Origin of the sequence: Pseudobacteriovorax antillogorgiicola, assembly GCF_900177345.1 — a bacterium.
Taxonomy (GTDB): Bacteria; Bdellovibrionota_B; Oligoflexia; order Oligoflexales; family Oligoflexaceae; genus Pseudobacteriovorax; species Pseudobacteriovorax antillogorgiicola.
In genome coordinates this window covers 57,672-173,014 of sequence record NZ_FWZT01000017.1, presented here as the reverse complement: position 1 = coordinate 173,014, position 115,343 = coordinate 57,672, and the positions used below count along the sequence as shown (strand labels likewise).

The 115,343-nt window shown below is 46.6% G+C and carries 98 protein-coding genes (1 of these 98 only partly in view); 55 read left to right on the top strand and 43 right to left on the bottom strand.

The window, feature by feature from the left end:
- Positions 1-1,049 carry the 5' portion of an IMP dehydrogenase gene (gene guaB, locus B9N89_RS20800; protein ID WP_132321926.1) on the bottom strand. 424 nt of this gene lie to the left of the window's left edge, so the window shows 1,049 of its 1,473 coding nt (coding positions 1-1,049); it begins with the start codon at positions 1,047-1,049; the stop codon falls past the left edge of the window.
- Positions 1,050-1,300: 251 nt separating this feature from the next.
- Here guaB and B9N89_RS20795 point away from each other — a divergent pair, with 251 nt between their 5' ends.
- Both B9N89_RS20795 and guaD read left to right on the top strand, forming a co-directional pair.
- Positions 1,301-2,890 carry a peptide chain release factor 3 gene (locus B9N89_RS20795; RefSeq protein ID WP_132321928.1) on the top strand — a complete coding sequence of 530 codons (1,590 nt, stop codon included), beginning with the start codon at positions 1,301-1,303 and terminating at the stop codon, positions 2,888-2,890.
- A 7-nt stretch (positions 2,891-2,897) separates the two neighbouring features.
- Entirely contained in the window at positions 2,898-4,247 is a 1,350-nt protein-coding gene (gene guaD / locus B9N89_RS20790; RefSeq protein WP_132321930.1) for a guanine deaminase, read from the top strand.
- 112 nt (positions 4,248-4,359) lie between these two features.
- On the opposite strand, the gene glpK is transcribed toward guaD, so the two are convergent.
- From glpK to B9N89_RS20750, 8 genes are all read right to left on the bottom strand, one after another.
- Positions 4,360-5,844, bottom strand: a complete 1,485-nt coding sequence (gene glpK, locus B9N89_RS20785) for a glycerol kinase GlpK (RefSeq protein ID WP_132321932.1) — start codon at positions 5,842-5,844, stop codon at positions 4,360-4,362.
- Positions 5,845-5,902: 58 nt separating this feature from the next.
- On the bottom strand, positions 5,903-6,631 hold the full coding sequence (locus B9N89_RS20780; protein ID WP_132321934.1) for an HAD family hydrolase: 729 nt from the start codon (positions 6,629-6,631) through the stop codon (positions 5,903-5,905).
- Positions 6,624-8,399, bottom strand: a complete 1,776-nt coding sequence (locus tag B9N89_RS20775) for an ABC transporter ATP-binding protein (protein ID WP_132321936.1) — start codon at positions 8,397-8,399, stop codon at positions 6,624-6,626. The genes B9N89_RS20780 and B9N89_RS20775 overlap by 8 nt, the downstream gene beginning before the upstream one ends.
- A complete protein-coding gene (locus B9N89_RS20770; RefSeq protein ID WP_132321938.1) occupies positions 8,396-10,099 on the bottom strand; it encodes an ABC transporter ATP-binding protein in 1,704 nt (567 codons plus the stop codon). The genes B9N89_RS20775 and B9N89_RS20770 overlap by 4 nt, the downstream gene beginning before the upstream one ends.
- Before the next feature lie 126 nt (positions 10,100-10,225).
- Complete coding sequence (locus tag B9N89_RS20765) at positions 10,226-11,023, bottom strand: enoyl-ACP reductase FabI (protein WP_132321940.1); 798 nt, start codon at positions 11,021-11,023, stop codon at positions 10,226-10,228.
- Positions 11,024-11,105: 82 nt separating this feature from the next.
- Entirely contained in the window at positions 11,106-11,399 is a 294-nt protein-coding gene (locus tag B9N89_RS20760) for a hypothetical protein (protein WP_132321942.1), read from the bottom strand.
- A gap of 8 nt (positions 11,400-11,407) precedes the next feature.
- A complete protein-coding gene (locus tag B9N89_RS20755; RefSeq protein ID WP_132321944.1) occupies positions 11,408-11,752 on the bottom strand; it encodes a hypothetical protein in 345 nt (114 codons plus the stop codon).
- Positions 11,749-11,979, bottom strand: coding sequence for a hypothetical protein (locus B9N89_RS20750; protein WP_132321946.1), 231 nt, complete (start codon positions 11,977-11,979; stop codon positions 11,749-11,751). The genes B9N89_RS20755 and B9N89_RS20750 overlap by 4 nt, the downstream gene beginning before the upstream one ends.
- A 129-nt stretch (positions 11,980-12,108) precedes the next feature.
- Here B9N89_RS20750 and B9N89_RS20745 point away from each other — a divergent pair, with 129 nt between their 5' ends.
- The 5 genes from B9N89_RS20745 to B9N89_RS20725 all read left to right on the top strand — a co-directional run bounded on the left by B9N89_RS20745 (position 12,109) and on the right by B9N89_RS20725 (position 19,654).
- The gene (locus B9N89_RS20745) at positions 12,109-13,155 is read left to right on the top strand and encodes an AAA family ATPase (RefSeq protein ID WP_132321948.1); all 1,047 of its coding nucleotides are present in this window, start codon (positions 12,109-12,111) and stop codon (positions 13,153-13,155) included.
- Positions 13,155-14,048, top strand: a complete 894-nt coding sequence (locus B9N89_RS20740; protein WP_132321950.1) for a DUF58 domain-containing protein — start codon at positions 13,155-13,157, stop codon at positions 14,046-14,048. Before B9N89_RS20745 ends, B9N89_RS20740 begins: the two co-directional genes overlap by 1 nt.
- 4 nt (positions 14,049-14,052) lie before the next feature.
- Complete coding sequence (locus B9N89_RS20735; RefSeq protein ID WP_132321952.1) at positions 14,053-16,623, top strand: DUF4159 domain-containing protein; 2,571 nt, start codon at positions 14,053-14,055, stop codon at positions 16,621-16,623.
- Positions 16,624-16,631: 8 nt separating this feature from the next.
- The gene (locus tag B9N89_RS20730) at positions 16,632-18,896 is read left to right on the top strand and encodes a hypothetical protein (RefSeq protein WP_132321954.1); all 2,265 of its coding nucleotides are present in this window, start codon (positions 16,632-16,634) and stop codon (positions 18,894-18,896) included.
- A 71-nt stretch (positions 18,897-18,967) separates the two neighbouring features.
- Positions 18,968-19,654, top strand: coding sequence for an LOG family protein (locus B9N89_RS20725; protein WP_132321956.1), 687 nt, complete (start codon positions 18,968-18,970; stop codon positions 19,652-19,654).
- Here B9N89_RS20725 and B9N89_RS31475 read toward each other — a convergent pair.
- Positions 19,651-20,076, bottom strand: a complete 426-nt coding sequence (locus B9N89_RS31475; protein ID WP_132321958.1) for a hypothetical protein — start codon at positions 20,074-20,076, stop codon at positions 19,651-19,653. The genes B9N89_RS20725 and B9N89_RS31475 overlap by 4 nt on opposite strands.
- 470 nt (positions 20,077-20,546) lie before the next feature.
- Between B9N89_RS31475 and B9N89_RS20715 the strand changes: the two genes are divergently transcribed.
- Together B9N89_RS20715 and B9N89_RS20710 are read left to right on the top strand one after the other, a co-directional pair.
- Positions 20,547-21,983 carry a TldD/PmbA family protein gene (locus B9N89_RS20715; protein WP_132321960.1) on the top strand — a complete coding sequence of 479 codons (1,437 nt, stop codon included), beginning with the start codon at positions 20,547-20,549 and terminating at the stop codon, positions 21,981-21,983.
- The gene (locus tag B9N89_RS20710; protein ID WP_132321962.1) at positions 21,983-23,305 is read left to right on the top strand and encodes a TldD/PmbA family protein; all 1,323 of its coding nucleotides are present in this window, start codon (positions 21,983-21,985) and stop codon (positions 23,303-23,305) included. Before B9N89_RS20715 ends, B9N89_RS20710 begins: the two co-directional genes overlap by 1 nt.
- 60 nt (positions 23,306-23,365) lie before the next feature.
- Here B9N89_RS20710 and B9N89_RS20705 read toward each other — a convergent pair whose 3' ends face one another.
- Together B9N89_RS20705 and B9N89_RS20700 are read right to left on the bottom strand one after the other, a co-directional pair.
- Positions 23,366-24,619, bottom strand: coding sequence for a peptidoglycan DD-metalloendopeptidase family protein (locus B9N89_RS20705; protein ID WP_132321964.1), 1,254 nt, complete (start codon positions 24,617-24,619; stop codon positions 23,366-23,368).
- Between the two features lie 98 nt (positions 24,620-24,717).
- Positions 24,718-25,617: a hypothetical protein gene (locus B9N89_RS20700; protein WP_132321966.1), complete on the bottom strand. Its 900-nt coding sequence runs from the start codon at positions 25,615-25,617 to the stop codon at positions 24,718-24,720.
- Positions 25,618-25,803: 186 nt separating this feature from the next.
- Between B9N89_RS20700 and B9N89_RS20695 the strand changes: the two genes are divergently transcribed.
- The 6 genes from B9N89_RS20695 to B9N89_RS20670 all read left to right on the top strand — a co-directional run bounded on the left by B9N89_RS20695 (position 25,804) and on the right by B9N89_RS20670 (position 33,608).
- On the top strand, positions 25,804-27,441 hold the full coding sequence (locus B9N89_RS20695; protein ID WP_132321968.1) for a single-stranded-DNA-specific exonuclease RecJ: 1,638 nt from the start codon (positions 25,804-25,806) through the stop codon (positions 27,439-27,441).
- Positions 27,442-27,575: 134 nt separating this feature from the next.
- A complete protein-coding gene (locus B9N89_RS20690; protein ID WP_132321970.1) occupies positions 27,576-28,637 on the top strand; it encodes a hypothetical protein in 1,062 nt (353 codons plus the stop codon).
- A 107-nt stretch (positions 28,638-28,744) separates the two neighbouring features.
- Positions 28,745-29,428 carry a hypothetical protein gene (locus B9N89_RS20685; protein WP_132321972.1) on the top strand — a complete coding sequence of 228 codons (684 nt, stop codon included), beginning with the start codon at positions 28,745-28,747 and terminating at the stop codon, positions 29,426-29,428.
- Between the two features lie 21 nt (positions 29,429-29,449).
- A complete protein-coding gene (locus tag B9N89_RS20680) occupies positions 29,450-31,084 on the top strand; it encodes a DUF1585 domain-containing protein (protein WP_132321974.1) in 1,635 nt (544 codons plus the stop codon).
- A gap of 1 nt (position 31,085) precedes the next feature.
- Positions 31,086-32,432, top strand: a complete 1,347-nt coding sequence (locus B9N89_RS20675) for a DUF1501 domain-containing protein (RefSeq protein WP_132321976.1) — start codon at positions 31,086-31,088, stop codon at positions 32,430-32,432.
- A 27-nt stretch (positions 32,433-32,459) separates the two neighbouring features.
- Positions 32,460-33,608: a hypothetical protein gene (locus tag B9N89_RS20670; protein ID WP_132321978.1), complete on the top strand. Its 1,149-nt coding sequence runs from the start codon at positions 32,460-32,462 to the stop codon at positions 33,606-33,608.
- A gap of 9 nt (positions 33,609-33,617) precedes the next feature.
- Here the strand turns inward: B9N89_RS20670 and B9N89_RS20665 are convergent, their stop codons facing one another.
- Complete coding sequence (locus tag B9N89_RS20665) at positions 33,618-35,243, bottom strand: ABC transporter substrate-binding protein (RefSeq protein WP_159455526.1); 1,626 nt, start codon at positions 35,241-35,243, stop codon at positions 33,618-33,620.
- A 132-nt stretch (positions 35,244-35,375) separates the two neighbouring features.
- On the opposite strand from B9N89_RS20665, the gene B9N89_RS20660 reads away from it, so the two are divergent.
- Positions 35,376-37,766, top strand: coding sequence for an adenylate/guanylate cyclase domain-containing protein (locus B9N89_RS20660; RefSeq protein WP_159455525.1), 2,391 nt, complete (start codon positions 35,376-35,378; stop codon positions 37,764-37,766).
- Positions 37,750-38,979 (top strand): hypothetical protein, encoded by a 1,230-nt coding sequence (locus B9N89_RS20655; protein WP_132321984.1) that lies wholly within the window; start codon positions 37,750-37,752, stop codon positions 38,977-38,979. Before B9N89_RS20660 ends, B9N89_RS20655 begins: the two co-directional genes overlap by 17 nt.
- 297 nt (positions 38,980-39,276) lie before the next feature.
- On the opposite strand, the gene B9N89_RS20650 is transcribed toward B9N89_RS20655, so the two are convergent.
- A complete protein-coding gene (locus B9N89_RS20650; RefSeq protein ID WP_132321986.1) occupies positions 39,277-39,855 on the bottom strand; it encodes a superoxide dismutase in 579 nt (192 codons plus the stop codon).
- A gap of 122 nt (positions 39,856-39,977) precedes the next feature.
- Between B9N89_RS20650 and B9N89_RS20645 the strand changes: the two genes are divergently transcribed.
- Positions 39,978-41,336 carry an amidohydrolase family protein gene (locus B9N89_RS20645; protein WP_132321988.1) on the top strand — a complete coding sequence of 453 codons (1,359 nt, stop codon included), beginning with the start codon at positions 39,978-39,980 and terminating at the stop codon, positions 41,334-41,336.
- A gap of 40 nt (positions 41,337-41,376) precedes the next feature.
- Here B9N89_RS20645 and B9N89_RS20640 read toward each other — a convergent pair whose 3' ends face one another.
- Complete coding sequence (locus B9N89_RS20640; protein ID WP_132321990.1) at positions 41,377-42,012, bottom strand: LPS assembly lipoprotein LptE; 636 nt, start codon at positions 42,010-42,012, stop codon at positions 41,377-41,379.
- A gap of 14 nt (positions 42,013-42,026) precedes the next feature.
- On the opposite strand from B9N89_RS20640, the gene B9N89_RS20635 reads away from it, so the two are divergent.
- Positions 42,027-42,500: a hypothetical protein gene (locus B9N89_RS20635; protein ID WP_132321992.1), complete on the top strand. Its 474-nt coding sequence runs from the start codon at positions 42,027-42,029 to the stop codon at positions 42,498-42,500.
- A 98-nt stretch (positions 42,501-42,598) separates the two neighbouring features.
- Complete coding sequence (locus B9N89_RS20630) at positions 42,599-43,084, top strand: hypothetical protein (protein WP_132321994.1); 486 nt, start codon at positions 42,599-42,601, stop codon at positions 43,082-43,084.
- A gap of 34 nt (positions 43,085-43,118) precedes the next feature.
- Here B9N89_RS20630 and abc-f read toward each other — a convergent pair whose 3' ends face one another.
- The 5 genes from abc-f to B9N89_RS20605 all read right to left on the bottom strand — a co-directional run bounded on the left by abc-f (position 43,119) and on the right by B9N89_RS20605 (position 48,902).
- Positions 43,119-45,089 (bottom strand): ribosomal protection-like ABC-F family protein, encoded by a 1,971-nt coding sequence (gene abc-f, locus B9N89_RS20625; RefSeq protein ID WP_132321996.1) that lies wholly within the window; start codon positions 45,087-45,089, stop codon positions 43,119-43,121.
- The gene (locus tag B9N89_RS20620) at positions 45,090-46,178 is read right to left on the bottom strand and encodes a hypothetical protein (RefSeq protein WP_132321998.1); all 1,089 of its coding nucleotides are present in this window, start codon (positions 46,176-46,178) and stop codon (positions 45,090-45,092) included.
- A gap of 295 nt (positions 46,179-46,473) precedes the next feature.
- A complete protein-coding gene (locus tag B9N89_RS20615) occupies positions 46,474-47,691 on the bottom strand; it encodes a PorV/PorQ family protein (protein ID WP_132322000.1) in 1,218 nt (405 codons plus the stop codon).
- Between the two features lie 65 nt (positions 47,692-47,756).
- On the bottom strand, positions 47,757-48,161 hold the full coding sequence (locus tag B9N89_RS20610) for a hypothetical protein (protein WP_132322002.1): 405 nt from the start codon (positions 48,159-48,161) through the stop codon (positions 47,757-47,759).
- 12 nt (positions 48,162-48,173) lie between these two features.
- Positions 48,174-48,902 carry a hypothetical protein gene (locus B9N89_RS20605; RefSeq protein ID WP_132322004.1) on the bottom strand — a complete coding sequence of 243 codons (729 nt, stop codon included), beginning with the start codon at positions 48,900-48,902 and terminating at the stop codon, positions 48,174-48,176.
- Between the two features lie 131 nt (positions 48,903-49,033).
- Between B9N89_RS20605 and proC the strand changes: the two genes are divergently transcribed.
- The 7 genes from proC to B9N89_RS20570 all read left to right on the top strand — a co-directional run bounded on the left by proC (position 49,034) and on the right by B9N89_RS20570 (position 56,367).
- Positions 49,034-49,846, top strand: coding sequence for a pyrroline-5-carboxylate reductase (gene proC / locus B9N89_RS20600; RefSeq protein WP_132322006.1), 813 nt, complete (start codon positions 49,034-49,036; stop codon positions 49,844-49,846).
- Positions 49,847-50,169: 323 nt separating this feature from the next.
- Positions 50,170-50,805, top strand: a complete 636-nt coding sequence (locus tag B9N89_RS20595) for a hypothetical protein (protein ID WP_132322008.1) — start codon at positions 50,170-50,172, stop codon at positions 50,803-50,805.
- 127 nt (positions 50,806-50,932) lie between these two features.
- Positions 50,933-51,865 (top strand): ABC transporter ATP-binding protein, encoded by a 933-nt coding sequence (locus B9N89_RS20590; RefSeq protein ID WP_132322010.1) that lies wholly within the window; start codon positions 50,933-50,935, stop codon positions 51,863-51,865.
- Positions 51,862-52,590, top strand: coding sequence for an ABC transporter permease (locus B9N89_RS20585; protein ID WP_132322012.1), 729 nt, complete (start codon positions 51,862-51,864; stop codon positions 52,588-52,590). Before B9N89_RS20590 ends, B9N89_RS20585 begins: the two co-directional genes overlap by 4 nt.
- On the top strand, positions 52,587-54,413 hold the full coding sequence (locus B9N89_RS20580) for a Gldg family protein (protein ID WP_132322014.1): 1,827 nt from the start codon (positions 52,587-52,589) through the stop codon (positions 54,411-54,413). The genes B9N89_RS20585 and B9N89_RS20580 overlap by 4 nt, the downstream gene beginning before the upstream one ends.
- A gap of 5 nt (positions 54,414-54,418) precedes the next feature.
- Positions 54,419-55,369 (top strand): DUF4340 domain-containing protein, encoded by a 951-nt coding sequence (locus B9N89_RS20575; RefSeq protein ID WP_159455524.1) that lies wholly within the window; start codon positions 54,419-54,421, stop codon positions 55,367-55,369.
- 155 nt (positions 55,370-55,524) lie between these two features.
- The gene (locus B9N89_RS20570) at positions 55,525-56,367 is read left to right on the top strand and encodes a flagellin N-terminal helical domain-containing protein (protein ID WP_132322018.1); all 843 of its coding nucleotides are present in this window, start codon (positions 55,525-55,527) and stop codon (positions 56,365-56,367) included.
- On the opposite strand, the gene B9N89_RS20565 is transcribed toward B9N89_RS20570, so the two are convergent.
- A complete protein-coding gene (locus B9N89_RS20565; RefSeq protein ID WP_132322020.1) occupies positions 56,364-57,284 on the bottom strand; it encodes a GNAT family N-acetyltransferase in 921 nt (306 codons plus the stop codon). The two genes, B9N89_RS20570 and B9N89_RS20565, sit on opposite strands and share 4 nt — an antisense overlap.
- An 88-nt stretch (positions 57,285-57,372) precedes the next feature.
- Between B9N89_RS20565 and fliD the strand changes: the two genes are divergently transcribed.
- The 3 genes from fliD (at position 57,373) to B9N89_RS20550 (ending at position 60,718) form a co-directional block, all read left to right on the top strand.
- Complete coding sequence (gene fliD / locus B9N89_RS20560) at positions 57,373-58,725, top strand: flagellar filament capping protein FliD (RefSeq protein WP_132322022.1); 1,353 nt, start codon at positions 57,373-57,375, stop codon at positions 58,723-58,725.
- 15 nt (positions 58,726-58,740) lie between these two features.
- The gene (gene fliS / locus B9N89_RS20555) at positions 58,741-59,238 is read left to right on the top strand and encodes a flagellar export chaperone FliS (RefSeq protein WP_132322024.1); all 498 of its coding nucleotides are present in this window, start codon (positions 58,741-58,743) and stop codon (positions 59,236-59,238) included.
- 157 nt (positions 59,239-59,395) lie between these two features.
- A complete protein-coding gene (locus tag B9N89_RS20550; protein WP_132322026.1) occupies positions 59,396-60,718 on the top strand; it encodes a flagellar hook protein FlgE in 1,323 nt (440 codons plus the stop codon).
- A gap of 9 nt (positions 60,719-60,727) precedes the next feature.
- Here the strand turns inward: B9N89_RS20550 and B9N89_RS20545 are convergent, their stop codons facing one another.
- On the bottom strand, positions 60,728-61,921 hold the full coding sequence (locus tag B9N89_RS20545) for a phosphopantothenoylcysteine decarboxylase domain-containing protein (RefSeq protein ID WP_132322028.1): 1,194 nt from the start codon (positions 61,919-61,921) through the stop codon (positions 60,728-60,730).
- 65 nt (positions 61,922-61,986) lie between these two features.
- Entirely contained in the window at positions 61,987-62,154 is a 168-nt protein-coding gene (locus tag B9N89_RS31470; protein ID WP_159455523.1) for a hypothetical protein, read from the bottom strand.
- Between the two features lie 186 nt (positions 62,155-62,340).
- On the opposite strand from B9N89_RS31470, the gene B9N89_RS20540 reads away from it, so the two are divergent.
- On the top strand, positions 62,341-62,949 hold the full coding sequence (locus B9N89_RS20540) for an outer membrane beta-barrel protein (RefSeq protein WP_132322030.1): 609 nt from the start codon (positions 62,341-62,343) through the stop codon (positions 62,947-62,949).
- Positions 62,950-62,974: 25 nt separating this feature from the next.
- On the opposite strand, the gene B9N89_RS20535 is transcribed toward B9N89_RS20540, so the two are convergent.
- Positions 62,975-63,502 (bottom strand): GNAT family N-acetyltransferase, encoded by a 528-nt coding sequence (locus B9N89_RS20535; protein WP_132322032.1) that lies wholly within the window; start codon positions 63,500-63,502, stop codon positions 62,975-62,977.
- A gap of 374 nt (positions 63,503-63,876) precedes the next feature.
- Positions 63,877-64,944 carry a 6-phosphofructokinase gene (locus B9N89_RS20530; protein WP_132322034.1) on the bottom strand — a complete coding sequence of 356 codons (1,068 nt, stop codon included), beginning with the start codon at positions 64,942-64,944 and terminating at the stop codon, positions 63,877-63,879.
- Positions 64,945-65,034: 90 nt separating this feature from the next.
- Here B9N89_RS20530 and B9N89_RS20525 point away from each other — a divergent pair, with 90 nt between their 5' ends.
- The 3 genes from B9N89_RS20525 (at position 65,035) to B9N89_RS20515 (ending at position 68,503) form a co-directional block, all read left to right on the top strand.
- Positions 65,035-66,255: a tetratricopeptide repeat protein gene (locus B9N89_RS20525; RefSeq protein ID WP_132322036.1), complete on the top strand. Its 1,221-nt coding sequence runs from the start codon at positions 65,035-65,037 to the stop codon at positions 66,253-66,255.
- A gap of 67 nt (positions 66,256-66,322) precedes the next feature.
- Positions 66,323-67,312, top strand: a complete 990-nt coding sequence (locus B9N89_RS20520) for a succinylglutamate desuccinylase/aspartoacylase domain-containing protein (protein WP_132322038.1) — start codon at positions 66,323-66,325, stop codon at positions 67,310-67,312.
- A gap of 36 nt (positions 67,313-67,348) precedes the next feature.
- The gene (locus tag B9N89_RS20515) at positions 67,349-68,503 is read left to right on the top strand and encodes a hypothetical protein (RefSeq protein ID WP_132322040.1); all 1,155 of its coding nucleotides are present in this window, start codon (positions 67,349-67,351) and stop codon (positions 68,501-68,503) included.
- 2 nt (positions 68,504-68,505) lie between these two features.
- On the opposite strand, the gene smpB is transcribed toward B9N89_RS20515, so the two are convergent.
- Entirely contained in the window at positions 68,506-68,958 is a 453-nt protein-coding gene (gene smpB / locus B9N89_RS20510) for an SsrA-binding protein SmpB (protein WP_132322042.1), read from the bottom strand.
- A gap of 61 nt (positions 68,959-69,019) precedes the next feature.
- Here smpB and B9N89_RS20505 point away from each other — a divergent pair, with 61 nt between their 5' ends.
- On the top strand, positions 69,020-69,997 hold the full coding sequence (locus B9N89_RS20505; RefSeq protein WP_159455522.1) for an RluA family pseudouridine synthase: 978 nt from the start codon (positions 69,020-69,022) through the stop codon (positions 69,995-69,997).
- A 219-nt stretch (positions 69,998-70,216) separates the two neighbouring features.
- On the top strand, positions 70,217-70,864 hold the full coding sequence (locus B9N89_RS20500) for a hypothetical protein (RefSeq protein ID WP_132322046.1): 648 nt from the start codon (positions 70,217-70,219) through the stop codon (positions 70,862-70,864).
- Between the two features lie 25 nt (positions 70,865-70,889).
- Here B9N89_RS20500 and lpxD read toward each other — a convergent pair whose 3' ends face one another.
- Positions 70,890-71,972, bottom strand: coding sequence for a UDP-3-O-(3-hydroxymyristoyl)glucosamine N-acyltransferase (gene lpxD, locus B9N89_RS20495; RefSeq protein WP_132322048.1), 1,083 nt, complete (start codon positions 71,970-71,972; stop codon positions 70,890-70,892).
- A complete protein-coding gene (locus tag B9N89_RS20490) occupies positions 71,969-73,093 on the bottom strand; it encodes a fatty acid desaturase (protein ID WP_132322050.1) in 1,125 nt (374 codons plus the stop codon). Before B9N89_RS20490 ends, lpxD begins: the two co-directional genes overlap by 4 nt.
- Before the next feature lie 401 nt (positions 73,094-73,494).
- Here B9N89_RS20490 and B9N89_RS20485 point away from each other — a divergent pair, with 401 nt between their 5' ends.
- On the top strand, positions 73,495-74,730 hold the full coding sequence (locus B9N89_RS20485; RefSeq protein ID WP_132322052.1) for an aldo-keto reductase family protein: 1,236 nt from the start codon (positions 73,495-73,497) through the stop codon (positions 74,728-74,730).
- Positions 74,731-74,749: 19 nt separating this feature from the next.
- On the opposite strand, the gene B9N89_RS20480 is transcribed toward B9N89_RS20485, so the two are convergent.
- Complete coding sequence (locus B9N89_RS20480) at positions 74,750-76,318, bottom strand: fibronectin type III domain-containing protein (protein ID WP_159455521.1); 1,569 nt, start codon at positions 76,316-76,318, stop codon at positions 74,750-74,752.
- Between the two features lie 751 nt (positions 76,319-77,069).
- Between B9N89_RS20480 and B9N89_RS20475 the strand changes: the two genes are divergently transcribed.
- The 7 genes from B9N89_RS20475 to B9N89_RS20445 all read left to right on the top strand — a co-directional run bounded on the left by B9N89_RS20475 (position 77,070) and on the right by B9N89_RS20445 (position 86,352).
- Positions 77,070-78,833: a hypothetical protein gene (locus B9N89_RS20475; RefSeq protein WP_132322056.1), complete on the top strand. Its 1,764-nt coding sequence runs from the start codon at positions 77,070-77,072 to the stop codon at positions 78,831-78,833.
- A gap of 48 nt (positions 78,834-78,881) precedes the next feature.
- A complete protein-coding gene (locus B9N89_RS20470; protein WP_132322058.1) occupies positions 78,882-79,418 on the top strand; it encodes a hypothetical protein in 537 nt (178 codons plus the stop codon).
- Entirely contained in the window at positions 79,415-80,452 is a 1,038-nt protein-coding gene (locus B9N89_RS20465) for a hypothetical protein (RefSeq protein ID WP_132322060.1), read from the top strand. Before B9N89_RS20470 ends, B9N89_RS20465 begins: the two co-directional genes overlap by 4 nt.
- Positions 80,453-80,463: 11 nt before the next feature.
- Positions 80,464-81,336, top strand: coding sequence for a hypothetical protein (locus B9N89_RS20460; protein ID WP_132322062.1), 873 nt, complete (start codon positions 80,464-80,466; stop codon positions 81,334-81,336).
- A complete protein-coding gene (locus B9N89_RS20455; protein ID WP_132322064.1) occupies positions 81,333-82,121 on the top strand; it encodes a vWA domain-containing protein in 789 nt (262 codons plus the stop codon). Before B9N89_RS20460 ends, B9N89_RS20455 begins: the two co-directional genes overlap by 4 nt.
- Before the next feature lie 61 nt (positions 82,122-82,182).
- The gene (locus B9N89_RS20450; RefSeq protein WP_132322066.1) at positions 82,183-83,271 is read left to right on the top strand and encodes a hypothetical protein; all 1,089 of its coding nucleotides are present in this window, start codon (positions 82,183-82,185) and stop codon (positions 83,269-83,271) included.
- A gap of 726 nt (positions 83,272-83,997) precedes the next feature.
- On the top strand, positions 83,998-86,352 hold the full coding sequence (locus B9N89_RS20445) for an ATP-binding protein (RefSeq protein ID WP_132322068.1): 2,355 nt from the start codon (positions 83,998-84,000) through the stop codon (positions 86,350-86,352).
- 25 nt (positions 86,353-86,377) lie between these two features.
- Here B9N89_RS20445 and B9N89_RS20440 read toward each other — a convergent pair whose 3' ends face one another.
- Positions 86,378-87,505: a matrixin family metalloprotease gene (locus tag B9N89_RS20440; RefSeq protein WP_132322070.1), complete on the bottom strand. Its 1,128-nt coding sequence runs from the start codon at positions 87,503-87,505 to the stop codon at positions 86,378-86,380.
- 92 nt (positions 87,506-87,597) lie between these two features.
- Between B9N89_RS20440 and B9N89_RS20435 the strand changes: the two genes are divergently transcribed.
- Positions 87,598-88,443 carry a DUF4423 domain-containing protein gene (locus B9N89_RS20435; RefSeq protein ID WP_159455519.1) on the top strand — a complete coding sequence of 282 codons (846 nt, stop codon included), beginning with the start codon at positions 87,598-87,600 and terminating at the stop codon, positions 88,441-88,443.
- A 213-nt stretch (positions 88,444-88,656) separates the two neighbouring features.
- The gene (locus tag B9N89_RS20430; RefSeq protein WP_132322074.1) at positions 88,657-89,100 is read left to right on the top strand and encodes a hypothetical protein; all 444 of its coding nucleotides are present in this window, start codon (positions 88,657-88,659) and stop codon (positions 89,098-89,100) included.
- A 247-nt stretch (positions 89,101-89,347) separates the two neighbouring features.
- Here the strand turns inward: B9N89_RS20430 and B9N89_RS20425 are convergent, their stop codons facing one another.
- The 5 genes from B9N89_RS20425 to B9N89_RS20405 all read right to left on the bottom strand — a co-directional run bounded on the left by B9N89_RS20425 (position 89,348) and on the right by B9N89_RS20405 (position 95,422).
- Entirely contained in the window at positions 89,348-89,836 is a 489-nt protein-coding gene (locus B9N89_RS20425) for a type II secretion system protein GspG (protein ID WP_132322076.1), read from the bottom strand.
- Between the two features lie 283 nt (positions 89,837-90,119).
- Complete coding sequence (locus B9N89_RS20420; protein WP_132322078.1) at positions 90,120-92,156, bottom strand: hypothetical protein; 2,037 nt, start codon at positions 92,154-92,156, stop codon at positions 90,120-90,122.
- Positions 92,157-92,171: 15 nt separating this feature from the next.
- Complete coding sequence (locus B9N89_RS20415; RefSeq protein WP_132322080.1) at positions 92,172-93,629, bottom strand: hypothetical protein; 1,458 nt, start codon at positions 93,627-93,629, stop codon at positions 92,172-92,174.
- Positions 93,630-93,818: 189 nt separating this feature from the next.
- A complete protein-coding gene (locus tag B9N89_RS20410) occupies positions 93,819-95,168 on the bottom strand; it encodes a peptidase MA family metallohydrolase (protein WP_132322082.1) in 1,350 nt (449 codons plus the stop codon).
- Between the two features lie 8 nt (positions 95,169-95,176).
- Positions 95,177-95,422 carry a glutaredoxin domain-containing protein gene (locus tag B9N89_RS20405; protein WP_132322084.1) on the bottom strand — a complete coding sequence of 82 codons (246 nt, stop codon included), beginning with the start codon at positions 95,420-95,422 and terminating at the stop codon, positions 95,177-95,179.
- A gap of 96 nt (positions 95,423-95,518) precedes the next feature.
- Here B9N89_RS20405 and B9N89_RS20400 point away from each other — a divergent pair, with 96 nt between their 5' ends.
- On the top strand, positions 95,519-96,619 hold the full coding sequence (locus tag B9N89_RS20400) for an Mrp/NBP35 family ATP-binding protein (protein WP_132322086.1): 1,101 nt from the start codon (positions 95,519-95,521) through the stop codon (positions 96,617-96,619).
- Between the two features lie 416 nt (positions 96,620-97,035).
- Here the strand turns inward: B9N89_RS20400 and B9N89_RS20395 are convergent, their stop codons facing one another.
- On the bottom strand, positions 97,036-100,731 hold the full coding sequence (locus B9N89_RS20395; RefSeq protein ID WP_132322088.1) for a GspE/PulE/PilB domain-containing protein: 3,696 nt from the start codon (positions 100,729-100,731) through the stop codon (positions 97,036-97,038).
- 96 nt (positions 100,732-100,827) lie between these two features.
- Between B9N89_RS20395 and B9N89_RS20390 the strand changes: the two genes are divergently transcribed.
- Together B9N89_RS20390 and B9N89_RS20385 are read left to right on the top strand one after the other, a co-directional pair.
- Positions 100,828-101,631 carry a tetratricopeptide repeat protein gene (locus tag B9N89_RS20390; protein WP_132322090.1) on the top strand — a complete coding sequence of 268 codons (804 nt, stop codon included), beginning with the start codon at positions 100,828-100,830 and terminating at the stop codon, positions 101,629-101,631.
- A 19-nt stretch (positions 101,632-101,650) separates the two neighbouring features.
- Positions 101,651-102,775 (top strand): outer membrane protein assembly factor BamB family protein, encoded by a 1,125-nt coding sequence (locus B9N89_RS20385; RefSeq protein ID WP_132322092.1) that lies wholly within the window; start codon positions 101,651-101,653, stop codon positions 102,773-102,775.
- 61 nt (positions 102,776-102,836) lie between these two features.
- Here the strand turns inward: B9N89_RS20385 and B9N89_RS20380 are convergent, their stop codons facing one another.
- Positions 102,837-103,931, bottom strand: a complete 1,095-nt coding sequence (locus tag B9N89_RS20380; protein WP_132322094.1) for a mannose-1-phosphate guanylyltransferase — start codon at positions 103,929-103,931, stop codon at positions 102,837-102,839.
- Positions 103,932-104,011: 80 nt separating this feature from the next.
- Positions 104,012-105,313, bottom strand: coding sequence for a hypothetical protein (locus B9N89_RS20375; RefSeq protein WP_132322096.1), 1,302 nt, complete (start codon positions 105,311-105,313; stop codon positions 104,012-104,014).
- A gap of 125 nt (positions 105,314-105,438) precedes the next feature.
- Between B9N89_RS20375 and B9N89_RS20370 the strand changes: the two genes are divergently transcribed.
- The gene (locus tag B9N89_RS20370; RefSeq protein WP_132322098.1) at positions 105,439-106,032 is read left to right on the top strand and encodes a hypothetical protein; all 594 of its coding nucleotides are present in this window, start codon (positions 105,439-105,441) and stop codon (positions 106,030-106,032) included.
- A 91-nt stretch (positions 106,033-106,123) separates the two neighbouring features.
- The gene (locus B9N89_RS20365; protein ID WP_132322100.1) at positions 106,124-106,492 is read left to right on the top strand and encodes a truncated hemoglobin; all 369 of its coding nucleotides are present in this window, start codon (positions 106,124-106,126) and stop codon (positions 106,490-106,492) included.
- 35 nt (positions 106,493-106,527) lie between these two features.
- On the opposite strand, the gene der is transcribed toward B9N89_RS20365, so the two are convergent.
- A complete protein-coding gene (der, locus tag B9N89_RS20360) occupies positions 106,528-107,904 on the bottom strand; it encodes a ribosome biogenesis GTPase Der (RefSeq protein WP_132322102.1) in 1,377 nt (458 codons plus the stop codon).
- A 55-nt stretch (positions 107,905-107,959) separates the two neighbouring features.
- The gene (rnc, locus tag B9N89_RS20355) at positions 107,960-108,745 is read right to left on the bottom strand and encodes a ribonuclease III (RefSeq protein WP_132322104.1); all 786 of its coding nucleotides are present in this window, start codon (positions 108,743-108,745) and stop codon (positions 107,960-107,962) included.
- 172 nt (positions 108,746-108,917) lie between these two features.
- Between rnc and mltG the strand changes: the two genes are divergently transcribed.
- From mltG to B9N89_RS20335, 4 genes are all read left to right on the top strand, one after another.
- Positions 108,918-109,940 carry an endolytic transglycosylase MltG gene (gene mltG / locus B9N89_RS20350; protein WP_159455518.1) on the top strand — a complete coding sequence of 341 codons (1,023 nt, stop codon included), beginning with the start codon at positions 108,918-108,920 and terminating at the stop codon, positions 109,938-109,940.
- Positions 109,941-109,976: 36 nt separating this feature from the next.
- Entirely contained in the window at positions 109,977-110,351 is a 375-nt protein-coding gene (locus tag B9N89_RS20345) for a TIGR02266 family protein (protein ID WP_132322108.1), read from the top strand.
- Between the two features lie 101 nt (positions 110,352-110,452).
- Positions 110,453-110,860 carry a hypothetical protein gene (locus tag B9N89_RS20340; RefSeq protein WP_132322110.1) on the top strand — a complete coding sequence of 136 codons (408 nt, stop codon included), beginning with the start codon at positions 110,453-110,455 and terminating at the stop codon, positions 110,858-110,860.
- A gap of 214 nt (positions 110,861-111,074) precedes the next feature.
- A complete protein-coding gene (locus B9N89_RS20335; RefSeq protein ID WP_234996136.1) occupies positions 111,075-111,704 on the top strand; it encodes a hypothetical protein in 630 nt (209 codons plus the stop codon).
- Positions 111,705-111,710: 6 nt separating this feature from the next.
- On the opposite strand, the gene B9N89_RS20330 is transcribed toward B9N89_RS20335, so the two are convergent.
- From B9N89_RS20330 to B9N89_RS20320, 3 genes are read right to left on the bottom strand one after another with little or no spacing between them, the layout of a single operon-like run.
- The gene (locus B9N89_RS20330) at positions 111,711-112,499 is read right to left on the bottom strand and encodes a TatD family hydrolase (protein ID WP_132322114.1); all 789 of its coding nucleotides are present in this window, start codon (positions 112,497-112,499) and stop codon (positions 111,711-111,713) included.
- A gap of 10 nt (positions 112,500-112,509) precedes the next feature.
- Positions 112,510-113,478, bottom strand: coding sequence for a hypothetical protein (locus B9N89_RS20325; RefSeq protein WP_132322116.1), 969 nt, complete (start codon positions 113,476-113,478; stop codon positions 112,510-112,512).
- Positions 113,459-115,246, bottom strand: a complete 1,788-nt coding sequence (locus tag B9N89_RS20320; RefSeq protein WP_132322118.1) for a gluzincin family metallopeptidase — start codon at positions 115,244-115,246, stop codon at positions 113,459-113,461. Before B9N89_RS20320 ends, B9N89_RS20325 begins: the two co-directional genes overlap by 20 nt.
- Positions 115,247-115,343 lie beyond the last annotated feature (97 nt).

The window sequence follows — 115,343 nt, the reverse complement described above, 5'->3', positions numbered from 1 at the left end:
ACAATATCGCCGCTAAACTTGATACCGCCATCGGCGATGACGGGTATGCCACGAGCTTTAGCAGCGCGAGCACAGTTATTGACCGCTGTAAATTGTGGAACACCAATACCAGCTACAATTCGAGTGGTGCAGATACTACCGGGGCCGATACCCACTTTCACAGCATCGACGCCAGCATCGATAAGGGCATTGGTTGCACGACCTGTTGCTACATTGCCAGCGATCAGGTCGAAGGTGCCAGAAACTTGAGAGCGAATATTGGCCACTGCATCAATCACCCCTTGGCTGTGACCATGGGCTGTATCTACGATTAGAACATCGGCACCAGCTTTGACGAGTGCCTGGGCTCGTTCTACATAGTCGCCACCCGCGCCAATCGCCGCACCTACAAGGAGGCGTCCCTCGGCATCTTTAGAGGCATTGGGAAACTTTTTGGACTTAAGGATATCTTTCACGGTGTATAGGCCGACGAGGTGGCCTTCTTTGTCGAGCACTGGGAGCTTCTCGATACGGTGGCGATGGATGATCTCCACTGCTTGATCGGGAGTGGTGCCTTGCTCAGCAGTGATCACCTCGCGAGTCATAACTTCGCTGACTAAGCGGCTGTGATCACGCTCAAAGCGAATATCGCGACCTGTAATAATACCAACCAAGCGACCATCTTCCACCACAGGGAAGCCAGAGAAGTTCACCTCGTTCATAATCTGAACGACTTTAGAAAGGGTATCTCCAGGTGTTACCGTTACCGGGTCCGTGACCATACCTGATTCGCTTTTTTTCACCCGGTTCACATCGAAGGCTTGATCTTCGATGGACTGATTTTTATGCACAATACCAATGCCACCAGCTTGGGCCATTGTAATGGCAGTGTCGGCTTCGGTAACAGTATCCATGGCGGCGGAGAGTAAGGGCATTTTGAGGCGGAGGTTTTTGGTCAGGCGTGTTTCTAAGTTGGCGTCGTGAGGCAAGACTTGGGAGTGTTGGGGGATGAGCAGGACATCGTCGTAGGCTAAGCCTAATGGCAGCGGTTGACTAGAGTCGTAGGTCATACGGACCTCCTATTCTTATATGTTCAGTAGATTTATGGATTTGATTGGTTCTCATCTTATACTATGCCAAAATGGTAAGTAAATTTTTTAATGGGAGATCCTATCACTTTAATTGGCCCTCGCCAAGCACCTTTCTGCAAATTGACTGATGAATCGCTCTTATGGAGCCAATGGCCTTGATTAGTTGCGGAATCTGGGTTATCCAAGCCTATTGTTTCGGTACTTTTGTCGTAAGCCATTATGATTGAGGAATGCCAGTGAGTTTTGAGAAAGAGATCAAGCGTCGTCGAACCTTTGCGATTATTTCCCACCCGGATGCTGGTAAGACCACCATGACAGAAAAACTGCTCCTTTACGGTGGAGCGATTCAGATGGCAGGTAGCGTCAAGGCGAAACGCTCAAAGAAGTTTGCCACTTCTGACTGGATGGAGCTGGAAAAGCAAAGAGGAATCTCTGTCACCTCGTCTGTGATGAAGTTTCCTTATAAAGATCATGAAATGAATCTGATCGATACTCCGGGTCACCAGGACTTCTCTGAAGACACGTACCGAACTCTGACAGCAGTCGACAGTGCACTGATGATCATTGACTGCGCCAATGGTGTAGAGGCTCAGACCAAAAAACTCTACGAAGTTTGTAGCCTGCGCAAGACCCCCGTTCTAGCGTTTATTAATAAAATGGATCGTGAGGGGAAAGATCCCTTCGAGTTGATGGAAGAAATTGAGAATACTCTTGGTATTTCCGTAACCCCTGTTACCTGGCCAATCGGGATGGGTGATCGCTTCCGAGGCGTCTACCATCGGCTTGATAACAAGCTATTAATCTACGACAAAGACGCCGAACGCTCTCGACCTGTGCCTTTGAAGGACTTGAGCCTTGATAGCCCAGAGGTTGTTGCTGAGTTAGGTGAGGAATTAGCAGAAACGCTCCAAGCCGAGATTGAACTCCTTGATGGCGCTGGGGATACCCTAGATAGAGACCGCTATCTACGTGGTGAGTTAGCACCGGTGTTTTTCGGTTCTGCTTTGAAGACATTTGGTATAGAGCCTCTACTTGAAGGTTTGATCACCCTAGCTCCTCCCCCACTGCCTCGCGAAGCTCAAGAGCGTGCGGTTGATCCTATGGAATCTAAATTCACTGGATTTGTGTTCAAGATTCAGGCAAACATGGATCCAGCTCACCGAGACCGCGTTGCCTTTATGAGGATTTGTTCAGGTAAGTTCGAGCGCGGCATGAAGTCCCACATTGTGAGATTAGGTAAAGACCAACGACTTGGCCGCCCGACGCAATTTATGTCCCAAGACAGGAGCCTGGTAGACGAAGCCTTTGCTGGGGACATTGTGGGTATCCACGATCCAGGTGTTTTTAAAATAGGTGACACCCTCACCCAAGGTGAGAAACTACATTTCACAGGGGTTCCGGTCTTTGCTCCCGAGCATTTTGCTCGCGTGACTTTGAAAGACCCATTGAAGTCTAAGCAGCTCAACAAGGCTTTGGATCAGCTCTCTGAGGAAGGCGCTGTGCAGGTGTTTCGGCCCATCAACAACAACGACCAAATCCTTGGGGTTGTGGGAGTGCTTCAGTTTGATGTGGTGCAATACCGGATACAGCATGAATATGGAGTGCAGGTCACGTTTGCGAGACTGCCATACAGTGCGGCGCGATGGATCTTCAGCGATGATGAAGATGCCCTAGACGAATATGTAAGAGCTCAAAGCCACTTGATCTGTGATGATCAGCATGGTCAGAAGGCGATTCTACTGGATGACTTGTGGCGTCTAAACTTTCTCAAAGAACGCTTTCCAAAAATTGAGTACCAAGCTACTTCAGAAAAAATCTAAAATTATCATGGCGAGCAACGCTCGCCGTTCAAAACTCGATGCAAACAAACCGGGGGGAATGATGTCCACCGCGATCATTGGTCATATTTTTCAAGTTGTGCAAGATGCACAAGGTACTTTGTCTATCGATTCAAGGCCCGATCATGGCTTGATGATTGATGACCAGGGAACCATCACGAGCGTTATGCCTAAGAAAGACTGTGGGCATGCCGATCGTATCGTGGACTATGGTGATCGATTGATTCTCCCTGGCTTCATCGATACTCATGTCCACTTCCCTCAGACGGATATGATTGGGGTTTACTCGGGAGAGCTACTGGAGTGGCTGGATGAGCACACCTTTCCTCACGAAACCGCTCTCATACAAGACCCCGAGCAGGCCAAAGATTCAGCAAAAGCCTTTGCCAATGAACTGTTTCGTCATGGCACTTGCACCGCGGTGGCCTTTGCGTGTTCAAAGAAAAGTGCGACTCAGATCCTGTTTGAGGAGTTTGATCGCAACGGGGCAAGGTTGGTCTCTGGCAAGATTAGTATGAATCGCTTTGCGCCAGAGGGTATGCTCGATCAAATTGATGATGATCTTCAAGCGCAATCTCAACTCATTCAAGATTGGAATGGTAAGGATGAGCGGCTATTCTATGCCCTGAGCCCCCGATTTGCCCCCAGTTGCAGTGCTGACTTGCTTCAAGGAATTTCTGATCTTTTAGTTAAAAACCCGAAGCTATATGTGCAGACTCACTTTGCGGAGAACTTGGATGAAGTCGCCTGGGTGAAGGACTTGTTTCCAAAATCTACTGACTACCTCGGTGTTTATGAAGACTATGGCTTGATCAATGAACGTTGTATTCTAGCTCATGGAATATACGCCAGCGCTTCTGAGAGAGAGCGGCTAAAACGCTCCCGAACGATGGTGTCGCATTGCCCAACATCGAATCTTTTTTTAGGTAGTGGTTTATTGCCCTATCGATCGTTTCGCGAGCAAGGGATAGTTCTTGGCTTAGGGACTGATGTAGGTGCGGGAACAAGCTTTTCTCTATGGCAAACCATGGCAGAAGCGGTGAAAGTATCTAAACTGCGTCGAGAGCAGGTTTTGCCCGAGGATCTGTTCTTTGCAGCTACCCTCGGGGCGGCACAGGGATTACAATTGAGTGATCGTATTGGATCTCTAGAAGCAGGGAAGCAAGCAGACTTTCAAGTGATTGACCCAAGTCGTCGCGAACTCCTAAAGCGTCGCCTCCCCTACTGTCACGACCATCGTCAGTTTCTTTCTGCTCTAATCTTTCACTGTGATGATCGCAACCTCGAAAGCCTTTGGGTTAAGGGGCGAAAAATCTTTGAAAACAACACTAGTGCTTAGTCACATTGGATTCTCGGCTAGGCGTCGAGGAATGAATGAGGAGATAGTACTCCCGTACAGCGACGATTGAGAGACGAAGACAACAACGCCGAGGATTAAATGTGAATAAGCACTAGGTCTTTGCCCAACCCTTAGCGCAGGAAACCGCCTGCGACCACTTCTGCAAGTAATGGTTGCGGGCGTCATCGCTCATATCCGGGCTAAACTGCCGATCTTCTTGCCACAGCTCCTTGATCTCAGCGACGCTTTTCCAGAAACCAATGGCGAGACCTGCGAAGTAGGCAGCGCCTATCGCTGTGGTTTCTAAGACTTGCGGGCGGATCACGTCGGTCTTTAAAATATCAGACTGAAACTGCATTAAGTTGTTATTGATGGAGGCACCGCCATCAACTCTCAGTTGCCGCAACTTCATTCCAGCATCAGCTTCCATAGCAGCGACCACATCCTTCGTTTGATAGGCGATGGACTCTAGAGCAGCACGGGCAATGTGAGCCTTATTAGAGCCCCTTGTCATCCCGAGGATGGTGCCGCGAGCATATTGGTCCCAATGGGGTGCCCCCAAACCGACAAATGCTGGCACCAAGTAGACTCCACCGTTATCGGTAACCTGCTCGGCCAGGGTCTCGACTTCGGACGATGACTTAATCAGCCCCAGTTCATCCCTAAGCCATTGCACGATGGCGCCACCCATGAAGATGCTGCCTTCCAGTGCGTAATTCACCTCGTCCCCTCGTTGCCAAGCAATGGTGGTAAGAAGTTTATTTTGAGAGAGGATCGGCTTTGGACCGGTGTTCATCATCAAGAAACAGCCGGTTCCATAGGTGTTCTTTACCATGCCTTTTTCCGTGCACATCTGGCCAAACAGAGCAGCGTGTTGGTCCCCAGCCATACCAGCAATGGGGATCTCATAGCCAAAGAGCTTGGAAAACCCGTATGTTTCGCTGTTGCTTTTCACTTCGGGTAGCATTGATTTTGGAACTTTTAAAATATCTAGGAGTTGGTCATCCCAAGCCATATCTTTAATATTGAATAGCATCGTCCGGCAGGCATTGGAGACATCGGTGGCATGGACGCGGCCCTCAGTTAGCTGCCACAGCAACCATGAATCGACAGTACCAAAAACCAAGTCTCCTGCTGCAGCTTTTTCTCTTGCATCATCCACGTTATCCAATATCCATTGGACCTTAGTTCCAGAGAAATAGGCGTCAACCACGAGGCCAGAAGACTCTCGAATCGTGGCTTCCAAGTTTTGATCCTTCATTCTATCGCAAATTCCAGCAGTGCGGCGGTCTTGCCAAACGATAGCATTATATATGGGTTTGCCGGTTTGTCGGTCCCAGACGATGGCGGTTTCACGTTGGTTCGTGATGCCTATGGCCACGACCTTATCGCCGGCCGCGACCGTTGCCATCACCTCTTGAGCGCACGATAGCTGACTTGACCAAATTTCCATAGGGTCATGCTCCACCCAGCCTTGCTGGGGGTAGATCTGCTTAAACTCCTTCTGGGCAACCGCTGCGATGGTTCCTTTTTGATCTACCAATAAGGCCCGTGAACTTGTCGTGCCTTGGTCGAAGGCTAGGATAAACTCTGCCATGGGACGCCCCCTCAATAATTAGATTGATGTAGGGCCATCCATAGCAGATTTTCAAGAATCACGAAATGACTTTGGGAAAGTGGCTCAGGGTTTCCACCTTCGGATGAGGCTCGGGAGGATCTGGTAGATAAAGCGTGTTGCGCCAGTACATGAGAGCCTCGGGAAAATGTGCAGCCATCTGATTGAGGTTCTTTAGCTCGTTTTCAAAGGATGCTACCACGGTTCCTAGCTTGGCGATATCATTGAGCACAGCTTTCTTGTAAGAAAAATCATCCATGGCAGGATCAGGCTTCATAAATAGGCTGGTGTCATCGTTCTTCCAGGGGAAGTCTAGCTTAGCCAGAATTTCTCGGGTTCCGCGACCCATCCCTGGCTCATCGCGCCCGGTCAAGTACACAATGTGGGCCCCTGCGTTGTGGCAGCCTTGGACAAAAGATTCTGCGCCGGGAAAAGGTAAGTCGTCTTTGATGTAGGGATAAGTGAAGTAGTTCCCCACCCAAAACGTGGCGAGCTGCTCAACGAAATCTATTGATTTGATTCCTAAGTTCTTCATGCAGTCAGTCACCCGATAGGCAATGTCTTGGATGTTCGCGTTAAGGACTATTTCGGATTCTTGGCGAAATTGATCTTGTATCTGATCTTGGCTGCAAAAGTCTCGGAAGACTTTCAGTTTACGGTGACGACAATCAATGATGGTATCATCGATATCAAAGATCACCAGTGCAAGGTCGCCTTTGGATTGTACCTGTTCAATCTTGCTTTCGATACTTGCTTTCGGATCAATCATAGATCTGCCTCGAAACTAGTTTGGAATATGCCCCATCTTGGGCCAGCAGCCCTTTGTGCTGACCCTGCTCCACCACCCGACCTTGGTCAAAGACAAGGATCTTATCGCAGTCCTGAATGGTGTTGAGCCGGTGAGCGATCACGAAAGTTGTGCGCCCTTTTAAAACTTCCTGGATGGCTTGTTGAATCTTCGCTTCAAATGCCTCGTCGACATTAGCAGTGGCTTCATCGAGTACCAGGATCGCTGGATCGCGGACCAGCATCCTCGTAAATGCCATCAGCTGGCGTTCACCCATGCTAAAGTTTGCACCATTATCGAGGCAGACGGTATCAAGCTTTTGCGGCAGTCGATCGATAACTTCAAAGAGTCCTGTGCGTTGGCATATGGCAAGTAATTCTTCGTCCGGGACACCGGGGTGACCATCAGGAAGAGCTACGATGAGATTGTCCCGGATGCTCCCATGAAAGATCGTTACGTCCTGGCTCACAATCCCCATCTGCTGCCGAATAGAAAGCCGTGACCACTCGCTTAGTGGTTTATTATCGATAAGAATCTCGCCGCCCGAAATTCCATAGAGTTGAGGCAGTAATTGAATGGTGGTAGTCTTGCCAGAGCCGGTTCTACCGACAAGAGCGACACTTTCGCCAGCATTGATGGTGAAAGATACATCTTTTAAAACCGGGGAGTCCTTTTTATACTCCATCCACACGTTCCGGTATTCGATTTTACCCTGGATCTTTTGCTGTCGGGTGCCGTCTTGATTGAGGGTGTCAGACTCGGTCTTTTCATCAAGCATTTTCCGTACTCTTTCGGATGAGGCAATCGCGTCTTGGATCAGATGAAGCTCAAACGATAGCATCATAATCGGTCTGAAATAACGTTCCCCGTAGCGAACAAAGGCGACCAATAAACCAATAGAGATAGATTCATCTAGGGCCTGATGCCCGCCGTACCAAAGAATAACTAGAATTGGAAGTGCGCAGAGCAAGGCTGCCAATGGACGAATGAAGCTATTCCAGTTCATCAGACTAATCGCTGCACGAAGGAGATGGCGAGAGCTACCATCGAACTCTTTTTTAGTCCAACCCTCGATACCAAAGATCTTGATCACGCTCAGGCCGTTGATGAACTCCGCTAGTTGGGCATTTAGGGCCGCCGAGCGTTTCTTGTATTCTCTCAACCAGCTTCGCACCGGCTTACGTAGGGCAATCGTAAACATCACCGCAGGGAGGCTGGAGGCTACGATAACTGCTCCAAACTTCCAGTCTGTAAGAAGCATGGCTAGTAAGACTGAGGTAATGGTGATCACAGCCGTGAATACCCGAGGCAAAGTATTACTAAAGAACGACTCGATGCCTTCGACATCGGCTGTGAGGCGAGTCATGGTGCGGCCTAAAGGTTCCTGGTCGAAGTATGGGATTGGGAGTCTGCCTAATTTATTAAAAAGAGCAACGCGAATGCCGTAGGCCACCTCATTGGTGACTCTGGCTAGCCCAACCCTGCCCTTGTAGTAAACCAAAAGATTGACGCTTTCAAATAATAGAATACCGGCGACTAAGCTGGCAATTCTGCTTTGCTCAGCACCTGAGACCAATGCCTCGGCTAGCAGACCCATGAGCTTGGCAGACATCATAAGAACTGCAGAAGACGCTAAAATAAAGCCAATTGCTAAGAAAAGATTTTTATAGTTACCTTGACCGTAATTGAAAAGAGCTATGATTGACCGAAAGTCACTTTGTTCCTGAATCGTGTCCTGACTTGCTATCATTGTGAGGCCTCCTTAATCTGCTGCAGTCGGCCATCTTCTAGTTTGAAGATCCGGTCACAAAGCTGAAGCGTTGACAAGCGGTGTGCTGTCCAGATGATGGTCTTGTGCTCGAACTCTTGGCTTAGAGCACTGAGAATGTGATGCTCGGTGACAGAGTCTACAGCGCTTAGGGAATCATCTAAAATAAGAACGTCGCTATGCTTAAGGAGTGATCGAGCGATGGCGAGTCGCTGCTTTTGACCACCACTAAGGTTTATTCCCCACTCACCAATCCAGGTATCCAAGCCATCAGCCATCTCTTCAACGTCAGACCAGAGTCGTACCATCTTCAGGGCAGCAATCATACGCTCCTCAGTAACCTGTGCGCCTAGGGATAAGTTGTGGCGAATGCTGCCGGCAAAAAGAAACGGCTTTTGAGGGACGACTGTTATGGTTTCGCTAAGCCAATCCGAACCGAGGTCTTCCATATTGAAACCTTGCACTAGAACCCTTCCTTGGTAGCCATCGAGAAGGCCAGCGAGGATGTTGATCAAGGTTGTTTTCCCGCTGCCAATGGGCCCAGTGATACCGATCTTTTCGCCCTTTTGAATCTTGAGTGAAATGCTAATGAGGCAAGGAGTCTCTTCATGATAGCGAAAGTTCATATGCTCCACGGAGAACGTGGGAGCGGCTTCAGTTTTCTGGGAAGGCTTGACCTGAGTACGCAGGGGTTCTTTTTTAAGCCTAAGAATCTCATGGACCCGAGCAAAGCTAGCAAACCCTGTTTGCCACTCGGAAATCACTGATCCCAACTCGAATAGTGGCGATTGGAGGAGCAACACGTAGGATTGAAGAGCGAGAAATTCACCAATTGAAATGACCCCTTGTTGGTATTGATAGACTCCAAAGGTGAATAAGACCCCATAGGCAACCAGGGTTGGGGCTGCTCCTAGTATAAATATCTTCCAACCAATTCGTAGCACTTCGAATTGCTCTTTGGCATAGCTTCTGGCTTTGGCTGCTAGAGATTTCTTCCATATTAACTCTGTTGCAGTGGAGCGCTGGAGGCGAATGGTTTGTACAGCCTGGGATATGGAATCACTCAGCTCGGATAGAGTCTCCTGAGCGACTTGGTGTTGATCGTATTCTCGTCGGCTTAATTTGATGATAGCTCTGGGTAGGAAGGGTACGATCACTAGGGCAGCCAAGGTGAGTGTGACATCGATCATCAGCATCGATATCAGAGACAGGACTGTGAAAAACACCACATCAAAGGTGAGTACCATGGTAAAGCCGTGAATAAAGCGACTCTTATTCCAGTCTCCGGTCGCACGATTCATCAGATCGCCTAAAGAGTAACGCTGGGTAAATGATAGAGGCTGGTGCTTTAGCGAGTCCCAAAACTCTGTTTTAAGTTTGTGTCCAGCATCGTGGGTCCGCCGTGCTAACAGCTGTCGCCAGCCAACTCTGCCCCACCACCCGACACATAACACTATCAGGAAGGCGTACATCATCGTATCGAGTGTTGCTTCCCTAGTCTCCCGTAGAAACAGACTCGGTATTCCCTGGGAGTTGGTAAGGTGGTCCACTGCCCACTGGATAAACTTGGGAATTAAAACTTCGGTGCAAGTGGTGAGCAGAAGGGAAAGAGTGCCGGCAAGGTAGAGGGGCCAGTGGCCCAAAATATTATGGCCATAGCTCTTGTACATACTTAATGACATGGTAGCCTTTCAATGGGTAGGGTTTGATAAGACTTTTTGTGTATCGCTTAAGCATTAAGATGGAACTAAGTTAAATGCAAGTAAAGTAAGTCAAAATATCTATTAAGGGGCTCCGAGCCCCTGAGTTTAAGATTTAAGCACAGTTCCACCCATAATGTTGAATCCTGCGTCAATATGCATAATCTCTCCGGTAATCATCCGAGATAAGTCGCTCACAAGGAAAGTCGTGCCGTGACCGACATCGCCGCCGTCGACATTGCGACCCAGAGGTGAAACAGATTCGTACATGCCGAGCATGCTTTTAAAGTCGCCTACAGCAGATGCTGCGAGTGTTTTGATCGGGCCAGCGCTGATGGCATTGACGCGAATATTACGGCTGCCCAGCTCGTAGGCTGCGTACTTCACGGAAGTATCCAATGCAGATTTACAAAGGCCCATGAGGTTGTATCCTGGCATCACCTTCTCGCCGCCATAGTAAGTCATGGCACAGATCGAGCCACCGTCTACCATCAAATCTGCCGCAGCGCGGCTTGTTGCCAGAAAGCTGTAGACGCTGACGTCCATGGCGTTGGCGAAGCCCTCTCGTGAGCATTCGATTGTATTGAGCTTGAGGTCAGCAGTCGGTGCGAAGGCGATCGAGTGGATGAGGAAGTCGATGGTTCCCATTTTTTCTTTAACATCCTGGAAGAATGCCTTAATGTCATCGTCTTTCGTGACATCACAAGGGCATACCACTTGAGGGTCAAGTCCGTCAGTCACTTGGAGTAGGCGTTGTTTGTTGCGCTCTCTTTCTCCGGTGTCAGGAAGGTAGCTAAAGCCGAGCTTGGCACCTTCGCTATGAAGTACTTTGGCAATGGATGAGGCGATGGAGCGATCATTAGCGATGCCCATGATAATGCCACGTTTACCCTCTAAAAGTCCCATGAATCACTCCTTGTTGATTGATTTTTGGCTACACTACATCATGCTTTGAAGCACTGGTAGGTATTTGTGGGGCCGATTTATGTCAAGGTTCGAAGAGATTGTCGATATGTTCAAAAAATGTTTCTTCTGAGTCAATACGACCAAAGCCCGACTCCTCACAGAAGTCTGCAATACGATCGAGTTTTTGATCAAGTTGGTTTTGGCTGTGCTCCAGGGCAGAGATGACTATGGCTGGTATCCCCGCTTCCTGTGGCTTGTTTATTTTGACGCATACATGGAAGCGGCTTTTGATTTTTTCGGTGAGGGCTTTCAGCTCTCGTTTGTCGTAGGTGGTCTGTTGGTCTTCAAAAACAATCCGGGTCACAGCTATAAACACAAGAAGTCCTATCGTTTAAACGTTGCTGAGAGTCTGAGAGGAACGCTCTTTAACGAGAATATCCGATACGCAACTTGATATTCAATCCGCCAGTAGCGATCCAGATGGCGATTGTAGACTTTTTGGTTGCATATAGGAACCCATGACCCGCTCTCCCTCCATAGAACGAGAAGCTGGGCCTGGCTTGTGCCTTGTATAGGATGGCAAAGGTCATGATGAGCCTCCTTGGGAGACTCTTGAATGGCAAATTTTGTTTCACGGATTGCCTGAATTCCAGCTTGCCACTGCCTGATTCCGATCAAGGTTTGAATAAGAAGGCTGAGGCTAAGTCCGTAGATCCAGGCTTCAGTCACGGCGTATCACTGCTGAAGGGGTTGAGAGACTTCATGTCAAATTCGATGCCCACAGCCTCTTCCAATTTGCTGAACTTACTTTCAATCGAATCGCTGATAAAGGCGATTGCTCCGATAGATAGAACGAGTCCAAACACAGAAACGACCACGTACTCAAGTGCGGCTCCCCCTTGCTGGAGGTTGGTGCCATATGCCTCTTTGAAGCAATTAAACTTTAGATTTTTCATGGTAAACTCCTTTCGATGCCAAGCTTAAAGCTTGGGCTTAGGATCACCACAGACATGTTGCAGACTTCGTGAAAGGGTTCCTGTTTTCGTGTAGAATGATCCAATACCGATTACTTCGAGGAGGCATGCATGCCAAGCACCGCAGAATCCGTGACCTTTGAGCAAGCATACGAATTATCTAAAGCGCTGCAGGAAAAAATTAGTCTATCCATTTTCGGCCAGGAGGAACTGATTACGGAGGCAATCTGTTGCCTGCTCTCCGGCGGTCATATTTTGATGACAGGTGCGCCAGGATTGGCAAAAACGACCCTCGTGCGAGTCTTTGCAAAATACTTAAGCCTGAACCATGGTCGGATTCAGTTTACTCCTGACCTTCTGCCAACAGATATTCTGGGGTCCGATATTTTGAATATAGACCCCGAATCAGGCAAGCGATCTTTTGAATTTTCAGCCGGGCCAGTGTTTGTCAACTTGCTCCTCGCCGATGAAATCAACCGAGCCTCGCCTCGGACCCAGTCAGCACTCTTGGAAGCAATGCAGGAGCGAACTTGTACAGTGGGCGGTACCAATCACCAATTGCCGCAACCGTTCATGGTTTTTGCGACCCAAAACCCCTTTGAATCGGAAGGAGCATTCCCTCTCCCAGAGGCCCAGCTCGATCGTTTTCTGATCCACACTTTGGTACGGTATCCCAGTCAAGAGGCAGAAGAGCGGATACTCACGGAACACGCCAAGAGCAGCCTGATCGGTGAAACACTCGCTGCTCATGATCAGGCAGACTATCTCATGAGCCTCGATAAGATGAAGTCGCTGATCGACTGTTGTCGCCGGGTGCGCGTGGATGATGAGCTCATTCAAATGATCAATCGCTTGGTTCGATCATCTCGGCCAGACGATGAAACTTGCCCCAAAGAATTCCGGCAGTTGATATGGTATGGTGCCGGACCGAGGGCAGGGATCTCACTTATCTCAGTATCCCGCGCCTTCGCCTTGATGAATGGTTCAGAGCAGGTGCGATGGGAGCATGTCAAACGCATGGCAAAACCCGTTCTTCGTCACCGGATACGACTTGCAGCTCAAGCGAGTCGAGATCAAATTACCGAAGATCACATGATTGATCGAATGCTGGAAGCCTTGGAATCCAACTATAATCTTTCGGCCAAGGGACTTTCTTGATGAAGGAAGATTCATATATCAGCGAATTAGTTCCTACCATTGGCGCTGAGCTGGACATTGAGCAGTTCATCATGAGTCAGCGCTACTTAGGGAGCTTTCAACTTCGTTTGAAACGCGCTAGCCGCTTGCCGGCTTATAGCAGGCAATACATCAAGGGCGATCCGGTACATTTGATCGATTGGAAAGCCTACGCAAGGAATGACCAGCTGATCGTCCGCGAGGAGCGCGATGAGGCATCCAGTCGTATCGCAATATGGTTGGACTTGAGTGATACAATGCTCTGGCCTGATTCTAGCCATAGTCTCGGACGAATTACGAAATGGGAGCAGAGCCTTCGTATTGCTCTGCACCTATTATTTTTGCATTACAAGAAAGGTGACCGGGTGCAGCTGTTCGTCGCTCCTCCGGCGAAGAGTAAGCCGCAGGTCAGAATTTTGATCGATAACTCTCAGGATGTTCTTGCCCTTTACGACGAATTGCAACGGGCAAGCTTCGATGCGGACCTTCTTCTGTCTCATGGGCTCCACGTTGATGTCGATTTAGATCGGTACCAAATGGTTTATCTGATTAGCGACCTCTTGAATTCTAAGGTAGTAAAGGCTGCTGAAAACTTACCGACGCTAACGCGAGTTTTTCATGTGCTAAGCTCTCTTGAAGTTGATATAACTTGGGTGGAAAAATCATATTGCTACTATGATGAGTCATCGGGACGAAAAGAGTTTTTGGGCTCCACCTTAAAAGAATCAAAATCATATCCGCGAGCCCTTGAAAAGTGGCTTAAGAAGTTGAACAAGCGTCTGAGTCACGACTCCGGCGACTATCACCTTTTTACAGATCACACCACCATGCATCAATACCTCACTAGTTTGACACTGCCTATTATAGAAGGATGAAGTTTTGTCTTTAGACTCATTGACAATGAATCCTAGCCTACTTTCAGCGATCGTACTGATGCTAGTCAGTCTTTCGATCTTCATTTGGTGGATCGTACGCAAGAAACGAAATCGAGTTTGGCTACCGACACTGCGCCTCATCAAAGAAGAATCGAATCCTCTCCCCAAAATGAAGCTGGTCGTACCACCGCTCCTGCTATTTCTTTGCTTCTTCCTGTCAGCACTTACTATGCTATGGCTAACCACAGAACCATCTCAGAGGCAATATCGCGACATCAGTTCGAACGTGAATAAGATCCATATCTTTATTGATCGAAGCCCATCTACCAGCGCTTGGGATAAACCTCAGCAGCGAGTTGATTTTTTACGGGAGCTTTTTTCTTACTTTGTAAAGCAAGGTTCTGTAAGTGTTGGCCTAAGTGGTGTCGATGACATTCGACAATTCACCGATGAAGCAGAGTTTTTATCATGGGTCAATTCCTTTGGGTTCCATCGCGAGGGGTTGAAGTTGGGTCGAGGCGTCCACGAACAGCTTGAAAAAGTAGGGTCAGTAGATCGTCTGGTGATCCTTTCGGATTATGATCGCTACTCTTGGTCAGATTTTAATTGGCGTTATCTGGAAACGAAGATGGAAGTGATTTTTGCTAGCCCACAAGATCGCAGAGACAACCGAAATGTATTCATCAATAAAGCAAGCATCAAGACTTCTGAATCGGATTCTCAAGTTGTTTGGCAGGTTCAGGTGTCTCGCAACTATACTCAAGGTGAGGTTGGAGGATCGCTCGATGTGCGAGTCAATGATCAAAAGCTGACCGAGACTACCTGGCGCTTGCTTGAGGAAGAGAAAACGGTAGACATCGAAGTTCAGTGGCCGGCTAGCCTTTGGGAAGGTATAGCGAAGCAAGATGATTCGATGATTTGGTCTCTTCGTACCGATGGGCCAAACGGAATTACTCTGGATGACCAGTTCCGCACCAAAACCGAAGGGCTGAAGCGTGACATTCTCCTGGTATCTGAACCCGATGGTGAAATGTTTCTAGAGGATGCTATCCATCACTTAAGAATTTCACTGGAGGTCCTGGGGTTTCGTATCCGGCGGTTGGATACCTTTCAAATTCAGGAGCAATTCTGGAACTTACCACTTTGGATTGTGGCAGCCGATCGCGGTTCTGTAAATGACTATTGCCCCGCCGAGTTTGAAACCAGGCGACTTGCCAACCAACGAGCTAATGATCTTTCCGTCAAAGAATCATTGCCGGTCGTCTGGCTTTTACCTAAGAACCTAGATGTATCATATCGAAACTTGTGCTGGTGTTACAGCCGTTTGGTCGAAGGCTCTCAAAGGCAAAATGAACTACCTCGCTACTGCGAAGAGGTAGAAACCCGTGATCAGTACGTTTCGGTACTCCAATCCTTAGGGGCACAACAGATTGGTGGTTCCGTGGGGGACTCACTAGGAGCATTGGCTTGGCATCGGAAGCGGGCTGATTCGGGTGTTGAAGTCTTCGCATTTACCCTACCTTTGAGTCCGTCCCGTAGAACGGGGATTTCCTACGATCTCCTGCCAACGCTAACAAAGTCCTTTCTCACCCTATCTTATTTATTAAACGATAAAGGCGAGCGCCTCAATAGCGATTGGCCGCGCATTGATGATATCACCGGCAAAACACTCCAAGAACTCCGCTTACCGAGCAATGTGCCGTTGGGGGAAAGTACCTTGACTCTCGAAGAAGCTAAAAATCTACCTGCGACTTGGAGGCAAGGAGGAACCTTAGCGATCAAGTCTAATCCAGGTGTTCGTGAAGAGGACGATCCCAGGCTATGGATTGAGGTTGCATTTTGGATACTCGCGGCAGCAGCTCTCCTTGAAGGAGTTTGGATCGGTATGCGCTTTGTTCGTGGCATGGGAACCAAAACTAGCCAGGCAGCCCTTATCTTCTTGGCTCTATGGTTTAGCGACGAGGCTCATAGCAGTGTCAAGCTAAATCTGGCTGGCTACTCTTGGAACAACCAAATAGGCGAGACCCTAGCACGGGATGTCGCAGGCAGGACAAGCATCTCCTTAGATTACGAGCTGGCAGTTTACCCAACAATCACGGATCAGCTTTTCTTGGAACCATGGTTTTGGGTGCGAGATGCTCAAGTGTTGAGCAATCCTGGTCATGGAGGTCTTGAAAGTATCAAGCGTTGGTTAAAACGAGGTGGTTTTTTGGTTATTGAAAAATCTCCGGGCCAGGACCAGCTAGAAAAACTCATTCAAATTCCAGGGGGGGTGTGGAAACCCATACCACCGGACCATGAGATTATGCGAAGCTTCCACCTACTCGACTCACTTCCCAAGTGTCAAAATCAAGTCTGGTTGGGTTATCACTACGATGAACGGATCGCTGTGGTTGCGATTCCCTTTGGCTTCCTTGGTGGCTTGCTGAACACAAGCTCCCAGGATAAATGCGCAGCAGAAATTGGTCGGGAGCGGGCCACAAGAATTTTTATAAATTTGCTCATGGTCTCGCTAGCGACAGACTACAAAAAAGACCAGATTCATTTACCTGAAATTCTAAAAAGGCTTCGATAGTGGAAAACTTGAATCAACTTCTGGTAATTGGCACCATCGCCTTACTCATCCTTTGGTTTGGCTGGATCTTGCTGTATGGCTTGAGGAGAGGCTCCCTAGCGTTGATTTTACGGGTGATCTGGATCGTACCTCTCGTGATGACGTTTTTTCCAGAAATCGTTACAGTGGAAGTGCCGACCACCGTCTCGGTGAAGCCAATCCATGTTCTGCTCGATGATTCAGAAAGTATGAAACAGGGTGGGTGGCTAGCGAAGGGGGAAGCGACTATTGAAAACTTGAAAGAGGAATGTCGTCGTGTTGGTTGTAGCCTTAAGATCACGAGACTTTCTAGCCGCTCTGAAGTGGTCAACTCTGGATATACCCCTCTCGATGAAGTTTTGAGTTCCTGGAGCTACGAGCTTGGCTCTGATCCCTGGGTTGTATTCACTGATGGAGGTAACCAAAAACCGAAGATAGAGTGGTCGAAACCTCTATCTGGAATCGGGGCAGGGGAACAGTGGCCAAGAGGCTATATTGCTGGCTATGTAGACCGAACACTAGATAACGTATGGATTGAAACAGCGACCGACACCCTATTCTCTTTTGAGGGGAAAAACATGGTTGTTACGGTTGATATCCATCGCAATACAACTGAAAATGATCTGCCGGTTCAAGTTCAAGTGGCATCTGGTGAGCAGCATCTAGCAACAGCAAATGTAACCTTTCGCAAGGGCGATGGCCAGATCGCTGTGGAGATTCCCCTGCCGCCATTGAATCGAGGAAACCACTTTGTGTCGATTGAAGCCTTGCCTACGGCTACGGAAAAAATACTTTGGGACAATCGTGTTCATAGAAATGTAGAAGTCTTGCCAAATACCATAGGAGTTCTCCACCTGCTGGGCTCTCCCAGTTGGGATGGCCGTTTCGTGAGGCGTTATCTCAAATCAGAACCAAAATATGATCTCATCAGCTTCTTTATCTTACGGGACCCCGTCGATCATCAGCTAACTAATGAGCGGGAGCTTAGCTTGATCCCGTTCCCTGTGGAGCGGCTTTTCAATCAGGAGCTACCTAACTTTCGCTCTGTGGTTTTGCAAAACTTCTCTCTGTATCAATTTCTGGAGCCTTCCTATCAAAAAAACCTTGTGAACTTCGTTAAGAATGGCGGAGGCTTACTTTTTATTGGTGGGCCAAGAGCACTCAATTCTTCGGATTATCGATCTTCGGCCTTAGCCTCGATTTTGCCTTTTGAAACCGAAGGTTCACCAATCAAGATGAACCCATTGAGCTTACTTAGGCCCATTCCGCTTTCACAGAATCGAAGTGGGCCCTACTATGACCCTGATCTAAAGTTTAAAGTAGAAGCAGCACAACCTGATCAACAGTCGCGAGACCTAGCCAATGTCTATGATGATTGGTTGCACTTTATGGGCGACTTCCAGCAGGCTGAAACTCTTCAGGGCTTGCACCATATGGAGAATGTCACCTTCAAAGAAAAAGAATACACACCCCTACTTAATGCGCGTTTAGAAGATGGGCGAACGGTTCCCTTGGCAGTGGCGTCTTACCCCGGCAAAGGGCGTGCACTTTGGATATTTTCAGATTCCTTCTGGCGCTTGGCGATGGATCCTAGTGTGTCCCGTAAAGTTTACTATGACTTTCTCAATAGCTCCATGACTTGGCTTTTACGTCAAGAGTTTCGTAAGCCAGCGAGTCTACAGGAGTTGAGCCTTCGTGCAGAAGATACCAAGACTTCTTTTTCGGTGTTTGTGCATGGTCCAGCAGCTGGCTATCTGGCTGAAGAAAACACTTGGGATGTTTCCGTTTGTGGCTTCAATGTACCCTACCGATCCTTGTTGGTTCAGAAGCTCGGATCCCAGTCTTGGTCGATTTCCGGCAGCATTCCCGCAGTACTACAGGGCGGCACCATTTGTAGTATGGTTCTACAAGGGAATCACACGTCCTTTGGCAGTGTCGAAGCTCGGGTGGGCGGCCAGGTGCCGGAAACATATCGCGACCAAGACGTACCCTTTTCTTTGATTGGTTTGGAGAGTCTAGCCCGCTTGACTCAGGCTTCACTTTCAGTTGAGGAGAACAATCATGACACGAGTCTTCTCGAATGGGTTGGCCGCGTGACTGGGTCGATGGGAGTGACAGCACCAAGTGAGCGAAAGAGCATGACAGACTTTTACTGGGTGTTTAAGTCCTGGTGGATCTATCTTTTGTTCCTAGCAATTCCAGGGGAGGTGCTGGTGCGACGCTGGCCCCATTTAACGACAGTCAAAAGAACATAAATAGTATTTACAGTTGGCTTATCTTGGGATAGCGTGGAAGGTTCGGCTTAGAACTTTATAGGAGACGAGAAATGGAAATTGAATCTAAGCGAGTTCGGAAGTTTTTATCTAAAAAAATCCAACAGTTAAATGATATTGTTGCAGACCTTGATAGCCTGGTTACAGAAATTGGCTCGGATTATTATCGTGTGAGTATTTTTGGCTCAGCAAGAATCAAAGAGGACTCTGAAGAGTATAAGCGAGTCTATAAACTGGCTAAGATGCTGGCGTCAAAGAATGTCGATATTGTCACTGGCGGTGGGCCTGGGCTGATGGAAGCTGCAAACGCGGGTGCCAAGGAAGGTAGCGACAAGGCTCGTTCTTTCGGCCTGCATATTGAGCTTCCATTTGAGGCTGACACAAATTCACACCTTGATGTGAAATATCATCATCGTCGCTTTTCATCGCGCTTGGATGAATTCATGCGGATTAGCCATGCAGTTGTGATCACTCCCGGTGGCATAGGGACTCTTTTAGAGCTGTTTTACACTTGGCAGTTGATGCAGGTCGATCATATAGCACCCAGACCGATTGTTCTCATGGGTGATATGTGGAAAGGACTAATGGATTGGCTTGAGCAGTTCCCAGTAAAAAACAAGCTGATGGATCAATCAGATTTTGATCGATTGGTCTTCGCTAGTTCAAGTGAAGAGGTTCTTAAGATCCTTCAGCCATCGATCGATGAGTTTTATTCAAAGCAAAAAACTCTTCAGCCTTAGTCATCGATGCCTTCTAGGTTAAGGTCTAGCAAAACCTTTTTCACCTGATGTAAGTCAGGGAATAATCCTAGGACCTTCACAAGAAAATCCCGGCTTAGATCCGGGGTTAGCTCCCCTTCAACACGCTTGTGGTAGATAGCTTGGAAAGCTTCTTGAAGAGATCCTTGGTGATCTATTTCAAAGCTTTGAGCGAGTGTTTCAGCAAGTTCAGCGGCATGAATTTCCCCTTGAAGATGGGATATCGACTCCATGTGATCTAATAAAAAACTTAGCAGGACTTTGAGCTGTTTCTGGCTCTCTCGGGTTTCGACTTTGTGGAGAGCGATACCCTGGATAGCTCCTATAAGAAGTGTTAGCTGCTTTTTAAAGGCTTGTTCCTGTGAGCGCTCTATATCAACATGGAGTGCTAACTCACCGTTCAAGCACTTGATTTTCGCTTCATTCCACCAGCAGTGATGTTTATCCAGTTTGGCCCTTGGCGAAAAGCATCGGAATACCGACAAGGGAGGTAAACAGCGAAGGCATGGGCCACCTTGGTCTAGCCTCGCGATTTTACATGCGGGGGGTAGGCCTGGTTGAAGTTTGACTGATTGGGAATCTGATAGCCGAACGGAATCGTCGACTTTCCCTAAATCGAAGGGTTGCGAAAGGGTTCTACTTGGCTTGCCAGGTGGGGCACACCCTATCCAGAGCAAGATACTCCAATAAGGAATTCGCTTTAACATCGGGGTTAGCAAAGGCTTGATCCTCCTGCAGTAATTGTATCTTTTTTGCGGCGTTGGGGATAGGTCCTCAAAGCTCCTGCTTCCCTGTTTGAACGCTCGCATTTTTCTTTTGTTTGAATAGATGTTAGAACCAAGGGCCGGAAAAGCCTAAATTTGGGGAAAAATGGATGAGCTTTATCAAAATCAAAAATTTAATTAAAGGCTTAGCTTTCGATGTGGACTATTGGAGCGTTCGCTATATCGAGCGTCGCGATGAGTTTTTACAAGTACGACAAAATGTAATTGAGCCGCCGCGCTTAATGGATGACCTGGGGATAATGATTAGTGTCTATCACAAGGGTGGGCAAGGCTATGCGGGGACAGCTGATCTTTCCGAGCAAGGTATCAAGCAAGCTTTCAACTTGGCAAAACATTGGGCCGAACTGAGTGCCGATCACTCGGTAATGCCTTTTGATGAATCGATATTTGATTCTGCAAGTGGAGAGTATAAGTCTCCAATTAAGGAAAACTGGTTTGAAGTCGCGATAAAAACAAAACTGGATCGCTTACAAGCTGTTTCCCAACGTCTGAAAACTCATGACCATATTGTCGATTGGAGCTGTGGTTTTTGGGCTATACACTGGGATAACTATTTTCTCTCATCCAACGGCGCCGAGCAGTTTCAAAGCTATCAGCTAATCAACCCTGAGATGTCAGTCACGGGATTTGATCAAGGCGTTTCAGAGACTAGGACCTTTGGTGGTCAAGGAATCTGTAGACAAGGCGGCTATGAGGTGCTAGCGGATGTTAAATTTGATCAGGCTGCGGAGTCTTTGCCAAGGGAATTGCTCCAACTTTTAGCTGCTCCTCATTGCCCTACGGGTGCGATGGATGTTCTCCTTGAACCAGATCAAATGATTTTACAGATTCATGAGTCCATCGGGCATCCATTGGAGCTGGATCGTATCTTGGGCGACGAAAGAAATTACGCTGGCACGTCCTTTGTTACTAGGGATATGTTTGGTACCTATCAATACGGTTCAGAACTCCTGAACGTTACCTTCGATCCAACCTTAAGTGGTGAGTTCGCATCTTATCAGTTTGATGACGAAGGATCGGCCGCACAGAAAGTTTATCTTATCGAACAAGGAATATTGAAGAGGGGCCTTGGAGGTGCGCTATCCCAAAAACGATCTGGAATTGAGGGTGTTGCAAACTCAAGATCGGTAGGCTGGAATCGACCACCGATCGATCGCATGGCAAACCTCAACCTTGAACCTGGTACTTCGTCGATGTCAGACATGATCGGATCCATCGAGTACGGCGTACTTATGAAAACAAATTGCTCTTGGTCTATTGACGACTCTCGCAATAAATTTCAATTCGGCTGTGAGTACGGCCAGGTTATTCGCAATGGAGAGTTAGCCGAAGTGGTTCGAAAGCCGAATTATCGCGGGATCTCAGCAAGCTTCTGGCGAAGTTTAAGCCAAGTTGGTAACCAAGAAAGCCGTGATATCTTGGGTACTCCGTACTGCGGAAAGGGTGAACCAAACCAAGCGATTGCAGTAGGACATGCCTCTCCTGCCTGTGTTTTCAAAAATATTGAAGTCTTTGGAGGAGAGTGATGCAAACTTATTTTAATGAACTGGTTCAACATATCCGTTCCCTCACAAAGGGAGATGAAGGTTTCACCTGTTTTCTAGAAGGTGAAGATACCGACTTTTGTCGATTCAATCATGGAAAAATCAGGCAGTCGGGACATGTCTTACAAAACAAGCTGCGCCTTCAGCTTTTCGATAGTCAAAAACATATGGAAGAGGTGTTGACTCTTTCGAGTCGTCTCGAAGATGATAAGATGCGATTAGAAAAGGGTCTAGAGCGGATGAGGGCAATTCTAAAGGAACTCCCGAAAGATCCCTACTTTTTGCTTAATGAGGAGCCTCAATCAAGTGAGTTTGTGAGAAAAAAAGAGCTGCCGCCTCGCGATCGAATTATCGCCGATGTACTTGACGAAGTTGAGGAACTTGATTTTGTTGGTATCTACGCAGGGGGAGATGTCTATCGAGCCTTTGCAAATTCTCATGGGCAAATGAATTGGTACGAGTCTCAGACATTCAATCTGGATTGGTCCGTCTACCTGCAAGATGACAAAGCTGTAAAGCAGGGCTACGCAGGTTTTAAATGGGAACGGGAGCACTTTAAAGATAAGCTAGCACAGGCTCGCCGCCAGTTGGAAGTGTTGAAGCGTAGCCCCAAAACAATCTCACCAGGGAAGTATCGGGTCTATTTAAGTCCGGCCGCCCTAGAAGAAGTCTTTGCGCTCCTTAATTGGGAGAGTTTTGGTCGGAAATCTTTTGAAACCAAACGGTCGGCCTTGGTTAAGCTCTTTGACGGTCAGGAGAGACTCTCGCCCCTGGTATCTATCGCAGAAGATACTGGATCGAGCATTGCGCCCAATTTTGATCACTCAGGATTTTTGAAGCCCGATTGTGTTCAATTGATCCAAAATGGAGCCTTTGCAAGTGCTTTAACTTGTGCACGGTCTGCCAGAGAATATCAGACTGAAGCAAATGGTGCGAATCATAGTGAGAATCCAGAGTCCGTAGCCATGGCACCAGGTGCTCTTGAGGAGAAGGATATTCTCAAAGAGTTAGGTACGGGGCTTTACATTAATAATCTATGGTATTTAAACTATTCCGATCGAAACGCCTGTCGTATGACTGGGATGACTCGCTTTGCATCGTTCTGGGTAGAGAATGGTGAGATTGTAGCGCCTCTGAATGTGATGCGCTTTGATGAAAGTTTATACAGAATGTTTGGTTCGCAACTGATTGGCCTTACCAAAGATCGAGAAATGATCCTCAGCAATAGCACTTATGGCAAGCGAGATACTGGTAGTATGAACCTGCCTGGCGCTCTGATAGACGACTTCAATCTGACTCTATGAGACTGCAAAAAGGGAAGGCTAAGCCTTCCCCATTTCACTATTTGATTTCCAGACTCGTGATTAAAACTGATTCTTGAAGATGTCGTCGCTTTCTGGCTCCACTTGAGCAATCTTCCAATCCGGCAAGTAATTCATAAATTCCGAAGCTAGCAGCTGAAAGGCTGGCAGGTTCTCTTCTGGCACTGGGTCTGCCGATGGGAATTTGATGCGCAAGGGGTCCACATATTGGCCCCGTTTAAAAAATGAGAAATGCAAATGAGGCCCAGTGGATAAACCCGTGGTTCCTACATAGCCAATAGTTTGGCCTTGCTTGACTGTAGCTCCGCGCCGAAGCCCTTTTGCGTAGCCATTGAGGTGCAGGTAAGCAGTCGTATAAATGGAGTTATGACGGATTTTGATCATCTTTCCAGAGCCGCCATTGCGGCCAATGAAAATGACTTTGCCATCACCGATCGTACGGACAGGGGTTCCAATGGGTGCCGCATAATCGACACCAAGATGAGGACGGTGTCGCTTCAGAATAGGGTGAAAACGCCGGCGATTGAATCGTGAGCTGATTCTTGCAAACTTAACCGGACTTTTGAGAAACATGCGGCGAAGGCTTTGCCCATCTTCCTGATAGTAAGATGCATAGGGATCGTTTGGTGGAAAGCGGATGCCGGTATAGGTCTCACCATTGTTAGAATATTGAGCGGCGAGAATTGATCCCCAACCTATGGGTTCATCGTTGACGAACTTTTCTTCTACGACTAGGCGCCATCGATCGCCGTCGCGGACCTCCCGACTAAAATCGATTTGCCAGGCGAAAATTTCTGTTAAGCCAATAATCAACTGGGGCTCCATTCCTGATTCCACAGCAGATTCCCAAAGGCTTGATGAGACGACCCCAGTGTAAGTGCGTTTGACTCTAGAAACCGGTAGGTCTTCAGTTTCTGCTGACCAAGTTTCGTCGGCCTTTTTAATATTGAGACGCTTTGTCTTTGAAAGTTCGAACTGGACTTCAGTAATTTCCGTCTTGGAATCATCGCTCCAAGTTACCATAAAAGGTGTGTTCGCAGGCATACGGTTAAGGGGGTGCACGTCTTCGCTAACCTTAACCATCGTGAGAATCTCTTGGGGGCTCAAGTCGACGATACGAAGAGAGTCATAGACCGTTGAATTGGCCTTTACCTTAAAGGTTTCGCGGTGACTAAGATCAATGGGTTCAGGCTCTTGTTCTATCTTAGGGGCAGGAGCTGGTGCCTGGGCTGGGGGCTTGGGAGCTTTGCAAGATAGCAGGCCAATTGTTAACATTGCAGCAAAATACTTTGCCATAGAACCACCTTGAGTAATTTATAGAAGGGCGACGATACCTTTTTTCGAGAACGAAATACAGGCAATTATTCCATTATAAAACCGAAGATGAGGAATAGCTAATTTAGCCAGATTGATTTCCGTTTTTCTCGTCCCACAGGGGAGGTTGTCAAGTCTCGACTCGGCACATAGTACCCGTCAGACGTCCGGTGCCACTCGCCATTATCAAAAACAAGAGGGTGATCGCCTTTCTCTAGTGGGCTTACGCTGCTACCATCGGGCTGGTCGTACAAATTGCTTGCGGACATGATATATTTAACCCGGCCACCAGAGCCATCCATCGCTCCACCGGGCGCGACTTCCATACTCTCATTCATACCTGTATCCATTGCTGCCTGTTCAATATTTGTTTGCTGATTGTTGCCAAAGAAGTCATTGTTCTCTTGCTCCAAGGCATTGTTCATAGCCGCGCCGTCATCGAAAAAGTCTTGCTGCATTCCCTGATTCTGAAATTGCTGCATCCCTTGGTTCTGAAACTGCTGGCCTTGATTGAAAAATTGACCTTGGTTTTGTTGAAAGTCAAGAGGAGCATTGCCACCGAAGTTGGCCGCATTTTGTTGTCCAAAAATATCGTTGCCGCCAGCTTGATTGAAACCTTGGTTAAAACCCTGATTGTTGACCTGTTGCTGGATGAAATCGTCTCCCGTGAAATCTGAGTTAACTCCCTCACCAGTGTTATCGAATCCCTGACCAGCGAACTGATCGTTTCCAAGGGGAGCATTGTTGATATTTTCACCATTGCCAAAATTATCATTTTCATTGCCAAAGTTATCATTTTCATTGCCGAAGTCATCGTCACCGAAATCATCCTCAGCCAAATCGTCTTCAGCCAAGTTGCCGTTGATGTTGCCCTGGTTACCCCCGCCAGGCAAGCCCTCAGGCTCTTCTCCACCAAAGGCACAGTTCACCAGCAGGATTGCCAGCGTCGCGTACTGCAAGAGATGAAAAATGGACCTCATGTCGCTCCCTTTCTTGCTGTTTCATATGACTAATCGACCAGGCTGGCTATTCCTTTAGATGCTGAGGATAATATGTGGACAGTCAGTGAGACATTTTTTAAGTTAAGGCCCTTTCACGAGCTTGGGTCCCATGGCAAGAAATAGCAAAATCGAAGCTTGATTCAGTAAGTCAAAACGGAGGAAATAGTGGGCAAAAAATTCCAACTCTGGCAACCCCGATCAACAGACTGCCCCGAGTCATTTTCCCACTTAGCAAATATCGTAAAAGACAATCGAAAGTTCGAAGAGATCGTACAATTGAATTACGGCGATCACGGCCTTCAGGATGCTCTCGACTCTATTACCCGGGCTATCAAAGAGAATAAGAGGATCGCTCTCTACGCAGACTACGATGTTGATGGCACCATGAGTTGCGTCAGTTGGATATGGTTCCTCAAGGCAATTGGCTACGATAACGTGCTCCACTATATACCCTGTCGCTTTGAGGAGGGTTACGGGCTCAACCTGGATGCTGTGAAGCATCTGATCCATGAGGAAAAAGCGGAACTGATAATCACAATGGATACGGGGATCACAGCTAACGTAGAAGCTGCTTACTGCCGGAATCAGGGTGTGGAGTTTATCTGCACGGATCACCACAAAATCCAGCAGGATAAAATGCCCGACTGTGTGATTTTGAACCCTAAACTTCACCCTGAAGAGGCCTACCAAGAGCTCTGTGGCTGCGGCATCACCTTCGTTCTCCTGAGGCAGTTAGGGCGAGAGTTCCCAATCAGCAGCTTAGTCTGGAACGATATCCTAGCCTTGGTTGGGATGGCCACCATCTGTGATGTGGTACCCCTCAATGGAGTCAACCATAAGCTAGCCAATCTAGGGGTTCAGGCTTTGTTTCGAAGCCAGCGTCCAGTACTCAAGGAAATTCTGCGGGCCTGTTCCATCGGTGATCAGATCGATGAAAAAGACGTTGGTTTTCGTATCGGTCCTCGTATCAATGCCGTGGGTCGGCTGAAGCATGCTGACTTGGTAATTCAGGCATTTATTGATGAAAATCCTGGTGATCTCATCAAATACATGGGGCAGTGTAACGAGGAACGTAAGCTGATTCAGGCTAAAATCGTTGAAGAGGCTCATCACGAAGCTCAGAAATATGACAACGACAGGGTCTTATTTCTAGGTGGTGACTGGCACTCAGGTGTGGTTGGGATTGCGGCCAGTAAAATTGCAGAAGCATACTGGCGACCAACTTGGATGTTTGGCCGCAAAGACGGTATGTGCAAAGGGTCGGCACGATCGATCCCCGGCTTTGATGTGACCCTTGCGATGCAGGCTGTGGGAGAGCTATTTGCCAAGTTTGGAGGTCACGCCGCAGCGGGAGGGTTTAGTTTCCCCGAAGAGCGGGAGCCTGAGATTCGTATGGCTTTGAATCGCTATGCAGAGGATATCTACGAAAGCTTGCCCGATATTTGGCAAAGTAAAATTCATTATGACTGCGAGCTACCTCTTGATCTTGCTAACCTGAAATTAGCCGACGAGCTTTCCAACATGAAACCTTTTGGTCACGGTTTCGAAGAGCCTAAGTTCACACTCCAAGCTGATATTCGCAATGTGGTTTTTTATCGGGACAAAATCACTGGTGAACCTAAACACACGGCGGTGACAATACATCACCCTTTTGGCTCGCAAAAGATTATGTTTTTTAACGAAGTGCACGAAGAATTAGAGTTTACCAAAACAGCCCGCTTTATTGTTTCCGCTAGTAAAAATACCTTCCGGGGAACGACTTCTTTATCATTGATGGGTGTCGACTGGGAATCCGTTTGCTAAAATCGATCTAGGATTCTTTGGTCTTGCCAGCATCCCACCAAATCTGAAGCGTCTCAAAGGGCGGTTGATTTTCTGGGGGAACTTACCGATGGGGCAAAGGGTCAGCGGGTTTAAACCAGCACAGCGAGATCACTGTGAACCATCTGCAAGTTTTCGTTAGCGCGTGCTTCATTGCGTGGTCGTCAGCGGCCTGGGGGCATGACTTTGAGGTTCTTTTTCCCTACAGTTTGGGGCGTGACGCTATGGACTTTGATTCCAAGTTCAGCGTTTCAGCCGAAGCTCGCACTTTTCTGGTGGATGGTGGTGTTGAGTCTGTGGGAACCGAATCGATTACTTATGACCGCTCCCTTATCGCCCATAGCCGTGTAGTAACCAATGCTCCAATCACGGATCGCTTAGCGATTCGAGCTGTCATATCGGTAGTAGGTACATTTCGGAAGGTGGAAGGGGCTGAAGAGCCTCGCACCATCAAAGAAGAACTGTTTTACGATGCCAAACCTCGCTTGGAAGTGACGTTCTTTACTCAAAACTCCCTGGAAGTGTTTGGGGGTGTCAACTATCGTTTGACGAGTTCTTTTGAATCCAAAACTGAAAGCTCAGAGTTTATCACTACTGAAAAGTACTCTGGAGCGACCATGAACTACCCCCACTTTGGTTTTGTGAAGCGCACCGGAAGTTTCCAGGGTGGATTTACGTTTCAACAAGGTGCCGAGAAAGCGAGATCAGTAGAAAAGACCAACGATATTGATACCTCGACGCTCAACCTAGAAGATCGAATCCAAGATCCCACCACGCTGTCAATATTCACCAGAACGTCGATTGGCAAGTACGGAGTCTACGGCGAGTTCTCAGCAGTCCAGGCTGGTGAAGGGGGTAATAAATCGGATGACGGCGCATCGGTAGAGGAGGATTACATCAAACTAACCTTCCAGGTAACCGTTCCAACTCCCTTTTTTGACGTTGAAAATACCCTAATCTATAAAACCCTCTCGTATGCAGATAGTCGTAATGTGACATTGAAAACTATTCCCCAGACCGGCCTTCATATCAATCTTAAACGGCAAGTTTTGGGATTTGATGTCTACGGAGGAATCCTATTCGGCTATGGCAGTGATGGGCAAAGTATCGATGAATTCAACGCAAATTACACGATGAATGCTGCAGGTGCTGCTGCGGGGGCGGCAATATCTTTTTAAATATCCTTAGAGAAACCTATTCAATTTAGTAATTTATCGCCCCGCTCGCCGATGCCTCAAGAAAACTTACGAGACTCCGAACTTTCAAGTGAGGAGGCGAAGGTGATATGAGAAAAGTCTTACCTTTGGCAAGAATCTTAGTGAGTCTCTTGCTATTTGAAAGCATCACAGGGTGTTACTTTTTTCGAAAGCGGACCCCAGGGGGAACGGAGTCGACAACGTCCGGTGTTGTAGGTGAATCTCTTGGGCTTCGTGCTGGCGGGGTCGACGACGCGGCTTTGGCTGAAGTTCATGGCATCTCAACCAGCTACGCGCCAGCTGGCATCAGACCCGATCCGGATGTGGTCGTTCGCAACCTTCTCTTAGAGTATCGTGATCAAGGATCTACCGTCGCTCGCGAAATTGGGCGCGTTGAGTCCTACCGTCTTCTGCTTGGAGGTGCGAACCAGGATTTTACCATCACTCCCCAAAACACCTACGATGCTACGTCCCTACTGGCCAAACTAAAGGTTGCGGAAGAAGTCTGCACGGGCCTTGTGGCTCCGAGTGAAGATCAGCATCCTGGCTGGGATACGATTTTGCCAGCGGACCCTTCGGATACGGGAACCAATATACTTTTTCTTGCTCAGAGACTTATGGGTGTCCCGTCATCTGCAATTGAGGCGGATACCATTTCGAGTCTTGAGTCCATCATTGCAACAGCCACTGAAGACGACGGCAGTTACAGCTTAGACAGCTATATTCCGGTATGTGCGACTTTGATACTGGATGTTAATTCACTACTTTTATGATTTATAAGGGAACAGAGGACGATGCGACCCTTCATTTATATCCTGATAGTTTTACTAGAGCTGCCAGTCCTTGGACAGGCAGACTATAATCAAGCCCTTCGCCGGGCTCAGTATTTGTTGAACGGGACTATCCCAACCGATGATGAGTTTACAGCCCATGCTGCCAGTGATACGGCTTATCGCGATGCCGTTAGGCAGATGATTCTGGACGATCGTTTCTACGATGCAGTATTGCGCTATCACCAACGGATCTTCGGGGTTGGTTTGCCCGATGAGTACTTAGAAGAACTCCTTAACGAGGATATCGATGGAAAGCAGGATAAGTTTGCATCCATCACCTGCTGGCGAAGTTCTGGCGAGAATGCCCGATTTCGCTGTACGTGGACAAGCCAATTAGAAGAAAGCCAAGGTGCTGGTTGCCCATCGAGCTGGGAAACAGCCACGTCTGTGTTCTGGTATCCTGGTATTTCTGCTTGGGTGTGTCCATCTGTGCTGAATACTTGCGGTCATGATTTAAGCAAGTGCTTTATCCAGTATTGGGATGAAAACGAAGCCAAGAACTCTGAGCTTGGTACTACTGAAACATTCGATTCGCGCTTTGCTGTGATCAATTCGCTCAGCAAGCAGGCAGCAGGGATTGCTACAGCCGTAGCAGTCGAAAACTATCCTTACACTAAAATTCTTGAGCCTGGTCTAACAGCTGTGGATGGAGCCATAGCTCACTTTTACTTGCAGGATCATCACTTTAAGATTGACCAGCTCAACCTGAATCCCCAAGTCTTAGACCTCATCCCTGAAGTACCGCTTACAGACACCAGATTCAAGCTGATCAAGGCTGGAGGTGATAACTACGCTCGGGGTGGTGTGATATCCTCTTTTGGTTGGCTAAGGCGATACGACAAACACCGAACCCGAGCCAACGAGTTGTATAAGCGTTTGCTTTGTCGCAACTTTACAGCAGACTTACCTGCTGTATTTCCGCAAGATCCAGGAAACTTAAGAGAGGCTCCAGGGTGCTCCGATTGTCATTCGGTTTTAGATCCGATGGCTGACTTTTTTTTGGCTTGGGGCGAAGGAGCTGAAATCTATGAGGGTCAGGCAACGCAGGTTGATACCTTTTTCGGAACCTGCCAAGGGTCTACCGTTCAGGAGCTTGCGGGCTGTATTCAAAACCTCCCGGGTTTTGGGAAATGCACTGTGCAGAACGTTTGGGAATGGTTTATGGGGCGAGGCTTCTACAATGAGGAAGAAGCTCTACGAGACGCATTGGCAAACTACTTTCAAACCACGGACTATAGCTTCCGCGAGCTAGTTTATGCCATCGCTACCCATCCAGCCTTCATCGAAGGCACCCGCAGTGATGCGATCGTTACCGACCCCTTAGCTGATCCGCCATTAGGAGAAATCCCGACGGTAACTGTCGAATGCAATGAAACCATAGATTACGCCACACACATTCAACCTCTAAGTTCTACCTACTGTGAGAACTGTCACAGTGCAGGAAGCTCGCGGCAAGATCTCACGACCGAAGCGCAGTGGCAGTCCCTAGGTAGTGTAGCACTTGGTATGATGCGATCCGGGGTTATGCCCCCCAACCCCTCAAGCTCGGAGTTGGTGCAGTTCGCAGATAACGTACAATGTTGGCTGGAGCAATAAGATGTCAAATGAAAAGAAGAAGCATATATCTCTCGCGCAGATGTACCACCCTAAAGTCGCTGCAGAAGTCAGTCGTCGTCAGCTCCTTCAATCAGGAGTTAGCCTTACAGGGTACATGAGCATGGCGAGTCTCTTTGGGCAGCGTGCCTTGGCGCAATCCGCGTTTCCTGTTCAAAGACGCCTTGTCTGGATCAATATGAGGGGTGGTTGGGATATTCTTGAGATCACAGATCCTAAGCCAGCGTCCACCTCTGGCATTGACATGACCTACGATTGGGGACTTGCACCCCAATTATCGAACGGCACCGATCGCGTCGGTCGATGGTTGACCCGTTTGGCATCGCAACAGGGCGATGATATGCTTGTGGTTCGTGGCTTGAATATGGGTACTACCTCCCACATGGCGGGTAGCGTCTACATGGATACAGGTATCTTGAGCAACGCAGGAAACGTAAATTCAGCATCAATTCCAGCGATTGTTGCATCGGAAAGTGATGCTACGATTCCCATCATTCAGTTAAACGGAGGCTCAGACCCTATTACGGACCGTGGACTTCTCAATCCTGTTTCAGTGGTACGGGCTCAGAATTTGGAGCTTTATCGTTCTATGTACCCTGATACCGATGAAACCTTGAACCAGAAGCTTCTTATGCTCGATCATCTGAATAACTCCATAGCCAAAGCTCAGGCCGTTCAGGGTGAAAACGATAGGCTCACTGATCTGTCTAATGCCCAGGCTAAAGTGAGAGTTCAGTTTGAAAACGATGTGGGGGCCAAGTTAGCTCTCACGGACGAAGACCGAGCGCCATTTACTGTAGATGCTCCGACGACATTGAACTCTGGGCAGTCTGATCCCTTTGCCCTTGCCTTAAAGATGTTGAAAAACGACCTGGTATCCTGTGTAAACTTAGGAATCGGCGGTTTCGATACCCATGCGAATCAGGAACGATCGATGCAGCCGATTGTGGAACGTTTTGATTACCTGCTATCGACTTTCATGACCGAGCTACGTAGCGCAGGTCAGTTGGATAATACCCTGATTGTCGTCTATTCAGATTTCGGGCGTACTCCGAAGGTCAACACTCGCAATGGTCGTGATCACTGGCCCTTTGGCGGAGCGCTAATGCTTGGCGGCGGCATTAACGGTGGTCGTGCCGTAGGGGTCACGGACGATGACCTTCGTGCTGTCAACGTTAATACTACGACTGGTTTGGAAGATTCTTCGGGAATTACGTTAAAACCCACTCATCTTGGTGGTAGCGTGTTAGAATTAACTCTGGGTTCTAGCTACCTCCAATATCGCAGTTATTTGGAAAGTATTCCAGCCTTAACCCAGCTAAAGTCTTGATTTGATAAGCCAGTGAGGGCTTTTTTCATGAAATTTAGATTAGCCTTCGGCCTTGGGGCTATGCTTTGCAGCATCGAGGCAATAGGAGATCCCCTCGAATACAAGATCATGACGGCCGTCGACGCGGATAGCAACCATCAGTTTATCTATAATCCAGCGCTACTTGACCCCAATAAAAAATACTATTCATTCATCGCCTTGAAAGATACTAAAACAAGCTCTGTTGTTGCATCTCCGAATAACAATCGACAAAACATATCCTATAGCTTGAAAGACGATATTCTAGCCGCTGGTGCCATGTGGCCTTTCGGAGGTGGTTCATTTGGAGTGTCCTACATACGTGCTAACCAGGATCTGGATGCTGACAATGATCTGATATCGAGAGTGATCACTGAAACAAGACGTGATGATATTTATGCTATGAAGTTTATTATAAGTATGACGCCTAGTCTAAATTTTGGCTTTCACTATCAGTACAAACAAGCTGCTCATCACCTGAACGGTTCTTTTTTTGTGAATGATGACGACAGAACCAACTACAAGGCCTTTCTTTCTGGCTATCGGCTCGGAATCTATTACAGCAATCAGAAGATGGGTTTGGGTCTTTACACCGCTCCCCCAACAAGGGGTAAGGCCTTGATTGATGGGGAAAACAAGATTGTGGCTGAGTCGGGTACAGGAGGTTTGGATTTTAAATACAAGCTTTCCGATAAAACAAGCCTGGGGCTTGGTGCGACGAGGTGGTTCTATCGGAAAGACGATCGCCTTGAATTATCAACCAGCCCCGTTGATATGCGAAATATTTCACTCAACGGTATAGATCTAGATCAATATTTGGCAAAGATTCAAAATTTTCGACTGGGAGTCATTCATCGAGTTAAGCCTCAGCTCTCGATTTTAGCAAGTTTAGCTCAACAGGAATCAGTGTTTCATTTCAATGAGGACGGCTTACCAGGTGACGATAGAGAAAACGTGCCTTCCTTTCGATACCTTCAATTTCATATTGGAGGAATGTATACTAAGAATCGCTTTGCAATGGAGTTGAGCTATCATATTACCGATCGCGAGCAAAGTTCCATTATCGACAATACTCAGAAGTTAGGTAATCGGGAGTATGAAAGCTATTCGGCTAAAGAAACGGGGGTGATCATCAAGGTTACATTTAAAGCAAGTTGATCAAACTCGCTAGAAAATTCCCTTATCATCATCTTCCAAGGTGCTCCAGCCAGATGAAAACAAGCTACTATGATAGCCGTGACCAGGGAAATGAACATTCACTAGATTCGTGTTCAAAATCCCGAAATGTGGCCTTATCAACAGTGGGACTGCAGGTAAGTCTTCCTGATAAATCTGTGAAAAGCGCTGCATCAACTTGCGTCGCTCCCCTTCGTCAAACGCCTGGCTAATCTCGTCAAGAACTCGATCCGTTCTTTTATTGTTCCAAAATCCAAGGTTCCATCCGTAGTAGTCGTTTTCTGAGTTGGGGATGTACTCTGAGTGGAATAGTGATTTGAGTGGCATATCTGGAAAGACTTTGAGCGATAGCAAAGCCATATCTTTGTAAAGTCCTTTGCGCACCTGTTCGAGAACTGCTTCGACGGACTTCATAGGCCGGAGTTGCACAATGATGCCTGAGGCAGCTAGGTTGGAACGAATCCGGCTCGCGATTTTATGCTTCAAGGTAGTGCGATGATAGACGAGATCCAGCTTCAAACGAGCGCCATTCTTAATCCGTTCCCCATCAATGAGTTGCCAGCCTGAGGAGCTTAAGATACGACGAGCCTTGAGCAATTGGTAGTCTGATGCACGGCTTGGATAAGCACTGCCTAAAAAAGGTGGGATAGGTGCGACTGAGCCGTAGTTGTCGAAAATATCCGAGAGTAGGCTTTCCCTATCGATGCTATGGAAAATGGCGTTGCGTACCTGCTGATCTGCAAGATAGGGGTTTCTAAGGTTGAAGTAGAGGATATCAGTTGTTGGGCTGAGTGAATGAGCTAGCTTCCATTGCGACTTGATCTTGTTATCACTTAGCAATGGCTTGATATCATCATAGTCCAATTCACCATCAGCAACCATATCGATGGCACCTGATTTAAGGGCTCGAAAAAGGTCCTTGGCAGAATTTACGAAGGTGATGTGAATGGATTTAAAGTCATTTTTGAGACCCTGATAGTATCGATTTTCCCTTAGGGTCATCGTCTTGCTATCTTGTTCTAGACGATAGGGGCCATAGGAAAGGCCTTGAGAAAGGCTGATCTGTTGATTTGCTTGTTTAGGGTTGCGTGAAATGGCCTTAAGGAGCTGTGCTTTCTGGTGTGGTAATAGTGAAATCGCGAGAGTCTGATAAAAATCTGGCCTAGCTTCTTTCATCCACATGGAAAACTTACGAGGGTTTTTGTGATTTATAGTGATCTTAAGCTCTGGAAAATGATGACCCTGTTTTTTCATGTGCTCAATTGTAAACTTAACATCGAATCCAGAAAGTGGCTTGCCATCATCCCACTGATAGCGTCTTGAAATCTGCCAGTGGCTGACCATGATAAAGCCATTTTCATCAGGTTCTTCAAAAACCTCCACGCCCTGATTTGATAGTTTTGGCAAATGAGAGCATATAATGCAGGTCCATTGCTGGTTTTGATTGATCGCAATGATGGGAGGAACAACCAGATTTCTTATGAAGTTACTATCCCCAGGGCTCTGCTGAATGGGATAGAACGATTGCATGTGCTGCTTCATCGCGATGTTGAGGGTCTTTGCTTCCAGGATCATAGGGAGCAAAAGCGCGATGCTCAAGAGAATTCGATGAGTCAAAGGTGTCCTCCGCTGAAACATTTAGCCTCTCACTTGTACAATAGTAACACTGTTTAAGCACTTATTTTCCTTAAAAAACTCAGGTATTGCTCCATCCTTCCGATAAACCTGATGAATAGGAATGGAGTGCTAATGCTAAGTAAAGTCAAGTGGTTACAACAGCCGAATGTAAGCCACACTTGGGCTTTGACCAGCGTATTGATCTGGGTCGGGTTGCTATTTGCATTTCAGGATACGCAGATCGCAAGCGACGTGGATAACAAAATTAGCCTGCCTAGCTATTTTAGGCTTCGCCATGAGTTAAGCAAAGGGCCAGAATTACATAAGAAAATCAAGGTTTTTGGGGTTGACGATAGCACCGTCTCTTGGCTGAAGAGCCCGAATCTGACCATGGAGCAATGGTCGCAGCTCCTCTTAGATATCGATCGAAGAAAACCGAAGGCCATCATTATCGATGCCATGTTTTCGATAGCCAATATTCCTAGCGATCGTGTCGCAGAATCCCAACAGGCCATTGAGGCCATGTCAGCGATCGAGTCTCGGGTCATAGTAGGAGCGTTCGCTGCACCAAAAGTAGTGCCGTTTCGACAAAAAATCTCACTGGATAACCCTGCTTACGAGCTAAAAAACTATATTCACTTGCCGGAAAATCTATATAGCGATCCTGAAAAGGTCGCTAGGAGCCTGAACCTCTATCCAGCGCGTGGAGGGCACATCTACGGGCCGGACCCAGTGTTACGGCCATATTTTAAGCACGTGGGTCAGATACTTTACTCCGGAAATAGCCGCTTCATCCCATTTTTAAGAATCGACGATACCACCGCAATTCCTCACTTTATGATCTTTGCCGACGATGAGCCGAAGTTCTATAAGGGCAAGCTTTACTTGCGCAAGGCAAAGATATCAACCTATGAAGATGGAACAGCCCCTATTAACTTCAATTCCTTTCGTTACTACTTAGGTAAGACAACGGCGCTTCGATTTCTTATGGAGGATCGCTACAAGGAAAAGTATCTCAACCTGGTTAACGAGGGTGATTATGTTTATATCATTCCTGCATTCTATACCGGTAATACCGACTTCAAACAAACTCCGTTTGGGCCAATGCCTGCGGGCTATACTCACTTGTCGGTTCTTAATAGCATTTTGAATCAAGATTGGCTGGTGCCAATCAACTACAAGAGGACATTTATCGTTATTGCTGCTTGCCTTGGTGCAGCTCTAGCGGTGAAAGTGAATTCGATTGGCTTTGCTCTATCGATCGTTGTTGGCTTGAGTGCTTGGGTTAGCATTGCCATGTATCTATTTGCTTTCAAGGGGCTATTGGTGCCTTTGGTGTTTCCAGCGATCAGCTTCATAGGCCCTCTGATCACCATTTTTGTCGAGAAATCGCGAGTTGCTGAGAAAAAGTCTCAATACATTCGCAATGCGCTTGAGGGTAGTATTCGGCCCAGAGAATTGGAGACTCTTGCCCGAGAACCAAATCGTGTTAACTTTGAAGCAAGGGAGCGAGTTGTTACGGTGATGTTTATTGATGTGGTGGGCTTCTCCCTTCTTGCGGAGAATCAACTGCCTCGAATTGCGTTCGACTCCCTAAAACAAACCTTGTCTGAAATATCACGGATCGTTCACGAGTACGGCGGGATTGTAAATAAAAACTTAGGCGATGGACTTCTCTGCTTTTTTGGTTACTCCCTAGAAAGGGATGAAACGACTTTCGATCATGCCGAAAAAGCTTTGGAGTGCGCCATCAAAATTCAAAAGGAAAACGTTCCCAAGATGCTCGCAGCAGCGGAGAAAAAGGAACCTGTTCACCCGCTTCGCATTGGTATCAATACGTCTTCTGTGTATCTGGGCAACTTAGGAACCGAAAATCGTATTGATTTCACAGTGGTTGGTAATGGGGTGAACTTTGCGAAGCGGCTTGAAGGAGCTTGTGAGCCTCACTCGGTTTTGATGGGGGGCACCACTCGCGAATTAGTTGAGCCCTTGGGGATTTATCAGGATGGGCTTAAGAAACGTTTGATTGAGATTAAACACCACCATGAAATGGTAGAGTCTTGGGAATATGATCCCTATTGGGATGAGTTGGAGATGAGGGTTGCAGCAAACAATGCCTATCGATCGTCGACCCATCAGGCCCGCGCTGAAAAGCGCTGGCGCGTGGACCTGCCTGATAATTTGATTGTGACGACGAACATGGGAACCGGTGAGCTTGTGAACTTCTCCAGTACTGGATTAAGCATCAAACTACCAAGTCTATTGGTTAAAGGGGCAGTTCTGACTTTGAATCTTGATTCGTCTGATGGTAGGCTGAAAAAGAAACTTGAAGCCCAAGGCTTAGGAACCATTTCCATTGAGGTCCGCTGGGGGTTTCAGGACAATAAAGGCTATCTCCACGGGGTTCGGTTTCGTCATGTAACCACTGAGCAAACCATGTTCGTTGTTGAACAACTCTGTAAATTCGGGCTCGCGGGGCAAGCATGGCAAAAGAGCGGTTCACCTGATGATCAAGCATCTTAAGCGACTTTTTCTAGCCACTTGCTGCATAAGCTCCGTAGCATCGGCCTGCCCAGCTTTCTTTTTTGCTTATAAGGTTCCCTTTTTAAAAAAATACTCTTATCCAAGAAATCAGGTTGCCTTGTTCAAACGAAATCAACAATCGTGGCAAAGTATTCCCATACAAATCAACAAAGGTAATCGCGAGGGAGCCTTAGATTTTAATATCCAAGAAAACTCTGGTGAGAAGAATTTGAGGCCGTTTGATCGCATCGCCCTACACCCCAATCATTTTGGAGATCTATGGGATCAAAAAGGTGTCCTACCCTGCAAAACGAGCCATTTAGGGTCTCAGATATCGTCTAGCGGACGCCATGCTTATCTGTTTTTTTGTGAGGAGGAAGCTTTGGCGATTCCATCTGATATTACCTATGACGAAAAGCTGCGCGAGGTACATGCTCCTGGGTATCATTATATCCATGATGAGTATAATCATCTGAGCTTTGATGCCATTAAACTAGAGTTTGGAAACAAGCATCTACCAATTGCCCTGGACGCAGAGCAACTGATTAGGGCGGATGTAAAAAACTTCTTTACGATGGATTTCGATGCTGGGGATATTCGCGCCAATCTAAGCCATCAGCTTCCAGGTAGCGTGGGTCTGCTTGGCTTGCTACGTTTCTATTTGAAGATCCTCTTTTTTAAGATTGAGTTGGCGCTCACACCGGAAGTTCAGTTTTACGAAGATAGTTTGTATATGCCTATGAGCTTGCACAGCCCTGTGGAGGCCGACTCCTACCTAAATCCCGGGAGTGGAATCTTCTACACTTGGAAGTCTCCCAAGGATGTAAGCTGGGACTTTGATCGAAGCCGTATGCCGCGCTTTATAGCTAAGGAGGTCTACCATAAAGACTGGAAGGCCTACTGTGGTCGGAAGCGCTGTGCCTTTACCCTTGTGGGGAATGCCTACGGCAGATCGATCGGAATGGACTTTCAAATTGATCGCCGTCTAGCTGAAATGAATTTCTATCCCCAGCTCATCACTGATATGAATGTAGTGAATCGTTCCTTTGATGACAAAATATCCGAAGATCTTGCCTACCGCATCGGAGTGTTTTTTGAAACCTCTCGTTTGCCTAAAGGGGATCATTTCTGGGATTTTTGGATCTCGCTCAATCGCGGCAAGGCGGAATGCCCAGCACCCCTACGGTTAAAATCGTTGCGTAAGAAAGGCTAAGCAGATAATTGTTAATGGTATCGGTACTCACTTTAGGGCCAGATCATGCTGCCTATTCGGATATTATTTCACTGTATCCCAATTGTTCCCGTATTCTTTGAACTTTATTTTCTAACAGTTGCTCTTGTGCTGCTAGTTGCAATCTTCTATGTCAAAACATTCAAGATTGGCCAGCAAATTGAAGATTTTCCGAAGGATGGAAGTGAGGAAGAATTGCAGGAATTGAAGACTTTGCGAAATCGGTGGAAAAGTCTGACGTTTTTGCAAGAGGACGAGTAGTGTCCTCTTGCTCTTACCTTAGCTCATCTGAGACGCAACAAAATCCCAGTTGACTAGGCTCCAGAAAGCATCGACATACTTTGGTCGTGCGTTGCGGTAGTCAACGTAGTATGCGTGTTCCCAGACGTCGCAAGTCAGAAGTGGCGTGACGTTCTCAGTGATCGGGCAGCCGGCATTAGCTGTTTGCATGATATCGAGGCCACCGTCAGATTTTTTTACAAGCCAAGCCCATCCTGAGCCAAACTGAGTAAGTGCTGCATTGGTAAACTTCTCTTTGAACTCAGCGAAAGACCCGAAGTTCTTATTGATAGCGTCAGCAACAGCTCCTGAAGGCTCACCGCCGCCGTTTGGTGATAGGCAGTTCCAGTAAAATGTGTGGTTCCACACCTGAGCTGCGTTGTTAAACAATCCGCCCTCAGAGGACTTGATGATATCTTCGAGAGATTTTTCAGCGTTGGGAGTTCCGTCTACGAGACCATTGAGCTTTGTTACATAGGCGTTGTGGTGCTTGCCATGATGAAAGTCTAGTGTTTCCGCCGAAATGTGTGGGCTTAGGGCGTCTTTTGGATATGGTAGCTCTGGAAGAGTAAAAGCCATTGTAGTCTCCTATATGTTGCTTTGATAATCTGAGGTAACTTGAACATGACTCTTAGTCAACGAGTGAACTTGAGTCGTCGACTCTAGTCTAGTCGGGTTTATCAAATTGTCGAGAGGTTTTAATGAAGCAGCTATCTCCTATTGGCCCAGAGGGTGCGATTTTCCATGATTTACTGATCATCCCTGGTCATTCTGAAAAGCCTCTACTTGACGGTGCTATTTATATCAAGGGGTCCGATATTATCGATGTGGGGACCCTGGCCGAGGTAGAATCTCGCAACCCTTCCAGTCCCAAGGTGTCTATGAAGGGCTATCTTGCTTGCCCTGGTTTGGTGAATGCCCATACCCATGCTTCCATGTCATTTTTTCGAGATCTTGGTCACGATCGCGTGCTGCCAACTACACCTGGCAATAGTATGATCGAGGACTTCTTTTTTCCTTCAGAAAAGGAGTTGACCGCTGATCTTATCGAACCCCTAGCCTACTCCTATCTGGTGGATGGCTTGAAGTCGGGAGTCACATTTTTTGGGGATGCATACTTTTTTGCCAGGGGAACCTGTCAGGCGATCGATCGGTTGGGTGTTCGCGGTGCTGTTGCTGAGCATCACGCCGACCTTGGTGGGCCACTGCCTGCGGGGCGTGAACTTTGGAAAAAGACTAAGGCGTGGATTGAGGACTGGGACTTCCCGACGATCACGCCGGTAGTCTATGCTCATGCAGCCGATACAGTGTCCCGCGAGTTCATGAATGAGTTGAATGACTTCGCAGTGCAAAATCAGCTACCATTTCACATGCATCTATCCCAAACATCAGGAGAGCGAGACAGGGTATTGACCCGTGAACGTATGAGTCCGGTAGCATTTGCTAAAGAGTGTGGAGTTTTAAGACCTAAGACACTTCTAGTGCACTTACTCAGTGCGGATGAACAGGATATCAAGCTTCTCGCAGACTCGGGGGCGACTGCTGGATTGTGTCCTGTTTCAGAAATCCTGTACGAACACGCACCTCTGGGGAGGCAGTTTGTTGAGGCTGGTATTCCGATCGCGCTGGGTACAGATTGTGCAGCTTCCAATGATGGGAGTGATATTCTAAACGAGGCGAAGGTATTCGGTCTGATGCTGCGAATGCAGGGTTTGGATCATAGCAAGAGTTCGCCTCACTTTTTACTCGATACGATCACGAAAAATGGTGCTGAAGCCTTGGGGTCTCCATGGGTTGGGGCAATCAAACCGAACAAGAAAGCTGACATTGTCTTTATGAAAACTGGTTTAGGCGTCGAGCCACAGTCAGACCCTATGGTGAACTTCTTCTATACCATGGGAGCCAAGCAGGTTCGCCATGTGATGGTTGATGGTCAGTGGGTTTTGGTGGACGGAGAGTTAGCTAAAGTAAGTGAAGCGGACCTAAGAGACCAGTTTATCCAAGCTCTAAAGGAGATCAAGTCAAGGACCAATCTCCCGATGACTGTACCGACAGCGTAGGGCTACGATTCGGAATAGGTGAGCGAATCAGGTAGCACCGTTAAAGGAGGAAGTCGGTGACGACCTTTCGTGCAATCCCTTCCGACATGCTTTTCATTCGAGCCTGCAATGCTTCTTCATAAAGAAGATAGCCGGACCGTGTCTGAGCTACAGATGACGCTCGAATGCTACGGAAGCTACCGCTAGTACTATAATTGCGGCTGAAAATAGTCTCGCGGGTGCGGAGATTATGGACTTCAACTTCAATCGTATATGTGACCGTTTCTGTCGTGGTCCAGTTACCTGCTCGGCGCAAGTTCTTGAAGGCAAAAGGGTTGCCCTTATCAGTATCGCTAACAATAGGGTCTTTGGTAATGGCCTCAGAGCTAGGTGCTCCAGATGGAAAAACCTGAGCATCTTTGATTTGCACCGTCATCAAAGCATCGGCTTCTTCTTTTGAGGTCAGCACCAAGCGACCATTCCTAGCAAATTCTTCCATCAGTGAAGTCCATAGGATTTCATGAGGTATGACTTCGCGGCTAGTGTCGTAGATCCCTTCAACTGCAATGCTCTGCACGCCCTCGGGCACCGTCATCACCACATTGGTAAATCGGTAGGCACAGGAACCAAGGCTGCAGCTTATGACCAGTGCTAGTACGAGCTTTCGCGATAAGATAGAAAGGTAACGATATGCCATAAAAGGTGACCTATATGTTTGCCGAGAACTCTGGAACCGTAAGTAAAGTTACCACGAATCAAGTCGGTGCAGCATACCAGTTTAATTCATGGCTTAAAAACAATAATTATCACAGTCTGACCGATGCCTCGGGGACTAATTGGTTTCTTCAAGTATCTTCACACCTTGGCCCCAATCCCGAGGATACGCAGGGAGGTTTGTGGCAGATTCGAATCTTACTATCGACGGAACTTGACAGGCAAAACCTTTTGGAAGCTGGTGTTTGCGATGAAAAAGCAGATACAAGGCTGCTCAAGCTGCTTGGGGATCGGCATGTGCCCCTTGAAATGAATCGGCCTCCCTTTCAGTGCCGGACCGTGGAAGATGCCAGACGGTATTTGATTCAAGAGGTTGAGGTTATTCGCCAGCAGCTCAAATCCCCAAGACTTTCTGAGATCAAACGGCAGTATCTAGGGCAATGGATTGATAATCATCAACTTTTTCGCTAGAGCAGAGTCTCCATAAACTAAAACTTGCTATAATTCAAAAAAAAGGCTATTTAAGAAAGTTTTGATATTTGGATTATAAAGTCATCAGGGAGCCTGCTATGGATTTCGTACCAGAGATTATCGACGGCACCGTTGTATTGAATGGAATCGACATCTGTTCAACCGGTCCAGATTGCCGCCCATGTTCCGAGGTTGCCGTTGGCATCCACAATTGGTTAGTTGCGCACGAAATCAGATATCTCATTGTTGACTTCCAGGACGAAAAGGAAGTTTGCACCACGATTCTTACAGAGTTGTTGCAACTCAACAAGCGCCTTGATTTCCCTTTTATTTTTTGTGGAATGATGGAAGCGCCAAAGAATTTCATGCGGTCCTACCTCTACAATGATCACCCTTTTTTCGAGGTTCCAGAAGATGCTGTAGCTTACTTAAAGCAATCGCGTCCGGAATTATTGATGGTTGACTTATCAAATGTGCGAGAAGGTGAAGTGATTCCTTGCACGCGCTCTCGTCATTATAGGAGTGACGAAACAGAGACTGAAGAGACGGAAAGTGACGACTCGTCAGAAACTGCAGAAATGTAATTCTGTTTAGATTGCTGAGCTTTTCAGCCAGCTTCTATAAGCGGTTGATGGCTCGAAGCTGTTCTTCGAGCCTTTCACACTCTTCTGATGCCTCTAGCCATTCCGTTTCGCAGGCTTCCAGCCGTTCTTCAATTTGATCAAGTTCGCTGCGAATCTGAGCAAGTTGCTCATAATCTTTAGGGTCCACTTTATAAGACTGTTCTTCGAGTTCAGCACGTTTTGCCTTAAGGCCAGCCTCTTCACTTTCTAGTTTTTCAAGCTTTTTCTGCTGGCTATTGCGCTGCCTTTTCAGGTCTTTGACCTCTTGTTGCGATACGACCGGGGTTTCTACAGCCTGTTCCGTCGCTTGAGGAGAGGTTTCCTGAGTCTGACTATAGTCGGGGTCAAGCACGTTAGGAAACCCCATTTGCTTTGCCATGAGCTGGTAGTCATCGAGTTTGCCTTCAAAAAGCATCGACTGACCAGAAGGTAGCATAACAAAAACATGGGAGCACACTGCGTCAATAAACGTTCGATCATGGCTCACAAATAGAATGGTTCCCTCAAATTGATTGACCGCTTGAATCAACGCTTCTACCGAAGACATATCCAAGTGGTTCGTAGGCTCATCTAAAAGCAAAAAATTGGCGTTTTGCACAAGAATTTTTGCTAAGGCCACCCGGCTTTTTTCACCACCCGATAGGACTTCGACTTCCTTAAACACGTCATCCCCGCGAAACAGGAAGGCACCTAGAATGGAGCGCGCGTCTTTTTCGCCAATAGCCGTAGAACCATCAAGGACGTTCGTCAAGCAGTCCTTGGTGATATCAAGAGAGTCCTCATGATTCTGCGAGAAGTAGGCTGGCTCCACATTATGGCCAAAATCAACTTCACCGGCCAAGGGTTTTAGCTCGCCAACAATGGACTTTAGCAGGGTAGACTTGCCGATACCGTTGGCACCAATGACAGCAATTTTCTGGCCGCGCTCGATTCCTAGGTTCAGCTTTTCAATGAGGGGGGCATCGTAGCCGATAGCCAGGTCGTTCACCTCTAGGACTTGACGACCACTCTTTTGCGGTGGTGCTAAATGAAAGATGATATCTTGTTGATTGTCCTCAAGGTTGAGTTCCCCTTCAAGTTCCCTGAGTTTTCCGATCATCTTGACTCGCGATTGAGCTTGCTTAGCTTTGGTGGCCTTGGCACCAAAGCGTTCCACAAACTTCTCCATCTTCTCCCGCTTCTTGGCTAAGTTGTCGCGCCGGGCTTCTTCCAACTCAAGCCGCTCAGCACGCATTTCAAGAGCCTTTTCAAAGGAGCTTGGGTAAGACTCCAGTTGGCCCTGGAATAAGAGCAATGTATGATTTGCAAGGCGATCAAGGAGTGATCGATCATGTGATACGAATAACAGGGTTCCTTTGAAGCTTTTTAGGTAATTTTCAACCCACACTAAGCTAGGTAGATCGAGATGGTTTGTAGGCTCATCTAGGATCAGGAAGTCTGGTTCATTAATGAAAATCTTAGCAAGCTCAAGGCGCATCCGCCATCCACCGGATAGAGCGGTAGGATGGCTCGTTAGCTTCTCCTCGGCGAAGCCTAACCCTGCCAGGATACTCTTTGCTTTGGCCTCTAGGGAATAACCATCCAAGCGCTGAAATTCAGCTTCAAGAGCCTCGTGATGCTTGAGTGCATCTTCACTGTGATCTTGCTCAAGGCGACTGATGCTAGCTTGCAGATCCTTTTGGATTGACATGACAGTTTTTGCACCCGCCTTCGCCTCTTCGATGATCGTGCTTTCCGGTCGCGGATTGGGCTCTTGAGGGAGGTAGCCGATCTGAAATTGCCCGGGGCTAATAACTTTGCCGCTGTCAGGCTCCTCAAGACCGCATAGGATATTGAGAAGCGTGGTTTTTCCGGCGCCATTGGCGCCGATGAGTGCTATTCTTTTTTGACTGGGAAATTGAAAGGAGACTGCGTCCAAAACTGTTTTGCTGGCGAAGCTTTTGCTTAGCTGGTCGAGTTGAATCATCTAACGAGGGCTCACGTCCTGGTCAATGCTCTCCAGATCCCGAGTAATCACCGCCAAGTTTTCACGGACAGTCGTGAGGTGGTCTGCAGCCGGAAAGTCACTGAGGGCTTCTTCCAAATACTTCTTGGCCTCTACTAGATAGGCTGCTTTCGTTTTAATATCAACCACCGGAAGGGAGCTTTGGAACGCCTGTGCTGCTTTTTGGCGAAGCTCCTGAACAGCTAAATTGCTGAAATATTTTATTTTTTCCTGCGCCGCTGGGTAAAATGGGTCCACTGAAGTCACTCGAGATGCTCGGCCAACAGCTGATTTAAACTGGCCTTTTTCTGCGAGCTTTTGAGCTTGGAGCAATATAGTATCCCCAAGTAGAAGGTCAGCAGCGCGATATTGGCTTGGATCAACTGGGGATGCCACTTGTCGGAGGCTGTCTTCGCCATCTTCTTTTGGCACTGTTTGTTGGAACTGGTCCGCAAAGGCTTGCCACATAGCAATCCTACTACCTAGGACTTCCGCAACTCCTTCCCGATAACGCTCACTGTCGCCACTCACCGCTAGGGTTGCTTGAACAATCTGAAAGACTTGGAGACTTTGCAGATATGGGTTTTCCTTGAGAGAGTCAAACAGATTGATATCGGTTCGGTTAAACTGTTCTTGTATGGTCAGCAACTTGGGGGCTGAGCTTGCACTATTAGCTTCGTCGGTTGCCTGAGAAGAGGCGACGCTATCGGCAGCTGATCGTTGGACGAATTTTAAGTTCCCTAAGGTGAGAATGGCTTCAGCAAAGCTTCGTGGAGCTGGGGGCGTATTGATACGGCTCATTTCGCCAAGCTCATCGTCTGTGATTCTTTGGTCGAGAACAAGAAGGCTAGAAAACAAGGCCTCGTGAGAGTTTTTTACTTGAGGAGCAACAGGTTTTGAAACCTTCTCCCCCTGCTTGCTGATGGTTTGCCCTTTTCTGGACGGTGTCTTCGAGCTTTTCGGCTGGGCGTATTTCTTTGGAAAGGCCGGCTTGGTGGTGGTGCAAGCGCTAAAGCCGCCAAAACTAATAAAACACATTAATATCGATATCTTAGCTCTTTTGCTGGTCATGCGGTCAGTCCCATAAGAATCGGTCCGTTAAATCATTAGGATCGTACCACTTAATGGTACTGTTTGCTATATGATACCATTGTTGCGGGTGACATTGACATTTCTTGCCTGGAAGAAGAATTGATGCAATCAGGTGTTTTGCTACGATGAATCGTTAGTTGATCTTCATATGACTTTAAATCTACAGAGCATTGGGGTAAGAAATTCTTGCCTAAAACATGCCACCAAAAGCCAGGTGTTTCGGAGATCTCTGATAAAAAGAGCCAATCGAATTCGAGTATAAAACTGTCTAGCACTAGAAATCAATCGACAAACCAGCCATGATTCGGCGGTCCTCTTGAGGTGTTTCTGAAGTAGAAATATCTCTACCAAAAGTAGCGAAGTCGAGAGATAGGAACGATAACCGAACCGAGGCACCCATACTATAAAATCCTTGATTATACCCGACTGAAACAGAGAATGGTGATGGTAGAAGTGGGTTGCCTGTAACAAACTCGATGCCCGCATGGGTTTGCTTTTGGATGGGAATATCGCTCAAGCCGTAGTTCTGGGATCCTGAACCTATATATAGATGATGAAAACCTACCGATAAGCGCGCAGCAATTTTCCTGCTAAGCCTCGGTGTGATAGAGATTCCCACGCGGATATCGGTGGGGTCAATGGTGGATACGGCATCGGGATTGGCAATGTCACCAGTAAAAACTGTGCCACAAACCTTCTCTCTAACTTTTGCAAATGGGTTCAGATAATCATCTTTGCAGCCCAAGGGGGCGTTGAATACGGCAATACCAATAGTGGGAAACCAAAAGTCGGCAAAGGTCCACATGAATCCAAGGTCTACCGCGAAGGCAGATGACTTGTTGGAGTTTTCTTTGATTCGAGTTTGCAAGGTGTTGGCATCTTGAAGCTCTGTGACGAGCAAGGTGTCTTCATAAGCATAGCGGGCTACATAGCGCAGGTTTAGGCCGAAGTTTAGCCTATTCGTGCGATTGGTAAAGGCTAGGCCCCAGACCCCACCCACATCGGAAATGGCCTCGGTTCGTGCTTGATCGGTGTTTTCAGAGTCAATGACCGCTTTTAGTTTGGTGTGAGAATAGGCTCCAACAATGGACGGCATGCTGCCCAAGTCCAGCATCATCAGAGGAAACATTGATAGGGTTGACCAAAGGGGCTTGTCGGCGAGATCTGTCGCGCTGCTCGACAGGCCTTGCGCGTTTTCTTCATTTCCCGATTCGCTTATACCATCGATAAACTCTTGGCTATTGGTGTTGATGCCGACCACGATATTCGGAATTTTCACGATGTGAACCGTGGAGCGGCTACGGGCTTTTCGTACGCGAGCGATACCAGCTGGGTTGGTCCACACTGCATTCTCGTCGTTGGAAATCGCTGTGAATGCTCCACCCATGCCGTTGGATCTCACTGGGACAAAGGACTCGGGAACCTCTTGGCTGTATGCCGGGTCTATTGCAAGACAGCCAGTAAGAATCAGCATTTTAGAAAGTCGTATCATAGTTACCTCAAGTCTTTCAGTGCCTCTATCGGAGAGGTCTCTATGAGCTTAAGGTAAGATTTTTCCTAGCTTTCAAGGCTTGATTGTAAGGTATTAGCCAAAATAGAAAGATCTTCTAAGTCGTGCTTAAGTCTCTTGATTTCATCATCTTTTTCCACAACCGCGCGATTGAGATGATCGATTTCCCGCTGGTTAGCAGTGGAGGAAAGAGCTCCTGCCAAGGTATTTTCAATTGAGGCAAGGCGTCGCAGCGTTTCATCCTGTGCTCCTGTGGCCCCTGAGGTAATCAATTGGGGCTGACTGTTAATATTCGGCTCTTCAGACTCTGACGGGTAGACCATCAATTGCCCATGCACCATACGGCAGATAAGTTGCCCGCATTCAACCTTCTGCCAGATATCGGCTTCAGACAGGCCGAGGTGTCTGCTGGCTTGATCGATACTATAAACTTTTGAAACCTTGGTTGTCATGAAGCTGTCCTCTTATAAGCGGTATCCAAAGTGAACAACGACATAGTGTAGACCAAGTTGTTGATCGATCTCGCTGCGAATACGCTCTGCGGGCGTCTCTTGAGTGAGAAACTCTACAGCTTGGTCACTACTTTCGGTGCTTTTGGTACTTAACCCAGAAGTTACAGGGACACCAAAACCCACCCAGTCGATGGCTAAGAAAAAGTTCGATTTAAGATCGAAGTGAGTTCCCAAAAATAGATCAGGATGAATCTCCGTGGCAGTAAAGGGGACATCAGCTGCTTGTTCAGTTTGGTTTTCATCGTCTAAGCTATAGTCTCCGGAGACTTGGGAGCCATTGATTTTTAATCCAGCATATACCAGATCCCATATGAAAAACTTTATGAAGCCGCTGGCTCTCGTGTTGGTTGCATCCAATATTTCATTCACACCGACCCCTACCGCTGCTTCTAAATGTGCCTGGGTGTATGAGGCCGAGACTCCCCAAGAGAAAAACGAGTTGGTGCGGTATTCATAGCCTAGGCCAACGCCGCTGCCAAAGTAGTTTAAAATTCCATGGCCGGAGATATGATGAATACGCCTTTGTCTGCTTCGCTTCCGATAGGTTTTTTTCCGAGTTGTCTTTTTCGGCTCAGACGAATAACTTGGCGGTTGGTCCAGTGAGAAGTCTTCGATTTCTTGGGCTTCGGCGGGTAGTCCAAATGACAAGCTTAGAATGAATGCTAGTAACGTCTTACCCAACGGAAGCTCCTACAGTTCACAGATTCCCTCTGGTATCATTTTAGCATATTGAAAGTCTGGTCTGCATCATCGCGGAAAGCTTCAGAGTCAAGGCTGAAGGCTCTGAGAATTAAAGATAGAAAGGTCCTAAGATGGCAAAAGCATTAACGGTGATTGGTTTGGGAAATATGGGTGGCTCCATGGTTAAAGGGCTGCTTAAGTCACCGTTGAAAGACCAGCATCCTCTTAAGGTTTTTGATCTTCACCCGGACATCAAGGATCAGTTTGCAGAAATGGAAACTTGTCAAGGAGTTGAAGATTTAAGTCTGCTTGGAAAAGATGGTGAATGCCTGATATTTTGTGTTAAGCCCCATGACTTAAAAAGCCTAGCAGAAACCTTACGTGGCAAGATCGATCCTGATTGCCTTGTCCTTTCAATTCTTGCAGGAGTGCGAATCGAGACCATCCAGGAGGAGCTGGACTTCCAAGGTGGAGTGGTTCGGGCGATGCCAAACATCGCAGCAACAATCGGAGAAGCAGCAACGGCTATGTGCTGTAATGCTAATTGTAGCAAAGATCAGAAGGAGCTTGCTGAGCGGGTCTTTCAAGCAGTGGGAGAAGCCTACTGGACTAAAGAATCTCTGATGGATACGGTTACTGGCCTCTCTGGTAGCGGTCCTGCCTATATTTATATGGTCATTGAGGCTTTGACCGATGGTGGTGTGAAAATGGGCTTACCTCGAAGTCTATCCCAAAACCTGGCAACGCAGACAGTTCTCGGTGCGGCGGCCTTAGTCAAGCACACCGGTCAACACCCAGCGATTTTAAAGGACCAAGTGACTACTCCGGCTGGGACGACTATATCGGCTCTTCACGAGCTTGAGGAGCGAGGCTTAAGATCCATGTTTGTTTCTGCTGTGGAAAAAGCAACTGATCGTTCACGGTTTTTAGGTGAGTCGAGGTAGGTTTGGCTCAAGGCATATGGTTGGTCAAAGAATTAGGTGGCTTGACTGTCAGCTAGAGCGACGGTTGGCTACGTTCAAAACTTGTCACGACCTTGGTCTGAGGAATAGGGTAAGCTACTAGGATAACAATGTTTTTGGTCCATTTGAAGGTTGTGGAGCTGATAATAGCATCGTAGTATCAGTAGGTTATGGTTAAAAGTGGTGCTTTCCCGAAGGCTTTGGGCTCCTGAGATAACTGATTTGAAGACCGTCTACTACATTTGTGACATAGTTTTTGCATGATAACTTCCGGAGAAGCCCTACCGGCTTTGAAGGAGGTTCTTGTGAATAAGTTGATTATTGCTGCGCTTGTCTTGTTATCTTCACTTGGTCTTTTGGGACTGCTACACCAAAGCGAGCTGGAGCAAGTATCGCCTCCTTCCGAAAGTGGACAGCTAACACCTGATCCCCAAGATATTGCCCCGATTGCAGAACCCGAGTATCAACCTTTTGAAGACGAGCAAGTCAATAAATCTAACGTATTCGCTGAGCCGCGCTTTCAGCGTACTACCCAAGACTACTCCCACGTCAAAAATGAGGTTGCTGCCGAGAAGAAGTTTAGAGTCCCGAGGAGCAAGCCGACGCCTAGAAATAGACTTAAGCCTGTAACAAAGGCAGACTTGGATGAACCTCCTACACCTGTTGGTAGGGTTGCAGGTGAAAAGGAAATAACTACGGCGAGCGTTGTGCCAAAGAATTCCCACCAAGAGTTTCGCAAAAAGTGGCTACCGATTCCTTCTAGCACTCTAGATAAGTTCGATCGCTCCGAGGAGATTGAAACCTGCCGAAATGATATCTGTCAGCCGATTGGACGTCGCGGTGTTCTTCTTACCGGAGTTGTGATCCAAGTGGGTGCCTTCCAAGGCCAGATTCAGCCAGGCAACTACCTTGACCAGACCCCAATGCTTTACCTCCAATAACCTACAATCGAGCAAGGCATGTTAAGCCTTGCCGGCCCAAAGCTTTCCTGTCTTGATTTGCACGCTATGTCTGATATTTTTCTAAGATGTCTTTTTAAAATAACTGAACATGTAGGGTGCAAAGTCCATGATCGAAGTCAATGGTATCTGCAAATTCTACGGCCAGAAAAAAGCCGTAGAGAACCTGAGCTTCAAGATCTCTGACGGTGAGATAGTTGGCCTGCTGGGGGTTAACGGAGCAGGGAAGAGCACGATTCTCAAGGTTCTCGGCTGCTTTCTTTTGCCATCGGTAGGTGAAGCTAGGATTGGCGGTTACTCCGTCACTCACGACTCGGAGAAGGTGAGGCAGCTCATTGGCTATCTGCCTGATAGGCCACCTCTCTACCATGAAATGACCGTTGAAGCTTATCTAAGCTTCGTCGCCAAATTAAAGGATGCGCCGGGAGATCAGATTGCTAGCTATGTCGAAGATGCAATAAAGCAGGCAAATCTAGAAGATGTGTACGATCGGCAGTTGGGGCAGCTATCCCACGGCTACCAGCAACGGGTCGGGATTGCCCAAGCCATTGTCCATAAGCCCAAGGTCCTCATTCTTGATGAGCCTATCAATGGCCTCGACCCGATACAAATTGCAGAGATGAGAGATCTGATTCTATCTCTTAAAGGCAAGCATACAGTAATCCTGTCGAGCCATATTCTGTCTGAAATCACTAAAACCTGCGATCGCATTCTTGTGATCGATAAAGGGCAGTTGGTTGCCGAGGGCAACGAGAAGGAGCTTATGGGCAATATGGATGGCGCTATGGATATTGCTATCGAGGTCGATCGTTGGGACGACGGGTTGGGTGATAAAATCATGGGCATCGAAGGGGTGCAAAGCGTGACCGATCATCGCCAGGAAGCCACAACGACTCTAGATATTGCTTGCAACCTAGACCTGAGAGGTCAAATCGCCAAATGTGTGGTGGAGTCTGGAGTTCAGCTTCTAGCCTTACAGAAAAAGCAGGCTGAGTTAGAAAGCTTATTCTTTAAACTGATTAATACGGAGTCGCGACGATGAGTAAAATCTGGTTGATTGCGCAGCGAGAGATAAACTCATACTTTAAGACTTGGATGGGCTACATTATCGTCTTTGCAGCACTTCTCATCGATGGTCTTCTATTCAACGCGTTTGCCATTGGTAATAAGGCTAAGTTTTCTGCCGATGTTTTGAAGGACTTCTTCTTTTTTAGCAGTGGTATCGGTATGGTTGCTGCTATCTTTCTTGCCATGAGGCTGCTCGCCGAGGAAAAGCAGTTTGGAACGATCACCCTATTCTACACCTCTCCCATAACAGAACGGCAATTGATCTACGGCAAGTTTTTGTCTAGTCTTGTGATGTTTTTAATTCTCCAGTCTTTAACCATTTACCTACCAGCTCTGATTTTCATTGAAGGCAAAGTGTCTATTGGTCACATGGCAGCAGGTTATTTGGGAGTGACTCTCCTGGGTGCTTCTGTGCTGGCGATTGCATTGTTTGGTAGCGTTATCGCGCCTAATCAACTTTTGGCAGCCGTAATTGGGGCCTCTATCACTGTGGTTTTTCTTCTGCTTTGGCTTGTTTCAGGCAGGGTGGACGAGCCTTTTGCTAGTATTTTTTCGTATATATCCATTCATAATCTCAGGTTTAGACCATTTTCGAAAGGGATCGTGCACTTTAAGGACCTAGTCTATTATGTAAGTGTGATCCTATTCTTTCTGGAATGTTCCGTCAGAGCCTTGGAGTCTAGGAGGTTGCAAGGATGATAAACCAGCTTAAAAACTTACGACTAGGCCTATTCCTTCTGGGATTAGTCATTATCTTTGCTGTCGAACGATATTTCTCACAGTACGATTCCAGGCTGCTGATTGACGGCCTAGGGCTTTTGTTGATGCTAGTGGGAACGGGTATGACCGCAGGCTTATACATTACTAAGAAAAACGAAGGATTCGAAAAGGAGGCTAAGAATTGGCTCCTCAGTAGCCTATGGATGTCTGTTGTGATCCTAGGTCTCGGTCTTTACTTTGCTTTTGATGCTAGCCTAGGTGATCGTGGTGCTGTAGAAACCTTAAGCCAAAAGGTTCTCTTAGTATCTTGGTTAACTGCTGTGATCGTTGCTCTATTTGCAGGAATTGGAGCAGAGATTGGTATTCGATCCAGTGGCGAAGGTGATCGTGCTGAGCCTTATCGCTTGGTATTGGCAACTCAAACTTGGCTCGGTATCGGCTTTCTGCTAGCCGCCTTGGTTTGTATAAACTTTGCCGCCAATAAGATGGATATGGTTTGGGATTGGTCCTACCTCAAAACAACAAAGCCAGGAGAGTCCACAGTCAAGATGGTTGGAGAACTAACCGAGCCAGTGCAGATCGGAGCTTTTTTTGCCAGAGACAGTGAGGTAGAGCCATTTGTTCGGGAATATCTTGAGCAGGTCGCTGGCCTTAATGACAATGTCGAGCTGAATTTTTACAGCAAAGACTTTTATCCAGCAAAAGCGGAGGAGTTTCGCGTGGCTCGGGATGGTCAAGTGATTCTTCTCAAGGATAAGAAAAGGCAGCGGATCGATGTTGGTGAAGACATATCCTTTGCTCGAAAGAAACTTAAGAAATTCGATCAGCTATTTCAAAAAGCTTTTTTGGGGATCTCTGAAGCGAAAAAAACTATTTATGTAACTTCTGGTCATGGTGAAATGAGCTGGAAAGGCAAAAGGGCTGCCACACGACAGATCAAGAACTTTCATAAAATCTTAAAACAGCTCAATTACAATATTCGTACCTTAGGGCTTGAACAAGGTGGATTTTCGGAGCTTCCTGATGATACCGACTTGGTGGTGATACCAGGACCATCAAAGCCCTTTACCAGTCAAGAAATTCAAGTTCTTAAGGCATATCTAGCCGGTGGTGGTAGTCTCTTGGTGTTCTTGGATGTAGAGTTTTCAGGAGAAGATCGAGGTATCGAAGGGCTGGATGGAGCCAATCAACTAGAAGAGCTGCTGGCTTCCTTTGGGATTGTATTTGAGCCTCAGTTTTTGGCCAATGACAAGCAATTTGTGCGTAGCACTCGTAAGGCGATCGATCACTTCTTTCTTTTCACCAATAATTTCTCCTCCCATGTGGCTATGAGCAGCTTGACCAAGAACGACGATAAAATGGGACTTCTCACGTTCCAGTCAGGACACTTGAAAATTGCTGAAAAGATGGCTGACGATTGGAAGGCGTCACCGGTGATTCAAACTCTCAATACCACATTTATTGATCTCAACAAGAATACCAAATTCGATAAAGGCGAGATTCGTAAAAACTATCCGGTGGCAATGGTCGCTGAGTCATCAAAGAGTAAGGTCCTCGTTTTTTCAGATGCCACAATGCTTTCTGATCCAGTGATTCTCAATCCTGGCAATCAGCTAGCAGTGGTGGATAGTGTGCGGTGGCTAGCGGGGCAGGCGGAAATTATGGGAGAAGTCGCGTCAGAGGAAGACATCAAAATTCAGCACTCTAAGAGTCGAGATCTAGTGGTCTTTCATGGTTCGATCTATCTGGTGCCTTGTCTTGTGCTGTTATTCGGTTATTTTGCCAATCGTCGAAAGGAGTGATGGCTGTGAACTCTCGTGTATTACCCTACTTCGTACTTTTTTTGATTGGTTTGGCGGGTGCCTATTGGGCTTCTGGACCAAAGGATAAGGTTGATCGTGGTCAGGTTTGGCTCAACATTGATGGTAAAATAGAGCTGATTACCTATCAGGACCCTAAGAAACGAGTGATTGTTGATGCGGACCAGCGTTGGGTGACAGAAGCTGAGATGCAGGATGGGATAGACCTGCCCCCTGTTGAGTATAAAGCTGGCAAGGCTTTTGAAAACGTTCTGGAAGATCTGGAAACCCTCAGAGCTTTGAAGACCATCGGTAAGTTCTCAGAAGTATCCGCTGAGGAGTATGGTTTCGCAGGTGAGGAAAAAACAACTCTCATCATAAAAACGAAGAACGAAGAGTATAGCTTTGAAATCGGTAAGCGCAGCTTTCAAACATCCAACGTTTTTGTTCGAGACATGAAGCGGGATGAGGTGATCCTAGTTTCACGATCAGCGATTAATATTCTCCGTAACGCTAAAGCCAGACTATATGAAAGAAAACCCTACAACTTTGATCTCAATGACGATGTAGTGGCAGTCCAAATTTCACGTGGAGATAAGAGTTTAGAGCTTGTGAAGGAAGGACGATCGGAAAAAGGTAAGGTAGTTTGGAAGAGGAGCGATAAAGATGACAAGGCTGATTCGGAAGCAAGTTGGTTGGAGAAGGTCCTAAAGCTGCAAGTTAAGAAGTATGCTACCCCAGTCGAACGCCAAAATCTTGACAAGGCTGATGCACTTGTGACCATTGGGTTTAAAGGTCAAAAAAATGACGTTGAATCGATGAGTATACTCAAGCTGAATCCAGGTGGTGATGAGCTTGAACAGTTTTGGTTGAAGTCCAACTATGTGAAGACGTACGTGCTCGTGGACAGCAATAGGGCTAAGACACTGGTACAGGATTTAAGCAATTTCTTGATGTAAGTTAGCAAGATTCTATTAGTTTTTCTTAGGGGCGTTGTTGTGGCGCCTCTTTTTTGTTAGACTTTTAAATGACCACAATGTTGTCAATGCGCTCTTTCCTCTCACGCGCATTTAGAAGCTGAAATTCTGTTTGGTTTTTGTCCGGAGGACTGCGAATGGGTTTGCGAATTGCAACCAATGTCTCATCGTTGACGTCTCAGCGTCACTTGAGAAATACAAGGCGGCTATTAGATCGCTCTATTGAACGATTAGCTAGTGGCTATCGAATCAATAAGGCTGGTGATGACGCTGCTGGTCTTGCTATTTCTGAGAAACTCCGTGCAAAAACGAGAGGTCTAATCCAAGCACAACGAAACGCTTCTGATGGTATCTCACTGATCCAGGTTGCGGAAGGCGGCTTGTCAGAAGTTCAAAATATTCTTATCCGCCTTCGTGAGTTGGGGGTTCAGGCTGCTTCTGATACGATCGGTCCTGAGGAACGACGATACCTCGACGAAGAGTATCAGTCTCTGAAAGAAGAAATTGATCGAATCGCCAATGTTACTGAGTTCAATGGTACTGTTCTCCTTGATGGTACTGGCGGAACTCTTGATATTCAAGTCAACACTGGTGGCTTGAATCTCTTAGGTGTGGATAGAATTTCCTTTGATGCTTTCCGTTCCGACGTAAATGTGGACAAGCTTGGTCTCGAAGAGCTAGGTCTAAGAACGAAAGAAGACGCTCAGCGCAGCCTAGCCTTCATTGATGACGCTATTCAACATGTATCATCAGTTCGTGGTGAGCTTGGTGCCATCGATAACAGATTAGTGAAAACAGTGCGAAACCTAGCAGTATCCATTGAAAACTTGTCAGCCGCCAAATCTCGAATCAAAGACGTCGATATTGCTGATGAAACCAGCGAATTGACGAAAAATAATATCTTGATGCAGGCGGGAACCTCGGTTCTTCAGCAGGCAAACTCAATACCAGAAATGGCTCTCACTCTATTGCAGGGCTAAATCGAATCAAGACCCCATATAAAACACTGATCCAAGGCCAGCTCGATGGACTTGGATGGCTTTAAGAGCTTAACCAGCCCCATCGGCCCCTTCACCGTTTTGGTGGCGCGAGCATCGAGCTGCTTGCGTCGGCTTTTGGCTAGGGTGCCAGGAGACAGTAAAATTATCTCAGGAAACTTAAAGCTCTCCTGAACAAAGCGAATCATGTTCACAAGGTGATCAATGCTTGGGGCACCCCATTCATGGATCACACCAATCATATCGTACCCTTTGCCAGTGATACAGTAGGCAATCACTTCATTGTGAATCCCATATTCAAGACAAAGATCAAGATTTGGAATATGTAACATTTCTAAAAATTCGTTGGGGCTACGATGAAGGGTGTAGCGAGTTGAGGTGCGGATGGCAAGGAGCGTCGTTGGGTCAACGAGATGAATTTCATCAGAAGGAATCAGTCTAAAATTGCCTGCCCCGCGACGATGCCGAAGATCGAACTGGTGATGCCATTCCTGTGATAGTGACTGAAAACCTAGTTTTTGATAGAATAGACTCAGATCGCTCCATAAAATTAGAGCTTCCAAGTCGGCTAGGATGGCTTTCGACTCAAGTGATTGAAAGAGTTGCTTCATGAAGCCTTGGCCACGATAGGATTCGTCGGTGGCAACGTTCCCAATGAGTCCTACTTTTGCGACTCGTTGACCTAGGCTATCCATGAGGTCTCGTGGCCACAGATTCGCATGGGCCACAATCCGATCATCGTGGAACAGACAATGGCTAAACTCTGTCCCCTTTTCTCCTAATACGATCGGATATTCAGATTGAATCTTAAATGGCAAAGGCTCTGGGCGCAGAGCATTTTGTAGGAGCTGGTTGCGCAGCGCAATGTGGGACTCAGTTTGAGGGCAAGCAATGGCCATCGTTGGTCTCGCTAGTTGAACATGACTGTTAATTATTATAGTGGATCATCGTGATCCTAGAATAGGATTTCTTTTTTGGAACTAGATTATGGGTATTAGACTTCCAGGTGCTACCACCGGCTTGTTCGATCCCAATATCGTCAAGCAGCTTATCGAAGTGGAAAAGCTTCCGATTGACGCTGCTAAACGACGTCGCGAGACGATTGTTGCCGAAAAAGATGAGTTTGCCCAAGTTCGAGATTTAGTGAATGGTCTCGATACTACCCTAAATTCCCTCAAAAACAGGACTGATTTCTATAAATTGAAGGTCGAATCATCTCATCCAGACATCATTGATGGACTGGTAGAAGGTGTGGCATTGACCGGCACCTATGAGTTTGAAGTTCGAGGCCTTGCGAAGGCAGAGAAGGAACTTGCCTACGGCTTTCCTGATAAAAATGAGACTCCAGTTGGTTTTGGTTTCATGTTGATCGAGCGGGAAGATATGGATGATTTTGAAGTCATCATCGAGCCCGGCTCTACGTTGCAGGATGTGGCGACCCAAATCAACGACGCCGAGGCTGGTGTTAAGGCGATGGTTATCAACACCAAATACAAGCCCGATCCCTACCGCTTGCTGGTGGTGAGTGAACAATCTGGTAACGAAGCCAAGGTCAAGATTGACGAGGATACCACCTTTCTAGAGTTTAAAGAGCAGGTTCGTGGGCGGAACCTTGATGTATTGTTTGAAGATGTTCCTGTCACCGATGAAGACAATAATCTAGAGGAATTGGTCGATAACGTCGTTTTCAATGTGAAGCGTGCTGAGCCTGGCACCCGTGTTCAAGTCAATATCGTTCATGACATCGAGAAAACCCTGGAATCTATCGTTGGGTTCATTGAAAAGTATAACGAACTAGCCACCTTTATCAACGATCAGTACATCATCGATGCGGATACCAATAAGGCTGGAATTCTCGCCGGTGATAGCAGCACTAGAACCGTGATGAGACGCGTGCAAAGTGCGGTTGGTGGTTCGGTAAGCACTGGTGGAAAGTGGAATACTCTTAGTCAGATAGGTATCACAACCGACCCCAAAACCGGTCGCCTTGATATGAACGAAGCTAAAGTCAAGCAATCCCTTGCCGAAGACTATGATAGTGTTGCCGATCTTTTTATTCAGCAACGAGGCTCATTGGGTGTTGCCGCGCGCATGGCAGAGGCAATCAAGGGGCTTCGCGATCCTCAAGGCGGTGTTCTCAAAACTAAGCTGAGAACCATGGATGCTATCATCGCCAATCAGGATAAGGAAATTGAATTGAAAGAGAGGGCACTAGAGAAGAAAACCGAGTCGATCAAACGTCGATTCACAGCCCTCGAAGGTCAGTTGTCAGGACTCAAGGCACAGGGAGACTTCCTTGCTCAGCGTTTTGGCCAACAAGATAAGGGGGACAAAAAGTAAGGGAGATTTAACAAAGTGAATAATCCTTATAGTAATTACCAAAAGACCCAGGTAACTACTGCTAGCCAGGAGAAGATCTTACTTATGCTCTATGAGGGAGCAATTCGCTTTGTTAAACACGCTGACAAGGCCATGGAAGAGAATAATCTTGCTGACAAAGGCCGCTACATATCCAAAGCCACAGCCATCCTTTCTGAGCTTATGGCGACACTCGACTTTAAAGTGGGTGGCCAACTCGCAACAGACTTAGAAAATCTCTATGTTTTTATGATTGATAAGCTTATCGATGGCAACATCAACAACGATCGTGAGTCTTTGGCTATTGTAGAGAAGTTACTCAAAACTCTCTACACCGCTTGGAAAGATGTGATCGAGAACCCAAGGGCTGACGGGGTACCGTCACCTAAATTACAACCTCAAGAGTATCAGAGTTTCGTCAGTGAGAAAGGTCATGAAGCAACTAAACCTGGTCAGGGCCAGAAATCTGAATTGGGCAAAAAGATATCAGCTTAGTCATCACACTGCCTAGCTATCTGCTAGGCAAAGTCTATCCTCAAGTTTTCCCAATTCTTGAATCTTTGCAACATTTCCCACAGGCCAGCCAAGCCTTGCTAGTCTTAATCTAGATACATCGTCACCTTAGTTTTAAAACGGTCACTCGGAGGGATCTATGCCGATTACTCAAGCGCTTTACACCGGTGTTACAGGGCTTTCAGTCATGTCAGACACCATGTCGGTGGTAGCCAACAACTTGGCAAACGCCAACGCAAAGGGCTTCAAGTATGACCGTGCAGAGTTTGATGATCTTCTTTCAATGGACTTAGGAACCTCAACGGGTCAAGCGCAGATTGGTCGTGGTGCTCGACTCTCCGATGTAAGAACCATTCATACCCAGGGTGGCCTTTCCATTACTGATCGCCTCACAGACTTAGCGGTTCAGGGGAATGGCTTTTTTATAGTGCGAAACCCCCTCGGTGAAAAGCAGGAAGCCGGTGGTATGTTCTATACCCGGGTAGGTGCTTTCAACTTTGACAAGGATGGCTATCTTTCGGATAAAACAGGTGGCCGCCTCCAAGGCTATATGGCTGATGAGAAAGGGAGGCTGTCGCCGAAGCTAGACGACGTCCGAATCGTCACTAATAACCTTCCACCCGTATCTACCAGTGTGGTGAAGATGAATGTGAATCTGGACTCCCGTGATGAGGTCATTGAGGAAGAGTTTGATATCCAAGATCCCCAAGGTACATCCAACTTCGTGAATAGTATGAATATCTTCGATAGTCACGGTACCAAGCATGCGATGACCACCTACTTCCGACGAGTAGAGGATGATGAGGGCATTAGCTACGAATGGTTTGCTACGGCAGACTCTAAGGAGGTCACCGATGCAGACGACGATGCCAAGATTAAAGTGATCGGCCGGGGGAAGGTGCAGTTTAATGCTGCTGGAGTGCTGCTAGCAGAAGAAACCACTGAGTTCGACGCAAATTTCACGAAAGGTGCGTTACCGAACCAGTATATAGAGATTGACTTTGGTAACAACATTGGGGAAGAGGAAGGCAACGGAGTAGGTGCCTCCACCGCGGTCGCTGCTGATGCAGTTACGGTGTTCCACAGTCAAAACGGTTACGAGGCTGGTAACATAAAATCCCTTAAAATCGACCTCGATGGCAAAATCAAGGGCTACTATACCAATGGAGTAGAGAAGCTTCTAGCCTCATTTGCTCTATCAACCTTTGAGAATGTTGACGGTTTGATGAAAGCCGGGCGAAATCAGTTCTTTGCGACTGTGGAATCAGGTGCGCCGCGAACTGGAGTGCCTCAGTCAGGTGTTCGAGGATCTATCTACGCCTCAACACTTGAGGAGTCGAATGTGGACATGGCTCAGCAGTTTGTTGAAATGATTCGAACCCAGAGGGGCTTCCAAGCCAACTCACGTTCGATCACAACGACCGATACGATGATTGAAGAAGTAGTAAACATGAAGCGATAATAGTGTGGGCTAGTTGAGGCTAGCAAGCTTAATATGCTTGGCAATCATTGCGGCGATTTGCTGTTTCCCATCTTTCTGGGTCCATTGCAGATCGCCTTTGTCATTCCTAGACACTATATAAGCCTTGTGAGCAGTAGCCGTGACCTCTTTTAACGAGTTCAAAACCATGAGGCTTAACGAGTACTTTTCCATATAATCAGTTGCGATAGCTTTGGCCTTGGCCTCATCCAAGTCAGCTTCCAATTTAAAGCCAACCTTGATGCCGTGCTCAGGCTTTAGTTTCGCAATGATTTTGTCTGTTTTGACAAAGGACACCTGCAGATCTTCAGAAGACTTAATTTTGCCATCTTGCTTCTGATCAGGAATAAAGTCCAAGACAGAAGATGCGAATACAACGGCGGCTTTTTCCTCCTCCACAAGCTGTAGGGAGGTGCGTTCTAAGCTGTCGTTGGTATCCACTTCTATCAATTTTGAATAAGCTTTAGGGCGAATCGGACTAGGCCCAGCTACAACATAGGTGGTAAGGCCTTGACGATATAGCTCTTCAGCGATTTTGGAGCCGAGGGCTCCCGATGAATAGTTAGAGATATAGCGAACATCATCGATATAGCCCCGTGTTGTGCCCATTGCCACCATCGCTGGGAACATGCCTGCGACGGAGTTTAATGAATGGGCGATCTGATCAGCTAAGACAGCCGGTTCGGGAAACTTAAGCTTACCCTCTTCCATGCGCGGCTGGAGTTTGGTGCAGTAAGCTTCGATCTTTTCGGTATTCGATTTGACAAAAGGTGAGTGCGAGAGGCTTTCGTGCATGTTTGGGATAAACATGACAGGTTTACCCTGACCCAAATAGGAGGCCACAAGTGCTGATGCAGGAGTATCGGTGATACCACGGGCAATCTTAGCTATGATATTTGCAGAGGCTGGTGCGATAACACAGGCGTCCGCCAAGCCGATATGGGATGCGTCACCTGAGAAGGATTCGACGACTTTTTCTGCAGAAGCCCAGGAAAGTGCTGTATTGGTGGTAAATTGCTTAGCGCCTTCGGTGAGCCAAGGTGTGACGCGAGCCCCCAAACGACGGAGGCTGCGAACAAAGCGGGTACTTTCGACGGCTCCGATAGAACCAGAGACAATCACATCTATGTGCTTCCCGAGAAGCGCATCAGATATGCGCTCAACCGTAAGGTCGGAACTTGCCATCTCGCACCTGCCTAATTTTAGGGATTTCCATTGCGATAGGATTCTAACCCGCAACCGTCGGAATGTTAAGCTTGCTTTGCAGCTTTCTGTGCCTTCTCGTTAGCGTTAGGCTTATCGAGAGGAAGACTTACCGCAGTCGATCCGTTGCGACGGAGTGCATTCTTACGCTTTTTACCGGCACGTGCTTTGTTAAGTGCGCGTCTTACTTTTAGTTTCTTGGTCGTTGATGCCATTTGTTGTCCCTCAGAAGAGAGTTAGTCCACTTAAGTCGTGAGAGGGTATTGGATTCTGCCCTAGAATGCAACCCCCAATTCGCTTAGGCATGTCTCATGGTTCAGGAGCCATGGTGTGTTTATCATTGTCGATCCGTCATCCCGAAATGGGGCGATACGGATGGTTAGCTAAAATAAGGAATAAATATGAGGACTTTGATACTTTCTACCGGTCTGACACTTGCAATAAGTCAAAATGCTATATCTGAGCCTGTGGATAAAAACTTCCCAGGTCCATATGTCGGAGCAGGGTTTATGTTCGGTCAGGCTTCGAAAGCTGATGGCGACAGCTCTGCAGGTGCAGCTTTCGGTCTTGGACTCGATGTGGGCTACATTATTAAAAGAGATACATGGAATCGGATTGAGCTTGGAGTCGAGCTAGGGACCGCCAATTTAAGCTTTGAATCCGACAACACCGACTTTGATGTTGAAGCAATGCCGCAAGTTTTATTCAAAGCAGGCTACGGCTACTCCCTTGGTGACCATGTTTTCGGTATCTTCCGAGCTGGTGTGGGTATGGCCAGTGGAGAGTTAGAGGCATCGGTTAATGGGAGAACTTTATCGACTGATGCTACAGCGATGATCGGCATGATCGGCTGGGATGTGGTCTACCCTGCCAATGAGCGTCTTGATTTTGTTGCCGGTTTGAATCTGAGAACGTATGCGGTCAATCCTGATAGTGCCACAGGGATCGATTCAGAAAGCTTCCAGCTTAACGTTCCCGCCATATACGGACAGGTTAGATACCGTCTCTAAATTAGACCGAGGCTCAGGTTGCTCCCTAAGCCTCATCAAGTGCCTCAAGCATGAAGTAGCAGGGGACGGTTTCCCCTTCTTCGTGCTGTTCGAGCTTGTGGGTAACGGGCTTGAACTTGAATCGCCGAAACAAGTTCTGAGCATGCTCCATCTTAGGGGTGGTTTCTAAATAAATACGGCTATAACCAGCTTTTTTGGCATGTGTTACACACTGGCCGATAATCGCCTTTCCAGCACCCTTGCCGCGATACACAGGGCTAATCACTAACTCTCTAATTTCTCCAATTTTTTCAGCTGGTGGCAGGCCAGCAAACGGTCCAAACCCGGCGCCCCCTACCAATTTATGATTGGAGCGATCCTTCACGACGAAATAGATCCCGTGTTTTCCATCGTAAACCTGTTCGAAGTTGTTCAAGCGACGGTAGGTCGCGGCTAGAACCGATCCGGCTTCTTCAAAAGGGTCGAGGGTATCACGAATCATATCGATCATTGCCGGAACATCATCTGGTTTGATCGTTTCTATATAAAAATCAAGGTTTTCTGGTGCTTGCATAGATTATCCAAAATGGCTGTTAAGCCCGTAGGGAGCTGGTTTCGTATCAGGACGCATCATTAATTAATCAGAAAAATGGGGTAAATACCAGAGTCATGGCGCGATATATATGCATAAGTGGCGCTATATAACTGTTAGGCCAGGAAAGCCTTGCGCACCTCAGGTAGTTTTTGTATATAGACGTCTTCTGCGCGGTCCTTCCGCCACCTATGATACACGACAAGATGCAATCATCAGAGGAAGCACGATGAAAAAAAATAGACCACCTCGTAACCGACGTAAGACAGCACGCCTCAAGGCAAAGAAAAAATCAAGAATTCTTCGCAAGAAGCGCTTGAGCCCACATGGCAGACGCTGCAAGTAAGCTTTACTGCTTATTGACCTAGGCAGATACCAACGCCCTTCGCAGCTTGTAGGTAAAGGTCATCTGCCGGGACAGGTCGAAATTTCCCCGCTACATCTTGATAGTCAATTTCTGTTAGTCGGCCCCCTTTAAGGGCGATGATCGTACCAAATTTTTTCTCCATCACCAGATCCATAGCCTTAACGCCATAAGCGGTTCCCAAAGCCCGATCCACATGAGACGGAACCCCACCACGCTGAATATGCCCTAGGACAGTCACACGGGTTTCAATATTAGTCCGCTGGAACAGTTCTTCGGCGACCATATGACCTACCCCGCCCAGATTTTTTCGGCCAGATGATACCTTGAACGACTCCTCTCCCCCTTTCGGATACGCCCCTTCAGCGACAACGATCACCGAGTGGTGTTTTCCCCGTTGCTTGCGTTCGTCCAGCTTTTGGATGATAGCCTCGTAGGAGAATGGGATTTCGGGGAGCAAAATAACGTGCGCTCCTGAAGCGATTCCTGAATGCAGTGCGATATGGCCGGCATTTCTCCCCATTACCTCTAGAACCATAGCTCTCTCGTGAGATTCTGCAGTGGTTTGTAGTCTAGCAATGGCTTCTGCTGCCACCTCGACTGCTGTGTCGAAGCCGACAGTTTGATCGGTAGATGCTAAGTCATTGTCGATCGTTTTGGGGACACCCACGATATTCATACCCAGCTTCGCTAGTTCATAAGCGATCCCTTGAGTGCCATCGCCACCAATTACGATCACACCGTCTAGATTCAGCTCTTGATAAGCTTTGATGACCTTCTGGCTTTTGTCTTCAGGGTCTCCCCCACCGGGGTTCTTAAGGCTAAACGGATTGCCAGCGTTGGTAGTACCAAGGATCGTGCCCCCTTTCATGAGGATTCCCGATACGGTTTCGCAGTCCAGCTTTCGCACGCCATAAGGCTCAGACATCAGGCCATTGAAGCTGTCTTTGATGCCCCAGAGTTCGACGTTTTCGAATTGTGCAGCATGACGAACCACTGCACGAATGATGCTATTAAGTCCGGGGCAGTCGCCGCCACCGGTGCAAATTCCTACTTTCACAGTTAATCCCCTGATCTATGGTGATATTTCCATTTGTGTTAGAATTTTAGCATCCCTCTCACCGAATTTATTCAGGATTAGGATTGCGGCTTGTCAGATAACTTACCCAACAAAATCCTTATTATTGATAGTGATAAGTCTATTGGTCAAGGGATGAAGCTGCCGTTAGAACGCCATCAGATCAAAGTTGATGTGGCTGACACCGCGGAATCTGCACTCTATTTGTTTAACCAAAACATTTATCCGGTAGTAATTATCGAGCTAGCTTTTGAAGAGTTGCCGGGTTTGGTATTTGCTCAAAAATGGCGCCAACATGAGAGTCGTGAGCGTCGCTGCGTGGGCCTGATTATGGCAGCCGGTAACCGCAACGATCGCGAGCCAGAGGAAGCCAAGCTCAAGCAAGAACTTGAGGGCATCGAACTTATCTACAAGCCCTTCAATGCCATTCAAATTCTACCCATTCTTCAGCGAGCCTACAATGTCCGTCAGCGCAATATGAAAATCGATGAGCTTGGGTATAGCATAATAAGGATCGGCCAGAAACGTGATCGAGTAGACAAAGCCGTTGGCATGGTTAAAAAGAACCTCAAAGAGCTTGGTAACCATGGGATTCGCCTCATGATGGATATCTATGAGCAGCATGGAATGTGGGAGGAGTGCTTAGCGGTTGTCGATTCTATATTGCAAAGATTTCCCCAAAACATCGCTTTGATGAATGCGAAGGGGCGTATTCTTCTCAAGCTAGGCAAAGCTAAAGAGTCGCTGATGATCTTGGAAAAGTGTGATTCTTTGGCTCCGAATAATATTGAGCGTATTGATCAAATGAGTATCGCCTATCTGGACGTCAACGATCCCGATCGAGGCGTTACAAAGATGAAGCAGCTCATTCACTTCAATCCGGATAATCCAGACCTGAAGTTCCACATGCTAAGTCGCTTGTACGAAAGGGGCTTCGATTTGCAAGCGCAGGCTCTTTGTCACGAAACGGCATCGCCTATGGAAGTGGTGCGCTACTACAACAATCGAGGGGTGGCTTTATCTAAGTCTGGTCAGGTGGATGAGGCGATCCTAGAGTACGAACGAGCTCTAAAGCTCTACCCGAAGTTCAAAGAAAACTATCGTATTTTCTATAATATAGCATTAGCACATATCAGCAAAAAAAAGCGCAGCCACCATGAATATGCCCTTGAGTACCTGAACCGGGCATTGGCACTGCGTCCCAACTTTGACAAGGCAAAGCGAACCAAAGACACAGTTACCGATCAGTTGTCTAAGAAGCGTAAGGGAAAAACCAATCCCAAAGCCTCCTAGGCAAATCAAAATAGCTGTTCTAAGATGGCCCCCGCAGTTGATCCATAAAAAACGCTGAGGGTCTTTCATGAGTCAAAGATTAGAGCAGGAAATTCAAAAATTTACATCGAGACTAGAACAAAGTAGCAGCGAAGCATTTACCGTATCTAAGCTATGCGATTATGGCTATCAATTGACTCCGAAAAAACCGAAATTGACACCGCCAGATGGAAAGAGTACAGCCCTTACCCTGATGGCAGTCACCCATGGTGACGAGGTAGCAGGAATTGCTATTCTTAATAAGATCGTGGACTTGCTGTTGTCTGATGTGATCGTCTTACCCTATGCCATCAACCTAGCTCTGGCGAACCCGTGGGGTTCTCGCAAAAATCGCCGCTTTGTTGAGAGAGATCTCAATCGATCCTTTGGCCGAAGTGCAATGGATACTCTAGAAGATAAACGGGCAAAGGACTTGGAGCCGCTTCTGAAATCCACAGCATACCTCGTCGATTTCCATCAGACCATCGAACCAAGCCATCGGCCGTTCTTTATCTTTCCCTATGATGAACGTGGCTTTCAATTCGCCCGACATCTAGCGCCGGATATTCCTGTTGTCACCCATTGGGGAGGAGGCTTTTCAAAGGATGGAGCTTGCTCCGATGAGTTTGTGAATCGTCATGGTGGAGTTGGACTAACCATCGAGTTGGGGCAGAAGGGCTTCAATGTATTTTCCGAAGGCGTGGGGGTTCAAGTGGGGCTTAAGGCTATTGATGTGGTGCAGTCCTACCTTCGACAAGAGTCGCTGGAAGCAAACGAAGAAGAGGCTGAAATCTATACCTGGGCTGAAGTCATTCCTTACCCTGAAGGTGAAGCAGCTCTCGATGAAGGATGGTATAATTTTCAGTGGGTGGATGAGGGCCAGCGGCTTGGTTTCGTCAATGGTGATGATCTGAAGGCTTCACAAAGTGGCCCCATTTTATTTCCAAAATACATCCGAGAAAGTTCAGGTGGAGTTCGTCCAAAAGAGATTTGTCGGATCATGAAGCGTGTGACTGCCGAGCAGCTTGGTAAGGACTAATTTCTAGCCTCCGCGGTCGCTAACTTTGGAGGCTCGATGCAAAAGATAATCACAGTCAGCTGCCTGTTCGGGGTGATCGCTTGTCAGGCACTGAGTTCAGAACTTCCTCGCGGAAGTGCTCCTGGTCCCGGGAAAAAATTTAAATTCGTCTCACCAAAAGACAGTGATATCGATTGCCACACCTATCATATGAACCCTGAAGCAGGTGATCTGGCATTTGATCCGAAGAATCATAAAGTATACTTCTTAGGCCACCACAAATTAGCGAGTCCTGACCAGAAGGTGAAGTCGCAGCTTATCGAGCTTGATCTCAAAGATCTCACTATGAAGAAGATCGTTAGCCTTAAAGTCAGTCATACTGCGAAACTCGTTGCCCATAAGTCTCCCGTAGAAGCTATAACCCTCTTGAGTTTTCGAGGAGGTACTCCAGGCTGTGGCCAAGGTAATGCTAAGGGCTTAGGTGTCAAGTGGGTTGGCAAACGGAGAATTATTAAAACTTATGAGCAAGCCTACTATAAATTGCTGCCGAGCAAGAGTGGAGTCAAGGTTCTCAATCGCAAAGATAATGTGGTAAGAGATTTTGATTTGAATACATTGCAACGGCGTGTGACAGATTCTTTGCCCAAAAAAGGGATGCCCCTATATCTGGATATGGAAGAGGGTGTCTCGTTTCACTATGATCAAGACGGACATGGTTCTGTAATGAAGTATGATGTCTTAAAACAAAAGCTCGATAGCCAGATGAAGCTTGCAGAGGGGATGAAGGTTGTGCAGCAGCAGGAACGCTTTGGAGTGGCCAAAGTCAACGAAGAGGCTGGCCGAATCACCGTCAATCAAATCAAAGGCTGGTCAGGGCGTAGCTATCGAACACTTCGCTATCAGAGTAAAAAGCTGGATGTTACGCAGGCTCGCCTGCTTGTAGACTTTGATTCGGGCCTGGGCTTGATAACTGGAAACTTGGATATGGTGGCACGGGAATGGAAGCTTATCGAGATCTATGATGGTTTGAAAGACAAGCTATTGCAGGAAGTTAAGCCGCCAAAAGATCACTATTTTGCCACAGCTACCATGAGTCCCGATGGCAATCATATTGTTATTCTGGCAAAGCACATCGTAGATTATTCATTGGGAGCCGTGTCCATCTACGATGTGCCTATGAAGAAGCTGAAACCTGTGCATCTTAAGTTCTAGGCTTAGCCCTTGTGCTTGAGAGCCCGAGCCATTTCTCGGCTGGCGTCTTTCTTCTTCGACGACTCTCGTTTATCAAAATGCTTCTTGCCTTTACCAAGACCGATTTCGACTTTGATATAGCGCCCCTTAAAGTAGATCTTTAGGGGAACAATGCTAAAGCCCTTTTCATTTACCGAACGGCTAAGCTTAATAAGCTCTCGCTTATTAAGGAGCAAACGTCGGGGTCTGGTTTCATCGTGATTCATGCGGTTGCCGAACTCGTAGTGCCCAATATGACAATCTTTTAGAATCGCCTCACCGCTGTCGATATCAACCCAGCCTTCTCCTAAATTGACCTTTGTCGCTCGGAGGGCTTTGACTTCTGTGCCCTGTAATTCAATCCCGGCTTCGAGTTTTTCGCCAATCTCGAAGTTGTGGAAAGCTTTACGGTTCTTGCTTATGATTTTAATTCCCATGGTGCCTTTAGTGTGATAACGTCCCGCGCTGCGTTAATTTGAAATGGTTGATGGTGGATCAATGCCTCCCACAAAACCCAAAATAGATCGAAGCTCCGGTGAATTCAGACCCTTAGGTCCCCCTGTCAAAGAGGATCATGTGGGGCTTCGAGCTGACGGCTATCTTTCCACACATTTTCCATTTTATTCAAGGGCTACTTGGCAAAAGCGAATGCGGAATGGCCTGGTGATTGTGGATGGCAGACCTATAAAAGCGTCATATAGGCTTAGTGAGGGGCAGATTATCCAGATTTATCATCCTCAGGTAGCCGAACCCGATGTGGACCGGGATATTTATCCACTGTGGAAGCAAGGCTCGGTGATGGCTGTCTATAAACCCGGTAACTTGCCAATGCATGAGAATGGCCCCTACCGCAAAAATACCTTTGCCTACTTTGTGAAGCAAGACTTAGGCGACCAGTGGGCAGCTGTGCATCGCCTTGATCGCGAGACGAGCGGTATCGTGCTTTGTGGTTCAAGCCTTGAAGTTCGCCATGAACTCTCAAGGTCTCTAGCTGATCGGGTCTTAGAAAAGGAATATCTCGCCATTGCCCGAGGTGAGCCTAAGAAAGATGCCTGGGTGGAGTCTGGACCTATTGCTGATCTAGATAGCAGTGAGATTCGCATTAAAAAATGGGTTCTACCTCACGGCTTGCCTTCGGAAACTCACTTCAAAGTTCTCGATACCAAAGGTGAGTATGTCTTGCTTCGCGCCAGGCCAAAGACGGGGCGTACCAACCAGATTCGGATTCATGCCGCGTACAACGGTCTGCCACTGGTCGGTGATATGTTATATCATCCCGATGAAGATGTTTTTCTGGAGTGGTTTGAACACGGCCGCAAAACAGATCGCGTCATCGAGCAGATAGGCTTTCGTCGCTGCTTATTACACGCTGCATCCCTGACCTTCCTCCATCCTGAGACCAATCAGGAAGTCACTGTACGTTGCCCGATGCCTGAAGATATGCAAAAATTTTGGGATACTCTGCCTAAAAACTAAGATTTTCTGGCAAAACCCTGTTTGGCCCCTTGTTTAAATTCGTCATAAAATAAACAGGTGTTAGAATTTCAGACATCCGTATATTTGGTAAGATTTTCGAATTTTTGCTCTTAGTATCCGAAGATGACGAAGTTTTTTCAAGTCGTGAAGGTATGAGTATCGGGCACAGGGATTGCAACTCTTTTAACTGTGACGTTAGAAGAAATAGGGAGGTTTAAAATGTGGTTCAAGCGAGCGATAGGACTGGCGAGTTTATGTCTGGCACTCAATGCCTGCGTGACTCCAATTGAAACAAAACCCCGGGGTTACGCTAAGGCTGACACCATCGGCAAAGATGTGGAAAAGCCTTTAGAGAAGAAGGAGCTCCTTTCAAGTTTGTCGAGGAGCTACCTCCATGAAAGTGGTATCTACCAGTCACTTTATATAGAAGCCATGCTAAAAACTCCCGTGCTTGAGTATCAAAAGCTGAAACAGGAAGCCACGGCTCAAAAATGGACTGATGAGCAAATCAAGGAAAAGCTCGGTGGGGTTAAAAAATCCTACAAAAAGAAGGTGTGTTTCGACCTTTTAATCAAGAGCAATGACAAGGCCGCGACTGATCCAAAAACTTGGAAGATTACCTTGAAGCAAGGCAAGAATAAGGCAACTAGACGTAAGATTGCCGAATTTAAAGAACAGACACCTAATAGTGTATTTGCTTCAGTCGATCGAACTTTTGATCATGTGAAGAATGATATGCAGTTCTTTCTTGAAACTGAGCTTTGCTTTAAAAAGAAGTCCGAATTTGACGACGAGCTGGTTCTGAAGGTGATGCCTAAATTCAACGATGAAGTTGATGAAGTTGTTCTTTCTTGGTGGTTTGAGTAGGCTCAAATGTGAGCCCTCGCAATCACTAAAAATCTGAGGTGATGTCTTTTGCCTCACGAGCTGATCGCCGGTTGCGTATCTCTCGCTCGGCTTTAAGCTCTTCTAGCTCTGCCTCCATTTTTCGCAAACGTGATAGAACATCAGGAAGTTGCTTGAATCCGACTGCTTGTCGACGCCAATCCTTAATCGGGCTGATTGGCATTCCCATATAGGTTCCCGACTTGGAATGAGAGTTCGTCAGCCCAGCACGTGGCCCTAGCGTGATATGGGAGCCAACTTCAAGGCTCGGGCCGATCGCACTTTGACCAGCCATGATAATATTATCCCCCACTTTAGTGCTGCCAGCGATTTCTGTTTGACCACACAACATTCCGTATTTCCCTAGCTTTACCCCATGGGCTATATGGACCTGGGAATCCAGCTTGGTGCCATTGTCGATAGTAGTATCTTCAAAAGCCCCCCGGTCAACCGTGCTCGTTGAGCCGATCTCTACGTCGTCACCTATCACAACTTTGCCAATCTGTGGGATCTTTTCTAGTGGGCCACCTGTAGGAGCGAAGCCAAAGCCATCGCCACCGATCACTGCGTTGGGATGTAAGATGCAATCCTTACCCAGGCGGCATTCTTCGAGTACCACGGCCCCAGGATATAGGATCGTGCGGTCGCCGACGTAAGCATCCTTGCCTACAAAAGCGCCAGGATAAATCACTGCTTCAGCGCCAATGGTGGCTCCCTGATCGATATAGGTGAAGGGGTATAGTGTTGCGCTCTCATCTACCTTTGCGGTTGGGTGCACAAAAGCCATGGAGCTTTGTTGGTCATAGGAGTGACTCCTTTGGTAGTAGGCTTGGGAAACGATGGCCATGGCCGCATAAGGATTGGGGTGAATCAACTGTGTGAGGGGGAGGCTGGGATCTTCTTTTGCCAAAATCACAGCACAGGCCTTAGTATTTTTGAGGTACTTGAGATATTTGGTGTTGGTGAGGAAGCTAATGTCCTGCTCACCTGCAAACTCAAGCGCCTTGATGTCGAGGACTTCAAAGTCATCTGCAATCATCTGGTTTTTGATCGTGGCTTTGATATGACTAGCAATTTCTATGAGCTTCATATTTCTGATCCTTGTAGAACTGTTGTGTTGATTGGAGTGCTGGTTTCTTTTTTTGGAGTTTTTTCCAGGGCAAGCGCCTCATCGAAACTCATCCAAGATAGATCGGGGTTAGCTCGATTGCGTGATGTTATAAAGTGACACTTGCTTGTGACGGCTTTGATGTGCTCCAAGTTTAAGGTGTACTCCCTTACATCATCGGGGTAACTAGATTTCAACGCCATATGGGCCTTTCGAAGGTGGTAGTGTGGAATGCCGACGCACACATGATGGGGTACATGCCAGTTGATGTCGTGTATCAGGGACTCCAAGACCCTGGGGTAGCCTACGTGCAGTGTTCCTTGCAATTGAGCTTTGGCTGCATCCCACTCATGCCGGCCTAAGAACTTCACATCGGGGGCTGTGTGATGAAAATAAGTTAAGGTGCTTAGCAGAAAGTGGAATACGAGGTTGGGAATGATGAATAAACAAATAAATCCGTAGAAGCCAGCCAGATAAAACGATAGGACTACGTATATCAGTACCGTTAAGAACGTAAGCCGCAGGGAAAACTTAACCTGTTGCTTTTCAATGTCTGAGTAAAGTGGGGATGAGTCGGCTTTGAGGCCATCTTTGATCAATTGATATGTCGTATACAGGGAACCCATGAAGAAAAAGCCAGATCTGATCTTCTTGTAAATGTATTTTTGGTTCTTTGGCATCCTCTTCCACAGTTTGTAAGTTGTCGGGCGCCAAGCGGTGTCCTTATCGATGTGGCTGCTGTGGCGATGATGTTTGTCGTGATCCAAGCGCCAGATATGAAAAGGCCAGAATACTGGGCTTGTGGTGATGTGACCTATGACGTTATTAAGCCGGGTGGATTTACAGAAAGATCGATGACCGGCGTCGTGACCAATAACAAAAAGCCCCCCTAAGCCACAACCCATGAGAATGGCGATTACGGGACCCAAGATCCACGAGTCGACCCAAACAATAAGAGCAGCGGTAGCAACAACGATCCCTAGATCACGAGCTACATACAAGAGAGATTTTCCGAGTTGTGGTTGGAAACATTCTTTTGGAATCGTTCGTATGATCTGCGGCAGTGAATCGGAGAATTCCCTATCTACAGTGGTTCCAGGCATCTTCCTTGACTTCCTTCTAATTGTTGATTCGATGTGTTTTATGACGACTGCAACTTGACAAGTGCGAGAGCTTTTTGAAACGGGGAGCTATTCATGAACAATCATTTTACATCTTTTCAGTGCAGAGCTCCAATAGTCCTAATTCCAATGAACTGTCATTAAAGATAGCACAAATTAACTCAAACCTAATGCTGAAGCAAGCGTCCACCCCATAGAGCAGTGGTTGCGGGCCTTCTAAACCATGAAAAAAATTACGCTAGTAATTATAACTATGTACCAAAATCATGGCATGCCACTCTTAAAACCTGCCGATACGATTTCCAGTCGTGTAACGTCGTTGGCAAGGTTCTATGATATATCGCATGGCTTGCCTAGTATTATTGCTAGCATTCACAAATTCTTTGCATAGTCAAATCGATCCTGCTTTAGAACTGGGTCGATGGGAGCAGCAGTTTGCTGTGATTCGCCAGCACATGGAAACCTTGAAACAGCGCCTGGCAGTGATTCGGGGAGTCGATCCAAAACTCCAGATGTTACGTCCCAACAAGCCAATTGGTAGGACACCTCTCTATAGCCGCGTGGTTTATACCTTCAACCCGGTGGGACCCAGGTTCAGAAGCAATCTTGTGAAGGATCTAAGGCAGTCTTGCCGCAAGCATGGCATTCGCCAGATTGTCTATGCTCAAGGTAAGAAAGTACTGCGTTTCAACAATCCTTCATTTTCGTCATTCAAAGGGGTGCCAGAAACCGTACTTTTTGCAGCAAAAGCGATAAGTCAGGCAAACTATCGAGGATTTGAATTGGATACGATTCTGCAAGATACCTCAGGCCGCTACTGGGCCATCACAGTGACCAATAACTTCAATCGTATTGAGGTAAAAGCAGTCAGAAACCCGAAGCTGTTTCGAGGTCGGAATTTTAAGTCAATAGGAGCAGGAAAAGCCTATATTGAAGACACCTATCGTGGAATTCGCCTGAAAGAGACAACCAGCCGTTGGAATATCTTTCAGCTCCAAAGCCTAGATCTTGCGCTATCGAAGCTTTCTCCCGGAGAGCTTCGAAACTTGCAGGGTCTTGTCTTTGAACGGGTGAAGTCAGTAGCCGAAAGAGATCCTCGTCGTGCTGCGATCTATAAGCGATTCAATAACATTGCTGTGATTCGGGTCGGAGACAATGCAGTGGAACGAAAAAGCAGCTTTATAGGTGAGCCGGAAAGCCCTATTCTGCTCTCTAGTATGGTCTTTCTTCATGAAATAGCCCATGCTATCGCCAGTCGCTATATTTTAGAAAGCCATGAAGTATTCATTCGGTGGCAGCAGCAGAGAAAGATATTTGATGTGATCAAGGGGCGCCTCAGCAATCAACAAGTCGATCTTCTTCGCACTGTGAATCCCTTTGATCTTGTGAGTCAGCAGGAGTTTAGTCAGTTTAGTGAAAGAAACCCAATTTTAGCGAAGTACGCGAGCATTCCTGATGTGAGCAATGGCCCAACGCGCTATGGTAGAGTGTCGATTTCCGAGTCATTTGCGGAGAGCTTTGCCCTCTATCACCTCGACCCCAAGGCCCTGATAAGGGTGTCACCTGGGGCCTACAAATTCTTCGAGAGCCAAGGTCATTTGATCATGGAAGCCAAATGACGGGTAAGGATGTCAATGTCTAAATAGACCACTTGTCTGATAGGTATTGCTCAACATGCTGGCGCTCACTGCTGCTAAGCACATCTTCAAAAACCAAGGCTTCGTAGATAATGCCGTTATAGTCATAGGCGTTGTTAGGGGTTGCGCTTTTAACAGAAAATCCACCAAGTATAACACCGGAGAGGGTTTCTGTGCTTAGGCTTGCTGAGGAAGAACTTTGCTCAGATGTGATGGCTTCGCCGTTGACATGGAAGCTAGCATCCAAGACATCCGAATTAGCGGCAGAGGATAATGAAAGTACGGAAGGTTTACTTGTATCCATCTCATGATTCATAACACGATTGCCCGAGACTCTAAGCGCTAGTCCGTTACTACCACCAGGGCTCTCCATGAAGATACCGTAACCGGTACCATTGGTGCTTTCGTTACCTGATAAAGCGAAGGCACAATTGGTCGTGCCGCTACCGAGAGAGTAAGGTCTTGCCACTATGAATACGTGTCGAGCGACACTCCCAGAAATCACAGCCGATCCTCGAAGATACTTACTGCCGAGAGAGAAGTCGATGCCAGGGCGACCATCGCCATCGTCGCTCAAGAAGAATGGCTCTTCGCCAGACGCTGCGGACACGGAATAGCTATTTAGTGATCGATCGTTCCATGTGTTTACGGAAGTGCCTGTCAGGTCCAGTGAGTTTGATTGCATTGCATCGAGCCAGAGACGGGTGCTGTTAGGAACGACAAGGCTTGCGGAACCGTCGATACTCAGACTCCCCGATGATAGCGAACCTCCCGGGCCATCTAAGCTACCTGATGTGAGGTCGATGGAACCAACGCTTATGCCGTCTACGTCCATGTCATCACTTTCAACATCATAAGCAAAGGTGATCGTATCTGTGCCATCTCCTGCGTTGTAGAGGGCATAGACAGTACGATCGCCGATCGTAATTGGAATCCTGGGTGAATCATTGATAGTGATATCGTAGTCAAAATTAAGAGTGATGATAATTTGATCCTGGCTTGAGGTCATGCGATGGACACCTGGGCTGATACTGGCGGAAATAATAGTCGGGGGATAAAAGGTGGCAGTCGTTGCAGTTACCACCACATTGTTGCTATCAATGCGACCACTGGTATCCAAAATACGAACCTTGAATGAGTAGGAGGTGTTTGGGCTTAGACCAGTAACTACGTAGCTACTCTGGTTACTTTCAGCCACGTCAATAACAGAGTCTTGGCCATCTGTGCTTTGAATAATTATATATCGCGATACATCAGCAACTTGGTCCCAATGGATTTCAAGGGACACCCCAGAGACAACATCGATGGCACTGAGTCCAGGGAAGTCCACATCGCTTTCTACATCTGAGCTTGTATCGCTCATCATGTCTTCAAGAGCTGCGATTTCTTCTGGTGTTATGTTAGCTTTGCTTGCAGGCTCGCCTTGGGCACCGGTCTGATTTTCTTCGATGTCATTCGTATCAGCGACTGTGGTGGTCGGAGTCTCATCCACACTATCACCCGACTTTTTTGAGCAGGATGCGACGACCAAAGTCATGCAACACAGAAATACGGTGGTTATGAGATTCAAAACAATTTCTCCCGGATTGTGTAATGTCTCTATCGGGATCATCGCTCCAAACTCTAAAGTAAGAATTCAAATCCCCAAAAAAAGATCTGTTTTCAGTATGTTCCAAAAATAGTCTGTCCTAGTAATTAATGGCTAACCTAGGAAGGCTAAAGTCAAAAATTTCAATTTGGTAAAGCTTACGGATTGAGCCTACTGATTGGCTCAGCCATTCGTGACATTAGCCTGGAAAGTTGATGGAAGGCAGAATCTTGTTCCAAGAAGACGGTTAATTAGAAAGAAAAATTCAAATTTTTTTGGGTACTCTGGGAGGCCTGCCTCATTTAAAAACGTTAAAAATAGTTCTATTCTAGTCCAAAAATATCGAACTAATTTTTAATGAAAGTAGCCACACTGCTTTAGTCTATTAGAAAATCTGCAAGATTATGGCCACTTAGTTAAGGAACCCTTTTAGGTTTGTTAACCGCAATAAGCTTGCAATCCTCGGTATCAATTCATGCAGTGTCAGGTGCTTGAAAGAATGCAGTGCTTTAATAGTTCGCTACTTTTGATCTCCAACAGCAAGGTGTTCGAACGTTGCAATGGGAGGGAAAAAATAGTGATAAAAAGTGCATTTTGATAGAGGTTTATGGATCAAGGGCTCTCTATTGCAGCGTAGAGATGCCTTGGCTCTCAGATTCTAGATACGAGACTTGATCGTCGATTGTTCTATCAGGGCATCAGAAACGTTTTTCTCAACAACTAAGGAATCTATATGAAGTTCATTCCAAAGAAGTCTCAACGGCAGATTGTTGCATCTATAGTTGCGAGTGCAAGCTTAGGCTCATCAGTGAGCTATGGAATTCCATCGAATTCAAATCAAGTAAGCATTCTCAGTACACTCCAAGCTAAGGCAAGAGCCGAAAGCGAAGTCCTGAAGGGGGTCGCTATATTCTCTGATAGCGAAGTGGACCAAACTATCTATGTGAGTCCAGCTAATAAACGAAGGGTTGGATCACTCTTCCAGCTAACAGACGCGCCGAACTGTAATGCTTATGAAGCCTCGTTTAGGACAACCTATGTTTATCCCAGCAACATAGACAACATCTCATCGGAAGAGCTTAAAACCTATGCTCAATCTCCTTTCTCACCATACTTTGATATGAAGTACGGTAACTATGTGCGCTATCAGACGATTCTGGATAGGTTGGCTAATACTCTAGTAGAAGCTAGCGAGACAGATCTATCTGATCCAACCTTTTCAATAAAGATTAACAACATTACAGCACTTTCAAACCTGTTCGCGACGTTTAATGAAACGGCTGCCAAAACATTCAAGGTTGCAAAACTTGATACTGATACTCAATCGAATAAAGTCGTTGGTAAAGGTAATGCAGCCTGGACCGTTTGGGGAAATGAGGAGGCAGAGCTACAAAATGTAGTGAACGCCCTTGGATCAAGAAATATTGACTATCGAAACCTCAATGTGAGACGGCTACCGATTTTTGATATTCGTTCTCAGATTTCATTTTCCTTAGAGCGTCAGCCTGAACAGACATTGAACCCGCTAGGAGACTTAGTTGACAACACTGTCCCAAATCCAAGTCCCGCTCCAGATACTCTTCCGCCTGAAAGTCCTGTGCCACTGCCAAGCAATTCAGTTCCCCTGCCTACTATAGAGACTGGAACTTTTGGTGGTGCGCCTCTAAATGAAAACCTAACTGATGATGCAACTGTCAGCTCAGCACTTACAGCGAAGGACCCTCAAACGGGCGAAGACATGGCTGTTAAGGTAAAAACTAATACTCCTAAGAACAATGGAGCGGGAGTTATTTCCATTCCCATTTCTCAAGGGGCATTGTGTGCCATCCCAGCATTAAGAACAGCCTTGGTCTCAGTGCCTAAGTATGGCCCAGTGCAGTCATCTGTCCAACCCCTCGTATTCAGCGACTTCACGCGCCGTAACACAAGCCTTCTGGCTCAGACGGTTGCATTAAACTATTCCTACTACCTAAGAACTGAGCCTACAAAGGTGTCGTGCACTTTGGACGGTGCGAAGTTCCAAAGCTTCTTGTCGACCAAGAAGAACAGTGGTTTTCTATTCTGGAGGAAAAAGAAGTCATCTGAAACCTTTACTGATATCCAAAAGGCCGGTATTTCTTGTACAGTGTTTGAAAGTCCAGGCAATGGTATCAATGTTGAGGACCTTCGGCAGAAATTCTCTCAAGAGATCGCAGCTGAGTACTTGACGCAAATCTCTGGTTTCTCTTACAAAGTAGATACCTCTCCAGCGGTACTTCCTACCGAGCACCAACGATTCTTCAATGATGCTGGTAGCGCTATGAAAGGCCTATGTGGAACCAATCCATATTGTCAAATTGGAGCGATTGCAATCCAAAATGCTCCGCAGCTCTTCGGATCAACGAGTGCCGGACGGAATGTTACTGTAAATCGTGACTTTAAGTTCTACCGCAATTACGACTACACAGGCTTCACGGTGGAGCCAAGCTCTAGTACCATTGAAATATTTTTTGAATAGTTTTCAAACTGGGCCTTGACAAAGGCCCAGATGTTATAGGATCGAACCATGAAGAAAGTTTATGCAAGCCTAGGCATGATAGGGCTCGTCTCTTTAATGTCTTTTCATATTTGGTTTAGTGATTCAGAGGAGCTGGAATCAAAGAAAGATATTGCAGAGACTATCTCAGAAGCCAGTAAAAATGTGCCAGAACTTAAGCAAGTTGTTGAAACTATCGACAAGAATCGACTTAACAAAATTATGGAGCAGGCAAAGCAGCAAGAGCTCCCTCAGGACTACCAAGCTATCATAGATGACTTCAAAGTTAAGGTTTCAAAGCAAGCGAGAGAGCTAGAGTCTCGTCAAAATGAAGTGATCGAACTTGTCCAAGATATGAGGGACATCAGCGACAAACTGCAGCAGCTTGCGATGGAGGAAAATGAGCAAGACTATCTAGTTTTAGATCAGAAATATAAAGAGTTAGAGGAGCAAGTCGTACTCTACAAGGAGAAGATGAACGAAGCCTATATCGCTTACATGAAGGCGCAAGATGAACATGGTAGTGAAGCATACGAAAAACTAGTTGAACTCATGGAGTCACAATGAAAAATCTATTCTATACCTTGGGGCTGCTGGCAATATCCCCAACGGTTTTTGGCTCATCGAGCCCTGAAAGGTCTCATATTAACACCCAGGAGTGTGTTGATTTTGCAAAGTTTGTTAGACCTTCCATAAACCCCCAACTTCTATCAAGTCGATACGACTTTTTTAGAGACAATGGTGACTCGTGGAATTTCAAGGGGCAAGGTTTCGAGCTGGATCTATCTTCCAGAGATAAGCTCTCCGCTTCGTTTGAAATCATTAGCCCGACCAATAAGAAACTTGAAACTGTTCAAGTTGAATGTGACATTCCAAAATCTTTTACAATTGCTTTAGAAGCTAGAGTTGGTTTAAAGGTGCCTCACGCGGTAAAAGACTATTTTATCCGTGGAACAGAGGAGTCGCGCGCTGGAGTCTATTCCAATATTGCTGGTCGCAAGGCTTTCTTTTGGTTCTTGGAGGAAATTCCAGGGGTGCCACCATCATACGATAGGCATGAAATTGCCCGGTTAGGATTGAACAACGATAACACCGAGATTTTAGATAGGAAACTTGGAGATACGCAAAACATCCAAGCTCTAGCACTGTCCATTGAGAATCCAGGCGATGCCTCTGGCCTGAAACCGTGGATAAAAATTCAGAGCACCAATGACCAAGGGAATTTTGAGAGCTTCATCATCAATGCAGATGTAGATTTTTCACGAGAGTTAAAGCCTGTCGATCTATTCAGCATGTTCGATATTGCCAATGTTGACTCCACTCAATACCTAGTGGCTCGCAATAGTCAGCTGGTTGATAGCTGCAATGATCTATCAGCCACCTGTATAAAAGCGAAACGATATATTCCCGACTTAGCAATTCGATCGTATGTGAGCCAAGGGCAATTTGTCGCTCGAATGGTTTTACGAACGGGCCCGTTTAGCTACTACCTTAATAGATACGAATTCTCTGAAAATCGAGTTGAGATTCTTTCATCGGAATTTGGTTCATCACTGACAGAATTGGGCCTTCCTTGGCTAGAAGCAAGATCTGGTCGATAGGAGAACGCATCATGAAAAGACTTATCAGTGCTGCCCTGTGCTTTGGTGTTGCGGGCCAAGTGATGGCTTACGACTATGATTCTTACGCTCGAAAAGTTGAAAAAGAGATCGAAGAACTTCGATCGAGACTAATTAGAGGTATCGCTGATGATCGGAAAAAAGCTTTAGAAGCTCTTTTTAGTGGTCCTATCGAAGTGGATGTCTTTAAGGTTCTGCCTTCAGACATTTTAGAGCCAATCTACCATACTGGCCGTGCAAAGGTGGACTCCCTTCCAGGCTCTGCACCACTAAATTGCGATCGTCTTTATAACATCTACGAAAGCATTCCATCTCTTAGAAAGGAAGCTGAGCAACTCGATGTTGAGTTGATTAGTATTCTTGAAAGCAGTGATGGGGAATACACAGATAGACAATGGCAACGAGTTCTTCAGATTCAGGACAGAATTCGAGTGATCAATGAGGATATGAACGAGATTTCATCTCCGCTTTGGCAAAGTAAAGATCGCCTTGTCACTTATCTTTGGAATGTCTACGAGAAGGAGGTGGACGGAGTTCCCAATACGCTTTACCAAAACTTTGATGTTCAGCAAGTTAAGTCTGTGATCGCCAAAGACTTTGGACAAGTGCTTTTAAGAGAAGGTACCTGGAATGATGAGGTAGGGTCCGAACAAAGTGAGCTGCTTCCAAGTATTGTTCAGGACTTTCGTTTTGCTGGAGATGGGCTGATTATGGGCCAAAGGTTGATCAATGGCTTTGAATACTGTGTCGACCATCGAGTACGCATTCCTAGTTTTTTCACCATTGAATATAGAGATAGTTCTAACAAAGATCGCTACGATGTATTTTATATCAATTTTGAACAAGGAAAGGATCTCGTTCTATGAAATTTAAATCGCTCATTAAGGCTGCTAGCCTAAGTTTTTTAGTTTCCTCTGGTGCTTATGCTCAGTTTGGAGGTCTATTTGATCCCATCGGTAGTATGGTTCTAGTTATCGACACTTCGGGAAGCATGTCTGGAGAAAAGATCAAAGCTGCTAAACAAGCAGCTTCTGCCACAGCAATTCAAGCGATTCTATCCGGAGTCGAAGTATCAGTAAAAACATTTTCTGGGTCATCCTGCTCAAGGCCAATCACTAGAAGCCTTGACTTTACAATGAATATTGAAGAAATTGGCAACTTCATTGAGACGATTACAGCGTCCGGCGGGACTCCTTTAGGTGGTGCGATTCGAGACGCAAACCTATTTATGCAAAGATACAAAAATAGTCCATCAGCAATGGCTGTTGTACTCTCTGACGGCGACGATACAGCCTGTGGAAGTGTTCGTAATATGATCGATCAAGCAGATCGAAATGCGATTGATGGACTATATGAGTTCAATCCGGTTGGCTTTCAGTTGAGCCAATCTTCGCAGGCTTCTAAAGATCTCCGCTATTTGGCTGATAAATCGGGAGGGGACTTATACTTTGCCGAGCAGCCTGCTTCGCTCCAGGGCATCTATAGCTCAATCTATCAGGACTGGTTTCCGAGGGCAGTGGAAATTACCTGTAAAGTTAGACCAAACAACCCATATTGTGAAACGGATACTGATCCATGTGAGGATGATCCAGATTTCTGTGCTCCTGATCCCTGCACAATAAATCCTCGCCTATGTTCTATTGGAAACTAATCTTGCTGTAACTGACTCACTGGAGTTCATCTCTAGTGAGTTTTTCTAAATTAAGGTGATTATGCTAAAGCACATTCTATTTATATCTCTTACGTTCTTCACTAGTAAATTGCTTGCTGTTCAGGCTAATGATCTTATCTATGGTCAGGACAGACGAATCGTACTATTGGCTACGGAAGACCCTCTTGCCTACTATACGATCCCTCAAGAATGGTCTCTCTATAAAAATCAAGCATATATAGTTAAAGAGACCAATGATTCCTATCTTCTTCGCTTCATCTTAGCTCCAAATTATGCGAAGTCGATTCCTCAGATTCGAAATATCAGAAGGAATAATCCAGCATCCTTCTTCCTGCCTATTCCCATACAAGAGCTTAACTCTGATGTGGTGATTTCAGACAGCATCGGAACTGTCAATCTAAACCTAACTCCCAGCTCAAAGAGCCCCAACATCGACTTATTCTATTACAATCTTCGATTAAATAGGAACCAGTATGAGATCGTCAAAGCAATCAGCGGAGAGGCAGAAATTATCACAGGGTCGGTTCGCTATTTGATCGATTTCAACGGTGATACCATTCCCATTTCAGTACCTCTATTTTTGCAGCTACCAAGCAATATGTTCTTAGATGACACTCCTCCAACAGGATTTGATTCTAGCTGGTATCGGGCTTTCTTTGAAAGAACGACTTTTCACGAAACCGGTAAATTAGATGGCAGCTTTGAAGTTGACGCACTGTTTTTCAAGATTGATGTCGAGATAGAAGATAGTGAATACACGGTCAAGATTGATGAGAAGAGTACTCGGTTTAATGAGAATGGCGATAATATAGAGTTTTCGGCTAAGAGTGATGCTAACCTCTTCGGAAGTCTGAGCTTTCGAATAGCCCCTTTCGGGCTTGATCTGAAAGTTGATTTTGAAGCGAATTTGGAGGGAGTTTTTTCCCAGACCTTGAAAGAGGTATCAGATGTGTCGGTAGATTTCACCTCGATTGAAATCGATGATACAGGCTCTTTGTCGTCAGGAGTTGTTAATGCTCTTGAGGGCTATCTCAATGGCTCAGATTGGAGAGTGGAGATAGAAGAGGAGGTCAATGAAAAGTTGGCCGATTTCCTAAACTCTGGATTTATTTCTTTCGAAGACTTATAGAGAAAGAGTCCTTTCACTTTCAAGAGTGATCGGGCATAGAAATTTATTCTTAGATTCTTATATAGGCTATTGAGGGACTCTTATGAAGGTATCTTTCAAAGTAGCAGATAGCTGGCTACAAACCCTGGTATGCATTGTTTTATGTTTTGGTTCTATATTGTCGTGCTCGTCAGACGACGATCCCGCTGAACCAAGGCCAGAAAGTCCTCCAAATGTTGATCCGCAAACTCCAGAAGGCCCTGGACCGGGTCAACAAATAAGGTTAACACGCAAAGATTGCCTGGACTTGTCTCATATATTTTCCAAGGAGGGTGTTGAAGAACTTGAAAAGAGGTATCAAGATCAAAAGGGTCCTAATAGTCTGACCTATAGGTTCTCTTTTACTGTCAATGATGATTCTACTCAAACAAGCGAATGCTATTTTCAACTCTGAAAAACAAGATTCAAAGCTTCAAAGGGCATAGTCCCTTTGAAGCTTACCCTTAGGTACAAAATTATATTTTCCGCCTAGCTTAATCGAACTAGCTAAGATACAAGCCTTCCCCCCAAAATCTAAATATCAGCTCCGATTTTAAATCTATCAAATATCGAGAGCATCAAAACGATGCTGGAAAGCTTACAAAATCCATAACTTTGCAGATGTCGGAAAGAGTCTTTGACAATTACTCGGAAGTAAATGCCTAGAATAGGGGAAGGAGACGATCCATAAGATGTGGAGGCAGTTGAATGTTGATGTCTGCAGTAGGTTATTTTATGAGTTATCAATCTGAACAGTTTCAAGAAGTCTTCAGTTTAAATCCTTATCCCACGATCATAGTAGGGTATAATGGCATTATCTTAGGATCTAATCCATCAGCCCAGGAAATTATGAAAGTTTGGGGTTGCCAGCAGGGTGATCGGGCTCCCGACAGCCTAAAAGACAAAATAGAAGTCATGATTAGTTGTCAAGAAAGGCAATCTGTTAACCTAAAGATAGGCAGAAAGACTTTCAATTTTGAATTGGTTCCTTTCCATCGCAGTCGAGCTATCTACATTTATGGAATGGAAACGACAGAGTCTGATGCGGCTCGTATCGCGCTGGACTACGAAACGGCATCTCGGCAATATATGGAGAGTGTGTTCAATACGATCTCAGATTTGGTTTTCATTATTAACAAAGAAGGTTTTATTAAACGGATTAATCGTTCGGTAGAAGAATTTTTCCGGATAGATGGCAACCTAGCCTTTGGAAATGAAGTCTATAATCTCTTGAAATTTGAGGAAGATCTAACGAAGTCAGAATTCTATGAAAAGGCCCTGGTCAACGACAAGAAAGCGAGCTACTGGGAAGCGAGTATTTTCAGCTACGAATGGATGCAGTACGTTCCATTTCTTTTTTCGAGCTTTAAGCTTGAAAGTAGCGATGGCGATATTGTCTTACTTGCGAGAAATATCAGTGAGAGACGACGACATACTTTGGCAGTGGAGAAAGCAAGAGCAAAAGCAGAAAAAGCTAATGAGATGAAAAGCACCTTTCTGGCTAATATGAGCCATGAAATAAGAACTCCTCTTAACTGTATTATTGGTATGACAAGCGTATTGCAAGATGAAAGCATGACCGAGGAACATCATAGATATGTAAACTCCATACACTCATCATCACAATCTTTGCTAGCATTGGTGAATGACATACTCGACATCTCTAGAATCGAGGCGGGTGAGATTACACTCGAACTTAGTGAGTTTAGTTTGAATGACATCATTGAAGATATGAAGAGTATTTTCGTTCAGCAGGCCCTCGCCAAGAATATCAGGTTCGCAGTGGAAAGCTCATCCTGCGAAGTAGATCATGTTCTGGGAGACGCATTCCGATTAAAGCAAGTGCTCATTAATATTATTGGAAATGCCATGAAGTTTACTGAGGAGGGTAGCATTCGCCTGCTAATTGGTAGTCATCAACGGGATGATGGCAAGTGGTTGGTCAATTTTTCAGTAAGAGACACGGGCATTGGAATCAAACCAGAAGATCAAGATCGCTTGTTTCAGCGCTTTGGTCAGGGCGATTCATCAAGCATTCGCAAGTATGGCGGTACTGGACTTGGTTTGGCAATATGTAAGCACTTATGCGAGTTGATGGGGGGAAGAATCCAAGTTCAGTCGGAACTGGGCAAGGGCTCGGAATTCTCTTTTGTAATTGTGGTTGAGGAGACGTCTCATACTACTTTGCAAGCTGTGGGAGATCCACGCCCCGCAGTATGCCACAAGGATGTTGAATGGCAGAAGTATCGAGTTTTGGTTGCCGAAGACAACACGGCGAATCAAGAGCTATTGAAAGTCATTTTTAAGTCGTTTTCTCTGAGTTTTGAAATAGCCAACGATGGTCAAGAAGCAATCGATGCTTTGGAACGTGAGTCATTCGATCTAATCTGTATGGATTGTCAGATGCCTAACATGGGGGGCATTGAAGCTACAAGAATCATCAGGAGCCATGAAACCTGGGCAAATATTCCTATTCTCGCTATGACAGCGAATGCGACGAGGCAGTCAATATCGGAGTGCTATGCAGCAGGAATGAATGATTATCTCGCGAAACCAATGGATAAGACACAGATTCAGAATCTTCTTACACGATGGCTAAACTCTGTGGAGGTTTGTGATATCGAACATCAGGTCGGCCAAGAATCGAGTCTGAAGAATGGCCAAGAATCCGAGGTAGAATCTAGTGTATTAGATATAATCAGAACATTAGATGCCAGTGAGGACAAGGTCCTAGAAACGATTAATGAAACGATGATCAAATCTCTTATGGCTTATGGAGAGCAGTTTCTTGTCAGCCAATTATACAATTTCAATCTTGCTCTGAGCAAATTTGAGTCTGATCTAAAAAAGAATGGAGACAGTCCCTCTGATCTCATAGCTCTACAAAAACACAGCCACAAATTTCGAACCAATTGTGGAATCATCGGAGCGGAAAAGATGGACCAGATTTGCTCCAGAATTGAAAACTGCGAACATGTCGACGAACTATCGAATTTGAGAGAGGACTTTCAAGCTGAGAGTGACAAGCTCCGTGGAAGTCTGAGAGAGCTTATCACTCTTTAGGGAAATCGTAAGACTGTTACCAGTTTTATTTTAGCTCATGCAAAACATTGACTATGAAACGACCATCTAGAATTCCAGAGATCTTAAGATCCCTAAATAACGGATCGTCTTTGCTAGGGTCTAGAATGAGCCCGACTGGCCGTTGGTAGGGATCCCCGTACTTGCGATAGGTACCGGAAACTTCACGAATCTTGTATGCCGGCCCCCAAAAGCGCCGTTCAGAGACTTGAAACTGTGTTTGCTGATCGGGAAACCAAATGCGATCTACTGGAATTAGCTGCCTTGATTCATGAAGAAAACGAATTTCTCCAATAGGTCGTCCTCCATGGAACACATTGTGAGAATGAGAGATCCAAATTTCGATAGACTTAGAGTTGAGTTTGAAGCCAAGGCAGTCCCAAGGTTCGAAAATGCCAAAAAAGTGGGATACCGCATCCTTGCGTGTGAAGTCTGCATAGCAACCAAAACGGGGTAGATCCCCTAGGGGGTTCTTATTAACAATGAACACATTGTTTTGCCAATGAAGCTCGTTTTGGTTTAGCACTATGCTCTCTACAAAATCGCGAGACATGACTTTGTTCGTGGTATTTGAGTGAGGAATCCCAAAAACGTGACCCCACTCGTGGCTTAGCACGGCATTTAGCTTCGCTTTATCTTGCCAATTGATATGAGCCTTATTATCGTGAAACGAGCCTTGAGGCCTTACATATATGAAGCCTTTGCCTTTCATCAGTTGGGCGTCATAAGATGTGCGAACGGCAATAGAAACGAATTTTTCAGGTGACGACAGATAGTCACGTTGTCGTTCACTAAGCCAGGCAAATTGAAATATAATATCCGGTGAGTGAGCCTCGTTATCGCAGGCAATTTGCTGAATCTCATTTTCTGCAAGGTAATAGCTTTGTTCGGGGTAAGAGCCCAAGCGAAATTGATCCTGCCACCAGAAGTATGATTCTCGGATACTAGTATTTGCCTCATCGTCACTCAAGCCACTCTTGCTCTGCTCGTTGACAATGCAATAGTAAATAGAACCATGTCTTTTTAGGAACCACGGGTTTCGTTCATCTTGTAGTATTTTTCCACCACCACTACTCCAAGAGCCCATAACTTGAGCTGCCAGCAGAGTGGATGATGCTAGGGTTTGATAGAGCATGATTGCCTCCAGAACTTTACTTTTTGTAGCCCGTAGGCTAGGTGTCTTGCTACGAAGTATTAAGACGAGTGATCTAGATGATTAGGGGAACTATGAGCGTGTTTTCAGGTTTTTGCTATCGAAAAATTTTAAAGATGTTAGTGGAGCGAAGCAAACAGAGTTCGCAATCTCTCACGTTTCAGCAGCTAGCGGAATCAGCTCGTATTCCGAAATCCTATCTGTCAAAGGTTATGAATCACAAGGCAGAACTGAGTCATGATCAGCTTTACTTGATTTGTAAACACCTTCCTATTTCGAAGTTCCATAAAGATTACTTACATTTACTTCTGGAGTACGATCGTTCTTCAATAGAAGAACGCCGAAAGGAGTTATTTAAAAAGATTAAGGATCGGCAGAAACAAATGAGGCGAACAGAGGACTATCTGCGCCTCGGCGATGGCCCTCTTGACGAGAAGGATCAAGCCAAATACTACCTTGATCCCATCCACCAGATTGTTCACATCTGCCTTGATATACCTTGGTTTCGCCAAGATTATAGAAGACTGGCAACACATCTTCATTTAAGTTGTGAGCGATTAGATAGGATCATGGATAATCTAGACGAGATGAAGTTGGTGCATGTGGATGGTTGTAAGACAGAATTGCTTGTAAAAAATCTACACCTTTCAAAAAATTCACAATTCTATCGACCTTGGATCAATCAGATTCAACAGCTCAGCAGACATAAGATCCTTTCTCACGACCTAAGTGACAATTATTCATTCTCCGCGATATTCTGTTCTGATGCCAACAGTCAGATAGAAATTCAGGAAAGGTTTTTAGAGTTTTTGAAAGCAACAGAGTCAAAGGTCATCGACGCCAAGCCTGAACGGACCATGCAGATGAATTTTGAGCTATTAACTTGGGCTCAGGAGAGTGGGGGCAGCAAGGATCTCTAAAGCAGTTCTCTAAAAAGGAAAAACTCTTCAAAAAAGTTTCCCACTAAATAATTTACTCTCGCTCCATGGTTCGCTAAACCTAGATCTAAAGATATAGCCTCTCCAATGCCATTGACGTCAACACTATGAGTTTAGGTGACCGATTTTTATCGGAGCATCACCAGGGGATTTTATCTTGCACCGATTTCTTAAATACTTGATGAGGAGCTTTGTATGAAGCTATCCATGATCGCCGCCACCTTGCTATCAGTTTCAACTCTATCAATTGCTCACGAAGCGGGTCTTTCCAGAGAATTCTCGGTAACTGTACCTTATGGGCAAAGTATTGTGGATTATCATCTCGCAGAAGGCGAGGTGATAAATCCCGTTCGTGTTTTGTATAAACGAACACCGAGCTGTCCCTCGATTCCAGCCACAGGTGTAGAGGTGCAGTACGAGGGGGCTGACGAATGGTTGGCTACAGACTATGGATTGGGAGGTTACTACTTTCACACGGATGCGCGAGTTAGTAAGATCCGCTTGAACTTAAGCCAGTATTCCTATCGTTCGGAATACTGCACGATCTTAATCAAGAACCCCAATCCCGATCATACACCCCCGGAGCAAGATCCTAAGCAGGAGATTGCGGGATACGTTGCTGCTCCTTTAGAACGTTGATCCTTTTCTGGACTCTTTGACCCACCCCAGGCAGGTATCCTTTAAGGGGCCGATGCCGTGGCTTGGGGTGGGGGCTTCGAAACTTCCTTGGCTTGCCGCTAGGCTATGAAAGTCAGTATCAGATGAGATTTTACGATCACTTTGAAGGCGCGCTAGACGCAGTTTGCAGTTTTCAAGCAGCGACTGAAAATCAACTATAGCTGATCGAAGACTCTATATTCGATTGAAGACTGTGAAGGGAAAAGTCTTAATGAGAATCTTGCCCCTCAGTAGGAACTTCCATTTCGAAGGAGACAGGCTCGTCGTCAACCGCATCATCGTCTCGATAAATATCATCCTCAGTATCAACAATGCCATCAAGGCCAACAGAAAAAACGATAGGCTTGCCGTTCTCAATCTTATAAACGAACTTGTTGCCAAACGGATCGTACAATGAATCTTCTGTACTATAAGGTCCTCGCCACTTGCGGTGACTTGAATTTAGTAAGACTTCCAAGCCTTCAGGTTCGCGAGGGTAGCGCATCATGTGAACACGATACAGTTCTAAGCCTTTCTCAAGCTTGCCTATGGCAAGTTTGGTGAGGTCTTTGTTGGCTTCTTCCTGGGTGCCTGTCAGGTTGGTTACTAAGAGAGCCATCACTGTTCCCATAAGGGCGATAACAATTAGGATTTCAATGATCGACATTCCTGACTGAGATTTTGATGTTAGTTGTTTGTGGTAGTTCTTTAGGCTCATGAAAGCTCCTGTAACTTATTGATTGCTTTTATTCTTTGATGCGACAACTCAATTGGTTATTTATTGCAGATTGATAGACGAGGCCAATGTAGAACATCTGTTCTCCCAAAAAAATTAGTTTTCCTGGGAACACTTTAGTTGTGAGTTGTGTGTATTTCACCTGGCCCGTTTATGGGCGGGGGAACGCATAATTGGCTGGGAATCGTTTGGGAAATAGGACGGATTAGCAGGGAAGACTTACCTAGGTACCTCCTAGGTAAGTTGATCTATTGAAATGGCAATGCTAGTCGAAACTGGGGCATCCAGAACCTGTTAGCGCCCCACTTGCTATACCTGCGTGATAGCTGATAAGACTTCCAGCGATAACAGCAGGTGTGACAGAGTATTTCGTAGAGCTATAGGCACCTGAGTAAGCACTTTCACCGTCGGCTCTCGCAAGAAGTGGAGCAAATAGAGCGCCACTTGCTGTGGAAGGTACGGTAGAGCCCGCTCCAGTTGTGTATGCCGTTACACAGGGAGTAGCAGCATCGACCGCTGTATTTGCTGTTGTTCCTGCTGCAATTGCTGACTGAGACTCAGTGAGACTCACAAGCTGACCGTTTAGAAAGCTGGAATTGGATACATGGTTTAGGTCGTCAACGATACCGTCGTTATTACTATCACCTCCACCGGTATACACATAGCCATCTGCATCTGATGCGCAGGACTCACTATATGTACCATCGTCATTCGCACATTCGACGTAGAAGTCATCAGAGGCTTGGAAGGCGTAGACAGCATGATTGTAGCCTGGGAGTGCCGTAGTTCCAGCGCTGTTGGAAGCTTCAAGGCCTGTAAGTATATTTTCACGAACGCCATCACCAATTTGAGCTTGGCTGTAGGCAACCACAATGTCATCGATAGGGTGAAGTGTTATAAAAGTTCCAGCTCCGTCACTAGTGGTTTCATTCGCGTCAGTGGCTCCCCAGTTCCTTAATGAAACAGGCATGAATTGCTCCATGAAGGTCATATCCCGGGAAGCAATCTCAGCAGCGATCTGAGCAGTCGTAGCAGTGGAGTCAGCCGATTGATACTGTGAAAAGAAAGCCTTTAGAAGTGCCCATCCCGGTAGTGCATCGAAAACAGTGTTGCTTGTAATTGCTGAGTGTAGTCCCACGCGATTTAAGCCCATTGTCAGAGAGTAATTTGATCCAAGTGTGCCAACAGCAATTGGCAATATGCTTGAAATTGTTAATGTCGAGTTGATTTGTGTTTTGTAAGAAGCAATTGTCGAATTATCGCCAAGTGATTGATCATATAAGAAGTAACCCGATCGGGCAGCAGCCAATGTAGCAGTCAATCCTCCTCGGTCAGCGCCGATCAGTAGAGTATATGGAACATCGGTAGTACTAATACTTACATTAACGCTAGCCATTTCTGTGTCTACTAGTGCTTCCATATTCACCGTTCCTCCAGTTGTCGCTAGAGTAGATGCATTCAACTCGGCAACTGAGGTATAAAGGCCAGCGCTGGCATCTGCTGCTGCTTTTAGGGTTGCGAGGCAATTCCATAGACCCATTAACTCTCGGACGTCACCATCCCAGACATCAGCTCCTGATTGAGTAGATGTGGCTGCTGCAACTGTGTTTGAATCACTACAAGTTTCAGTCGATAGAGTTACAGTAGGGCTACAAAGCTTTTCACCTGGAAAAGTTGGGGCAGCAATAAAGTTACCAGCTTGAAGGGTATCGAATGTTCCTGCAATTTCACTATAGCTCAAGCCAACTGTGGAACCATGCGCATACATTATGAGTGGCTGAGGGGTTGCACCGGCTGGAATTGATAAAACGGCATATCTATCGGTGGTTTCGGCAACACCATCGGTTCCATACAGCCTGTAAGACATATATCGAACTGAGTTCGTAAGTGCGCTGCCCGTTGACCCAAATCCAGTAAAGGACTGGCTTATGCCAGTGATGGATGCACACTGGCTATTTACAGCAGACTGCACCATTTTTGTGCCAAATGCTGTCAACAGAGAGCTATAGTTGTCTGAAGGTGTAGAGCTACCTATATTTTCAGAGTATAGGGTAGGAGCTGTGCCAAGGGCTGTGACGATGGATGAGGATTCAGCATCTTCAGCTTGAGGGAAGCCAAAAAAGTCAGAGATTGAAAGCCAGATCTGACTGCCTGACGAAGCGGCGTTTCCGCTTTGTTCGTTCTCGTAAAATGCATCAGTGGCATCGTCGTCATCGAGCCCCTTGTTTTCTGGGTCGCTCCCGCAGGATATTATAAATCCAGTTGTTAAACTAAGTAATAGTAAATTATCAATAAGCTTCATGGATCACCTCGATGTTTAGAACTTATAGTATCCGATTAGTTGAAATGTGTTTATGACAGGTGCAACGGTTGCAAATGTACCTTCTAGTGGCATCTTGTAATCATAAACAAGGCTGAATGGTAGCAGTGGTTTCATTCCCAGCCCGTCCCAGCTCAAAGTTAGCCCCAGGGTTCTAAGACGGGTAACTTCATCATATCGCCAGCCATTAGTTTCATACGCATCGCCATCATATCGATTCTCACGCCCTTCGAACCAGCCATATTGAATCCCTGCTCCCAGTGGAGCTAAGACTTCAGCAAACTGCGTAAATCCAAAGTTGATTCTAAGGAAGCCGTCATGTCCCAGGCCCCACTTCTCAAACTCTTGGTCATTGTCCTTGCCGTTAGATCCAATGGCTATAGCGGCAGCAATTGTTGGATCTCCTGTATTGGTCCGATCATTGTAAATTCCGCTATTCTTCTTCTTGGTACCTTTGGCAATCATCTGCTCAAATTGATGTTGTAGCGCAATAACCATCCAAGGCATAACTCTGTAATCGAAATTGAAGCGTAGTCCAAGATCGGTGACACCTCCTCCGGTTGCTCTCATGCCTGCTGGCACCTCAGAAAATTCTCCTGTTGGAAATCTAAGTCCACCTCCGACTGACATCGAGATAGAGTTGTCATCATAGAAGTTATAGAGACCTCCTAATTGAATGTCTCCAAGCCCTGTTTTACCGTCCGTAGGAGTGATTGGTTGACGAAGCAAAGCGTCTATTTGTCTTGCAACAGGCTCGTTAGATGCGGCAAGTACTGTTTCACCAGTTGTAAGCGTAACGTTTTGATTCACTGGAATGGCATAATTTGGGTCAGCGACCTTAGTTTCACATTCGGCTGTCGTAGAACATAAATTCTGATCCAACATTATAGCAATAACCGCATCTTTGTAGCGCCCGTACTCCCGTTTAAACTTTCTGTTGTTGTTGCGGATGTCATAAGCATTTAAAGCGGCTTTATTGCTGATGATATATGGTGCGACGAAGGCGAGAGATATCTTGTCAGTTAAGCCATACTCAACCGCTAAAGCCATTGCATTAATATTTACTTCAAAGCCTAAACCTTCTTTATTGCCATCTTCATCGAAACCCTCTTTACCGTATACATTCTGATAAGGCAATCGAACCCGCATCACACCCTGCGGTAAGGTCTTACCAGCACCAATCGCAGAGTAAAACTTATTATCAGGGGACTCATCACGTTTACCTACTTTTGGTAATGCTTTACGTTGGCGCTCCCGACGTCGCTCTCTCCTACTCTTGCCTTCGCTCCCTTCATCGCTATCGCTAGCCATCTCAATGTCACTCTCGCTTCCCATCTCGCTGTCGTTTTCACTTTCGTCATCCTGACCAAATACGGGGGAAGATCCTAGCGATAGGCCTAGCACCCCTGTGAGTAAGCCTAAGCGGATGCTTCTTGAAACAGAAGTACCTTTCATACGAGCGCCTCCATACACCTCGATAAATACAAAAACATCACTTAAACGATTGTAGCAAGTAATGTTAACCATACGGAATTTACAATACACATTTTATTAGGATTTTTTCAGATTGTATATCAACGAACGGGCACTGGGAAAACTATTCTTACCATATGTTTAGAATTCATGGCCTTTGCTACATGATTTCTATAGTTTCTTTCCAGCTTGCCAATTGTGGCTTGAGATTTCGTATAAAGTAGTGAAAGACAGGTTAATAGGTGAAAGAAAATTCCCAGCTCTACTGGACTTCACTGGTCTTTGATTTTTGATAATTTGCCTTATCCCTTCAATGCCGCTATGGGTAATAAGATTTTGGACTAAGAATAAACTCTGAGAATAGGCAATTCTTGCCGTTTGATGATTGAGGCTGGTAAACGAATTTTCGAAGGTGCCTTGGCTCAGGAATGAACCGCGATTCATAGGAAATTGAAAACTACGACATTGATCGGGACATTCCAGGTACTGGGCCAAGCCTTCTTGAAACCAAGTCGGCAGGTGGGCTGAACGGTTTTGTTCCGCAAGCAGGGCATGACTAATTTCATGACGGAACGTGCGAGAGAGCAGATCTTGGTTCCTGTCACTCATCACTTTCGGGATCGGTATCCTTATTCTTCCATCAAACAAGCCCTGGGCCCAGCTAGGGCCATGATGAATTTTTTGAAAGCCATCGATTGGGTATAGGTAAACTTCAATCAAAGATCTCGGGTAGGGAAGGTCAAGTAGGATGACAATGCTTTCCACAGCTTGATCCAAAACGTCTATACTCCAAAGGCCGAGTGATTCATGATCGATGGCTCGATAATGAAGGCGTACATAAGAGCCATCTAAGTGAGTTTGGTGATCCGCCTCTCGGCGTTTCTCACTCATGGTTAGTCTTCGCTTTTGCAAAGCTTGACGCTGTCTCTCGTCTAGGTCACGCTCCAGGCTACTTTCGATCAGCAGCCAGGCATCCTCATACTGCCCGAGAGACTCTAAGCTTTCGAGTTGGACGATGACGCTTTCAAAATCGTAGTGGGCCTCAAGGTAACGGCCCATATAGGTCGATGCCGACCAATAGTCTTTATTCAGGTAGTAACAAGCACCGAGGCCTTTCAGTGCCATAGGGTGGCTTTCGAAACGAAAGGCCTCTTCAAACAACGGAATGGCTTCGCCGCAGTTTTTTTCTTGGACGAGAGCCCAAGCAAGGCTGATAAGAATTCGAGGCAATTGTCGTTCGAGCCAGGTAGCATCCTGCTCATCAATACCTGGCCGGTTGAGTTCTTGGCGCGTGAGTCTAAGGGCTTCGGCAAAGTTTTTTTGTTCGTAGAGAGCCACAATGGTTTCAATTGCACTGTTCACACTGGGGCTTGGTGATAGATCTGCTGGGGACTCTAGAGATGGTGGTGTCAGGGGTTCAACCACAGGCTCCTGGTTTAAAGCAGACGGTTTTCGGAGCCAGTGATGAGCAATCAAGAGTGAAGCGGCGATAAACATGAACAGATAGAATGCCGGCTTCACATGAACTCCTATTTGGTGAGTTTACCTTCTCGGTGCAAGTTAGCTAATTCAGTGTAGCCACCTATGAACTGACCATCAATGAAGATCATCGGGACGGTTGGGAAGCCACCCACCGAGTCTGAGATTTCTTGGCGTAGATCGGGGTCGTTGTCCACGGAGTGATCAGTATACTCAAGGTTAAGTTGGCTTAGTAGCATTTTGGCTCGATTGCAGAAGCCGCAGTAGCGGGTCGTGTATAGTTTGATGTCCTTCATATGGTCATTTTCTCCAAAATTTTGTAAAGCCTAATGGTACAGCGCCTCGCAAGGGCGCTCATCATCTTATCGACTTTTCCCAGTTAAGGACACACCATGACTGAGCAAACGCAACAACTTGAAACTCTCGTCCGCGAGAGGCTTAAACATACCAGGGGCTTAGAGGAGCTGGGTCTCGATGCCGATGCCGATCCTCAAGATCGTATTATTGCTATTGAGGCCACGGATCTAGGCTATCGTGTCAAGATTGCTTCTGATGGTCTGAACCTAAATCACAAGGTCGCTCTAGAAGGCTTTCTGGTGGAAGGAATTCCTGAAGACTTCAATATTTCCATATATTTTAAGCGTTTAAAGCAGACCTCCGGGATATCTGTGAAAAGTGCTGGGCCCGCGCCGATGGACAAGCCCAAAACTGGGCCATTTGGCTTTCCTATTCAAAAGCGCGCCATACCGGGTGTTAGCAAGGTTATCGCGGTGTCTTCTGGTAAGGGCGGTGTCGGGAAATCTACCGTTAGCACAAACTTGGCGGTGTCTTTGGCAAAGGCTGGTCAGAAGGTTGGTCTCCTCGATGCCGATATCTATGGCCCGTCAGCGCCGCTGATGCTTGGCCTCACAGGGCCGATGCCAGTGATTGGTGGCAATCGCATCGTGCCCTTGGAAGGTCATGGAGTGAAATGTGTTTCGTTTGGCTTTATGACTGATGAGTCGAATCCAGTGATCTGGCGTGGACCGATGGTTGCCAAGGCTCTGAAGCAGATGTTTTATGAGACTGCTTGGGGAGAATTAGATTACCTTGTCATTGATCTGCCTCCGGGAACTGGCGATGTTCAGATGACCATGATCGAACAACTCCCGATCCATGCTGGAGTGATTGTCACCACTCCACAAAATGTGGCCTTGCTCGATGCCCATAAAGGCTTAACGATGTTCCAGAAGCTCAAAGTCCCAGTCTTAGGGGTTGTTGAGAATATGTCTCATTTCTCCTGCCCTAAGTGTGGTCATGAAGAGGCGATCTTTGGTGATGGCGTGAAAACCTTTTCTGAGCAGCGGGACCTACCGATTATCGGCCAGATTCCATTGCTTTCAAAGATTCGAGAAGCCGCTGATAGTGGGCGGCCAATCGCAGCGGATGATGGTTATTTATCAAGTTATTACAGTGATTTGGCGAAGATTGTGGTGAATCAGGCACGGCAGTAGTGGGCCATTTGGATAGAAGTCCTATGAAATCAGTCCTTGACATTGGGATCGGGGAAATCTGTAGCAAAGGTAAGGATGTCCAAGAAATGTTCGGGTGATCTAGGAGCCTTTTATGGCTTTTGAAAAATCCCGATCTTTTCCATCTAAAAACCACTTATTAGGGCTCCTAAGGCCTTGACTTTCTTTGCAAGTCCCAGTTGGCATAAGGGGTGCATACTGGGGAATGTCAAGCCACCTTTGGCCTGACATGGAAGCAAACGTTAGCTGTCCACTTTGGTTTAATAGAGAAAAAATTTTAAACTGTCGTTGTAGTACCTGCTGTTTCTTACCTGTTCCTAACTGTTCCCTAAGCTACCCTTTCAGCTAACTTGCTTCCGCCACCTCCTCGGGGTGGTTTTTTCTTGTCTGCTAGAGTCCTAGATTCGCCCACGTAAGCTATTCAAAAAATGCCGCGTTGAGTCCAGTAAGCCCTCAGAGTCTTGATCATCATCAAACCCACACACAATTGCTAGGGATTTATCAGGTCCTTTTACGATTGTCCCTCGGATATCGGCAGGCCAATCGCCAAGTTCTTTCTTCATCGCGATGGAGCGCCACTGATCCTGAGGTATCTTGCCGAGTTGCTTGCTGAGCTTCCGCAGCACCTGTTCATCTACAGCATCGCCTTGGCTACTAGCTCCTTGGCGCCAGGCTTTCTTTACAGTGACGTCTTTGCCTTCCCAAGATAACAGCAATCCGTAGGGAATCACTTGGCTTAACGTTTCTTCAGCGAGGCTTGCTGCCTTCTCAGGTGAACTGGCGAGGCTTAGCTTTACCATCGCCGAATTGATGGCTGCAACTCCCTGGTGAGATCGGTTGCTACCCTTGCTTATTTTTCTCAAAGGCTCACCATAGGGCATGGTTTCAGGCAACGGCTCATCATCGCCACCAAGTTCTTGGTCTGGTCTCTGGCGATCCACCCGTCGGTTCAATGGTGTGATATCAGTTTTTAATACGGGTTCGTCAGAGGCCATAGCCTCAGACTCGTCGGGTGGTGCGAGATCCACTTGGGGGCTGATATCGTCTCCGATTCCAGAAACAACATCGTCATCAGGCTCTATAGCGATATCATCAATTGCGTCCGCATCCTCTGAAGCAGAGATTGGGATGTCCTCGCCGTTGTTAGTTGGCTCGATATCGTTATCTAGTGCTAGATCCGGCACTTCTTCGCTTTCAATGGGGCTCTCTTCGTTTTTAATCTGACTTTCATTTTCGTCTAAGGTGAAGTCTCCGTCTAAATCGGAGGTAAGATCCATGTCGTCATCAGGATCTTCCCCTGGTGGTTCAGAGTCCTTTTCACCTAGATCATTAGCTTCTAAATCAAGAGTATCATCCTCTGCATCGTCAAACCCTGAGTCTTGATCTTCACTTTCGAGATCTGGGGTCTCTTCGCTAGACAAATCGAGATCATCGTCAGGAGCTAGTGCTTCAAGCTCGTCAGCGCTGCCGTCTCTATCACTTTCCATTAGCCCAAGGTCGTCGGCAGATTCAGGCATATCATCATCGGGGTGATCTTGAGCATCGTTCAAATCAAAGTCGTCATCAGATTCTTGGTCGGATTCATCTGGGTCTTCAAGTTCGGCGAGAAGGTCATCGTCTTCATTAGGTTTGGAGCTGTCCTCTTCACTCAAAAACGCCGATGGATGATGCTCGGGTTCTGAGGTGCTGGCGCGATCAAGAATACTTTCGGTGTCACTAAGATCAGTATCTAAGACGCTTGGATCTTCACTCAAATCGAGATCGTTACTAAGATCCGAATCGATGCTATGATCATCGGAATCAAGCCCTTCAAGGTCGTCTCCGCTCATATCGCTTAAGTCTATATCGTCTGAGTTCGGTTTGGCAGTAAGCACTTCAGAACTCTCCTCTGATAAGTCAGCGTCGTTCTCTTCGGGAAGGCTCAAGTCATCATCTGCGTCGATTTCATCATGAATTCCTAGGTTGTCATCACCTGATTCGTCCAAAGCGCTTGATTCAAAAGCGGAGTCTTCGGCTGCGAGAGCGGACACATCGCCAGGGGCTGATTCTTGGCTTGCATCTGAGAGGTCAAAAGAATCTCCTTCAGAGCTGGCTATATCTTTAGAAGGCTCCAGTGAATTATCTAGGTCGCCAAGGCTTGCTTCGTCTGATTCAGGTAGGTTCGCGTCGTCATCTGATGAGAGATCATCGTCACCAGCAAGAAGGTCATCTATACTTTCGTTCTCATCAGTAAGGTCTTCCAAGTCATTGCCATCTGATAGACTATCTGCTTGGGCTATGCTGGGGTCCTCGTCGTCACCTAAAATATCGCTGACATTTTCATCGTTCGCAGCGGCAATCTCAGCGCCTGTGTCAGGTTCCCCTTCACTGATGTCAGGTTGCGACTCGTCATCGTCCGCAAGGAGGTCATCCATTCCATTTTCTTCGATAGCAAGGTCATCGCCGACTGGTGATGCTTCATCCCCAAAGTCGGCGTTTGATTCATCATCTCCGGCTAACAAGTCATCCATGGTGTCATCATCATTGTCGGAAAGATCGTCTGTTTCGGAAGTTGCTTTATCTCCAAAGTCGGCGTTTGATTCATCATCTCCGGCTAACAAGTCATCCATGGTGTCATCATCATTGTCGGAAAGATCGTCTGTTTCGGAAGTTGCTTTATCTCCAAAGTCGGCGTTTGATTCATCATTTCCGGCTAACAAGTCATCCATGGTGTCGTCATCATTGTCGGAAAGATCGTCTGTTTCGGAAGTTGCTTCATCCCCAACGCCTGTTTGGCTACTGATATCCGGAGGGGAGTCCGACTTATCTTCGCTACCTAGAAGGTCATCCATGCTGTCGTCTTCACTATCGGCGGCAGAAAGAGGATCGTTATCCCCAGATAAGAGATCGTTCAAACTGGAGTCCACAGTATCTGTATCACCGGAGTCCTCAAGATCTATATCGCTCGAATCCGATGGTGAGGCAGTGGTGTCAGTGTCAGACTCTGTTTCAGCTGGGAATAAGTCGTCATCACCGTCTTCGACACTAGGGGTTTCATCAAACAGGCCATCATCACCCAGGCCTGAGCTGTCGTTGTCCCCATCATCGAACAAGCCATCGTCTCCAAGGCCTTCAACATTATCTTGGTCATCCCTAGCAGATTGTTCGTCGTCATCACCAAAGTCACCAAGGTCATCATCACCTAGGTTGTCTCCGTTGCTAGGGTCTGGCACGGTTGTGGAAGAACCTTCGTCGAAGATATTGTCCATATCCATACCACCCGAAGCTTGGTCATCATCGATAGCTGGAAAATCCTCACCGAGACCATCGTCTTCAGATTCGGTCAGATCTAAGTCGCCGTCATCATCGTCATTCAGATCCAGATCGCCGAAGTCATCATCCGCGTTGCTCGATCCCAAGCCGTCATCTTCCAAGTCATCCAGCTCGTCATCCAAATCTTCATCGATTGCATCATCGTCGTCATCCTCATACAGGTCTTCCACGCCGCCATCTTCATCGTCGTCGAGGTCTTCGCTGTACTCTTTCATCTCAAGTGCGTCAGCATCTTCTTCGATTTTTTGCTTATGCCATGACGTAGCGGCATGGTTTTCCAAGAACTCTGACAACGCCGTCCCGTGAGGTTCGAAGTCAGGCATGAGCTTGCGTAGACCTTCGTAAATTTGAGAAATTGGGGCGATAATCGGCTCAACCTGGAGGCCGGTAAAAAACTCAAGCTGGCGAATGGTTCCCTTATCTAGTGGGTCGACAACGGCAGTTTCGATCGTCTCCATGGTGGCGCGAACAGGAAGGACTTCAAGGCGAGCTATCATTCGACCATCGATTCGCTGCAAGATGTCCCGGTCGATATCGGATAAAAAGTCCCTTGGTGCTACATGGTAACGGGTATGATCTGCGAAAAAGGCGGCTAGCTCATCCTCATCCAGCATGCCCATCGCCAGGATACATTTGGCGAAAGCCCAGCTGTTTTGCCCGCAAGTTTTGGTGATAGTCTGGCGATCCTGCTCAGTCAAAATGCCTTCTTTTACCAGCAGGGACCCTAAGCCAGAAGCGCCCATGGAAACTCCACTTTGGTTTGCAATTTGTGATTTGAACAAATCTGTGGAATGTACTAGTCAACCAGTCCTATTATATATAGTATCACATCTTGCTATCAGTAGGCTGAGTGCTATACAGGATCTATAGAGGAAAACATGAGTAAAAAGAAGGACGAGTTAAACCTTAAGGGACCCGATGCATTTCAGGTCAGAGCGGCTGAGTCAGTTGAATACCTTAAAGCCAATTCAAAGTTAGTTGTTGGAATTATTGGCTTGGTAGCACTAAGTGCTATCGTCGCACTAGGTTTTAATTACGTTTCTAGCCAGAAGCTGGAAGATCGCCAAATTGCTGTGTCTGAAGCTGATCAGATCTTCGATCAAGAATCCAAAGCTTATGAAGAAAAGAAAGCTAAGCTTGAGAAAGAGCTGGACGATCTGAAATTGAAAAGCAAAGAAGCCTCTACTCCAGAAGTCGAGGCTCAGGTAAAGGATCTTCAAGCTAGACTTGATGACATGGATAGCCCGGATCACACCAAGAGCATGGAAGAGTACCGCCGGGTTTATGAAGAGTACAAAGATAGTCCGCAGGGCAAAGTTGCGGGTATTCGCTACGCTCATCTGATCGCAGAGCAGAACAAGCTCACGGAAGCTAAAGATATTTTAGTTGAGATCACTAAAGATGCTAAGAACCTGCCCATCCTTCAAGCCCAGGCGGGCATGATTCTTCTCAGTATTCTTGAAGATCTAGGTCAATATGAAGAGGCTCTTAAGCAAGCAGATCAGGTGCTTAAGGTAGTTGGTAAGGAACTCAAGCCACGAGTTCTACTTGCAAAGGGACGCATTCTATATCTTCATAAAGATTTAGAGGGAGCAGGCAAGGCATTCGACGAGATTATCGGCTCATATGAGAACTCTCAAGAGTCTGAAAAAGCGCGAAGCCTCAAGGCCCTACTCAACTAAATCCATCTTCGGGGGATAAATGAAGCGATTCGCTGGTCTATTCTTGCTGTTTAGTTCTTGTGCTTCCATTGAGCCAAAAAACCTTTGCCTATCATCAGACGGTGGCGACACCCCATGTCGTCCTTACCGAGCTGGTATGATTTCTTTGAATCGAGATCTTGATCAGCAAAAACCTCTTGGTGTAGCTGAAGAGGGCGGTTGGGTTGTGGTGGATGATCTTCTGATCGGATCAGCATATTCTGGCTGGCTTCAGGCGACATCCCTCAAGACGAAAGCCAATGCCTGGTGGCTAGAGCTTGGCAATCCCGTGGCTTCACCAGTCGCTTCGATCGGGCAGCATCTAGTTGTAGGGCTTCGCGATGGCACTGTGATGAAGGTTGATGCTAAGACTGGCAAGGTAAGCTGGAAGCAACGCCTCGGTCGCTTTGTATCTCGTCGTCCGACTCTTACAGGATCAAGCTTATTGGTTACAACGGTAGACCAGAAGCTGTTTGCCCTAGACTTTACCACGGGTCAGACCCGCTGGATCTATAACGCAGGCTCTAGCAATAATATCATCCTTGATGGCGGAGCAGCGCCAACAGTGTTGGGTAGCCTTGTCCTTGTTGGTACATCAGAAGGTGAAGTTCACGGTGTGGACCTTAATACTGGGAAGCGGATCTGGGACTTCGTGCCTGCAAGCTCCTCGTCTAGATTCAACGATGTTGTAGGCCAAATGGCTAGCCTAGATGGCAATCTCCTTGTGTCTCGCTATGATGGGATGGTGTTTTCGATGAGTGTGGCGACAGGCCGTCGTCGCATCCTTTGGCAGAAAGACTTAACTGGAATCACCGATAGCTATTATCGCGATGGTGTCTATTATATCGGCTGTTTGAATGGTGACTTCTACGCTTTAGATGGTATTTCGGGGCGCGTTCTTTGGAAGAGCGAGGTTGGAGAGCCTACCGCGTCGATTACCCCAGGTGAAAAAATTGTTTATGTCGGTGGGACTGGTGGCCGTATCAGCGCACTTGATACCAAAACGGGCCAGCTTTTATGGGCTGATGATGTTGAGGGAGCTTTGAGCCGAACTCCTGTACTATTTGGTGATATCCTTTACTTCAGCACTGGTTTAAAAGTCCTGTACGGCTACAAGGTCCTTTAGGCTTGCGATAAGGGGCTATCTTCTGGGTTGTCTTTTCAGACAACCTCTTAAACTCTGCTCGTTATAAATATTCCTCGCGATTACCCTCTTTCAAGTAGCTCACGATCTTTCGAACATCTTGAGCACGATCCCTAGGACAAACCAGGACGGCGCCTTTTGCGGTCACTACTATCATATCTTTCAGGCCAATGCATGCAATCAGAGGGCCGTCTGAGTCGATAGTGGTTCCTTCGCTATCAATGCTAATCACATCGCCATATCTCAGGTTACCGTTTGAGTCAGTGGGGAAGCACTTGGCTAGAGCATCCCAGCTGCCTACGTCTTGCCAACCAATATCAGCATCGATTACAGCCACCTGCTTGCTGGTTTCAAGAACCGCGTGGTCGATGGAAATTTTTGGAAGCTGGCCGTACACCGTCTCTAAATCTTCGGGTGGAAGGTCTTGAAAGCTGCCCTTGTCGGCAAGCAAGGTTTTTAACTTTTGAGGTGCTATAGGAAGCTTCTCTTCTAGCTCACGAAGCAGTGTTTCTGTCTTCCAGATAAAAATACCAGCATTCCAAAGGAAGCGACCTGAAGATACATATTCCGTAGCGATAGAAAGCTCAGGTTTCTCGCGAAAGCTCTTCACTTTGGCGCCTGGCGTGTTGCTCAGAGCCTCGCCTTTTTCGATATAGCCGTACCCAGTTTCAGGATAGCTAGGCACAATTCCTAGTAAGGTTAGCAAACCTTCTGCTGCAACTTGCACCCCATCACGGATGGCATCTTGGAAGAGATCTACCTTTTGAATGACATGGTCAGCATGTAGGGAGACCATGATCGGCTTCTTATCGCCCTTGTATCGGGCATTGATTTCTAAGGCTGCTAAGGTAAGAGCATTGGCCGTATTGCGAGCTTCTGGCTCTGCTAAATACCACTGGCAGCGATCACCCACTATATCTCTGGTGTCATCGACTTGGTCTTTGTGGGTCACGATCAGGCGACGTTCTACAGGAATAAATTTGTCTAGCCGTTCAAGCGTGATCTCGATCATTGTCTTCGAATCACTGCCTATGGTGCATAGCTGCTTCGGGCTGCGGTGACGTGACTTTGGCCAAAATCGGGTGCCGCTGCCACCCGCTAGGATAACGGCATAAACATTGTCGGCTAGATGCGTCAAACTAAACTCCTCTCACATGCACAGTTTAATTTCCTATAATGGAACAACTACAGGCGCTTGACAACGGCTTTCCACGGGTCTTATGGCAATGATAAATCAGAGATTTCGTAGTCGCTTGCTTGGTCGTTTTCCAATTGAGTTTTAAGGTAGAAACCCATGGCCCGTAGATACTCTGGGGCAACGATTTGTTCGTCGAGAAGCCTCGAAACTTCAATACCAAAACTACGGATTGTATGAGCTTGGTCCGGAGCATCCTGATTAAGGACTCTGTAGGCATCGTTATAGAGTGAAGCCAGCCACCAAAGACAGTAAGGAAAGGTGGGAGATTCAGAGTATTCCGCGCAATGGGACTGCCATTGCTCAATGGTATTCTCTAGAGACCCACTTGTGGGAAGAGATGCCCAGTTTCTTTGGTCGGGCAATGCTTCGTCTCCAGGAGTTACTTGATTCGAGGGACTCAGAGCAAATTCAAACAGGTCAGGACCACTATCAAACTGTTGGAAATAAAATTCATCGTCTTTGCTGTTGATCTCAATTAGGTTCTCAAAGTGATAGAATTCCCGTGGCGATAGTTCGGCAGTTAGAGCTGGTCTTAGAAGGACATAGATCGATCCAGTTTCAAGGCTCACTGAGCTTAGAGCGATATAGAATTTCTTGGGTTTTTGCGGATAATGCTCCTCGACAATATTATCGAGCAGGTTGATAGTCTCATTGTTTTCAAGATTCCAAATATAGATTCCATCCCGATAGCGCTCCGAGCCTGTAGCTGAAAAAACGATCCGACGGCCGTCGGGAAGCCAAAAGAATTCGCTAATACTATCGTGAAACGAGGCCATGACAAAGCTGCTTTGGGCTTTATGAAGTACGATCAGTCTTTTGCTGGAGCTGGACTGCTCAACAACTAGCCGCGCATAGTAATCACCACTTGCCTGAGTACTGGCCCCCAGCAAAGCAGGGGCCGGGTAAAGGCTGAGCGGACCTGTATCTGAGCCAACTAAAACCAGCGGTTGGCGGTTGGGTGCTTTCATATGAGCTATGGTCAAATCTGTTTCTATAAGCTGAGTATCCAATCGTTGGTTGGGGCCGAAGGACTTAATAAAAAACTCATTGGCCGAAAGCTTCACATACTGAAGCCGGTGCCCATAGTTATCGTAAGGGGAGTAGTCGATATCAATCGATCGCAAGAACGCTCTCACTTCTGCTAGGGAATCTGGCAGCCGATTATAAAGGCTTTTGTATCGTACAATCGCAAATTCGGTCAGCTTTAATTGTTCGAAGGTAGAGGCCCGGCTCCAAGAGGAATGCACGGCAACTGGAATGAGAAACATCCACAGTAGTGGGAGCACTAGTAAAGCAATGTGAGCGATTCTCCAGATCATCATCTTAAAGTCTTAGCTGCCAAGCGATTTAACAATTAGTGGTCGTTAGTGTTATAATCATACATGAACGAGGTACATACTTACCATATCGAACCGTCTCTTCAAGGCGTCAACAGCAGGGTATCATTATGAAATTCATGGGACTATGGCTTATGATCGGGGCGTTCTCGTGCCTCAGCGCAACTGCGTTAGGTACCGAGTTAAAAGGCATCAATCCTGGCAGGGATACCCTTGTAAGATTACCCAAGGCTCCCAAAAAGGTTGCTAGAGTCAGGCTAGGGGTGAAATTGGTGCCGTATAAGAAGTTAGTTGTAACAGACAAAGGCGGGGTCAATCGCATCGGTTTTGCAAAGACAAGCCCTTTGAAGCGTAATCTCAGATCTCGTATTGAACGATCAACACATTTTTATATCGATCGCTGGCATATTGAGCTACAGCCGAAGGCTTGGGATAAGGCTAGTATGACGTTGAAGTATCGAGTGAGGCTCTATAAGCAGTACGGTCAGAGCCGCGACTTAGAGGAGCAAATCGGCTATACAGATGTAGCGGGAATCTTAGAGGGCAGCCGCTTCGTCTACAATTTCAAAGGGACGACTGCGATTAAATTTAAGAATAAGTCTGGCCAACCCATCGTGGAACTCTATATACAAGAGCCATTTGGTCCTGCTCGGTCCATGGATATGGCGCGATTTAAGCCTAGCCAACTCAAGCCTTCTAAATAGGCGCCGTGGCTCTCTGCCTGAATCCCAATTGGGCTTGCATTCCTGTCTGAGGTGCTCTAAGCAAAAAGGCTTAAGAGGGAGGGAGTCTTATATGACTAGTCTTTACGATCGCCTTGGCGGCGACTTCCTTGCCGCCATTATCACAGAATTCTACGACCGAGCATTTAAAGACCCATTGATCGCTCATCTATTCTGGGGTTTTGATCAGAAGCATCTTACTGAAATGCAAATCCAATTCGCATCTTCCATGCTTGGCGGGCCGGGACCGTATAGGGGTAAGAGTCTCGGTCAAGCTCATCGCCAATTAAAAATCAATCAAGCTCACTTTGGCCGAAGACAAGTACTTATGGCCGAAGTACTGGATGAATTTCAAGTGGACCCTGATATTAAAAAGCAGTGGCTTGAGCGAGAAGATAGGCTAAAGCCATTGATTGTAAAGGGGACGCCTTGCAATCAATAGCTGGAGGCAGAATGGATCTGCCTTTTTTTTCTATACTAAGACTGGGCTTTAAATTCTTTTTCTTCTTTCTTGCCTCGGAATAGGACCCGTAGCGGTGTTTTGCCAAACTCTAGATCTTTTCTGAAACGCTTGGTTAGATAGCGCTTGTAAGATTCTTGAATTTCACCTGCAACATTACATTTGACAACGATGGTTGGAGGCATTGTTCTTACTTGAGTCGCATAGTAGAACTTCACTCGCTTGTTCAGCTTGCGAATCAAAGCAGGTGTGTGTTCATGAACGGCGCGTTCGAGTACTTCGTTCAAGCGTGCAGTCGGTACGCGCTTATCATAAGCAGTTGCCAGAGCTTCCACTTCTTGAAGGATTTTATGGATACGCTTGTTTTCCAAACAAGATGTAAAGAGAACAGGGAAGTAAGAAATGTCAGCTAATTTTTCTCGAAGGTCGAGCTCGTACTCCCGTGCGGTATTCGAGTCCTTGTTGGGGATTAAATCCCACTTATTAACAACGATTAGAACAGGCTTGTATTTGTCTGCTGCTAGGGATGCTAACCGCGCGTCTTGATCTGACATGCCCTCATCAGCAGTGATCACAATCACCACGATGTCAGCATCTTCGATGGCTCGTAAGCTCTTGATGACCATCAAGCCTTCAAGCTTATCTGAAATCTTTTTTCGACGTCGGACTCCAGCGGTATCAAGGAGCACATAGGGTTTTTTGTTGTAGCTGATCACGGTATCAATCGTGTCGCGAGTGGTGCCGGCAACATCGCTCACAAGGGATCGATTCTCTCCACAAAGTCGATTAAGAATCGAAGATTTTCCAGCATTGGGTCTACCGATCAATGCGATCTTAGTGGCGCCATCATGGTCCAGTTGAAGCTTGGTACCATTAACTTTTTCAAGCTCATCTTCAATCGCGCAGGCTAGATCCCAGACGCCTCGGTTGTGTGCAGCACTACAGTTATAGATGTGATCCAAGCCTAGCTCATAGAATTCCCACATGGCAGGCGTTTGTTCTTGGCCATCAACTTTGTTAGCCACATAGATCACTCGCTTTTCCAACTTATGAAGGTATTGAACTAGCTCGCGATCATGCGGGTGAAGCCCAGCCTTGGCATCGAGAACCATGAGGACTACATCAGCCTCTTCAATAGCCATCTCTGTTTGTTCCCAAACAATATTTTTGGCGAAAGGCTGATAATATAAATCCTTGGTTTCAAAGCCGCCAGTATCAATAATCGAGTAACCGCTGCCGTCTTCGTCGACAGAGGTGACAGTTCCGTAGAGACGATCTCGGGTTACACCTGGTCGGTTGTGAATGATGGCATTATTTGTTTTTGTCAGGCGATTGAAGAGCGTCGACTTGCCAACGTTGGGCCGCCCTACAATTGCTACTAATCCTTGGTTCATGGTCTAGCCTTATATATCGCGGAAGATATGGCATAAATCTATCCTAAAGACGGATTTAGGTCATACCTTCAGTTAGTATGTCGGGGTTCTCTAGCACGGTTTCCAGAGCATGGCGAGCGGCATTCTGAGAGGCCACCTTCTTGCTTGGTCCGCGACCTGTACCCAAAAACTGGCCCCGAAAGTTAACATCCACCTGAAACGAAATATCGTGGTCTGGGCCTTTTTGGTCCACAACGCGATATTCCGGTGCTTCCTTATAGGTACCTTGCGTCAGTTCCTGCAGGCGGGACTTATAATCCTTTTGTATCAGTGTCTCCAGAGGGCTTGCAAGCCTCTCGCGGTACACATCGAGTATCACCTTTTCTGCAGCAGCAAAGCCACCATCCACGTAAATTGCGCCGAGCAAGGCTTCAAAAGCATCTGCTAAAACAGACGGTTTATGGCGGCCTCGGCCTTTTTCCTCACCCACGCTCATTAGTAGGAATCGGCCTAAACCGATCGTCTTGCTCAAGCCGGCGAGTGATGATTCGTTAACTAGAGCAGCTCGAATTTTCGATAGCTGTCCTTCCGCAAAGCCTTCTGGATGATGAAGCAGATGCGTACTAAGCACCAAACCCAGCACTGAATCGCCGAGAAACTCCAAGCGCTCGTTCCAGGGGATCGATAGCTCGCCCTGGCTACGACGGAGCAGCTCTTGAGCAGCCGAACTATGGGTCAAGGCCTCTACGAGCAAATCGGTGTTCTTAAACTGGTAGCCGATTCCATCGCAAAGCTGATGCACGTCGCTCAATTGAGCTTGCATCCCTTGACTAAGGCTTTGGAATAATGGAGTCTTTTGCATGTTTGCTCATTCATTCTCGTGGACTGCGGGAATTTCCGCATTCTCGTAAATCGCGTCATTATATACAGGTTGCGAGAAGAATCAAGCGGAAACTTGAGAGTCGAAAGAGGCTCGAAGTACTTAAGTTTGTGATATTCTAGAAACGAAACCCTTTTCAAGGAGACTTGGGTCTGTGTTGAAGCGATTGCTCGGTTACCTGATTGTTATTGTAGGTCTTATTGGCGTTGGTTCGGGATTTTACTATTTTAAAATGAAGTCCTGGGGGGAAAGGCAGGTTTTTGTGGAGAAGGCATCAGTCATACATTTCCCTGCGGGCACGAAGCTCGATGCCCTGGCCGGGGCGTTAGAGGCGTCTGGCGTCATCGATGATGCTCTCAACTTCAAAGTTTGGGTGAAAATGTTTGGTCACTATCATCGCTACCAAGCGGGACGGTACCGATTTTCAGGGCAGATTTCTCCCGTATATATCGACCAAAAAATGTCCCTAGGGAAAACATATACCCCGATTACCTTACAGTTTGTAATTCCTGAGGGTTTCACTTTAAAGCAGGTGGTAAATCGTCTGGTGGCAAATTCAGTGGGGGAGTATCAAGAGCTTTGGACATTGGCTCATGACCAAGCTTTCCTGAAAGAGCTAAAAATAAAAAATCAAAACCTAGAGGGCTTTCTTTATCCGGCGACCTATTCGTTCACAAGTCGCCCCACCGCAAAAGATGTATTCCGGAAAATGGTGGCTACGTTTTGGGAAAACTTGCCTCCGAACTACTTAGAGCGTATCAAGAATAAGAAGCTAAGTTTAAAACAAGCAGTCACCTTTGCATCACTCATTGAGATGGAAACCACTCACGAGGATGAGAAAACTATGATCTCTGAAGTGATCTGGAATCGCTTGAAAAAGGGTGAGCCTTTAGGAATCGATGCCGCTTTGATCTACGGGATCAAGGACTATCAGGGGGATATCAAGTGGAAGCACTTAAAGGATGCTAAGAACCCTTACAACACTCGGATCCATAAAGGCTTGCCTCCAGGGCCTATTGGAGCCGTTTCCGGGTCTACCTTGGAAGCAGTGCTGAACCCAACTGATGAAGGCTATTATTATTATGTGTTGAAGGCTGGTACGACGCGGCATTACTTTACTAAAACTCTGAAGGAACACAATAAGTACGTGAAGCTGCTGCTTGAAAACCAAAAATAAGGTGCACGTTTTTTATATTTTTTCAGGAGAGGGTCCATGGCCGGCAAGAAAGACGATCGTATCAACCAAAGAATCCCCATCCAATTACTAGTGGATTACCGTTCCCCAAATGGCAGTTACCTTTTTGACTTCTGCCGTGACCTGGGGACGGGAGGCGTTTTTATCGAGACGTCCAAGCCACTCGATATGGGGAGCGAAGTAAAATTGACCTTTACCCTTCCCGATAGCAAAGAAACTCTCGAAGCGTCTGGAAAAGTAATTTGGGTGCAGACCGCCCTTCCAGAGAAAGATCTTGCTTCTGGTATGGGGGTTCAATTTGACGAGTTTTCCGCGGACCAACGCAAGACCATGGAGAACTTCATTGAACGATATCATGGTGGCGATAGTGGAGAAAGCACGAAGCCAGCCTAGGAATCCGCTAAAGATACGCATATGAGGACGCTGGTCTTTTAAGGGATTCTTATGATAGAATCCGCTTGCTACGTACCTTTAGCAATACTAGGAGGATATTGATGCATCTTGTTTGGAAACGGCCAGATGGCTTCCATGAGGCCCTGCCAAGCGACTATGAAGTTGTAGATCTAGGAAATAACTTCAAACTCTGGCTTCACAAAAAAGACAAGGATCAGTATCCATTTCGCATTGCAGGTGGCTGGGAAGAGAAAGAAGGAACTGTTCGACTTAATAACCTTGTCAATCTTCTCGCCTCGAACCGAGATGCTTGGTTAGCCCATCTCAAGCATACTTACGATCATACGATGAAGTCAGACAAAGGCAAGTATATCGATGACCTTCTTAGTTGGCTGAACGAACTTAAGGACTGCCCCAAAGGGGATACTTGGGAAACAGAAATCATGACACAAGCCGTCACGCAAACCTGGCAACGGGTGAGTGAAGTGAAGGATGATTTCATCGGATAAGCTGGCGAGTCGAAACTGTTATCTAGTAAGGCTCTGAAATCTCAACATTTTCATGGTAAACCCTGCCTCTAAGAGCTGCAAAGCAACTTAAGCAGGTGGAACTGTCAAGCATTTGGACAGAACCTCCACACATAACCACCCTTTTTTACAATACTTGTAGACTGGCACGGACGTTGCTCCATATCTCGTAGATTTTATAAAAATGCTACATTGTATGGATGGGTTCGTTATGTTCAGAGTTGTTACAATTGCTGCTACGCTGTTGCTCAGTATTCCATCATTTGCACAATCGCATTCTGCTATCGATTCAGCGCGATCGTCTTATGGAAAAAATTTATTCTTCGATCAATCTTTTCTCGCGTTTTACGGGCGAATTACAAAGTCTGGCGATGAAAGTGTGTTTGGTGCTCGTGAGGCGACTTGGACAGGTAGCGGAATTCGCGATGGCATTGGGATCGAGATGTACAAGTTTATTCACCTTGCCTTTTACCACACTCATATTGACCAAGAGTCAAAAGGTGGAGCCTTAGAGCACTTTAATGGCTCTGAGCTATCCGGTGAAGTCACGTTTTCATTCAGTTCCCCAATGGGTAATCTAGGTTTTGGGGCTGGGGTTTTCGGTGGTCAGGTCAATATGCAGAACGTTGATAAAACGTCTCGCTTTGCTGGAACAGGACGGGTTACTAATATCTCTTGGAATTACTTTTTAACGTCATCTCTATCGTTGATGCTTCGTGTGGAACGTGCCGATGGGAACTACTCACAAAGTTCTGGCGATACAGGTGTCGAAAGTTTTGAAATGACACGAGATGGCTTTGCCGCTGGCTTCAAGCTTTGGCTCTAAGATTCGTCAGTCCATAAGTCTTTTGAAATTATTTAACACTAGTTCACGAGCTTTGTCTAAAGGCCATTGTCGCAACTCAGCAAGATAGGCGATGGTCCCTACTACATGACAAGGCTCGTTCCTTTGCCCTTGTTCCGGTGCTAAGAACGGGGCGTCCGTTTCAGTTAAAATCGAAGCTTCCGGCAGCTCTAAGAGCATCTTTGTAAACGCCTGATTTTTTCTTGCATTAGCAGGTATCGAAAAATGCCAGCCATGTTCCTCAGCAACTCGAAGTGCAAGCTTAACCTTGCCTCCATAGCAGTGAAAATTAACTCTTTTAGGCTTATAGTGCTCAAGGATCTCGATAGAGCGTTTCTCGCGCTTGCGAGTATGAATGATTATAGGGAGATCATGAGTCATGGCGATATCTAGTAGCTTGATAAACACTCGCTCTTGCTCAGTAAACGTTTCTTCACCTACCCAATACCCATCCAGTCCACACTCTCCTACGGCCTTGATCGCGCCAGCTTTAGCCTGTGCTGCGATAAATTCGATTTCTTTATCAACATCAAATTGGGCAACAGAAAAAGGTAAATCTTGGGCCAGCTTATTTATAGCATCAATGGGATAGATGCCAAGTGCAGGATAAATAACGTCGTGTTTGGCAGCCATCTTTAGAATCTCACGGTTAGAGGCGGGCTCTAAGCCATTCACGACAATAGCGCTTAGCTGGGCATCTTTGGCTCTCTGGATAACCTGCTCTAGGTCGGCTGAGAATTTTTCATGGGTAAGATGGGTATGAATATCGATGTACATGGCGACCTTCCTAGTGAGACTCGATCCTATTCCTATAGGAAAGCCAGTCAAAAGTCAAAGTGATGGCATTCTTCTCGGCCAGGTCCTTGAGGGCTTGCAGAGTTGCATGAAGGCGAGGTAGGAAGGTGGCTGCGGTTTCCTGGTGAATCACTAAATTGTATAGGGACTTAGCTTCCAGCTTCGTGTTGATGGTTTCCTGAAAGTAGCTTACTAACTCGTTACTGGTGTTGTAGTCGACGACTCCGCCGTTTTGAGGAATAAAGATCACATGGCTGTCCGTTGGCGACTGCATGGGATATGGAAACTTTTCAAACTGTTGCCAATTCTCAAAGGTCCAGCTAAATATGGGGAAGTGATGCAAACGCCTTTCAATGCGCGATGGGGGAATCGGCGAGAAATCAAACTTTAAGCCTAACGTCGCGGCGGCAGATACGATGTCTGCTGAGTGTTGCCAGCCTGAAACTGCATAAGATTGACCTACAGGCAGGCCTGAAGTTTTTAAGATATCAAGGCTAGTTTTAAATATCCTCTTAATATCATCTTCTTGGTAAATTGTCAGTGGAACTGAGTTGCCACAGTCTGTGTGGCAGCCATCTTCTTTGGGTCCCCAGAACGATGGAGAAACCCGGAATAGAGTCTTCGATTTCTCAACGATACTTCGCCAGGGGGCTATATAAATTCCGACTTGATCATCCCTTTGAATCAAAGACATGATGATGTCGCGATTCTTCTTTGCATTCTGGCTTACAAAATAGGCGGGACTGACTAAATGATGAAACCTTATTTTAGGATGCTTCTTTCGAAGATCCTGTAGGGCTTCAATGTTATGGGAATGGAGATGTGAACCAGTCCAAATTAGGCTAATTGTGAAATAAAGGGACGGTTTTTCATTGGCTGCGACTAAGGGTAAAGCTAGTGCAGCACTGATTAAAAAGCATAGGAGATGAAGCTTGTAATTCTTATGACTGATTTGTCTCATCGGGAGCGACCGTCCTTTTTCGCGTCCACAGAATTAAAGGGAGGCCAACGAGAAGAATTATCGAGAGGCCACTACTTCCTTCAGACAATCCAATGGAGCCACACCACGATGTTTTGCTCGAACTGGATGAGTTTTCCTCGGTGCTTGAACTTGTATCACCTCCAACAAGCTCGCTGAGACTCCCTCCTGAGTCGGCAACAAGTGTGGCAATGTTTGAGCAGTCGTAATCCGTAATCTTCTCTGCGAGACCACGTTCGATGGCTCGGTTGTATATGGTGTCACAGTACTGCCCTGCAAACGAGGATTCGTCTACCATCATCAGACCGAGGATGAAGTGGGTGTAACCGCTGTCTTTAACGAAAAGGTCTATCGCTTGTAAAACTATCTGAGTTACCGTATCCGTGGAAATCCCATCGATTGTTATGAGATCCCAAAGGTAGCCGGAGATGAACTGACTTCTTAAGTGTGCTTCGGAAGGTAAGTCAGCGGAGGTGTAGGAGTAGGTATTTTCCGCGGTTCTCAAACATTGATTTGGGATCGCACAAATCCCGCTGGTCGAAGGACAGATGCTTTCTCCGAGGCAGGCATTCCCAGTTTTAGCATAAGTGAAAAAGTCGGCTAGTCCTTCGTGAAGAACGAGGGATTCGTTTTTGATGTCTTTGATTGAGTGGTACACTACGTGGTGACCGATCTCGTGGGCGACCACATCGTAATCGACCGAAAGATTTTGAAGGATCGAACCATCTCCATCTCCGACATAGATTGTAGAGAAATCGTCGCCTGGCTGATAAAGAGCATTGTTCGTATCACCACCAAAGCTCGCGTGAACGACAACTCTGATCGCCGCGCTTCCGAAGTTTTGGTATCCCTGGCTTTCGAGCCAATCAAGGGCCCTGTTTGCGTTCGTAAAAAGGGAGATTTCCTTAAATTCTTCCTCGGAAGGGCTTGTGATGAATTCGTAGGGCGCTTCAAGATCAGCGAAGTAGCTGTACTCATCGGTATCCAGAAGAGTGATGAACTTATCGTTTTCAACCAATACTTGGCCACTGTCGTCGGGCTGTAAGTTCGTCACTGTGTAGTCTGTGAGTTCGCCATCGACCGGGTTGGTGGAATAGACTCGGGCGGTACCGTCAGCGTGGAAGAACTTGTTTTGAAATTCGTACACGGTCGAGTCATCAGCAATAGCTTTGTAATTAAGTTTGCCGGACTTAAGGGTCAGCTCCCAGGCGCGAATGATTTCCCCGTCCTCAACCCAAAGGCAGGCACGTTTTTTTACGATGCTGAATGGCTCTGAAATTCCGTTTTCAAATCGTGCAACCTCAGCGACATCGAGGCTATCTTGTACGCTGGGCCACTGATTAAGTTGGTACTGCTCGTCGATTACCACATTGGGCATCGAACCGAGAACAGTGACAGCGCCATTTACGGATTCGTGGGCTTTCATCTGAAACTGACAAAAGGAAATCCCGTCCAGTTCAAAACTGTACGAATTGGTGCGAATGTTTCGATCAACGAGGCTGAATACGCCGCTGGTTCTTGATTTTACGGTGACGCGATCGTGGAGTCTTTCTAAAACGCCGGAAACGCGGTTCTCAAGGCCGATTGGAGTCGAGCCTTGGAGTCTCAAACTCCGATCGAATCCAGCGTCAGCGGGGCTATAAGAATGTATCAGGACGTCTTGGCGACCCGATTGACTGGAAGCCAAATTCGAGCTGGTAGTTCCTACGAAAACTGCTAGAATCGCTGGTAATTTGCTTATTCGGGTCATTCTGTTTTCTCGCGAGAAGTGAGGGACTTCTGTTAACCTTCCCTTCTTCGGCCTTCCTGAGATAAAGCTTTAACCGGGTGCAATGAATTTTATTACT

Bases quoted from the DNA above. Each gene is read 5' to 3' on its own strand.
- B9N89_RS20460 (WP_132322062.1), top strand. From the start codon at position 80,464: ATGAAAAGACTTATCAGTGCTGCCCTGTGCTTTGGTGTTGCGGGCCAA.
- B9N89_RS20660 (WP_159455525.1), top strand. From the start codon at position 35,376: ATGCTAAGTAAAGTCAAGTGGTTACAACAGCCGAATGTAAGCCACACT.
- B9N89_RS20585 (WP_132322012.1), top strand. From the start codon at position 51,862: ATGAGTAAAATCTGGTTGATTGCGCAGCGAGAGATAAACTCATACTTT.
- B9N89_RS20570 (WP_132322018.1), top strand. From the start codon at position 55,525: ATGGGTTTGCGAATTGCAACCAATGTCTCATCGTTGACGTCTCAGCGT.
- B9N89_RS20630 (WP_132321994.1), top strand. From the start codon at position 42,599: ATGGATTTCGTACCAGAGATTATCGACGGCACCGTTGTATTGAATGGA.
- B9N89_RS20590 (WP_132322010.1), top strand. From the start codon at position 50,933: ATGATCGAAGTCAATGGTATCTGCAAATTCTACGGCCAGAAAAAAGCC.
- proC (WP_132322006.1), top strand. From the start codon at position 49,034: ATGGCAAAAGCATTAACGGTGATTGGTTTGGGAAATATGGGTGGCTCC.
- B9N89_RS20640 (WP_132321990.1), bottom strand. From the start codon at position 42,012: ATGGCATATCGTTACCTTTCTATCTTATCGCGAAAGCTCGTACTAGCA.
- B9N89_RS20375 (WP_132322096.1), bottom strand. From the start codon at position 105,313: ATGATGATCTGGAGAATCGCTCACATTGCTTTACTAGTGCTCCCACTA.
- B9N89_RS20670 (WP_132321978.1), top strand. From the start codon at position 32,460: ATGAAATTTAGATTAGCCTTCGGCCTTGGGGCTATGCTTTGCAGCATC.
- B9N89_RS20740 (WP_132321950.1), top strand. From the start codon at position 13,155: ATGAAGGAAGATTCATATATCAGCGAATTAGTTCCTACCATTGGCGCT.
- abc-f (WP_132321996.1), bottom strand. From the start codon at position 45,089: ATGATTCAACTCGACCAGCTAAGCAAAAGCTTCGCCAGCAAAACAGTT.
- B9N89_RS20565 (WP_132322020.1), bottom strand. From the start codon at position 57,284: ATGGCCATTGCTTGCCCTCAAACTGAGTCCCACATTGCGCTGCGCAAC.
- B9N89_RS20770 (WP_132321938.1), bottom strand. From the start codon at position 10,099: ATGTCATTAAGTATGTACAAGAGCTATGGCCATAATATTTTGGGCCAC.
- B9N89_RS20550 (WP_132322026.1), top strand. From the start codon at position 59,396: ATGCCGATTACTCAAGCGCTTTACACCGGTGTTACAGGGCTTTCAGTC.
- B9N89_RS20675 (WP_132321976.1), top strand. From the start codon at position 31,086: ATGTCAAATGAAAAGAAGAAGCATATATCTCTCGCGCAGATGTACCAC.
- B9N89_RS20710 (WP_132321962.1), top strand. From the start codon at position 21,983: ATGCAAACTTATTTTAATGAACTGGTTCAACATATCCGTTCCCTCACA.
- B9N89_RS20620 (WP_132321998.1), bottom strand. From the start codon at position 46,178: ATGACCAGCAAAAGAGCTAAGATATCGATATTAATGTGTTTTATTAGT.
- B9N89_RS20655 (WP_132321984.1), top strand. From the start codon at position 37,750: ATGATCAAGCATCTTAAGCGACTTTTTCTAGCCACTTGCTGCATAAGC.
- B9N89_RS20345 (WP_132322108.1), top strand. From the start codon at position 109,977: ATGGCCGGCAAGAAAGACGATCGTATCAACCAAAGAATCCCCATCCAA.
- B9N89_RS20340 (WP_132322110.1), top strand. From the start codon at position 110,453: ATGCATCTTGTTTGGAAACGGCCAGATGGCTTCCATGAGGCCCTGCCA.
- B9N89_RS20610 (WP_132322002.1), bottom strand. From the start codon at position 48,161: ATGACAACCAAGGTTTCAAAAGTTTATAGTATCGATCAAGCCAGCAGA.
- glpK (WP_132321932.1), bottom strand. From the start codon at position 5,844: ATGGCAGAGTTTATCCTAGCCTTCGACCAAGGCACGACAAGTTCACGG.
- fliD (WP_132322022.1), top strand. From the start codon at position 57,373: ATGGGTATTAGACTTCCAGGTGCTACCACCGGCTTGTTCGATCCCAAT.
- B9N89_RS20505 (WP_159455522.1), top strand. From the start codon at position 69,020: ATGCCTCCCACAAAACCCAAAATAGATCGAAGCTCCGGTGAATTCAGA.
- B9N89_RS20400 (WP_132322086.1), top strand. From the start codon at position 95,519: ATGACTGAGCAAACGCAACAACTTGAAACTCTCGTCCGCGAGAGGCTT.
- B9N89_RS20465 (WP_132322060.1), top strand. From the start codon at position 79,415: ATGAAAAATCTATTCTATACCTTGGGGCTGCTGGCAATATCCCCAACG.
- B9N89_RS20435 (WP_159455519.1), top strand. From the start codon at position 87,598: ATGAGCGTGTTTTCAGGTTTTTGCTATCGAAAAATTTTAAAGATGTTA.
- guaD (WP_132321930.1), top strand. From the start codon at position 2,898: ATGGCGAGCAACGCTCGCCGTTCAAAACTCGATGCAAACAAACCGGGG.
- B9N89_RS20440 (WP_132322070.1), bottom strand. From the start codon at position 87,505: ATGCTCTATCAAACCCTAGCATCATCCACTCTGCTGGCAGCTCAAGTT.
- B9N89_RS20680 (WP_132321974.1), top strand. From the start codon at position 29,450: ATGCGACCCTTCATTTATATCCTGATAGTTTTACTAGAGCTGCCAGTC.
- B9N89_RS20365 (WP_132322100.1), top strand. From the start codon at position 106,124: ATGACTAGTCTTTACGATCGCCTTGGCGGCGACTTCCTTGCCGCCATT.
- B9N89_RS20700 (WP_132321966.1), bottom strand. From the start codon at position 25,617: ATGAGGTCCATTTTTCATCTCTTGCAGTACGCGACGCTGGCAATCCTG.
- B9N89_RS20705 (WP_132321964.1), bottom strand. From the start codon at position 24,619: ATGGCAAAGTATTTTGCTGCAATGTTAACAATTGGCCTGCTATCTTGC.
- B9N89_RS20450 (WP_132322066.1), top strand. From the start codon at position 82,183: ATGCTAAAGCACATTCTATTTATATCTCTTACGTTCTTCACTAGTAAA.
- B9N89_RS20500 (WP_132322046.1), top strand. From the start codon at position 70,217: ATGTGGTTCAAGCGAGCGATAGGACTGGCGAGTTTATGTCTGGCACTC.
- B9N89_RS20765 (WP_132321940.1), bottom strand. From the start codon at position 11,023: ATGGGACTTTTAGAGGGTAAACGTGGCATTATCATGGGCATCGCTAAT.
- B9N89_RS20650 (WP_132321986.1), bottom strand. From the start codon at position 39,855: ATGGCTTTTACTCTTCCAGAGCTACCATATCCAAAAGACGCCCTAAGC.
- B9N89_RS20455 (WP_132322064.1), top strand. From the start codon at position 81,333: ATGAAATTTAAATCGCTCATTAAGGCTGCTAGCCTAAGTTTTTTAGTT.
- B9N89_RS20420 (WP_132322078.1), bottom strand. From the start codon at position 92,156: ATGAAGCTTATTGATAATTTACTATTACTTAGTTTAACAACTGGATTT.
- B9N89_RS20795 (WP_132321928.1), top strand. From the start codon at position 1,301: ATGCCAGTGAGTTTTGAGAAAGAGATCAAGCGTCGTCGAACCTTTGCG.
- B9N89_RS20370 (WP_132322098.1), top strand. From the start codon at position 105,439: ATGAAATTCATGGGACTATGGCTTATGATCGGGGCGTTCTCGTGCCTC.
- B9N89_RS20745 (WP_132321948.1), top strand. From the start codon at position 12,109: ATGCCAAGCACCGCAGAATCCGTGACCTTTGAGCAAGCATACGAATTA.
- B9N89_RS31470 (WP_159455523.1), bottom strand. From the start codon at position 62,154: ATGGCATCAACGACCAAGAAACTAAAAGTAAGACGCGCACTTAACAAA.
- B9N89_RS20540 (WP_132322030.1), top strand. From the start codon at position 62,341: ATGAGGACTTTGATACTTTCTACCGGTCTGACACTTGCAATAAGTCAA.
- B9N89_RS20445 (WP_132322068.1), top strand. From the start codon at position 83,998: ATGTTGATGTCTGCAGTAGGTTATTTTATGAGTTATCAATCTGAACAG.
- B9N89_RS20385 (WP_132322092.1), top strand. From the start codon at position 101,651: ATGAAGCGATTCGCTGGTCTATTCTTGCTGTTTAGTTCTTGTGCTTCC.
- B9N89_RS20330 (WP_132322114.1), bottom strand. From the start codon at position 112,499: ATGTACATCGATATTCATACCCATCTTACCCATGAAAAATTCTCAGCC.
- B9N89_RS20390 (WP_132322090.1), top strand. From the start codon at position 100,828: ATGAGTAAAAAGAAGGACGAGTTAAACCTTAAGGGACCCGATGCATTT.
- B9N89_RS20470 (WP_132322058.1), top strand. From the start codon at position 78,882: ATGAAGAAAGTTTATGCAAGCCTAGGCATGATAGGGCTCGTCTCTTTA.
- B9N89_RS20725 (WP_132321956.1), top strand. From the start codon at position 18,968: ATGGAAATTGAATCTAAGCGAGTTCGGAAGTTTTTATCTAAAAAAATC.
- B9N89_RS20545 (WP_132322028.1), bottom strand. From the start codon at position 61,921: ATGGCAAGTTCCGACCTTACGGTTGAGCGCATATCTGATGCGCTTCTC.
- der (WP_132322102.1), bottom strand. From the start codon at position 107,904: ATGAACCAAGGATTAGTAGCAATTGTAGGGCGGCCCAACGTTGGCAAG.
- B9N89_RS20580 (WP_132322014.1), top strand. From the start codon at position 52,587: ATGATAAACCAGCTTAAAAACTTACGACTAGGCCTATTCCTTCTGGGA.
- B9N89_RS20535 (WP_132322032.1), bottom strand. From the start codon at position 63,502: ATGCAAGCACCAGAAAACCTTGATTTTTATATAGAAACGATCAAACCA.
- B9N89_RS20515 (WP_132322040.1), top strand. From the start codon at position 67,349: ATGCAAAAGATAATCACAGTCAGCTGCCTGTTCGGGGTGATCGCTTGT.
- B9N89_RS20750 (WP_132321946.1), bottom strand. From the start codon at position 11,979: ATGAAAAATCTAAAGTTTAATTGCTTCAAAGAGGCATATGGCACCAAC.
- B9N89_RS20715 (WP_132321960.1), top strand. From the start codon at position 20,547: ATGAGCTTTATCAAAATCAAAAATTTAATTAAAGGCTTAGCTTTCGAT.
- B9N89_RS20430 (WP_132322074.1), top strand. From the start codon at position 88,657: ATGAAGCTATCCATGATCGCCGCCACCTTGCTATCAGTTTCAACTCTA.
- B9N89_RS20780 (WP_132321934.1), bottom strand. From the start codon at position 6,631: ATGATTGATCCGAAAGCAAGTATCGAAAGCAAGATTGAACAGGTACAA.
- B9N89_RS20335 (WP_234996136.1), top strand. From the start codon at position 111,075: ATGGATGGGTTCGTTATGTTCAGAGTTGTTACAATTGCTGCTACGCTG.
- B9N89_RS20685 (WP_132321972.1), top strand. From the start codon at position 28,745: ATGAGAAAAGTCTTACCTTTGGCAAGAATCTTAGTGAGTCTCTTGCTA.
- B9N89_RS20645 (WP_132321988.1), top strand. From the start codon at position 39,978: ATGAAGCAGCTATCTCCTATTGGCCCAGAGGGTGCGATTTTCCATGAT.
- B9N89_RS20615 (WP_132322000.1), bottom strand. From the start codon at position 47,691: ATGATACGACTTTCTAAAATGCTGATTCTTACTGGCTGTCTTGCAATA.
- B9N89_RS20405 (WP_132322084.1), bottom strand. From the start codon at position 95,422: ATGAAGGACATCAAACTATACACGACCCGCTACTGCGGCTTCTGCAAT.
- smpB (WP_132322042.1), bottom strand. From the start codon at position 68,958: ATGGGAATTAAAATCATAAGCAAGAACCGTAAAGCTTTCCACAACTTC.
- B9N89_RS20635 (WP_132321992.1), top strand. From the start codon at position 42,027: ATGTTTGCCGAGAACTCTGGAACCGTAAGTAAAGTTACCACGAATCAA.
- B9N89_RS20415 (WP_132322080.1), bottom strand. From the start codon at position 93,629: ATGAAAGGTACTTCTGTTTCAAGAAGCATCCGCTTAGGCTTACTCACA.
- rnc (WP_132322104.1), bottom strand. From the start codon at position 108,745: ATGCAAAAGACTCCATTATTCCAAAGCCTTAGTCAAGGGATGCAAGCT.
- B9N89_RS20320 (WP_132322118.1), bottom strand. From the start codon at position 115,246: ATGACCCGAATAAGCAAATTACCAGCGATTCTAGCAGTTTTCGTAGGA.
- B9N89_RS20475 (WP_132322056.1), top strand. From the start codon at position 77,070: ATGAAGTTCATTCCAAAGAAGTCTCAACGGCAGATTGTTGCATCTATA.
- B9N89_RS20425 (WP_132322076.1), bottom strand. From the start codon at position 89,836: ATGAGCCTAAAGAACTACCACAAACAACTAACATCAAAATCTCAGTCA.
- lpxD (WP_132322048.1), bottom strand. From the start codon at position 71,972: ATGAAGCTCATAGAAATTGCTAGTCATATCAAAGCCACGATCAAAAAC.
- B9N89_RS20775 (WP_132321936.1), bottom strand. From the start codon at position 8,399: ATGATAGCAAGTCAGGACACGATTCAGGAACAAAGTGACTTTCGGTCA.
- B9N89_RS20490 (WP_132322050.1), bottom strand. From the start codon at position 73,093: ATGCCTGGAACCACTGTAGATAGGGAATTCTCCGATTCACTGCCGCAG.
- B9N89_RS20325 (WP_132322116.1), bottom strand. From the start codon at position 113,478: ATGAGACAAATCAGTCATAAGAATTACAAGCTTCATCTCCTATGCTTT.
- B9N89_RS20520 (WP_132322038.1), top strand. From the start codon at position 66,323: ATGAGTCAAAGATTAGAGCAGGAAATTCAAAAATTTACATCGAGACTA.